The sequence below is a fragment of the Ruegeria sp. CDSA141 genome, from assembly GCF_059612005.1.
This window is the reverse complement of sequence record NZ_JBXWPT010000002.1, coordinates 113920-229262: the sequence shown is the minus strand read 5'-3', so window position 1 is coordinate 229262 and position 115343 is coordinate 113920. Positions and strand designations below refer to the sequence as shown.

At 57.0% G+C, this 115343-nt stretch carries 105 protein-coding genes, 1 tRNA gene and 1 pseudogene (2 of these 107 only partly in view); 66 read left to right on the top strand and 41 right to left on the bottom strand.

Annotation, left to right across the window (positions count from 1 at the left end; genetic code table 11):
* A protein-coding gene (gene uxaC / locus AC2FLP_RS05020; RefSeq protein WP_496682301.1) for a glucuronate isomerase crosses the window boundary here: on the bottom strand, nt 1–1251 show its 5' portion. The gene continues 93 nt to the left of window position 1, outside the view; the window shows 1251 of its 1344 coding nt (coding positions 1–1251); its start codon is at nt 1249–1251; its stop codon lies off the left edge, out of view.
* Nucleotides 1252–1374: 123 nt separating this feature from the next.
* On the opposite strand from uxaC, the gene AC2FLP_RS05015 reads away from it, so the two are divergent.
* The 7 genes from AC2FLP_RS05015 to AC2FLP_RS04985 all read left to right on the top strand — a co-directional run bounded on the left by AC2FLP_RS05015 (nt 1375) and on the right by AC2FLP_RS04985 (nt 8138).
* Nucleotides 1375–2391, top strand: coding sequence for a Gfo/Idh/MocA family protein (locus AC2FLP_RS05015; protein ID WP_496681901.1), 1017 nt, complete (start codon nt 1375–1377; stop codon nt 2389–2391).
* On the top strand, nt 2388–3389 hold the full coding sequence (locus tag AC2FLP_RS05010; protein ID WP_117869171.1) for a Gfo/Idh/MocA family protein: 1002 nt from the start codon (nt 2388–2390) through the stop codon (nt 3387–3389). The genes AC2FLP_RS05015 and AC2FLP_RS05010 overlap by 4 nt, the downstream gene beginning before the upstream one ends.
* A complete protein-coding gene (locus AC2FLP_RS05005; RefSeq protein WP_299896522.1) occupies nt 3386–4438 on the top strand; it encodes a Gfo/Idh/MocA family protein in 1053 nt (350 codons plus the stop codon). Before AC2FLP_RS05010 ends, AC2FLP_RS05005 begins: the two co-directional genes overlap by 4 nt.
* The gene (gene uxuA, locus AC2FLP_RS05000; RefSeq protein WP_496681896.1) at nt 4435–5616 is read left to right on the top strand and encodes a mannonate dehydratase; all 1182 of its coding nucleotides are present in this window, start codon (nt 4435–4437) and stop codon (nt 5614–5616) included. The genes AC2FLP_RS05005 and uxuA overlap by 4 nt, the downstream gene beginning before the upstream one ends.
* A gap of 223 nt (nt 5617–5839) precedes the next feature.
* On the top strand, nt 5840–6730 hold the full coding sequence (locus tag AC2FLP_RS04995; protein WP_496681894.1) for an NAD(P)-dependent oxidoreductase: 891 nt from the start codon (nt 5840–5842) through the stop codon (nt 6728–6730).
* Between the two features lie 12 nt (nt 6731–6742).
* Nucleotides 6743–7606: a sugar phosphate isomerase/epimerase family protein gene (locus AC2FLP_RS04990; protein WP_496681891.1), complete on the top strand. Its 864-nt coding sequence runs from the start codon at nt 6743–6745 to the stop codon at nt 7604–7606.
* Nucleotides 7607–7718: 112 nt separating this feature from the next.
* Nucleotides 7719–8138 (top strand): secondary thiamine-phosphate synthase enzyme YjbQ, encoded by a 420-nt coding sequence (locus AC2FLP_RS04985; protein ID WP_299896510.1) that lies wholly within the window; start codon nt 7719–7721, stop codon nt 8136–8138.
* Nucleotides 8139–8168: 30 nt separating this feature from the next.
* Here the strand turns inward: AC2FLP_RS04985 and AC2FLP_RS04980 are convergent, their stop codons facing one another.
* The 9 genes from AC2FLP_RS04980 to AC2FLP_RS04940 form a co-directional block, all read right to left on the bottom strand.
* A complete protein-coding gene (locus AC2FLP_RS04980) occupies nt 8169–8939 on the bottom strand; it encodes an SDR family oxidoreductase (RefSeq protein ID WP_299896507.1) in 771 nt (256 codons plus the stop codon).
* A complete protein-coding gene (locus tag AC2FLP_RS04975; protein ID WP_299896504.1) occupies nt 8936–9976 on the bottom strand; it encodes a zinc-dependent alcohol dehydrogenase in 1041 nt (346 codons plus the stop codon). The genes AC2FLP_RS04980 and AC2FLP_RS04975 overlap by 4 nt, the downstream gene beginning before the upstream one ends.
* The gene (locus AC2FLP_RS04970; RefSeq protein WP_299896501.1) at nt 9973–11073 is read right to left on the bottom strand and encodes a mandelate racemase/muconate lactonizing enzyme family protein; all 1101 of its coding nucleotides are present in this window, start codon (nt 11071–11073) and stop codon (nt 9973–9975) included. Before AC2FLP_RS04970 ends, AC2FLP_RS04975 begins: the two co-directional genes overlap by 4 nt.
* Before the next feature lie 355 nt (nt 11074–11428).
* Nucleotides 11429–12172: an SDR family NAD(P)-dependent oxidoreductase gene (locus AC2FLP_RS04965; RefSeq protein ID WP_299896498.1), complete on the bottom strand. Its 744-nt coding sequence runs from the start codon at nt 12170–12172 to the stop codon at nt 11429–11431.
* A 54-nt stretch (nt 12173–12226) separates the two neighbouring features.
* Nucleotides 12227–13099 carry an NAD(P)-dependent oxidoreductase gene (locus AC2FLP_RS04960; protein ID WP_496671917.1) on the bottom strand — a complete coding sequence of 291 codons (873 nt, stop codon included), beginning with the start codon at nt 13097–13099 and terminating at the stop codon, nt 12227–12229.
* A 25-nt stretch (nt 13100–13124) separates the two neighbouring features.
* Entirely contained in the window at nt 13125–13544 is a 420-nt protein-coding gene (locus tag AC2FLP_RS04955) for a GlcG/HbpS family heme-binding protein (RefSeq protein WP_117869181.1), read from the bottom strand.
* A gap of 19 nt (nt 13545–13563) precedes the next feature.
* Entirely contained in the window at nt 13564–14850 is a 1287-nt protein-coding gene (locus AC2FLP_RS04950; protein WP_058272447.1) for a TRAP transporter large permease, read from the bottom strand.
* Between the two features lie 2 nt (nt 14851–14852).
* Nucleotides 14853–15386, bottom strand: a complete 534-nt coding sequence (locus AC2FLP_RS04945) for a TRAP transporter small permease (protein WP_117869182.1) — start codon at nt 15384–15386, stop codon at nt 14853–14855.
* A gap of 76 nt (nt 15387–15462) precedes the next feature.
* Nucleotides 15463–16437 carry a TRAP transporter substrate-binding protein gene (locus tag AC2FLP_RS04940; RefSeq protein ID WP_117869183.1) on the bottom strand — a complete coding sequence of 325 codons (975 nt, stop codon included), beginning with the start codon at nt 16435–16437 and terminating at the stop codon, nt 15463–15465.
* A 322-nt stretch (nt 16438–16759) separates the two neighbouring features.
* On the opposite strand from AC2FLP_RS04940, the gene AC2FLP_RS04935 reads away from it, so the two are divergent.
* Nucleotides 16760–17428 (top strand): GntR family transcriptional regulator, encoded by a 669-nt coding sequence (locus AC2FLP_RS04935; RefSeq protein WP_299896486.1) that lies wholly within the window; start codon nt 16760–16762, stop codon nt 17426–17428.
* A 24-nt stretch (nt 17429–17452) separates the two neighbouring features.
* On the opposite strand, the gene AC2FLP_RS04930 is transcribed toward AC2FLP_RS04935, so the two are convergent.
* The 11 genes and pseudogenes from AC2FLP_RS04930 to pyrH all read right to left on the bottom strand — a co-directional run bounded on the left by AC2FLP_RS04930 (nt 17453) and on the right by pyrH (nt 29627).
* Nucleotides 17453–17971: a redoxin domain-containing protein gene (locus AC2FLP_RS04930; protein WP_496681884.1), complete on the bottom strand. Its 519-nt coding sequence runs from the start codon at nt 17969–17971 to the stop codon at nt 17453–17455.
* A gap of 279 nt (nt 17972–18250) precedes the next feature.
* Nucleotides 18251–18958: pseudogene (locus AC2FLP_RS04925) on the bottom strand (IS6 family transposase).
* Nucleotides 18959–19281: 323 nt separating this feature from the next.
* Nucleotides 19282–19371 (bottom strand) — tRNA-Ser (locus AC2FLP_RS04920).
* Nucleotides 19372–19504: 133 nt separating this feature from the next.
* Nucleotides 19505–21931, bottom strand: a complete 2427-nt coding sequence (locus AC2FLP_RS04915) for a DUF3772 domain-containing protein (protein ID WP_496681882.1) — start codon at nt 21929–21931, stop codon at nt 19505–19507.
* Nucleotides 21931–22965 carry a cysteine synthase A gene (locus AC2FLP_RS04910; RefSeq protein ID WP_299896475.1) on the bottom strand — a complete coding sequence of 345 codons (1035 nt, stop codon included), beginning with the start codon at nt 22963–22965 and terminating at the stop codon, nt 21931–21933. Before AC2FLP_RS04910 ends, AC2FLP_RS04915 begins: the two co-directional genes overlap by 1 nt.
* Before the next feature lie 68 nt (nt 22966–23033).
* A complete protein-coding gene (locus AC2FLP_RS04905) occupies nt 23034–24149 on the bottom strand; it encodes an NUDIX domain-containing protein (protein ID WP_496681880.1) in 1116 nt (371 codons plus the stop codon).
* A gap of 27 nt (nt 24150–24176) precedes the next feature.
* Nucleotides 24177–24617: a TrgA family protein gene (locus AC2FLP_RS04900; protein WP_496671898.1), complete on the bottom strand. Its 441-nt coding sequence runs from the start codon at nt 24615–24617 to the stop codon at nt 24177–24179.
* A 15-nt stretch (nt 24618–24632) separates the two neighbouring features.
* Entirely contained in the window at nt 24633–25841 is a 1209-nt protein-coding gene (locus tag AC2FLP_RS04895) for an SAM-dependent methyltransferase (protein ID WP_299896469.1), read from the bottom strand.
* 69 nt (nt 25842–25910) lie between these two features.
* Entirely contained in the window at nt 25911–27332 is a 1422-nt protein-coding gene (locus AC2FLP_RS04890) for a cryptochrome/photolyase family protein (RefSeq protein ID WP_496681877.1), read from the bottom strand.
* Nucleotides 27333–27383: 51 nt separating this feature from the next.
* Nucleotides 27384–28610, bottom strand: a complete 1227-nt coding sequence (locus AC2FLP_RS04885) for an aminotransferase class V-fold PLP-dependent enzyme (protein WP_117869191.1) — start codon at nt 28608–28610, stop codon at nt 27384–27386.
* A gap of 264 nt (nt 28611–28874) precedes the next feature.
* Nucleotides 28875–29627, bottom strand: a complete 753-nt coding sequence (gene pyrH / locus AC2FLP_RS04880) for a UMP kinase (RefSeq protein WP_117869192.1) — start codon at nt 29625–29627, stop codon at nt 28875–28877.
* Nucleotides 29628–29724: 97 nt separating this feature from the next.
* On the opposite strand from pyrH, the gene miaA reads away from it, so the two are divergent.
* From miaA to AC2FLP_RS04855, 5 genes are all read left to right on the top strand, one after another.
* Nucleotides 29725–30615 carry a tRNA (adenosine(37)-N6)-dimethylallyltransferase MiaA gene (miaA, locus tag AC2FLP_RS04875; RefSeq protein ID WP_496681873.1) on the top strand — a complete coding sequence of 297 codons (891 nt, stop codon included), beginning with the start codon at nt 29725–29727 and terminating at the stop codon, nt 30613–30615.
* A gap of 356 nt (nt 30616–30971) precedes the next feature.
* Nucleotides 30972–32636, top strand: a complete 1665-nt coding sequence (locus AC2FLP_RS04870) for an ABC transporter substrate-binding protein (RefSeq protein ID WP_496681871.1) — start codon at nt 30972–30974, stop codon at nt 32634–32636.
* A 136-nt stretch (nt 32637–32772) separates the two neighbouring features.
* Nucleotides 32773–33819: an ABC transporter permease gene (locus AC2FLP_RS04865; RefSeq protein ID WP_117869195.1), complete on the top strand. Its 1047-nt coding sequence runs from the start codon at nt 32773–32775 to the stop codon at nt 33817–33819.
* Nucleotides 33820–33832: 13 nt separating this feature from the next.
* Entirely contained in the window at nt 33833–35296 is a 1464-nt protein-coding gene (locus tag AC2FLP_RS04860) for an ABC transporter permease (protein WP_299896452.1), read from the top strand.
* 95 nt (nt 35297–35391) lie between these two features.
* The gene (locus AC2FLP_RS04855) at nt 35392–37479 is read left to right on the top strand and encodes a dipeptide ABC transporter ATP-binding protein (protein ID WP_496681869.1); all 2088 of its coding nucleotides are present in this window, start codon (nt 35392–35394) and stop codon (nt 37477–37479) included.
* 120 nt (nt 37480–37599) lie between these two features.
* On the opposite strand, the gene AC2FLP_RS04850 is transcribed toward AC2FLP_RS04855, so the two are convergent.
* The 3 genes from AC2FLP_RS04850 to AC2FLP_RS04840 form a co-directional block, all read right to left on the bottom strand.
* A complete protein-coding gene (locus AC2FLP_RS04850; RefSeq protein WP_299896445.1) occupies nt 37600–38586 on the bottom strand; it encodes an MBL fold metallo-hydrolase in 987 nt (328 codons plus the stop codon).
* A 130-nt stretch (nt 38587–38716) separates the two neighbouring features.
* Entirely contained in the window at nt 38717–39679 is a 963-nt protein-coding gene (locus AC2FLP_RS04845) for a LuxR C-terminal-related transcriptional regulator (RefSeq protein WP_299896442.1), read from the bottom strand.
* A gap of 96 nt (nt 39680–39775) precedes the next feature.
* Entirely contained in the window at nt 39776–40354 is a 579-nt protein-coding gene (locus AC2FLP_RS04840) for a lytic transglycosylase domain-containing protein (RefSeq protein ID WP_299896439.1), read from the bottom strand.
* Nucleotides 40355–40557: 203 nt separating this feature from the next.
* On the opposite strand from AC2FLP_RS04840, the gene ssb reads away from it, so the two are divergent.
* Together ssb and AC2FLP_RS04830 are read left to right on the top strand one after the other, a co-directional pair.
* Nucleotides 40558–41055 (top strand): single-stranded DNA-binding protein, encoded by a 498-nt coding sequence (gene ssb / locus AC2FLP_RS04835; RefSeq protein ID WP_496681866.1) that lies wholly within the window; start codon nt 40558–40560, stop codon nt 41053–41055.
* Nucleotides 41056–41073: 18 nt separating this feature from the next.
* The gene (locus AC2FLP_RS04830; RefSeq protein WP_299638673.1) at nt 41074–42144 is read left to right on the top strand and encodes a site-2 protease family protein; all 1071 of its coding nucleotides are present in this window, start codon (nt 41074–41076) and stop codon (nt 42142–42144) included.
* Between the two features lie 9 nt (nt 42145–42153).
* On the opposite strand, the gene aroB is transcribed toward AC2FLP_RS04830, so the two are convergent.
* The gene (aroB, locus tag AC2FLP_RS04825) at nt 42154–43266 is read right to left on the bottom strand and encodes a 3-dehydroquinate synthase (RefSeq protein WP_496681864.1); all 1113 of its coding nucleotides are present in this window, start codon (nt 43264–43266) and stop codon (nt 42154–42156) included.
* Nucleotides 43267–43854, bottom strand: a complete 588-nt coding sequence (locus tag AC2FLP_RS04820) for a shikimate kinase (protein ID WP_117869204.1) — start codon at nt 43852–43854, stop codon at nt 43267–43269.
* Nucleotides 43855–43933: 79 nt separating this feature from the next.
* Between AC2FLP_RS04820 and AC2FLP_RS04815 the strand changes: the two genes are divergently transcribed.
* The 10 genes from AC2FLP_RS04815 to AC2FLP_RS04770 all read left to right on the top strand — a co-directional run bounded on the left by AC2FLP_RS04815 (nt 43934) and on the right by AC2FLP_RS04770 (nt 56308).
* The gene (locus tag AC2FLP_RS04815) at nt 43934–44083 is read left to right on the top strand and encodes a hypothetical protein (RefSeq protein WP_162896777.1); all 150 of its coding nucleotides are present in this window, start codon (nt 43934–43936) and stop codon (nt 44081–44083) included.
* The gene (locus AC2FLP_RS04810) at nt 44073–45593 is read left to right on the top strand and encodes a hypothetical protein (protein ID WP_496681861.1); all 1521 of its coding nucleotides are present in this window, start codon (nt 44073–44075) and stop codon (nt 45591–45593) included. Before AC2FLP_RS04815 ends, AC2FLP_RS04810 begins: the two co-directional genes overlap by 11 nt.
* Nucleotides 45594–45595: 2 nt before the next feature.
* Nucleotides 45596–46552, top strand: coding sequence for a tyrosine recombinase (locus tag AC2FLP_RS04805; RefSeq protein ID WP_299897239.1), 957 nt, complete (start codon nt 45596–45598; stop codon nt 46550–46552).
* 63 nt (nt 46553–46615) lie between these two features.
* Nucleotides 46616–47923 carry an HlyC/CorC family transporter gene (locus tag AC2FLP_RS04800; RefSeq protein WP_496681858.1) on the top strand — a complete coding sequence of 436 codons (1308 nt, stop codon included), beginning with the start codon at nt 46616–46618 and terminating at the stop codon, nt 47921–47923.
* A gap of 87 nt (nt 47924–48010) precedes the next feature.
* The gene (locus tag AC2FLP_RS04795) at nt 48011–48766 is read left to right on the top strand and encodes an HpcH/HpaI aldolase family protein (protein ID WP_299896423.1); all 756 of its coding nucleotides are present in this window, start codon (nt 48011–48013) and stop codon (nt 48764–48766) included.
* 83 nt (nt 48767–48849) lie between these two features.
* The gene (locus tag AC2FLP_RS04790; RefSeq protein ID WP_496681856.1) at nt 48850–51267 is read left to right on the top strand and encodes a GcvT family protein; all 2418 of its coding nucleotides are present in this window, start codon (nt 48850–48852) and stop codon (nt 51265–51267) included.
* A gap of 31 nt (nt 51268–51298) precedes the next feature.
* The gene (locus tag AC2FLP_RS04785; RefSeq protein ID WP_299896418.1) at nt 51299–51898 is read left to right on the top strand and encodes a nucleotidyltransferase family protein; all 600 of its coding nucleotides are present in this window, start codon (nt 51299–51301) and stop codon (nt 51896–51898) included.
* Nucleotides 51899–52647: 749 nt separating this feature from the next.
* On the top strand, nt 52648–54084 hold the full coding sequence (locus tag AC2FLP_RS04780; protein WP_299896416.1) for a DegQ family serine endoprotease: 1437 nt from the start codon (nt 52648–52650) through the stop codon (nt 54082–54084).
* Nucleotides 54085–54264: 180 nt separating this feature from the next.
* A complete protein-coding gene (locus AC2FLP_RS04775) occupies nt 54265–54945 on the top strand; it encodes a response regulator transcription factor (protein WP_299896413.1) in 681 nt (226 codons plus the stop codon).
* A 49-nt stretch (nt 54946–54994) separates the two neighbouring features.
* On the top strand, nt 54995–56308 hold the full coding sequence (locus tag AC2FLP_RS04770; RefSeq protein ID WP_496681851.1) for a sensor histidine kinase: 1314 nt from the start codon (nt 54995–54997) through the stop codon (nt 56306–56308).
* Here the strand turns inward: AC2FLP_RS04770 and AC2FLP_RS04765 are convergent.
* The 3 genes from AC2FLP_RS04765 to AC2FLP_RS04755 are packed head-to-tail and all read right to left on the bottom strand — an operon-like array spanning nt 56305 to nt 59048.
* A complete protein-coding gene (locus tag AC2FLP_RS04765) occupies nt 56305–56772 on the bottom strand; it encodes a CYTH domain-containing protein (RefSeq protein ID WP_117869213.1) in 468 nt (155 codons plus the stop codon). The genes AC2FLP_RS04770 and AC2FLP_RS04765 overlap by 4 nt on opposite strands.
* Nucleotides 56769–57524 (bottom strand): ParA family protein, encoded by a 756-nt coding sequence (locus AC2FLP_RS04760; protein ID WP_299896405.1) that lies wholly within the window; start codon nt 57522–57524, stop codon nt 56769–56771. The genes AC2FLP_RS04765 and AC2FLP_RS04760 overlap by 4 nt, the downstream gene beginning before the upstream one ends.
* A gap of 3 nt (nt 57525–57527) precedes the next feature.
* Nucleotides 57528–59048: a CHAD domain-containing protein gene (locus tag AC2FLP_RS04755; protein WP_299896402.1), complete on the bottom strand. Its 1521-nt coding sequence runs from the start codon at nt 59046–59048 to the stop codon at nt 57528–57530.
* 303 nt (nt 59049–59351) lie between these two features.
* On the opposite strand from AC2FLP_RS04755, the gene AC2FLP_RS04750 reads away from it, so the two are divergent.
* Nucleotides 59352–59699 (top strand): TfoX/Sxy family protein, encoded by a 348-nt coding sequence (locus AC2FLP_RS04750; protein WP_299896399.1) that lies wholly within the window; start codon nt 59352–59354, stop codon nt 59697–59699.
* Nucleotides 59700–59753: 54 nt separating this feature from the next.
* On the opposite strand, the gene ndk is transcribed toward AC2FLP_RS04750, so the two are convergent.
* Nucleotides 59754–60176, bottom strand: coding sequence for a nucleoside-diphosphate kinase (ndk, locus tag AC2FLP_RS04745; protein ID WP_039530342.1), 423 nt, complete (start codon nt 60174–60176; stop codon nt 59754–59756).
* 114 nt (nt 60177–60290) lie between these two features.
* The gene (locus AC2FLP_RS04740) at nt 60291–61493 is read right to left on the bottom strand and encodes a multidrug effflux MFS transporter (protein WP_496682298.1); all 1203 of its coding nucleotides are present in this window, start codon (nt 61491–61493) and stop codon (nt 60291–60293) included.
* Nucleotides 61494–61599: 106 nt separating this feature from the next.
* On the opposite strand from AC2FLP_RS04740, the gene AC2FLP_RS04735 reads away from it, so the two are divergent.
* From AC2FLP_RS04735 to AC2FLP_RS04685, 11 genes are all read left to right on the top strand, one after another.
* Nucleotides 61600–63450, top strand: coding sequence for an ABC-F family ATP-binding cassette domain-containing protein (locus AC2FLP_RS04735; protein ID WP_299896392.1), 1851 nt, complete (start codon nt 61600–61602; stop codon nt 63448–63450).
* Nucleotides 63447–63845 (top strand): ACT domain-containing protein, encoded by a 399-nt coding sequence (locus tag AC2FLP_RS04730; RefSeq protein WP_299896389.1) that lies wholly within the window; start codon nt 63447–63449, stop codon nt 63843–63845. The genes AC2FLP_RS04735 and AC2FLP_RS04730 overlap by 4 nt, the downstream gene beginning before the upstream one ends.
* Before the next feature lie 2 nt (nt 63846–63847).
* Entirely contained in the window at nt 63848–64465 is a 618-nt protein-coding gene (locus tag AC2FLP_RS04725) for a MarC family protein (protein WP_117869219.1), read from the top strand.
* A gap of 42 nt (nt 64466–64507) precedes the next feature.
* Nucleotides 64508–65089, top strand: coding sequence for a retropepsin-like aspartic protease family protein (locus AC2FLP_RS04720; protein WP_117869220.1), 582 nt, complete (start codon nt 64508–64510; stop codon nt 65087–65089).
* Between the two features lie 48 nt (nt 65090–65137).
* Nucleotides 65138–65758, top strand: coding sequence for an ImuA family protein (locus AC2FLP_RS04715; RefSeq protein ID WP_299896382.1), 621 nt, complete (start codon nt 65138–65140; stop codon nt 65756–65758).
* Nucleotides 65759–65820: 62 nt separating this feature from the next.
* Nucleotides 65821–67035 (top strand): MFS transporter, encoded by a 1215-nt coding sequence (locus AC2FLP_RS04710; protein ID WP_299896379.1) that lies wholly within the window; start codon nt 65821–65823, stop codon nt 67033–67035.
* Nucleotides 67032–67628, top strand: coding sequence for a YceI family protein (locus AC2FLP_RS04705; RefSeq protein WP_496681843.1), 597 nt, complete (start codon nt 67032–67034; stop codon nt 67626–67628). Before AC2FLP_RS04710 ends, AC2FLP_RS04705 begins: the two co-directional genes overlap by 4 nt.
* A gap of 80 nt (nt 67629–67708) precedes the next feature.
* Nucleotides 67709–68938: an MFS transporter gene (locus AC2FLP_RS04700; RefSeq protein ID WP_117869224.1), complete on the top strand. Its 1230-nt coding sequence runs from the start codon at nt 67709–67711 to the stop codon at nt 68936–68938.
* A gap of 257 nt (nt 68939–69195) precedes the next feature.
* Entirely contained in the window at nt 69196–70941 is a 1746-nt protein-coding gene (gene metG / locus AC2FLP_RS04695) for a methionine--tRNA ligase (RefSeq protein WP_496681841.1), read from the top strand.
* A gap of 302 nt (nt 70942–71243) precedes the next feature.
* A complete protein-coding gene (locus tag AC2FLP_RS04690; RefSeq protein WP_496682296.1) occupies nt 71244–72344 on the top strand; it encodes an efflux RND transporter periplasmic adaptor subunit in 1101 nt (366 codons plus the stop codon).
* 3 nt (nt 72345–72347) lie between these two features.
* Nucleotides 72348–75485, top strand: coding sequence for an efflux RND transporter permease subunit (locus AC2FLP_RS04685; RefSeq protein ID WP_117869228.1), 3138 nt, complete (start codon nt 72348–72350; stop codon nt 75483–75485).
* A 75-nt stretch (nt 75486–75560) separates the two neighbouring features.
* Here the strand turns inward: AC2FLP_RS04685 and glpD are convergent, their stop codons facing one another.
* Nucleotides 75561–77144 carry a glycerol-3-phosphate dehydrogenase gene (glpD, locus tag AC2FLP_RS04680; protein WP_496682293.1) on the bottom strand — a complete coding sequence of 528 codons (1584 nt, stop codon included), beginning with the start codon at nt 77142–77144 and terminating at the stop codon, nt 75561–75563.
* A gap of 180 nt (nt 77145–77324) precedes the next feature.
* Between glpD and AC2FLP_RS04675 the strand changes: the two genes are divergently transcribed.
* The 6 genes from AC2FLP_RS04675 to AC2FLP_RS04650 all read left to right on the top strand — a co-directional run bounded on the left by AC2FLP_RS04675 (nt 77325) and on the right by AC2FLP_RS04650 (nt 82058).
* The gene (locus tag AC2FLP_RS04675; RefSeq protein WP_496681839.1) at nt 77325–78086 is read left to right on the top strand and encodes a DeoR/GlpR family DNA-binding transcription regulator; all 762 of its coding nucleotides are present in this window, start codon (nt 77325–77327) and stop codon (nt 78084–78086) included.
* Between the two features lie 109 nt (nt 78087–78195).
* Nucleotides 78196–78351, top strand: a complete 156-nt coding sequence (locus tag AC2FLP_RS04670) for a DUF5993 family protein (RefSeq protein WP_162896778.1) — start codon at nt 78196–78198, stop codon at nt 78349–78351.
* A gap of 10 nt (nt 78352–78361) precedes the next feature.
* Nucleotides 78362–78931 (top strand): disulfide bond formation protein B, encoded by a 570-nt coding sequence (locus AC2FLP_RS04665; RefSeq protein ID WP_299896366.1) that lies wholly within the window; start codon nt 78362–78364, stop codon nt 78929–78931.
* A 35-nt stretch (nt 78932–78966) separates the two neighbouring features.
* Nucleotides 78967–79329 carry a DUF3302 domain-containing protein gene (locus tag AC2FLP_RS04660; protein ID WP_299896363.1) on the top strand — a complete coding sequence of 121 codons (363 nt, stop codon included), beginning with the start codon at nt 78967–78969 and terminating at the stop codon, nt 79327–79329.
* Between the two features lie 21 nt (nt 79330–79350).
* On the top strand, nt 79351–80496 hold the full coding sequence (locus AC2FLP_RS04655) for an HlyD family secretion protein (protein ID WP_117869231.1): 1146 nt from the start codon (nt 79351–79353) through the stop codon (nt 80494–80496).
* A gap of 11 nt (nt 80497–80507) precedes the next feature.
* Entirely contained in the window at nt 80508–82058 is a 1551-nt protein-coding gene (locus tag AC2FLP_RS04650; protein WP_496681835.1) for an efflux transporter outer membrane subunit, read from the top strand.
* A 3-nt stretch (nt 82059–82061) separates the two neighbouring features.
* Here the strand turns inward: AC2FLP_RS04650 and mprF are convergent, their stop codons facing one another.
* A complete protein-coding gene (gene mprF / locus AC2FLP_RS04645) occupies nt 82062–84671 on the bottom strand; it encodes a bifunctional lysylphosphatidylglycerol flippase/synthetase MprF (RefSeq protein ID WP_366140750.1) in 2610 nt (869 codons plus the stop codon).
* A gap of 117 nt (nt 84672–84788) precedes the next feature.
* Entirely contained in the window at nt 84789–85217 is a 429-nt protein-coding gene (locus tag AC2FLP_RS04640; protein ID WP_117869233.1) for an Lrp/AsnC family transcriptional regulator, read from the bottom strand.
* An 86-nt stretch (nt 85218–85303) separates the two neighbouring features.
* Between AC2FLP_RS04640 and rocF the strand changes: the two genes are divergently transcribed.
* Genes rocF through ocd form a run of 3 tightly spaced genes read left to right on the top strand, consistent with a single transcriptional unit; the run spans nt 85304 to nt 88194 of the window.
* Nucleotides 85304–86224: an arginase gene (gene rocF, locus AC2FLP_RS04635; protein WP_496681832.1), complete on the top strand. Its 921-nt coding sequence runs from the start codon at nt 85304–85306 to the stop codon at nt 86222–86224.
* Entirely contained in the window at nt 86224–87144 is a 921-nt protein-coding gene (gene ctlX / locus AC2FLP_RS04630; protein ID WP_299896355.1) for a citrulline utilization hydrolase CtlX, read from the top strand. Before rocF ends, ctlX begins: the two co-directional genes overlap by 1 nt.
* 9 nt (nt 87145–87153) lie before the next feature.
* Nucleotides 87154–88194: an ornithine cyclodeaminase gene (gene ocd, locus AC2FLP_RS04625; protein ID WP_496681829.1), complete on the top strand. Its 1041-nt coding sequence runs from the start codon at nt 87154–87156 to the stop codon at nt 88192–88194.
* Nucleotides 88195–88332: 138 nt separating this feature from the next.
* Here ocd and AC2FLP_RS04620 read toward each other — a convergent pair whose 3' ends face one another.
* From AC2FLP_RS04620 to AC2FLP_RS04610, 3 genes are read right to left on the bottom strand one after another with little or no spacing between them, the layout of a single operon-like run.
* Nucleotides 88333–89736, bottom strand: a complete 1404-nt coding sequence (locus AC2FLP_RS04620; RefSeq protein WP_299642438.1) for a TRAP transporter large permease — start codon at nt 89734–89736, stop codon at nt 88333–88335.
* Nucleotides 89737–89739: 3 nt separating this feature from the next.
* Nucleotides 89740–90369, bottom strand: coding sequence for a TRAP transporter small permease (locus AC2FLP_RS04615; RefSeq protein WP_117869238.1), 630 nt, complete (start codon nt 90367–90369; stop codon nt 89740–89742).
* A gap of 57 nt (nt 90370–90426) precedes the next feature.
* Entirely contained in the window at nt 90427–91443 is a 1017-nt protein-coding gene (locus AC2FLP_RS04610; protein ID WP_117869239.1) for a C4-dicarboxylate TRAP transporter substrate-binding protein, read from the bottom strand.
* A 427-nt stretch (nt 91444–91870) separates the two neighbouring features.
* Here AC2FLP_RS04610 and acs point away from each other — a divergent pair, with 427 nt between their 5' ends.
* The 8 genes from acs to AC2FLP_RS04570 all read left to right on the top strand — a co-directional run bounded on the left by acs (nt 91871) and on the right by AC2FLP_RS04570 (nt 101260).
* Nucleotides 91871–93835: an acetate--CoA ligase gene (gene acs, locus AC2FLP_RS04605; protein WP_496681825.1), complete on the top strand. Its 1965-nt coding sequence runs from the start codon at nt 91871–91873 to the stop codon at nt 93833–93835.
* Nucleotides 93836–93842: 7 nt separating this feature from the next.
* Nucleotides 93843–94526: an adenylate kinase gene (locus AC2FLP_RS04600; RefSeq protein ID WP_496681822.1), complete on the top strand. Its 684-nt coding sequence runs from the start codon at nt 93843–93845 to the stop codon at nt 94524–94526.
* 180 nt (nt 94527–94706) lie between these two features.
* Nucleotides 94707–94988 carry a DUF4212 domain-containing protein gene (locus AC2FLP_RS04595; protein WP_117872784.1) on the top strand — a complete coding sequence of 94 codons (282 nt, stop codon included), beginning with the start codon at nt 94707–94709 and terminating at the stop codon, nt 94986–94988.
* A 5-nt stretch (nt 94989–94993) separates the two neighbouring features.
* Nucleotides 94994–96778, top strand: coding sequence for a sodium:solute symporter family protein (locus tag AC2FLP_RS04590; protein ID WP_299896339.1), 1785 nt, complete (start codon nt 94994–94996; stop codon nt 96776–96778).
* A gap of 108 nt (nt 96779–96886) precedes the next feature.
* A complete protein-coding gene (locus tag AC2FLP_RS04585) occupies nt 96887–98710 on the top strand; it encodes a putative nucleotidyltransferase substrate binding domain-containing protein (protein WP_496681819.1) in 1824 nt (607 codons plus the stop codon).
* 27 nt (nt 98711–98737) lie between these two features.
* Complete coding sequence (locus AC2FLP_RS04580; protein WP_117869244.1) at nt 98738–99256, top strand: hypothetical protein; 519 nt, start codon at nt 98738–98740, stop codon at nt 99254–99256.
* A 2-nt stretch (nt 99257–99258) separates the two neighbouring features.
* Nucleotides 99259–100671, top strand: a complete 1413-nt coding sequence (locus AC2FLP_RS04575; protein WP_496681815.1) for a 3'-5' exonuclease — start codon at nt 99259–99261, stop codon at nt 100669–100671.
* A gap of 88 nt (nt 100672–100759) precedes the next feature.
* On the top strand, nt 100760–101260 hold the full coding sequence (locus AC2FLP_RS04570) for a flavin reductase family protein (protein WP_299896334.1): 501 nt from the start codon (nt 100760–100762) through the stop codon (nt 101258–101260).
* Here the strand turns inward: AC2FLP_RS04570 and AC2FLP_RS04565 are convergent.
* From AC2FLP_RS04565 to AC2FLP_RS04555, 3 genes are read right to left on the bottom strand one after another with little or no spacing between them, the layout of a single operon-like run.
* Entirely contained in the window at nt 101257–101736 is a 480-nt protein-coding gene (locus AC2FLP_RS04565; RefSeq protein ID WP_117869246.1) for a DUF6505 family protein, read from the bottom strand. The two genes, AC2FLP_RS04570 and AC2FLP_RS04565, sit on opposite strands and share 4 nt — an antisense overlap.
* Nucleotides 101736–102431 carry a biotin/lipoate--protein ligase family protein gene (locus AC2FLP_RS04560; protein ID WP_299896332.1) on the bottom strand — a complete coding sequence of 232 codons (696 nt, stop codon included), beginning with the start codon at nt 102429–102431 and terminating at the stop codon, nt 101736–101738. The genes AC2FLP_RS04565 and AC2FLP_RS04560 overlap by 1 nt, the downstream gene beginning before the upstream one ends.
* A complete protein-coding gene (locus AC2FLP_RS04555; protein WP_299896331.1) occupies nt 102428–103489 on the bottom strand; it encodes an Mrp/NBP35 family ATP-binding protein in 1062 nt (353 codons plus the stop codon). The genes AC2FLP_RS04560 and AC2FLP_RS04555 overlap by 4 nt, the downstream gene beginning before the upstream one ends.
* A 122-nt stretch (nt 103490–103611) precedes the next feature.
* Here AC2FLP_RS04555 and AC2FLP_RS04550 point away from each other — a divergent pair, with 122 nt between their 5' ends.
* Nucleotides 103612–104340 carry a c-type cytochrome gene (locus AC2FLP_RS04550; protein WP_299896329.1) on the top strand — a complete coding sequence of 243 codons (729 nt, stop codon included), beginning with the start codon at nt 103612–103614 and terminating at the stop codon, nt 104338–104340.
* Here the strand turns inward: AC2FLP_RS04550 and AC2FLP_RS04545 are convergent.
* Complete coding sequence (locus AC2FLP_RS04545) at nt 104334–106286, bottom strand: 4Fe-4S binding protein (protein ID WP_496681810.1); 1953 nt, start codon at nt 106284–106286, stop codon at nt 104334–104336. The genes AC2FLP_RS04550 and AC2FLP_RS04545 overlap by 7 nt on opposite strands.
* 263 nt (nt 106287–106549) lie before the next feature.
* On the opposite strand from AC2FLP_RS04545, the gene AC2FLP_RS04540 reads away from it, so the two are divergent.
* From AC2FLP_RS04540 to AC2FLP_RS04490, 11 genes are all read left to right on the top strand, one after another.
* A complete protein-coding gene (locus AC2FLP_RS04540) occupies nt 106550–107104 on the top strand; it encodes a DUF3305 domain-containing protein (protein ID WP_299896325.1) in 555 nt (184 codons plus the stop codon).
* Nucleotides 107101–107682 carry a DUF3306 domain-containing protein gene (locus AC2FLP_RS04535; RefSeq protein ID WP_299896323.1) on the top strand — a complete coding sequence of 194 codons (582 nt, stop codon included), beginning with the start codon at nt 107101–107103 and terminating at the stop codon, nt 107680–107682. Before AC2FLP_RS04540 ends, AC2FLP_RS04535 begins: the two co-directional genes overlap by 4 nt.
* Before the next feature lie 4 nt (nt 107683–107686).
* A complete protein-coding gene (locus tag AC2FLP_RS04530; RefSeq protein ID WP_496681807.1) occupies nt 107687–108298 on the top strand; it encodes a TorD/DmsD family molecular chaperone in 612 nt (203 codons plus the stop codon).
* A gap of 57 nt (nt 108299–108355) precedes the next feature.
* Entirely contained in the window at nt 108356–108544 is a 189-nt protein-coding gene (locus AC2FLP_RS04525) for a ubiquinol-cytochrome c reductase iron-sulfur subunit N-terminal domain-containing protein (protein ID WP_117869254.1), read from the top strand.
* A gap of 105 nt (nt 108545–108649) precedes the next feature.
* Nucleotides 108650–111544, top strand: coding sequence for a formate dehydrogenase subunit alpha (locus AC2FLP_RS04520; protein WP_496681804.1), 2895 nt, complete (start codon nt 108650–108652; stop codon nt 111542–111544).
* 12 nt (nt 111545–111556) lie between these two features.
* Nucleotides 111557–112150, top strand: a complete 594-nt coding sequence (fdh3B, locus tag AC2FLP_RS04515) for a formate dehydrogenase FDH3 subunit beta (protein WP_010439472.1) — start codon at nt 111557–111559, stop codon at nt 112148–112150.
* 109 nt (nt 112151–112259) lie between these two features.
* On the top strand, nt 112260–112610 hold the full coding sequence (locus AC2FLP_RS04510) for a putative quinol monooxygenase (RefSeq protein WP_299896313.1): 351 nt from the start codon (nt 112260–112262) through the stop codon (nt 112608–112610).
* Nucleotides 112611–112637: 27 nt separating this feature from the next.
* Nucleotides 112638–113834 carry a formate dehydrogenase subunit gamma gene (locus AC2FLP_RS04505; RefSeq protein WP_117869257.1) on the top strand — a complete coding sequence of 399 codons (1197 nt, stop codon included), beginning with the start codon at nt 112638–112640 and terminating at the stop codon, nt 113832–113834.
* On the top strand, nt 113835–115097 hold the full coding sequence (locus tag AC2FLP_RS04500; RefSeq protein ID WP_496681801.1) for a c-type cytochrome: 1263 nt from the start codon (nt 113835–113837) through the stop codon (nt 115095–115097).
* Nucleotides 115098–115110: 13 nt separating this feature from the next.
* Nucleotides 115111–115236 carry a hypothetical protein gene (locus tag AC2FLP_RS04495; RefSeq protein WP_256369669.1) on the top strand — a complete coding sequence of 42 codons (126 nt, stop codon included), beginning with the start codon at nt 115111–115113 and terminating at the stop codon, nt 115234–115236.
* A protein-coding gene (locus tag AC2FLP_RS04490; protein ID WP_496681798.1) for a substrate-binding domain-containing protein crosses the window boundary here: on the top strand, nt 115237–115343 show its beginning. 766 nt of this gene lie beyond the right edge of the window; the window shows 107 of its 873 coding nt (coding positions 1–107); the start codon lies at nt 115237–115239; its stop codon lies off the right edge, out of view.

Here is a 115343-nt window from a genome sequence, read left to right as displayed (position 1 = left end):
AACCTGCTCGACCAGATGAAGCGCCACACCCCGTCGCCACAGGTCGTGACGTGCCGGTATGGACAAAAAGGCCCGCGTGTCGTCATTGAATCCAGCCAGATTGTAATATCCGGCCGTTTCAACGACCTGATCGAAATACCGCGCAATCCCGGCTGGGCTGTCATGGAACCACCAAGGCGGCCCGATCCGAAGGCACGGCCAATGTCCCGCCATAGGAGCCAGTTCACGAGCATAGGAGCCTTCGTCCAGTGTGAAAAGGATGACGCGCAGATCCGCCGTGTTTCCAACCCGGTTCAAAAGCGCCTCAAGGCCCGTAACCCAATCCATCGCGATTGGAATGTCAGCCCCCTTGTCCCGTCCGAATTCGCGCATCACCGCGTGGTTGGTGTTGCGCTTGCTACCGGCATGAATCTGCATGGTCAGACCATCATCGACGGACATCTGCGCCATTTCGATCAGCATATGCCCATAGAAGCGGCGGGCGTCCTGTTCGGTACCTTCCCGCCGTCTCAGCCGTTGGTAAAGCGCATCCGCGTCGCCCAGCCACTCGGTCTGCACGCGTTCAATACCGTGGTCGGTGGCCGTACAACCCAGTTGAATGAAATGGGCTCGTCGCATTCGCAGCGCGTTGAGGTAGCCATCATAGCTGCCCAGATCGCAGCCTGTCAGCTCCGCCAACTTGTCCAGGTTCTGCACGAATTCCGGGTCCGCCCCATCTAAAACCCCGTCCGGGCGGAAAGTCGGCACTACACGCCCGCCCCAACCGCTTGTGCGGACAATCTGATGCTCCGCGAGATCGTCGAGAGCGGAATCAGTGGTGGCCAGAACCTCGATTCCGAACCTGTCGAACAAGGCCCTCGGACGAAATTCAGGTTGCGCCAGTTTTCCCGAAATCTCGTCATAGATCAGGTCGGCCGTACACGAGGACAAATCCTCAGACACGCCAAACGTTTCATTCAGCACGTAGTTCATCCAAATCCGAGATGGCGTCCCCAAAAACAAATGCCAATGCTCGGCAAAGGTGCGAAACACGGCGCGAGGATCCTTCTTGCGGCCCTCTTCGCCAACGCCAAGTTCGGACAATGGAACGCCTTGCGAGTAGAGCATACGGAACACGTAGTGGTCCGGAACCACCAGCAGCTCTGCCGGGTTGGGAAACGGCGCATCGGTTGCAAACCACCCCGGATCGCAGTGACCATGCGGAGACACGATCGGCAGGTCCTTGATACCGAGGTACAGGTCCTCTGCCATCCCTTTCAAACTACCAATCAATTCTGCCTCCGATACAGTTCCCCGCAATTGTTAACACAGTTTTTAATGGTTGCATCTTTCCCGTTCGAACCCGCAGACTGACCGTGTGATCCGGGGGAATGAATGAATATTGCGCTGATTGGTTTGGGGATGGTTTCTGGCACGCATGTCGCCGCCATTCGGGCATCGGATCAAGGCCTCAGTCTTGCCGGAGTCCTCGGGCGCAATCCTGACAAGGCAGCTGAGTTCGCGCGGCGAAACGATACCCGCGCATTCAGCTCGGTCGACGAAATCGCAAACGACCCAAACGTCGACTTTGCGATCATCGCAACTCCGCCTGATCAGCGCACAGAGTTGGTGCGGGTTCTTTCGACCGCTTCGAAACCGATCCTGATGGAAAAGCCCATCGAAAGAACGCTGGACGCCGCGACAGCCATCGTCGATCGGTGTGAGGCGTCAGGCGTGCCGCTGGGCATCGTCTTTCAACACCGCGCCCGCGCCGCCTCGAAAGCCCTGAAATCGGCAGTTGAACAAGGTGAGCTGGGCGCGATCGCAACGGTGGAGATCCGTGTCCCCTGGTGGCGCGATCAGAGTTACTATGACGAGCCTGGTCGCGGAACTTATGCACGCGACGGAGGCGGTGTCATGATCTCGCAGGCAATCCACACGCTTGACCTTGCGATGTGGCTGCTGGGGCCGATCTCGGACATTCAGGCCGTGATGAGAAAAACTCCGTTGCACGATCTCGAAGCCGAGGATTGGGCAGGTGCTGTCTTTGAAATGAAAAACGGCGCAGTGGGCACGTTGATGGCGACCACCGCCGAGTTTCCGGGGGCCGCTGAGTCCATCACCATACAGGGCACGCGCGCCAAGGCCTATCTGGAGTCAGGTGTCCTGACCTTGACCACATTCAATGGCCGGAAATCAACGGTTGGCGAAACCGCCGCCACAGGCGGAGGGGCGGATCCCATGGCGTTCACCCATGCGTGGCATCAAGCGGTCATCGAGGATTTTGCCAAGGCCGTTGCCGGTGGAGGGCAGCCCATGGCCACCGGACGCAGTGCCCTTTTGACCCACGCCGTCATCGACGCGATGCAGATCGCCAATCGAACCGGCCAGAAAACACGAGTCGCCTCATGAGTCTGACCTGCGTCGCCCTTGGCCTGGACCACCGCCATATCTATGGCATGACGGAAAACATGCGCAAAATCGGCATGGACTGCGTTGGCTATTGGACACAAGGCGATCCGGAAACGCTGGCGGGCTATGTCAAAAGGTTTCCCGATATTCCGCGGCTGGCCCGACTGGAAGACGCCCTGAACTGCGGGGCGGATCTGGCGCTGATTTCGGCAATACCGGCGGATAGGGCCGCGTTGACAGTCCGCGCCATGCAGCACGGCATGGATGTCATGAGCGACAAGCCGGGCTGTACGACGTTCGAGCAACTCGACGATATCAAGCGAACGGTCGCGGACACCAGTCGAATCTGGTCGGTGAATTTTTCCGAACGGTTTGAAACGCCCGTCAGCACCCGGGCGACCGAGTTGGTCAAGGCCGGTTCGATCGGAAGCGTGATCCAGACGGTCGGTCTTGGCCCGCACCGATTAAACCGGGCAACCCGGCCGGAATGGTTTTTTCAGCGTGACCGCTACGGCGGGATTCTGACCGACATCGCCTCGCATCAGATTGATCAGTTCCTGCACTACACAGGTTCAGAAACCGCGGAGATCACGAACGCCTATGTGGCGAACTACGCAAACCCGAACGATCCCGGATTGCAGGATTTTGGCGAAGTCAATCTGTGCAGCGAGAATGGTACCGGGTACATCCGGGTTGACTGGCTCACGCCGGATGCCCTGCCAAACTGGGGGGATGGTCGTCTGACGATCCTGGGCACCGAAGGATATATCGAGTTGCGGAAATACGTCGATGTAGGCGGGGCCTCTGGTACAGACCATCTGATCCTCGTCAACGGCGAAACCTGCCAAAAGATCGACGCAACCGACGCCGGCCTTCCCTACTTCGCGCGCCTCGTCGACGACATCCGCAACCGGACCGAAACCGCAATGACGCAGACCCACTGCTTTACGGTCATGGAACTGGCGCTGCGCGCGCAGGAATTGGCGGAACGCAGATGATCAACGTTGCGATCCTTGGCGCAGGTATCGGTGAGCAGCATCTGAACGCGCTGGAACGGCTTGGTCGCACCTTCCAGGTAGCCGCCGTTGTCGACCAGAATACGGATCGGATCGAACAGATCCGACAGAACTCGGATTTTCGAGCACTGAGCAGCATTCAGGACGCGCTGGATGATCCGACGATAGATGTCATCGACATCTGTCTGCCGCCCCATCTGCATGTACCGACCACCCTTGCAGCACTGGCCGCAGGAAAACACGTCGTCTGCGAGAAACCTCTTGCGACCTCGATGCAGGATGTGGATCGGATCACGGCAACCGCACGCAGCGCGGGCAGGCAGGTGTTTCCGGTCTTTCAATACCGGTGGGGCTCGTCACTGGCACAATTGCGCCATCTGCAGCGCGCAGGCCTGACCGGAGCCGTCCAAACCGCCGCGCTGGAAACCCATTGGTCCCGAGGCGCAGACTACTATGCGGTGCCCTGGAGGGGAACATGGGCCGGTGAACGCGGCGGCGCAGTGCTGGGTCATGCGATCCACAATCATGATCTGCTGACTCATATCGCGGGTGATATCGCCTGGGTGTCTGCGATGGTCACAACGCGGGTCAACCCGATCGAGACCGAAGACTGCGCCGCAATCTGCTTTGGCATGACTTCCGGAGCATTGTGCACAAGCAGCATCTGCCTGGGCGCCGCCACCGACGAAACCCGCCTGCGGTTCGTCTTTGAAAAACTGACCGCGACTTCTGGCACGGAACCCTATGCTCCGGGTCAATCGCCGTGGACATTCGTCGCGCGGGACTCGGTGGATCAGGTCGCCGTCGACAACGCTCTTGCAGTCGCCGCGGTCGAGCCAACGGGGTTCGAAGGGTTCTTTACCGAAGTAGGCAAGGCTCTGCGGTTCGAGGCAAACTCGGCCGTTACGCTACAGGACGGTGCTGCGTCCATCGGGCTCGTGACGGCGGTTTACCACGCGGCTCGTACCGGGCAGCGCGTTACCCTTCCTATCAGGCCCGATCACCCGCTGTATGAAGGATGGCTGCCATGAAACAATGCTGGCGTTGGTTCGGCCCCGATGATCCGATCGTCCTGGCCGATCTCCATCAAATCGGTGTTCAGGGCATTGTAACTGCACTGCATCACATCCCGCCGGGAGAACCCTGGGACGAACCGAGCATCGCCGATCGGCAGGCGTTGCTGGCCGCTGCCGGGTACAGTTGGGACGTTGTCGAAAGCCTGCCCGTCTCCGAGGCGATCAAGACGCAGTCTGCTGACATGGCAGAACATCTGCAGGCGTATAAGTCCAGCCTCAGGGCCCTGTCCGCCCGTGGCATCAAAGTCGTTTGCTACAACTTCATGCCAATCCTGGATTGGACGCGTACCGCCCTTCGCGCCCAGCAGCTGCACGGGGGAACGGCCATGCTGTTCGACCTGACGGATTTTGCAGTTTTCGACATACATATTCTCAAGCGGCCGGGCGCGTCCGAAGACTATTCCAGCACCGTCCAACAAGTGGCCACGGACCGTTTTTTGGGCATGTCTGATCATTCCAGGGCCCAATTGAAGCACAATGTCACTGCGGGGCTGCCGGGCGCAAACGATCAGTGGAGCGTGCAGGACGTGCGCGCTTTATTGCAGACCTATGCTCACATAGACCGTGACCGGCTTCGCGCAAACCTGATCGATTTCCTGTCCGAGGTCGCCCCGGTGGCTCAAAAGCAGGGCCTGCGCTTGTGCTGCCATCCGGATGATCCGCCGTTTTCGTTGCTCGGTCTTCCTCGGATCATGTCCAGCACCGATGACTACGGCGCCGTTCTGGATGCCGTTGATTTGTCGGCGAACGGCGCAACGCTGTGTACGGGGTCGTTGGGAGTGTCCCCCGAATTCGATGGACCGGACTTCGTGTGCAGGCATGGCGACCGGATTCACTTTGTCCATTTGCGAAACACCCGACGCATCGCGGGGTCAGACAGCCAGAAGCCGGACTTCTTTGAGGCCCCGCATCTGGAGGGCGACACCGACATGGTCAACACCATTCGCGAATTGATGAACGAACAGCGCCGCCGCAAATCCCAAGGGCGTGGCGACTGGAAAATTCCGATGCGGCCCGACCACGGACAAGAACTGCTGAGCGATCTGGGCGGACACAGCACCCCCGGCTATCCGCTGATCGGACGAATGCGCGGGTTGGCGGAACTGCGCGGCATCATGGCGGCGTTCTCGTAACGCGTCGGGTCATGCAGTTTCTTTCCGCCGCAACACTTCTTTGCTTGCCTGACCGCCGCATTCTTCGTTTACTTACGGCACGTAAACGGGCAGCGGGGTGTCTTCCGGACTCGCCCGACGTCTGTTCAAGACGCGTGAAACTCCCGCGAAAACCGATGCGATTGGGCATCATTTTTCGAAACGTCTGCCACATGGCAATGGCGGAAGAACGGGAGAGGTTCAAATGAAAACCGCAGGCGTAATCGGTCTTGGCGACATGGGCAGCGGCCTGGCTAAAAACCTAATCAAGAACGGCTTTGAAACATCCGGTTTCGACCTGAATGAGACACGCTTGACGGCATTTGCCGACATGGGCGGCCTGCCCAAGGACAGCGTGGGACAGGTCGGCCGTCACGCCGCCAGTGTGTTTGTCATGGTTATGAACGGAGATCAGGCCCGCGATGTCATTCTGGGTGAAAACGGCCTGGTTGCGAACATGGCCAAAGGCGGAACGGTCATCCTGTCGGCGACCATTACCCCGGCCGAAGCAGGCGCTATCGGGCAAAACATGGAGGGCTCGGGCATCCACCTGATCGACACGCCGGTCTCGGGTGGGTTTCCCGGCGCGCAGAACGGCACACTGACGATGATGGCGGCCGGTCCTGAGGATGTGCTGGACCGAAATGCCGAAGTCATGCAGGCAGTGTCGGCAACCATTCATCGGGTCGGAGAAAACGCCGGCGACGGGCAAACCGTGAAAGCCTGCCTGCAATCCCTTATCGGATCGATCTTTTCCGCCACATTCGAGGCTGCGGCCCTGGCGGCCAAAGCCGGTGTCAGCGGTCAGGCATTACTTGATGTTTTCTCCTCATCCAGCGCGGGGTGCGGCGTCGTGAATACCGCCCTTGAAAACATCATTGACCGCAAGTTCGAGGCCACCGGTAGTCATATCGCAACCATGCATAAGGACCTGACGATCTCTCTGGCATTAGCCGGTGCGTTGGGCGTTCCCATGCACACAGCGTCATCCGCAATGCAGATCTTTCACGCAGGAAAAACCAAATACCCGAAAGGCGACAACTGGGTGTGTACTCGCGTCATCGAAGAGATCGTTGGCGCAGAATTGCATCGCTGAGGGGGAGCGAACATGAAACTAGGTGTGATTTGCGACGGCATTTCCCGCGATCTGCGGCATGCCGTGGACGTGATGGACGAGTTCGGCTTGGACTATGCAGAGCTTCAGTTCGTTGGTGATACGGAGGTCGGGGACCATTCCCCGCAGGAAATTGCCGAGATCGATGCGCTCTTGCGCGACCGGGGCAAGCCTGTGTCATGTTTGTCGCGCCATATCTTTGCAGGGATGACAGCTGCCAACAGGCCAGGCGACGATCTGCACACTCGGCACATGGACGCCTTGAAACGCGTGATCGACATGGCGCATATCGTGGGGTCTTCGCTGGTTCGGATCATGACCCAACGAAAAGAGCAGATACTCTGGGGAAAGAACGGCGCCGAGAAGTGGAACGTAGCGCATGGGGTATGGAACTCGATGCCCCCGCTGATCGCGCCTGCGGTTGAACTGGCAAGAACAGAGGGGGTGAAGCTTGTCGTGGAAACCGGAAACGGCACACTGGTCAATTCCAACTATACGGCCCGCAAGCTGATTGACGAGTTGGACGCAAAAGACGCGTTGAAAGTGCTGTGGGACCCTGGAAACAACTGCTGGTGTCATGAACTGGCATACCCGGATGGCTATGAAGAACTGCGCGGCGGCTACGTGGGTCACATTCACATCAAGGACGTGAAGGTCGACACGCCGCGGGCAACGCTGGAAGTGTGCCGCATGGGTGAAGGCCAGCTTGCGCCTCTGTTCCAACCCATCGCCGACGCGCTCAGATCCGACGGCTATGATGGCGTCATTTCCTTCGAGAGTGTTTATCACCCCGGCAACGGAAACTTCGAAGATGGTTTTCGTCTGTGTGTGGACAGGTTTAAAAGCCTGTTTGCATGAACAGCGAAGCAATCAGCGTTACAAATTCGATGGATGCACCGTAAAGCTGAACGCCAAATGGTCTGTAGGAGACTGGGCGCGTTCGCGCGGGATCAGGAAAAGGGCCTGCTGGATGAAACAAGAGTTTTTTGACCTGTCAATTGAAACGCCCGGCAAATCGCTCACCGACATCAGCGGGATCGTTCAGCGTGCGGTGTCTGAACATGGATTTGGCTCGGGCCTGCTGACCCTTTGGTGCGTCCACACGGGTGCTGCGCTGTTGGTGCAGGCCAATGCCGATCCCGAGGTACTCAAGGATATCGAGACGTTCTTCGAGGAACTCATACCCAAGTCACCAGGCAAGTATCACCACCGCCCGACCGAGGACGACAACGCTCCGTCGCATCTGCGGGCGCTGTTGACGCAAACTCAAGTATCGATCCCGGTCGAACAGGGGCAGCTTCCGTTGGGTCGCGTGCAAAGCCTGTACCTGTTCGAACATCGCGAGACGCCCAAAACGCGCCGATTGAAGGTGCACTACATCGGGACTTAACGCTTTGGGTCACATGGTGCGTTGCCGGTGCTACCGACCCATCCACCCCCCGTCGACGACAAGGATTTCTCCGTTGACGAAGTCCGACGCGGCAGAGGCAAGAAAGACCACCGGTCCGGCAAAATCATCAGGCGTACCCCAACGACCCTGTGGTGTTCGTTCCAGGATCGACTTCGACCGGACCGGATCGTCCTGCAGGGCCTGGGTATTGTCGGTCGCGACGTAGCCGGGGGCGATCGCATTCACGTTCACGCCCTGCCCGGCCCATTCGTTGGCCAATGCCTTGGTCAGCTGTCCAATCCCACCTTTCGAGGCCGAATAGCCTGGCACAGTGATCCCTCCCTGAAATGTCAGCAACGAGGCAGTGAAGATGATCTTTCCCGAACCCCGAACCAGCATGTCCTTGCCGATCTCGCGAGACAGAACGAACTGCGAGGACAGGTTCACCTCGATCACTTCGTCCCACCAGTCGTCCGGGTGCTCGGCGGCGGGTTTGCGTTTGATTGTACCGGCGTTGTTGACAAGGACATCAGGGGCTTGTCCGTCGGCCCTCAACTGATCAATGAACCCATGCAGCGCGGCCCGATCCGAGAAGTCGCATTGGTAAGCCCGGAAATTGCGCCCCTTCGCCGTGACTGCTTTTTCGACATCCGACTCGGACAGCTCGAGCGAGGCAGACACGCCGATGATATCGGCTCCGGCCGATGCCAGTGCCTCGGCCATGCCGCGCCCGATGCCGCGTTTGCACCCGGTCACAAGGGCGGTCTTTCCCGTCAGGTCGAAACTTTGTAAAACACTCATGAACGCGGTCCTACTTCGATCAGGCTTTTCATTGCGGTTGGGCTGCTATCCAGTGCTTCGAACGCGGCCTGAATGTCTGACAGAGGGTTGACGTCGGTAATCACAACATCCGCGTCCACTCCGCCCGAGGCAACAACTGCGATGGCTTTTTCATAATCCTCTGGCTCATAGACCCGAGCACCGATCAACTGCAGCTCTCGCCAGAAGAACTGGAACAGGTCGATCTGGGGCTTTTGAGCATGGATCGCGACCATTACGATCCGGGCCCGCGTCGCGGCAACCGCGGTCATCGCATCAACACCGGGCTGCGTTCCCGACACCTCGAAAACCACATCTGCACCCTTGTCGCCCGTGCGTGCGTTGATCGTGGCCACCAGATCGAATTCGGTCGGGTTAATCGTGTCAAAGCCAAGTTTTTCGGCTATCGCCAGACGGTTCGGATTCACCTCGGAAATCACAACATTTCCACCTGCATCCCGCGCGACCATGGCAACCAGGATACCGATCGGGCCGCCGCCGATAACGACAACGTCCTCAGCAGGTTGCAGGCCAGACAGGCGCACATCGTGGCAAGCAACGGCGATTGGCTCGATCAATGCTGCGTGATCCATGCGCAAGTCGTCCGGCAGAACGTGCAATGTGTGGGCCGGAACGGTCCATATCTCTTGCATGGCGCCATCGGTATCCAGGCCGAGAAACTTGAGATTTTGGCAGATATGCTGATGCCCCCGCTTGCAGGCCGGGCATTCGCCACAATGATCAAGCGGCCGGACAACGACCTTCTGGCCGGGTTGTACCGTATGCACCCCCTCGCCCACTGCTTCGACGACACCAGACATCTCGTGCCCGATCACCCGGTTCAGGCCGACACGGGCATCCATGTTGCCGTGGTAGACGTGCATATCCGTCCCGCAAATCCCACAATAGGCAACGCGAACCGCAGCCTCGCCGGGGCCCGGAGCCGTCGCTTGGGCTTGCTCTACAGCAAAGCTCTTGTTGCCCCTGTAGTATGCCGCAGAGATCGTCTGGGTCGTCATGTATGCATCTCCCTGTGTTCCGCGTTCAATTTGTCCCAGTCGAATTCTACTCCGGTTCCCGGAGTATCCGGGGCTACTGCCAGACAGTCTTCCACAACCAGCGGACGGGTCGTGTACTGGTCTATTGGGAATGAGTGTACTTCTAGCCACCCTGCTTTGGGTTGCGCAGAAACAAGGCTGACGTGCAGCTCCTGCATCCCATGACTGCAAACCGGAATACCGTGCTGTGCGCTTAGCGCGGCCACGCGCAACCAGCCGGTGATCCCGCCGCAGTTTGAGGCATCGGGCTGGATGAAACTCAGCTTCGCGTCATCGAAAGCGTATTCGAACTCGTGTATGGTGTGCAGGTTTTCACCCATGGCAAGGGGTACGCTTGTCGCTTCGGCAATTCGGCCATAGCCTTTGTAGTCATCTGGAATAGTCGGTTCCTCAAACCACAAGATATCGCAGTCGGCGAACCCTCGGGCCGCCACGATTGCCTGTTCGACGGTCATCGAATAATTCGCGTCAACCATGAAGAACCGGTCCGGTCCCAACATCTCGCGCACCGCCCGGGCACGCGCAAGATCGTCGGCCAGATCCGGTTGCCCGACCTTGATCTTGACTGCGTTGAACCCACGCGCAAGGTAACCTTCGGTCTGGCGCAGCAGTTTCTTCAACGAGAAATTCAGGTCGATCCCGCCAGCGTAGGCCTTGCATCGTTTGGACGCTCCGCCGGCCATCTGCCACAATGGCGCATTCTGCGTTCTGCCGCGAATATCCCACAGGGCAATATCCACGGCTGAGATGGCAAACGAGGCGATCCCGCCCCGTGCGACGTAGTGCACGTGCCACTGCATGGCATCGTACAGGCTTTCGATCTGTTCGGCGTCTTTTCCTACAAGGAACGGCGCCAGGTCATGCTGGATCATCGCCCGGATGGCATGACCTCCCTTGCCCCCCGTATAGGTATACCCGACCCCCTCGATCCCATCCGTCGTTTGAATGGTGACGGTGATCAATTGAAAGAACGTGTGATCCCCATGCTTGGCATCGACCAGGACTTCGGCGAGCGGGACGTTGAACAGCCGCGCTGAAACACTTTCTATGCGATTCACGAACCTAAGACCTTCTGCTGCCAAACAATAACTCGAGACTGTAAAAGGATGACCGCAAAAAGAAAGACTCCACGTATGACTATCTGCCAATAGGCACTGAAACTGATGGTGCCCCGACCGTTTTCAAAGTTCAGACACGCTTGCATCACAGGCAATGCGCCGCATAATCACTACGACGGATGAGCCAAACTCTCTCATAGCTTAACACGCAATTGGTTCCAAAAATTCTGACGACGGAAAGGGCCATTTCGACCATACATTCACCTACCGCAAGAATACGCATTTTTCGGTTTCCAGTACTTCGAAGTTTGAGAAACGGTAGCGTTCGGCAATTGTGTAACCTGTTCTGCCGTGGTCACGAGAACAGCATCCCTCCATTGATATCGACATTGGTTCCGGTCAGATAAGCCGCGTCCTTGCTTGCTAGAAACGCCACTAGGTTCGCAACATCCTGAGACCGGCCTTGCCGCTTGAGCGGCGCGGCTGCTTCTAGCCCGCGACGGCCTGCATCGGGAGTATGGATGTTATGGAAATCCGTGTCGATCATACCTGGGCAGATTGCATTGACACGAATGTCCGGGCCCAGTTCTTTTGCGAGACTGCGGGTAAATGTCATCACAGCACCTTTTGATGTTGCATAAGCCGACGCACCCGGGCCACCACCGTCGCGACCCGCCTGACTGGCGATGTTTACAATCGCCCCGGATTTCATATGCAGCAGCGCCGCTTTGACCATAAGAAACGTGCTGGTCAGGTTGAGATCCATGACAGCCTGCCAATGTTCAAGCGACATCTCGGTGATTTTCTTGCGCGCGATCAAACCTCCGGCATTATTCACCAGAATGTTCAGGCTGCCATAGGTATCGACCGTCTTGGCGATCAACGCATCGACCTCTTCGGGTTTGTTCAGGTCGCCTTGCATTGCAAACGCCTGTCCACCGATCTTTTTGATCTCGGTTACGGTTTCCTCGGCGCCGGCATTACTGGCGAAGTAGTTCACCGCGACATTTGCCCCTTCGGAGGCAAGTTTGACAGCGCAGGCGCGCCCGATATCGCGGCCGCCACCCGTGACAATTGCGGTCTTTCCCTGAAGTCTCATGGTTGTTCTTCCCCGTTCAATTGGTGCTGCTATGCGTGACTGATTGATCTGACGCTAAAGCTTGGCAAAATAGTCGAAGATTTCCGGCACGTTGCCGTCGCCCATGCCTGCGTCCGCGGCTGCCTGAAGGTTGTTCGCGGTTCCTTCAGCGATCTCGGCACGAGTGCCCACGTCCTCGGCCAGCTTCAGGAAGTAACCAAGATCCTTGTTGGCGTTGTTAATCGAAAACCCCAAATCGCTGACACCATCCACCGCGTAGTTCTTACAAAACTGCATAAAGGGGGAATTGGACGGTCCAGCTGACATGATGTCAAAAAGCTGCTGTTTGTTAACCCCTGAGCGTTCAGCTACAGCAAAGGCTTGGCTCATGGTGCAAGCCGTCGTCATACCCATAAAGTTGTTGATGAGCTTGGTCACGTGGCCCGCACCCAGTTCGCCGAGGTGAAAGACATTTTCCCCCAGTACATCCAGGACAGGCTTCACCTTCTCAAAGTTGGCCATATCCCCCGCTGCCATGATATTCAGCAAACCATCCTTGGCGTGCATGGGCGTGCGTCCGAGCGGTGCGTCAACCATACCGGCACCTTTGGCAGCCAAATCAGCGCCAATTTTTCGTGTGGACGCTGGGATGGAAGTCCCAAAGTCAATGACCACAGCACCTTTTTTTATGCCTGCCAGGATGCCGTCATCGCCATAGATCAGGCTTTCGACGACTTCCGATGTCGTTACACAAAGCATCACGATGTCGCTGTTCGCAGCAAGCTCTCGTGGGGTCGCAACCTCCACAGCGCCGCGGTTGACTGTGGCTGCCACCGCTTCCCTGTTGCGGCCCATGACAACCAAATCGAAACCGTTGTTTTGCAGGCATTCTGCCATGTTGCCGCCCATGAGACCGAGGCCTATGAAACCGATGACGGGTTTTGTCATATCTGACTCCTTAATCTCTTTCTAATTAGACTTCGCAGAGCGCTGTGACCGCTGCATGCGCAACTTCGAGATCTTGCGCTGGTGAGCCCGAGCTCACTCCGATCCCGCCGACAACATGTCCGTCAACCGTCACAGGGAGGCCACCTGAAACAGTCACCATGCGCCCCCCCAACGATGAAGATATTCCATGTGCGGCCATACCCGGCTGATTAGCTTCACCAAGAGCGTCCGTACCTTTTTGGATGCCGGCCGCGGTGAAGCTCTTGTCGATGGCTAGGTTGATGCTGGTGATCTTGCCGCCGTCCATCCGCTCAAAAGCGATGAGGTTGCCGCTTTCGTCGGTGACGGCAATACACATTGGCACGCCGATTTCCTGCGCTTTGGCTCGCGCTCCTGCGATTAACTTGCCCGCGTCATCGATGTCCAGGCGTCTTATTGTCAGCATCGCCTCATTCTCCTTTGATTTAGGGTCCAATGATCAGATTCGGCAGCGTCAGCGATATTGCCGGTACAAAAGTGATCAGCATGAGCGCGGCAAAGATGGCGAGGTAGAAAGGCCAAATCGTTTTGACCGCTTTCTCCATCGGTAGTTTTCCAACAGCACACCCCACAAAGAGACAGGTCCCGACAGGTGGCGTGCAAAGACCAAGACCGAGGTTCACCAAAAGGATCATACCGAACTGCAGCGGGTCGATACCCAGCATGTTCATCACCGGCAGGAAAATCGGCGTGCAGATAAGGATGAGCGCGGCCATGTCCATGATCATCCCCAAGAGCAACAGCACAGCGTTGATCATCAACAAGATCAGGATCGGGTTTTCTGTGATACCCAACAGGAATTCGACTGTTTTTGTCGGCACCCGGTTGAACGTCAGCATATAGGCAAAGGCACCAGCGCAGGCGATCAGGATCATCACCATAGACGTTGTGCGCACCGAAGAGATAACGGCGGTTTTGAAGTTTTCCCAGGACAGGCTGCGATAGACAACAAGCGTCACCACAAAGGCATACATTGCCCCGAACGCGCCGGATTCAGTCACCGTAAAGACGCCTGACAAGACGCCTCCGACAATGATCACGGCCGTCAATAGACCCGGAATCGAACCCACAAAAGCAATGGCAAGTGCGGTCCAACCTGGAAACTGCTCGGCCTGATAACCACGTTTGACCGCTACGACATACGCTGCAATTGCAAGGCAGCAACACATAAGGACGCCGGGTACAACGCCAGCCAGAAACAGTTTTGAGATTGAAACAGCACCGCCCGTTGCAAGGGCAAAGATGATCATGTTGTGGCTGGGCGGGATGATGATCCCGGCAATTGATGATGTCACTGTGACGTTCACCGCATAGTCGGCATCATAACCTTTGTCTTTCATCACCGGTATCAGGATCGACCCAAGCGCCGAAATATCGGCAATTGCCGACCCGGAAATGCCACCAAACAACATGGACGAGAAGACATTGACGATACCAAGCCCACCGCGCACAGCGCCTACGGCAGCCTGCGCGAACCGAACCAACCGGATCGCGATACCACCGTGAAACATAAGCTCGCCTGCAAAGATGAAGAACGGGATCGCCATTAGCGAAAAGACGTTGATCCCCGACACGATACGCTGGAATCCAACAAACAGCGGCAATCCTTCAAACCAAAAGGAAGCCAATGCAGCGATACCAAGGGCGTATGCCACTGGCGCGCCTATGATGACACATAGGGCAAAAACCCCCAACAGAATCATGAGTCCCATGACTATCCCTGATCTATGTTGTCTTGGCGTTCGTCTCGGCCCAGAAACAGGCGGATCAGATGGCCAGTGGAAAAAAGGAACACCAACGCGCCGCTGATTGTCAGTGGCAAGGAGCGCAAGCCCTCTGACCATTGGATGAGCGGGATCAGGGTGTTCCATTTGAATTTGGTCAACTCGACTCCGTACCAAAACATCATGCCACCGAAACCTGCCATCAGGACATCAGAGACCACGACGAAAACCGTTCGCACAGAGGGCGGAACTATATTGCGGAACACAACAACAGAGAGGTGCGTGTGATTGTGCACGCCTGCAGCCGCACCGAGGAACGCGATGACCATGACCAAAAGCAGTGAAACCTGCTCGACCCACGTGGGCGTGTTGTTCAGAACGTAGCGGCCGAATACCAGCCAGGCAAAGATCGCTGTCATAACAACAATGGCGACGCCGGACAGCAACATGCAAACTCGTGCGAGCAGATCAAGGATCCTGTCCATGTTGCGCATGGCGGCAGGTGGGGTATCTGGCTCTTGCATTGGATTTCCTTTGAGACAAAACGCCCGGCATCCAATTGGTGGAGCCGGGCGCTCAAAGTTGGACTTTTAAAGAAACTTATTCAGTAGCTTGCGCCATTTCCACCAACGCTTTCATGTCAGGATTTGCAGCCAAGTAGTCTGCATAAACCGAATCCATTGCGGACTGGAATGGGCCTTTGTCGGCGATTTCGTTGACCGTGATACCAGCCGCTTCAACATCTTTACGCGCTTGCTCAGAGCCAATTGCCCAAAGCTCACGCTGGACCAGTGCGGCTTCTTCTGCTGCACCACGCACAGCGGCTTGCAACTCAGGCGACAGCGCGTTGAATTTGGCCGTGTTCACGCAGATGCACTCGGGGATAATCAGGTGCTCGGACAAAGAATAATTTGTGGTCACTTCATAGTGACCGACATTCTTGAACGACGGGAAATTGTTCTCCGCACCATCAACAACGCCGGTTTTCAGAGCTTGCTGAACTTCGGAAAAAGCCATTGGAGACGGGTTTCCGCCCATAGCCGAAATCATCGATGTATAAAGATCGTTGTTCATCACACGGATTTTCAGCCCTTCGACATCTGCGGGCGTGTTGATCGGCTTTTGGCTGTAGAAAGAACGCGCACCGGCATCAAACCATGCCAGTGGCAGAACGCCTGCTTCACCCATTGCAGCTGAAACAACCTCACCGGCTTCGCCGTCCAGCACGCGGAACATGTGCGGCACATCCTTAAAGATGAAAGGAAGCGATACTAGGTTAGCTTCTTTTACCATTGGGCCAATGGGACCGAGGTTGAAGTTACCGACCTCGATTGCGCCGATACGAACCTGTTCAAGGGCATCCGGTTGGGAACCCAGAACACCACCGTGGAACACATCGACGGTAACTTCGCCGTCTGTAGCAGCGTCAACCAGTTCGGCAAACTTGTCCATTGCAGCCGTGTTGGGATGGCCGTCGTTGTGGATGTTCCAGGCCCGCCAGTTTTCGGCTGAAGCTGATGTTGCAATCAGTGCCACGGCGGTCGCAGTCGCAAAGAACGATTTCGTGAAAGTCATGGGTTCTCCTCCCCGATTAATTTTGGACAGGATTTGGCTTTCATGGAATTTCAGAGACCGTAAGCCACATAGCTTTCGATTTCCCCAAGAACCAGAATCGCTGCTGTCACTAAAGGGACACTAGTATCCAAGTTCTGTCAACTGTGAGCATCTAGTATGTCAGATTGCTTGACAGTCGAAGGCGCAGGGCATTTGATAGGTGAAAGGTCCAAATTGGTTCGCTCAAGCGGAAGTCAATAGAAAACAATATTGATTTCAATGCCCTAACGGTGAATCGGGAATACTAAAACGTGATCAAGACAGAGGGCGCAAGCAACATACCGTGGAAGATATAGTCAGACGAACCACAACCGATGCGGTCTATGAAGCGCTACACGACGAAATCGTTTCGCTTGAAATTCTTCCCGGTACGAAGCTTTCCGAATCTGAGGTAGCGAGCCGATTCGGTGTATCACGCCAACCTGTTCGCAACGCGTTCACAAGGCTCGGCAACGAAGATCTGCTCTTAATACGACCACAAAAGGCGACCGTAGTTCGGGGATTTTCGATGGAGCGTGTGGCTCTCGCTCGATTGGTTAGAATGGCGGTAGAGTTGGAGATCGTCCATCGAGCAATGGAAGTTTGGGACGCAACACGTGAAGCAAAACTTGCAGAAAATCTCGCCTTACAAGAGCAGGCGATCAGTGAAGGTGATCTATCGGCGTTTCACACGCTGGACTATGATTTTCACAAACTGATCTATGTGCTCAGCGGCAATCCGATGGCCTTTGATGTGATGCTAGAATCAAAGCAAAAGGTTGACCGGCTTTGTATGCTCAGCCTTGAAAAGGGTAGTGCCGCAGAAGCCATCCTCGCCGACCACCGTGAGATTGCAGAGGCTATGGCGGCAGGAGACCATGACCAAGCGCAAGCCTCTGTCAGAAAACACCTGTCCCGCCTCGACGAAACCATCGACTTCATTCACAAGACGCACCCAGACTACTTTGAGTAACCGAGGCCAAGCGATCTGGTGGTCTCAGGCCGTTCCTCGTTCCGGACGGTCATTATCAATATTGAATTTCATTCCGTCCAAAAGCTCGTCCAAATCGGGACGTGCCGCAGGGCCGTTAGAGATATCGACCAGCATCAGCGTCCCGTTCGGACGGATACCAAACGCACCAGGTTCGGAAAATAGACCCGTTGTTTCTGCTTCAGATAAAGGTGATGACACATAAAGACCAAGCGAGCGCATTTGCGCTTCGGTCATTCCATAACAAAGATCAAAATCCCAGCCAAATTCTGCTTTGTCTGCCGCAGCTTTTTCCTTGGTGTCAGCAGAGACAACAACAACGTCCATAACGTCAGCCCATGCCGGCAGCGCCGCATTCAACTTGTTCAAGAAGCGCTTACAGCGTGGACAATGCTTGCCTCGATAGACAAACAGCATGGTCCAGCGGTCTTTTTGTTGACCTATCGTAACCTTGTCCTCAGACCCCAGTCTCAAAAAACTCATTTGCTCGATTTGCGCGCCTACATTTGGTTTGGCTGAGGTCATGAGTCGTTCCTTTGTTCTATAATCAATGGCTTTGCGCTGATAACATTAGCTTAGTTCATGTCATGTTAAGGCAATGATTGAAACCAAGAACGCGATATCATTGGGTGCTTGAAAGGCACGCTCGATCTAAGATTGCCGTTATTTAACAAGTAATTACAGATACCTACCAGCCGTCACTCTAAGCCCCTCATTGCAGCCGGACATCTAATTCCGCAACAGGTGTGAGGATGCTGTCAGGCAAATTCGAACCAATCTCAGTTTGCCGGCAAATGCGTGAACTTATACGGAACAAAGCTGGCGCCACCCGGCGAGGGCGGCGGTTCGGTTAACTTTAATATTGTGTCGTGAATAAAGATGGCGTTCCTGATTGAAGTGGTTGTGTGCCGAAGAATTGACAGCGGCGAACTTTTGCAATCATCGCATCTGTCGGAAACGCAGCATCACTCGTTCCCTCCGTCTAAATGGAAGGTGTGAATTTTCCGCTCGGTTGTTCACCCAGCTTCCCGTATCCTGCCTTCACGCGTTGCCAATAACTCTCAAAGCGGTGCCATAGGACCGAAGTTTGTCCGTCACAATCACTTCCGGCCGGCCATACCTCTTCATTGATTTTCTTAAGAATTTCAACGCTGCATTACGATCCCGGCGCTTAGTGGCAAAGCTTTCCATCACTTCACCTTCGAGATCAACGGCCCGCCAAAGGTGGTGTGTCTTGCCATTGATCTTCACGAAAACCTCGTCCAGGTGCCACTGCCAGTTCGAGTAAGAACGAATCCAGCTCACCCTGTTTTTGCGGATCTCAGCTACGAACACTGGACCAAATCTGTTCCACCAAAACCGCACCGTTTCGTGGCTTACGTCGATGCCGCGCTCATGCAGAAGATCTACCACGTTCCGCAGCGATAGCGGGAACCGGACATACAGCATCACCGCCAGGCGGATGATCTCAGGGCTGGTTGTGAAGTAGCGAAATGGATTGGGTTTTGTCATCCCACGAAGCTACGGAACCACCCTACCCGCCTCAAGCCGGTTTCCTCTGACGATGCCGGTCTAAGTTCATCTAATTCCCGGTTTTTGTTTTCTTCTCGCTTAGTGTGGCTACCAGTTTTCTGGTCACACTATTGCAATAGCAATAGGAGCGAGGTCAGGGCTGACTTAACACTGCGGAGATTTTCGCACAGGTTTAGTTTTCAACAACCCATCTGTTTGGGCGTCAAAACTTGACGAACCGTAGATTCGAAGGGGGGAAGATGAGGGATAACATAAACTCTGCCAATAATAATTTAATAAAATCAAACTGATAGAAAAATTAATGGCGGAGAGACAGGGATTCGAACCCTGGAGACGGTTTCCCGCCTACACACTTTCCAGGCGTGCGCCTTCGACCACTCGGCCACCTCTCCGTGCCGGCGATGTTTGGACGAATGCAATCGGATTTGCAAGGCCCCAATTCGGTGAATTCAGGTGAATGCTTAAATTATTCTGTTCACCTTCTGTGGGGTGACAAAAGGCCAGCACGTGCTGGGATCTGGTCGCTCAAACCTCATCACCCGAATCCGAGTCCATATCCGCCTCGGTCAAATCCGCGGGAGCTTGTGCGACTTTACGTGGTTGATCCTGCTCAGATACGGAAGCATCCTGCTTACCTTTTCCCGAGGCTTGCAGGGTTTCAGGATTTCGCAACCAGATATCACGCTGTGCGAATGGAATCTCGATCCCCGCCTCCGAGAATCTGCGGTTGATTTCATGGTTCATGTCGGATTTCACCGACAGAACCCAATTCACGTCCCGCAGGATCGCCCGTATTTCAAAGTCCAAAGAGTCCGCTCCGAACCCCTGGAATACAACGCTTGGCGCCGGGTTGGCCAAAACCATCGGATGGTTGTTGGCGACTTCACCCAGAATGGTTTCGACCAGACGCGTGTCAGTTCCGTAGGCAACACCCACCGGAACAATCACCCGCCCAATCGTATTGCCACGGGTATAGTTTGTAACAACACCGCTGATCAGGTCAGAATTCGGAACAATTACATCCGTCCTGTCAAACGTCTCGATCCGGGTCGAGCGAACGGAAATGTCCCGCACATATCCCATCATGCCATTCACATCGATCCAATCCCCCTTGGAAATCGGGCGCTCGACCAGAAGGATGATGCCTGAGACGAAGTTTGACACGATTGTCTGCAAACCAAAGCCGATCCCAACAGACAGCGCTCCGGCGACAATCGCCAGCGACGACAAATCAAATCCGGCCACCATGATTGCCACCAACGCGGCAAGAAATATCCCAACGTATCCGGACCCGGCGACAATCGCGTTTTGGCCACCCGGGTCTATGCTGGTTTTCGGCAGAAGCGAATTCCGCAGCCCGCTTTGCAACAGGCGCGTCAGCGTATAACCGATTGCGAAAACGGCAACAAAGGTCAGAAAGTTGCTTGGCGAGATCGTAACTCCGCCGAGATCAAACCCAAGCAGCAAGCGCGACCATACTTCTAGCAGATCAGTCTCGCGTGCGCCCCAATAAATTGCCAGAATTGGCAGTGCCGTGATGGCCAATGCAAACCCGACCAGTACGGAAAAAAGCGAATCTCGCGCGGCTTCTCCCTGCCCCGTGATCCAACCGTAAATTTGACTGATGAACCGCTGCAGGATGACCAAGGCCCCGATCAGCACCAATGTCTTGACCGCAGGAAACACGATTGCTTCGGCCGCATTGGTGTATCCGAAAATCGCCAACAAAGGAGACACGATGCCCAACAGGAACAAAGCCCGGCGCAGGAACTCGACCAACTGGCTGAAACCTGCGGAACGGGTCGAGGCAGATTGATCCGGCGGGCCGTCGGTTGTTCGAATCTGGCGTATTCGCAACAACAACAAAGCCGTAGCGACAATGATCGGGAAGCTGACGACGGCGCGGGTCGCGTCGGAAATGTTTTCGATCCGCTCAAACAGCAGCGCCAATTCGTGCAAAACCAGTATCAAGGCAAGCAGGTCTATGTACACGCGCAGTTCGGTGATACGCGCAGCGGACAGACGTTTGAACCCCTGCGAGGCGCCGATCACGTACACCTGGCGGCCAATCCAGTCATAGAAAAACAGGATCGCTGCCCAATACGGAACATTCTGAAGCAAAAGGCTGCCCCTCAGCCCCGGAACACCGGTGAGACTGATCGCCGTGACCACGGCAACCACTCCGATCCATGGCAATAGAATTCGCAGTAGTGAGATTACGAACGACCATACCCCAGTCCCGGCGCCGCCGAGTAACCTGAGGTAGTCGCCTCCAAGTTCGGACCACCGTTTACCAAAGATCAGCAGCACGGCTGAAATGATCAGAAGTATGAAGATTGCGAGCCCACGAGCACGAACTTGCTCGCGCACGACATCTGAACGCAAATTCGTGATCGTTTCGTTTACAAGGCTTTGAATGGCCTCTTTGACATCCACCCATGCCGGCCCCCAATACGCCGGGTTGATCGGCGACGGGCCCTGTTCAAAAAACTCTTTTTTCTGCCGAGCGCGAAGGATCCGATCGATTTCGCTGATCAGCCCATTCGCACGGCTATACGCTTCTTCGGATATGATGCGCGGCACGCGCAGACTGTTGAGCTGTTCTTCCAGATGCGCGCGAAGTTTGGCTATATCTTCGGGTTCGGTCGCGTCCCCTTCGGGTTTGGGGCCCAACGCTTTTATCTGACTTTCAAGCGTCGTGATGCGGTCGGTGTTAGCACCTCGGGCCCGATTGAAGTCTTCCCTGTACCTATTTATTTCTGAACGCAATTTCTCTAGTGCGGCATCCGAAGCCCGGTTCGCCTCAATCACGGATTCGGCCCGGTTCGCCGTTTTGATCCAACCTTGATAATACTCGCTTTGACGATCCGTCAGTTGCGCGACAGCGCTAGTTGAAAACCAGACAAAGCACAGGAATAACAGGGTAAAAAACAGGCGGACCTGTCCAAGCATCACACGTCCTCGAATACGCCGGGAATGCTGCGTGGCGCTTCGGTCATCCAATCCGGAACCGGAAGCTCTTTTTCTCGCAGGAACTCGGGGTTGAACAGCTTTGATTGATACCGAGTGCCGTAATCGCACAGGATGGTCACGATGGTATGACCTGGCCCCATTTCCTTAGCCAGGCGCACCGCCCCTGCCATGTTGATTGCGGTTGAGCCGCCCATGACCAGACCTTCCTCACGCAGCAGGTCAAAGATGTACGGCAGCGCTTCGTTGTCGGTGATCTGATAAGAAAAATCCGGTGTAAACCCTTCCAGGTTCTTGGTGATACGCACCTGCCCGATGCCTTCGGCGATCGAACCACCCTCCATCGCGATCTCACCCGTCGTGTAATACGAATACAGGCCAGCCCCCATGGGATCGGCAAGACCGATTTTAACGCCCTTGGGCTGCAAAACTTCGGCGACGCCTGCCAACGTTCCACCCGACCCGACGGCGCTGACGAACCCGTCAACCTTGCCGCCTGTCTGTTCCCAGATCTCGGGTCCCGTGGTTTCCACATGTGCCTGACGATTCGCCACATTGTCGAACTGGTTGGCCCAGATTGCGCCATTGGGTTCTGTCTGCGCCAGTTCCTCAGCCAGACGGCGGGAATAATGCACGAAATTATTGGGGTTGCGATACGGGGCTGCGGGCACCTGAACCAACTGAGCGCCTGCCAAACGCAGCATATCCTTCTTTTCTTCCGACTGGGTCTCGGGGATAACGATAACCGTTTTGAATCCCATCGATGCACCGACCAGAGCCAGACCAATTCCGGTATTGCCGGCAGTGCCTTCCACTATGGTACCGCCCGGTTTCAGATCCCCCCGAGCGATTGCATCTTTAATGATAAAAAGAGCAGCACGATCCTTTACCGACTGACCCGGGTTCATGAACTCGGCTTTGCCAAGAATCTCGCATCCAGTCTCTTCGCTGATGCGGCGCAGCCGGATCAGCGGTGTTTTTCCTACTGCGTCAGCAAGATCTCGTGCAATGCGCATGGTCGCCCCTTGTCATTTGGTATCTTCGAAGATTTACAGCCGCACTGCCGCGACCACAAGCGAGATAGTCACGCGCGCAAACGATCCCGATGGCGGGCCAGCCAGTACGCCAGGGACACCAGTTGCAAATCCTTGAAAAGCTGGCGGTCCGTCATATCGATAAATTCGTCGAATGGCAGAATCCGGCTGCGGATATCTTCACCCTCTGTGTCCAAGCCACCGGTGATTGTTGTCTCAGTTAAATTGCCAAGTCCGACATAAAGATACATGAAACCCGTAGAGGAACCGCTGGAGGAATACGCGCCGCCCGCATATTCCAGCCTGTCAAATCTAACTCCTGCTTCCTCCATGGCCTCGCGATGCGCCGTCTGTTCAGGCGTTTCGCCGGGGTCGATCATCCCGGCAACTGCTTCCCAAAGCCAGGGCTCCGGATCGTTGATCAAAAACACCGGCGGCCTGAACTGCTCAACCAAAAGCACGGTGTCCCGGATCGGGTCATACGGCAGAACCGACACGGCACTGCCCTGCATCAAACCGCTCCGGTGCAGCACGGGGCCCATGCTGCCGTCATGCTGCCGGAACTGAAGGTCGATTTCCTCCATCCCGAAATAGTCCACATAGACCCGGTCGTGGCGGTGCACAATTACGTCTTCGTCTATGTTCCGCGGGTCGCCGGTTCGCCGCTGGCTGGCCATGATCTTTGCCCAGGCACGGGTTTGAATGGCGCGTACGCTGCGTGCCATGACTTTGGGATCGACTTTGCCGAAATAGGCCATTTCCTCTTCGGCAGCGAGAGCTGTAACCTCGCCCAATTTGTCCACCCAGTCCTGTAACGGCCACAACTCACCAGGCTGCCATGCGCCCGGGGTCGGGAAAAAGACCTGCGCCGGGGCTTGGCCCCCGTCCTCCAGAATAACCTTCAACGATTTCAGGTCATAGTCAAAAGATCCTTCGTAATAGGCCAGCCTGGCCAGATCATCGGATGACAAACCCTGCACCAGCAAGCCTTCGGCAGCGGCGCCCTTGGCGGGCAGGATCATCGGGAAATCCTGCCCCTGAACCGCGTGAACCGCGTGATCGCACAGCTTGGCAGTATGAAACGTTATTTCGCCCAGCGGACGGCCCAGAACGCGCTGCAACAGCGGCAGATACCGCAGCGTTCCATAGAAGAACAGATCAGACAAATTCAATCTCTCTTGTGACGAAATGGTTCAGCGCCATTTGCGGCTGGCCTGTTCCGTGGCCAGCCCGGCGACAACGGCACCAACGGCGAATGTGATGAGAATCTCGGGATAGATCAGTTGCTTGCCGTAATCGATTCCAATCGAAAAAATGGCCATCACGGCTTCGAACGGGCCACCATAGCGATTGCGCATTGCAAGATCGAACATACGATAGCACCCCTGCACAAACAGCGCCCAAAAAACCAGTGAGGCAACTCCGGTCAAGCCGTTGTTAATACCGGCAGTCCACCCGCGCCCGGCGCGCTTGCCCATGATTTTCCAGCCACAGATCGCGCCAAGAGCCATGTTCACATAGGTAAAGTAACCATAGTCCTTACCCTCTTCACCATTTTCGATAACCATGCTTGAAACAAGAAAAGCCAGCACGATGAGACAAACAGCGGCTACGAGACGCGAGGCAGTGGGCATGTGACGGTCCGGGAGTTAACTTGGTTTCGATATTGTAATCTGTGTCACATCGCAATTGCCCGTGTCAAAGGCCGCACCGCACGCGGTCAAATAATAATTCCACATGCGGCGGAAACGCTCATCAAACCCCAAGTCCGAGATCTGATCCCATTTGTCGTTGAATGTTTCATACCAGCGGCGCAGAGTCAGGTCATAGCTTTTCCCGAATTCTTTCGAGCGTACAACCTGCAACCCGGCCTGATCTATCTGCTGACGCAGGATTGTCGGTGACGGAAGCATTCCACCCGGGAAGATATATTTCTGAATGAAATCAACGCCATTCTTGTAAAAATCCCAGCGGTGATCACCCACCGTTATGATTTGAAAAGTCGCTTGAGCGCCAGGTTTCAACCGCTCACGAACGGTTTCGAAATAAACCGGCCAGTATTTTTGGCCCACCGCCTCAAACATCTCGATGGATGCTATGCCGTCATAGACCCCGCGTTCATCCCGATAGTCTTGCAGCTTGAATTCGACTTGATCTGATAATCCTGCCTTTTCAATACGTTCCTTGGCGTATTTAAATTGTTCCTGACTGATAGTCAGGCCAGTGACACGCAAACCCCGTTCTTTTGCGGCATATTCCGCGAAGCCGCCCCAGCCACATCCGATCTCCAGAACATGGTCCCCCGGTTTTGCTCCCATCTCATCCACAAGACTGGCGTACTTGGCTGTCTGCGCATTCTCGAGGCTTTCCTGCCCGGTTTCAAATATCGCACTGGAATAAGTCATCGTCTCGTCCAGCCATGAGCTGTAAAAATCATTTCCCAGATCGTAGTGATACGAGATATTCTTCTTAGCTTGCGCCCTGTTGTTTCGGTGCAGCCAAAACCGCAGCCGTTCATAGGCCTGAATAAGAAACTGGCCCGTAAACCCGTCATAAACGGTTTCGGTTCCTAGATGCACAAGATCCATGAAAGACCGCAGATCAGGTGTACTCCAATGTCCGTCCAGATACGCATCGGAGAAGCCCAGTTCGCCTTCGCGGATCAGGCGTGCAAAGACGTCGTCGTCGTGAATTTCGACCTGAGCAACCGGTCCGGCCTTTGCGCCTTCTGCGCGAAACGTGCGACCATCGGGCAGTTTGATATCCAGTCGCCCGGATTCCATCCGGTTCAACATTTTGAAGACTTGGGCGAAATATCTGGGCAGGTTTTTCTGCCCTTCGGTCGTCGTCAGGATCATCCGCTCTCCCCTCTGCGGTACTTGTACAAAGCTAGGCGGCGAAATTGTTTCTGGCAAGTTTTCAGTTCCTTAGTGGGGTTTTCGGCTTTCATATGCGCGTAAGGCGCGGGTCCGCCCTTCGGACAATTCAACGATCGGCTTGGGGTAATTCGCATCCGGGCGCAGACCCCACGATCGCGGCGCGGCATCAAAATATGAAAGGGCCGTGTTGCCGGGTTCGGCATGGCATTCAGCGATCCAGTGGCGCACAAACACCCCGTCAGGATCGAATTTCTCTGCTTGTGTCTGGGGATTGAAAATCCGGAAGAACGGGGATGCATCGGGCCCCGAGCCGGCAACCCACTGCCAGCCCATGGCATTACAGGCCGGATCCCAGTCAACCAGACAATCCTCAAACCACTCCATCCCTATTTTCCAATGGGTCATCAGATGCTTGGTCAGATAGCTTGCGACGATCATACGGGCCCGGTTGTGCATCCGACCTGTCACATACATTTGCCGCAGGCCGGCATCGACAACAGAGATTCCGGTTCTGGCCTGCCGCCAGGCAGTGACCTCGGGATGGTCCGGATCGGTGTTCCAGGGAAAACTGTCCCATTCCGGCTTCCAGTTGGATGTCACCAGTTGAGGCGTATGGTACATAAGTTGATAAGCAAACTCACGCCAGACAAGTTGGCGCAAAAAAGCGTCGGTTCCCCGTGTTCCGGTCAACGCGGCCCGCTGGACCATGTGCCAGACGGTGCGTGGCCCGATCTCACCTAAAGAGAGGTACTCTGACAGGTTGGATGTCCCATCCTGATCAAGCCTGTCCCGAAGATCGGAGTATTGAACAATCCGGTCGAGAAACTCTTCGAGGTGATCCAGAGCGGCTCGCTCGCCAGGTTGCACATGAGGGCGCACGACCCTCGCTCCCCTGTTCATTGCACCCCCCAACCGACAATCGCTCAAGCCGTCAGAAGCAGGCCACGACACAGGTGCCTTAAGCGCAGTAACTGGCGCGTCAGGAAGTTGTACTTCCCGCCCCTGAACCGCACGCCACATCGGTGTGAAAACCCGAAACGGATGACCCGATTTGGTGGCGACAGTCCAGGGTTCAAAAAGCAGATGCCCGGAAAAAGACTTTGCAGTCACACCTTCTGTTGCAAGTACAGACTTAATCTTCTTGTCGCGTTCAATCGAGGCAGGATCGTAAGCGCGGGACCAGAAGACATAGGTTGCGCTGGTCTCGGCCATAACCCGCTGCACCTGTTCAAGCGCATCACCGCGTCGAAAGATCAGTCGGCTGCCCATATTGGCCAGTGACGCTTTGAATGCCTCCAACCCCAAGCCTAAACGCCACTTTGGCGCGGCTCCCATCTGGTCGACAATATCGTCATGAATAAAAAGTGGTATAACCGGACGGCCACTTTCGGCCGCCGCAGTCAACGCGGGGTGGTCCGACAGACGTAAATCCCGTCGAAACCACAAAACGATCGGAGCCTGCTCTTGCACTACAATCCGCCCTTGAGGTTTTTATCTATACGCACTCTCAAGGGTAGTGGATCACAAAACCCGCTCAAGAGCCTCTAAAAGCTGATCAATTTCGTGCTGTGTAGTGTAATGTGTGAAGCTGACGCGCAAAACACCTTGTACCGGATCAACACCCATCGCCCGCAAGGGACGCACCGCATAGAAGTCTCCGCCACCTGCCATGACACCATATTGCGCCAGTTCTGCTGCAACTGGTTCAGCCGGACGGTTCAACGAAAGCGCAACGGTGGGCGCGCGCCGGTTGGCGTCAGACGTACCGATCAGACGTACCGCGTTACGGTCCTTTACCGCATCCAGAACCGGTTGCAGCAGCGACACTTCGTGCGACCGCATCAGATCATGGGCAAACGCACCCTGCTCTGCCGCGCCCGTCTCGGGCCCGCCATGGTGGGTACACAGCAGCTCAACATAATCCGCCATACCAGCACTGGCTGCGATCTGCGCGTGATCGGGGCCAGCCGGGGTGAATCGCTTGTACAAGACGTCACCGTTGAAATAATGCGCCTGGTTGGGCAGCAGCTCTCCCAGTGTGCGGCGGATGACCATGCACCCCTGATGCGGGCCATAGGTCTTGTACGCAGAAAACAAATAGATATCCGGCCCCAGATCGCCAACATTCGGAAATCCGTGCGGGGCGTAGGATACGCCATCAACGCAGACAAACGCACCCGCCGCATGCGCAATAGCAGTGATCTCTGTGACCGGATTGATCTCACCAACAACATTTGAGCAATGAGGAAAACAGACCAGACGCACTTTTTCGTCCAACATGTTTTCCAGATCCTGAGGGTTCAGCGATCCGGTTTCCGGATCGATCTGCCATTCCCTCACCTCAATCCCGTCCTCAGCCAGACGGCGCCATGGGCCAGAGTTGGCTTCGTGATCCTGATTGGTCACGACGATTGCCTCGCCGGGCTGCATCCATTGTCGGAACGCCTGCGCCAAGACATAAGTATTCTGGGTGGTTGAGGGGCCAAAACTCAACTCATCCGTGTCAACGCCCAGAATGGCGGCCATGCGCGCACGCGCTTCGTCCATTTCGACGCCCGCCAAGCGGCTGGCCTCATATGGGGCGTAGGGCTGAACCTTGCGCTGCGTGTAGAACCGTGTCAGCCGGTCAATCACCGGCTTGCAGGTGTAAGATCCACCCGCGTTTTCGAAAAACGCCTGGCCTTGCAGGCTGGGTTCGGAAAAGGCCGGGAATTGCGCCCGAACGAAATCGATATCCAGAGAGCTCATGCCTCATTGCTCCTTATTTATGCATTCAGATCAATGAGATGCCCACGCATGTTTCCGGACATCTCAGAAATCATGGCAGGTCTTCCAGCCCAGCCTGTGCTCGGGCCTTGGGCCAACAAAGCACGGGGCAGCCCTTCGCCTTGGAAGGACACCGATACTTAGACAGCGCCGTCCTCAACCGTCAAGCAAAAGCAAAACGCAGAAGCCCCGACATAAGGCGGGGGCTTTGAAAGCTTGCAGAGTTGCCCGGCGCCTGCACAGGCCTCAACCCTGAACCTTGGTATAGGTCCCCTCGCCTGCGAGAATTCCGCGGAAGCCACCGGGCTCATCAAGCCCGAAGACGATCAGGGGCAGATTGTTGTCGCGTGCCAACGCGATGGCCGAGGCATCCATGACCCGCAGTCGCTTGGCCAGCACGTCATCATAAGTCACGGTATCATAACGCACTGCGTCAGCATGTTCCGCCGGGTCCTTGTCGTATACGCCATCCACTCCGTTCTTGCCCATGAAGATCGCCTCGCACGCCATTTCGTTGGCGCGCAGGGTGGCTGCGGTGTCTGTCGTGAAATATGGATTGCCAGTACCGGCGGCGAAGATACAGACCCGCTTTTTCTCGAGGTGCCGTACGGCGCGGCGGCGGATATAAGGCTCGCATACCTCGTCCATGCGAATGGCCGAGATCACGCGGGTGAACACTCCGTTCTCTTCCAGTGCGGATTGCATCCCCAGCGCGTTCATTACCGTAGCCAACATGCCCATATAATCCGCTGTGGTCCGCTCCATGCCCTGGGCTGAACCGCTCAGGCCCCGAAAAATGTTGCCGCCGCCAATGACCATGCAAATCTCAACGCCCAGATCGTGGACCGATTTCACTTCCTGTGCGATGCGTTGAACGGTTGGCGGGTGCAGACCGAATCCCTGATCCCCCATCAACGCCTCCCCTGAAATTTTCAACATGACCCGTTTGTACTTTGTTTTCGGGGACTCAGCAGTTTCAGTAGTAGGGGAAAGGCTCATGTTGCGCTCCGGGCTGGCACGGGGTTAATTTCCGGCGCAAAATGAAGCAAAAGCTCCGCAGGTTCAATGCGGTTGGTGAGGATAGAGGCAACCGCGCATGACCCGGCGATCAACAGACCTGCTTTTTCAGCGACTGTCTCCAATTCCCGAAGACAAGCCGGTTCTGATTGCAGGGCCGACGGCATCGGGGAAATCAGCGTTGGCGCTGGAGATTGCCGAACGGCATGGCGGAGTTATCGTCAACGCGGATGCAAGTCAGGTTTATGACTGCTGGCGCGTCATCTCGGCCAGGCCATCCACAGAAGAAGAAACCCGCGCGCCACATCTGCTGTACGGACATGTCGCCTATGATCAGGATTATTCTACCGGCCATTGGCTGCGCGAGGTCGTGCCCCTACTCACAGGGGATCAACGCCCGATCATTGTCGGTGGGACGAGCCTTTATTTCTCGGCGCTGACCGAAGGCATGGCGCAAATCCCAGCGACTCCACCTGCGGTTCGGGCTGAGGCTGATCAGATGCCCATGGCAGACCTTCTGGAGGGGGTCGATGCAGACACGCTTGCAGGGCTGGACGCGCAGAACCGTGCCCGCGTGCAACGCGCCTGGGAGGTGCAGCGCGCCACAGGTCGTAGCCTGTTGTCCTGGCAGGCCGAAACGCCTCCGCCGATACTGCAGCTTCACGATACGGTTCCCATCGTATTCGATGTCGACAAGACATGGCTGCTGGACAGGATAGAACGCCGCTTTGATCAGATGCTCAAACAGGGTGCAATCGAGGAAGTGCGCGCCATGCAGGACCGGTTCGACCCAACCCTTCCGGCCTGCAAGGCCATAGGTGTTCCGGAACTCAGGGCGTATCTGGACGGCGCGATGACTTTGGATCAGGCGCGCGAGCGCGCAACCATTGCAACAAGGCAATTCGCCAAGCGTCAGCGCACCTGGTTTCGCGCCCGTATGAAGGCATGGAATCACGTCGATTTTTCATAGTGATACCCAGAGCTTTCGACTTTGCTTAGGCAAGACGACCACCAAGTCTCAAAGCTTAACAGAACTTAATGATTTGCTGCGGTTTCCCTTAACAAACTAAGAAAACAATGGGAATGCCGGCATCGCTTTGGGCCGTTTGAAGAAAACACCTCTACGACTGCAACTGATCGCGAATGTCGTTTTTGTACTACTTATGACGATTTCGAACATTGACCTTACCAGAATTCTGGTGCCGAATAACGACATGGGGATGTACAGAGTCCAAAAAACAAAATCCTTCGCTCTGGCGACCGTGAAAATCCGGGTCGCGTAGAGCCACAATCAATCAATAAAATCAGTGTCACAGGGAGACATCCATGACGAATACCGAATCCACCAAAGACAAGGTGCACTGGGCAGCCGAGATGCACGCTCAGGAATACCGCGACGGCAAGCTAAGCCGACGGGAATTCATGACGCGCGCCACCGGTCTTGGAGTTTCAGCCGCCGTGGCCTACAGCATGATCGGATTGCCGACACCTGCTTTGGCCCAAACCGCAAAGCAAGACGGCGGCACACTGCGCGTGCAGATGGAAGTACGCGCACTTAAAGACCCCCGTACCTATGACTGGTCGCAAATCGCAAACGTGACTCGCGGCACACTGGAATATCTGGTCGAATACAACTCGGACGGTTCGTTCCGCGGCATGCTGCTCGAAGGTTGGGAAGTCAACGATGACGCAACCGAATACACTCTGAATGTCCGCCCCGGCGTCAAGTGGAACAACGGCGATGATTTCACGGCTGACGACGTCGCCCGCAACATCGCGCGCTGGTGCGACAAGAGCTCGGAAACCAACTCGATGGCCGGTCGCTTCGCGACCTTGATCGACACCGAGACTGGTCAGGCCGGTGAAGGAGTCATCGAAGTTGTCGACGCAACCACGGTCAAGCTGAACCTGCCCAAACCGGATATCACCCTTATTCCTGGCATGGCCGATTATCCCGGCGCGATTGTTCACAGCTCGTTCAGCGAGACAGACCTGCTGAACAACGTGGGAACCGGCCCCTACCTGATAGATGAGCTTGAAGTCGGTGTAAAAGCCGTTCTAGTTCGCAACCCGGATCACACCTGGTGGGGCGAAGAAGTATTTGGCCGCCCTGCCCTGGATCGTATCGAGTACATCGACTACGGAACTGACCCGTCTGCCTGGCTGGCAGCACTGGAATCCGACGAAGTTGACATGCTTTATGAATCCGTGGGCGAATTCATCGACGTGATGGATGGCCTAGGTTATGTGAAATCCGAAGTTGTGACCGCTGCGACTATCGTTGTTCGTCCCAACCAGCTGGCCGAGATCGACGGTCAGAAACCTTATGCGGACAAACGTGTTCGGCAGGCGATTCAGATGGCTGTAGACAATTCTGTTTGTCTGGAACTGGGCTATGGCGGCCGCGGAGCCCCGGCGGAGAACCATCACGTGGCACCGCTACATCCGGAATACGCAGAACTTCCACCGCAAAAGGTTGATCCTGCGGCAGCCAAGGCGCTGATGGACGAAGCTGGTTTCGGTGACTTCGAGCACGAGATCATCTCGATCGACGATGACTGGCGCCGCAACACCACTGATGCCGTTGCCGCGCAGCTGCGCGACGCCGGAATCAAGGTCAAGCGGACCGTTCTGCCGGGCAATACCTTCTGGAACGACTGGGCAAAGTACCCGTTCAGCTCGACCAACTGGAACCCGCGTCCGCTGGGTGTGCAGGTCTGGGCACTTGCCTATCGTTCGGGCGAAGCCTGGAACGAGTTTGGCTATGCGAACCCGGAATTTGACGCCATTCTGGAAGAAGCGCTTGCCATTGCTGACGCAGATCAACGTCGCGAAGTCATGGCGCGTGGCGAAGCCCTGCTGCAGGAAGATGGAGTCACGATCCAGCCCTATTGGCGTTCGCTCTATCGTCACATGAAAGAAGGCCTTGTGGATACGGATATGCACGTGACCTTCGAACACCACCACTACAAGTGGGGCTGGGCTTCTTAAGCACTGCCAATGACACACAAGGGGCGCCTGACACGGGCGCCCCTTTCCAGCCGCAGACTTGCCGACGCGGGGTCGGACGTCCGAGGCCAGAAAATGGTCCAATGATCTGCGGAATACCTGAACAACAGGGGCCACCATGGGACTATTCATCCTACGACGGTTCGGAGTGATGCTGCTTACGGCATTATGTCTGACATTCGTCGTCTTTTTCCTGACCAACCTTTACCCGAACCTTGAAAAGCTGGCGAAAACGCAGGGTAACCAGCGCATGTCGGATGAGCAGGTCGAAGCCTGGTTGGATAACCGCGGTTACCTACAGCCAACACTCGTGAAATACGGCCAATGGCTGGGCGTGATGCCCGGATTTCAGAACACCCTGGAAGATGGCCAGTTTGTGGGAACCTGCACGAGACCCGGTTCGACGGCAGAGGACACGGCAAGATATTGCGGTGTTCTTCAGGGCGATTGGGGATACTCGACCGTTTTCAAGGACGAAGTCGGAACCATTGTTGGTAAGCGTCTGGGCAACACAGGTTACCTCATGTTCTGGGTTCTGGTCCTGATGGTGCCTTCCGCATTGATTGTTGGTGTTCTGGCCGGGATGCGAGAGGGATCAGCCCTGGATCGATCCCTTTCAACTTTCTCGATCATAACGACTGCGACTCCGGAATATGTGTCCGGCGTTATCTTCATCGCGATCTTCACCTCGTCCACGGTTGGATTGAAGTGGTTCAAGGGAACTGCGACGCAAGCGATGGAGAACCCGACATTCGAGAACTTCTTCCTGCCGGTTCTGACCATCGCGCTGTACGGTATGGGCTATATCGCCCGGATGACCCGCGCTTCGATGACCGAGGTGATGACGGCGCAATACATCCGAACCGCGCGGCTGAAAGGCGTCTCGTTCCCGAACATCGTCATGAAACACGCGTTGCGCAACGCGTTGATCGCGCCGTTCACGGTTATCATGCTGCAGTTCCCATGGCTGCTCAACGGCGTCGTAATTGTTGAAACCCTGTTTAACTACAAGGGTTTCGGCTGGGCGCTTGTTCAGGCAGCAGGCAACAACGACATCCAGCTTCTGCTGGCGATTTCGGTCGTGTCGGTCTTTGTTGTTCTGATAACGCAGCTGATCTCGGATATCGGCTACGTCTACCTCAACCCGCGCATCCGCATTTCATAAGGAGGGAGAGATTATGGAACCACTATCCTGGACCGGCTCTATTGCCTTCCTGAACCCGCTGCTGATGATCGCACTGGCAGCACTGATCCTGTCGATCTTGGTCTGGATCATCGTCAGTATATTCCAGCCTGAACAGCAGATTGTCGTGAACCCGGATGGATCCGTCAGTTCAGGCGGCGGTGTCCGCGGACTGATCCAACTTGCGCTGCACTACAGTTTTCTGGCCAGCGTAGGATTGGCCGTGGCCTATCTGGTGCTGGGTATCCTGATGGGCACAGGCGCCGGGATCATCGGCGCCATTTCCCAGCAATTCCTGCCAGTATGGGTCGCGCTGATCATCATGTTCGCCATGTCGATCGCCTTTAAAAGGCGGTTGGGGTTATACGGCAAACTGTATGACAGTCCCATCGGTATGATCGGCTTTGGCCTTGTGATGTTCTGGGTCTTTACCGGCATCTTCGGCGCGCTTGACCTGATCGTTACCCATGACCCGCTGACACAGATCTCTGGCATGAAGAACAAAGTGCCGGGAACACCTTTACCGAACCTGGAGGACGGCGAGTACGCCTGGTATCTTCTGGGCGGTGACAACCTGGCACGTGACGTATTCAGCCGGATGGTCAAAGGGGCCTGGGTCGTGGTGCAGATAGCACCGCTTGCAACGATGTTCGCCTTCATGGTCGGTATTACGCTGGGACTTCCCGCCGGGTATTACGGCGGTCGTCTGGACACGTTCCTGTCTTTCCTGGCCAACCTGATCCTCGCCTTCCCGGTCATCTTGCTGTTCTATCTTCTGGTGACACCGGAAATCGTGGCGACCGGAGTGCCAAACTACATGGCGGCAGTTCTGTTCGTGTTCCCGATCCTGTTCATCTGTGTGTTGCTGAACTCGCGCTATTACACACGCCCGAATTTCCGCACCCCTCTGCTGATCGGTGTTCTGGGCGTTGCGATCTGGCTGTATCTGTCACTGATTTCAACTGGAGGCTACGTCATCAACACCGAGGCTTATCGGATCTGGGGCCTGCCAACCTATTTGGACCTTTTCGATATCCCCGGCGGTATTCTGGTGGTCTTCGTCTCGGTGGTTTTTGTAAACTCACCCACGGTTTTCCGTATTGTGCGCGGGCTGGCATTGGACATCAAGACACGTGACTACGTGGCCGCGGCCCAGACGCGTGGCGAGGGTCCGTGGTACATCATGTTGTGGGAAATTCTGCCCAACGCCCGTGGTCCGCTGATCGTCGATTTCTGTCTGCGTATCGGTTACACCACCATCCTTTTGGGTACCTTGGGTTTCTTCGGACTCGGCCTGCCGCCTGAAAGCCCGGATTGGGGGTCGACGATCAATGAGGGGCGGAAGCTTCTGTCGATCTACCTGCACCCTGCCCTTCCGCCTGCTTTTGCGCTGCTGTCGCTGGTTCTTGGTCTGAACCTGTTGGCCGACGGCCTGCGCGAAGAAAGCTTGAAGGACTGATGTGATCGAGGCCGGGGGGCCAGCCCCCCCGGACCCCCCCGGGATATTTTCGGCCAGATGAAGGGGATCCCCGCATTTGGTGAGGAGTAAGCAAGATGAGCAAAATGGCGGATTATGACGGCCCGATCCTGGAGATCGACAAGCTGTCCATCTCATTCTTTACCCGCCTGCGGGAAATTCCCGCCGTGATGGATTTCTCGGTCAGCGTACAGCCCGGCGAAGCCGTGGGGCTGGTTGGCGAATCCGGTTGTGGTAAATCGACCGTGGCGCTGGGCGTGATGCAGGACCTTGGCAAAAACGGCCGCGTCGTCGGAGGCACGATCAAGTTCAAGGGCCGCGATCTGGCAGAGATGTCGAGCGAGGAGTTGCGCGACATTCGCGGAAATGAAATCGCGATGATCTACCAGGAGCCGATGGCCTCGCTGAACCCGGCGATGAAGATCGGCAAACAGCTGATGGAAGTGCCGATGATCCACGAGGGTGTAAGTCAGGAAGAGGCTTACTCTCGTGCACTGGAAGTGGTGACGGACGTTCGCCTGCCGGACCCCGAGCGGATGTTGAATTCGTTTCCGCACCAGCTGTCGGGCGGTCAGCAGCAGCGCATCGTGATTGCTATGGCGCTGATGTCGAAACCGGCGCTGTTGATCCTGGATGAGCCGACAACTGCTTTGGACGTGACGGTTGAGGCCGCTGTGGTCGAACTGGTTAAGGATCTGGGCAAGAAATACGGCACCTCGATGTTATTTATCTCGCACAACCTCGGGCTGGTTCTGGAAACCTGCGACCGACTATGCGTGATGTATTCGGGTGAAGCGGTCGAGCGCGGCTCGATCAAGGATGTGTTCGACGAGATGCAGCACCCTTATACACAGGCGCTGTTCCGTTCGATCCCGCTGCCGGGCGCAGACAAGAATTCGCGTCCGTTGGTGGCCATTCCGGGGAACTTCCCATTGCCCCACGAGCGGCCTCCGGGCTGCAACTTCGGACCACGCTGCGACTATTTCGAAGAGGGTCGCTGTGACGCGAAAGACATCCTGATGGAGGCTGTGCCGGGCAATGACCGGCACCATACGCGCTGTTTGAAATTCCAGGAGATCGACTGGAATGCCCCTCTCACTCTGGCGGATCAGAAGGAAAAAGGTGAAATCGGCCGGACGGTACTGAAAATAGACAATCTCAAGAAATACTACGAGGTCGCTGCAAATGCCTTGTTTGGTGGCGGTGAGAAGAAGGTTGTGAAGGCCAACGAGACGCTCAGCTTCGAGGCGCACGAATCTGAGACACTGGCTATCGTGGGGGAATCCGGCTGCGGCAAGTCCACCTTCGCCAAGGTTCTTATGGGGTTGGAGACGGCCACGGACGGACAGATTCTGCTGGACAACCGTAACATCGAGCAGGTGCCCATCGAAGAGCGTGATGCCAAGACGGTCGGCGAAGTTCAGATGGTTTTCCAGAACCCGTTCGACACGCTGAATCCGTCGATGACCGTCGGACGTCAGATCATCCGTGCGCTGGAAATCTTCGGCGTCGGAAACTCTGAGGCCGAGCGCAAGAAGCGGATGCTGGAACTGCTTGATCTGGTGAAGCTGCCGCGCGCGTTTGCGGACAGAATGCCGCGACAACTGTCGGGTGGTCAGAAACAGCGCGTGGGTATCGCACGCGCCTTTGCCGGGGATGCGCGAATCGTTGTGGCGGACGAACCCGTTTCGGCGCTGGATGTGTCGGTTCAGGCTGCCGTGACGGATCTGTTGATGGAGATTCAGCGAGAACACAAAACCACGCTGCTGTTCATCAGCCACGACCTGTCCATCGTGCGTTACCTGAGCGACCGGGTCATGGTGATGTATCTGGGCCATGTTGTGGAATTGGGCACCACGGATCAGGTTTTTGCCCCGCCCTATCACCCTTACACCGAAGCGTTGCTGAGCGCGGTTCCGATTGCGGATACCTCGGTCGAGAAACAGCACATCGTTCTGGAAGGTGATATTCCTTCGGCGATGAACCCACCGCCGGGTTGTCCGTTCCAGACACGTTGCCGCTGGAAATCCGAAGTGCCTGATGGACGGTGTGAATCGCATGTGCCGCCGGTGCAGACGCTGGCAAATGGGCATCAGGTAAAATGTCACCTGGCCGAAGATATTCTGGCCCGGATGGAGCCGGTGATAAAAGTCGCGGCGGAATAAACCTGTTGCTAGCATTTAGAAAGGGCCGGTCGGAGACCGGCCCTTTCTCTTGACGCCGTGGTTTGTGGGGAGACAGACGGCGTGTGGAAGTGTGTGTGAGTGGCGACCTTTGGTAATTCGTCAACCGGTCATGACGTTGTTTCCAAAATGCATGAATTCCTGGTTCATTCCTGCAATTCCACCGGCTTCAAGCTGAAGGCTGGCGCTGTCGAGCATCTTGTAACTCTGCTGTCCCTTCACCCAATCGTCCGCAGATTGTAGCGTGGTCAACGTGTAGGACGTGACCTCATTCAGGTAATGTGTGGGGATGATCACCTTGGGCTTGAGCTTGGACACAATGTCGTTGCCCTGATCGAAGCTGAGAATGTGTTCCGAGCCATCCACCGGCAGAGTCAGAACATCCACCTGACCGATTGCGTCCCAGAACTCCTGCGGCGGGTTATGGCGATTGTCGCCCCAGATCAGCGTGCGAATGCCGCCGGTCTCGACCAGATAGACGACCATATCCATGTGACCTACATTGTTCGGCGGGCAGGCTTCCACCCCAAATTCGGCCAGCGCATTGGTCCAGTCATACCATCCCGGCGCGACACAAGCGTGTTTGTCGGCAAAACCCGTGATCTTGATGTCAGAAAACTCGAATTTGCCTACCATACGATCCAGCACCATGGTCGAGTTTGGGCGTTCAATCGCATCGTGATCGAAATGTGCATGGGTCGACAGGGTGATGTCTACCGGGATTTGCGGGAACTCGTTGCGGAACCAAAGACCCCACGCGCCCGACGGATCATCCCGCCAGGGATCAAACAGCGCTGTTGCCCCGTTGGGCGAGGTGATCTTGATCGCACAATGCCCATAATAGTCGATGCCAACCGTCCCGGTGCTGGCCTCACCCGTTGCGCCTTGCAGATCGATCACATGGTTGTTGTTGCCCGGCTGTAGCCACGCCTGAGATTGCGCCTGGGCCGGTTGTGCGCCCAGCACAGAAGCGGTCGCGCCGACCCCGGCAGCGCCTGCCGCCATGAAGAACGACCGGCGCGACAGCCCCGGCGCCAGATGATCTTTGTCCCCGATCAGGATGGTTGGTTTCAGATCTTTGCGATCCATTTTTGTGTACCTCTCTGTTGGACCCTCGCAGTTTTTCCGCGCGTCCCAGCTAAAGGTAACAAGTCAAAGCATATCGGCTCAGACCGAAAAAATGGGGGCGAAATATGGGGAGAAACCCCACATTTCACGTTCACGAAATCGAGAGCAAATGACTGCGCAAGTTCTGGTCGCGTCCTTCGAGCCCCAGCTTGCGGCGGATGTTGTTGCGGTGAAAATCAATTGTCGATGTTTCTCGCGACAGGGCCTTGGCAATGTCTTTGGTCGTTTTTCCAAACATGACCATCTGCGCAATCTCGATCTCTGTCGGGGTCATCACTGCAAATGCATCTGTCAGTTTGTCCGACAAAGCAGACGTGATCTCGTTCAGGTTCTTCTCGGCCAGTTCAAGATAGACATACTGCGCCTCATCCCCGGAAAGCTGCGTTCGAATTTTTTCCAGATATGGCAGCACTCTGCTGCGCACCTGTTCGACTATTTCGTGATCGCGGCTTTTGCGATCGTCATCCAGACTGGACAGCAGGACGCGCAGCGCCGTGTTGGTTTCCTGCAGCTCACGCGTGCGTTTCGCGACACGTGTTTCCAGCTGTGCCAGTGTTTCGTTGAGTTTTCCTTCCAGCGCGCGACGCAGGTAAACCTCTTGCAACAAAGCCAAATCCGACTCGACCATGCGTGCGAACTGCGCCAGCCCTTCGCGGAACAACAAGGCACGTCGGTTCTGCTTGCGATCCAGAACACAAATAGTTCCAAATACCGATCCATCAGGCCATTTCAGTGGAAGGCCGATGTAAAATGTCATCCCATGTTCCAGATCGTCATTGTCCGCCCAAACCGGATCGCACGCAGCATCTTTGACCACCAATTCCTCGTCCCGCTGCAAGACGCCCTGACAATAAAGCTTGGGGTTCAACTGGAAGCTCAAGCCGACCGGATATGGGTTTTCGGGATGATCCGAGGTGATCAGCACCGCATGATCCGGCGCGTCGGTTTTCATGATCAGGCTTGCAGGCACATCCGCCAACTCTGCGACCAGATCAACCAGTTGCTGCCAGTTGGCCAGCGTTTCTCTGGGAATCTCTGGGTGGTCAACAGGCATTTAGGGCCTCACCAGTTACTGGGCGATACCCTTTCAGGTTAGCGGGTCAGGTTGCACATAATCAAGAACTGGACGCTCTGCGCCGCGGCATCGGGTTTAACCGCCCCAGATGACCTTCACGTAGTTCTGGGTTTCCTTGTATGGCGGAATGCCGCCATGCTTTTCCACCGCTTTTGGGCCCGCATTGTAAGCGGCCAAAGCCAATGGCCAGGATTTGAACTTGCGATACTGCCAGGACAGGTATCTGGCTCCACCCTCAAGATTCTGCTGGGGGTCATGGGGGTTGACCCCCAAAAGCTCGGCGGTCTGGGGCATCAGCTGCGCCAATCCCAGAGCACCTTTGTGAGACTTCGCCTGTGGGTTCCATCCGCTTTCCTGCTGCACAAGGCGCAGAAACAAGTCTTCGGGAATGTCATGAAGGCGGGCAGCTTGTTTCGCCAGATCCAGATACTGACCGCGGTACTTTCCGGTATATCGCTTGCTGGTCTGCGCACGGGATGTCTTTGGTTTCAACCGCGCGGAATCACGATATTGCGTCGCCGCGCGGGAATCCAAAATCTTGGACTGTTTGAGGAAGATATCCTTACGGCTTTTGGTGGACAGCGTTTGCGCCTGCACAGGCGCGACAGCCAGCACAAGGCAGACAACAGAAAACCCGGCAACCCAAGAACGCATCAATGCCTATCCTGCTCGATAAGAAACCAGTCGGAGTATAGGTATTCCCGCAAAAAATGAAAGCTTGGTAAAGACCAAAGTAAGACTCTTGTTCCACACTGTTGTATCTACTGTTTTCAACCATGATGCAGGCCGTATAGGGTCTCACAAAACAAGTCGCGCCAGATTCGGCGCATTTACGTCAGAACGGAACGAGGAATTACATGGCGGGTTCAGTCAACAAGGTCATTCTGGTCGGAAATCTGGGGCGTGATCCCGAAGTGCGGACATTCCAGAATGGCGGCAAAGTCTGCAATCTGCGTATTGCCACGTCAGAGAACTGGAAAGACCGTAACACGGGTGAACGCCGCGAACGCACAGAATGGCACTCGGTCGCCATCTTCAACGAAGGCTTGGTCCGTGTGGCAGAGCAATACCTGCGCAAGGGTTCAAAGGTCTATCTTGAAGGGCAATTGCAGACCCGCAAGTGGCAGGACCAGTCAGGCCAGGACCGCTATTCTACCGAAGTTGTCCTGCAGGGCTTTGGCTCTACCCTCGTGATGCTGGATGGGCGCGGCGAAGGCGGTGGCGGCAGTGGCGGTGGTTATGGCGGTGGCCAAGCCGGAGGCAGCGGGTACGTAGACCCCTATGGCGGTCCGTCCAGTTCCCCGGCACCGGCACCGGCATCGGGCGGAATCGACGACGACGAGATTCCGTTCTAAGCAAATCGGAGACACGACATGACATGGTCATTCTCTCTCGGCCGATTGCTCGGGTCCGAACTGAGGGTCCATGTCACATTCTTCCTACTGCTGGCCTGGGTGGGCTTTGCGGCCTATTCAGCAGGCGGCCTGCCGGCAGCCATTGACAACCTCTTGTTTGTTTTGGCCTTGTTTGCCTGTGTGGTCGCCCATGAGTTCGGTCATGCCCTCATGGCCCGGCGGTATGGAATCAAGACCCCAGACATAACACTGTTGCCGATCGGTGGGTTGGCCCGGCTTGAAAGGATGCCGGAAAAGCCGTTGCAAGAAGTCTTGGTGGCACTTGCAGGTCCGGCGGTGAACATCGTGATCTGGGTCATTCTGGTCGCGTTTGGTGCTGGACTGCCGATCGAGACGCTTTCCCAGATCGATTCACCGGGCATCGGGTTTCTGAACAGGCTGGCCTATATCAACCTTCTGCTGGCAGTATTCAACATGATCCCGGCCTTCCCCATGGACGGAGGACGCGTGTTCCGCGCCCTTCTTTGCCTGCGCATGGATCGTGTCAAAGCAACACGCGTGGCTGCGCTCGGTGGCCAGATCGTCGCCGTTGGCCTGGGTTTTGTGGGGCTGAGTTCGGGCAACCCGTTTCTTGTGCTGATCGCAGTGTTCGTGTTCATCGCCGCCAACGCAGAAAGCCAGGACGTCGCCTTGCGATCTGCGGCACGTCGCGTTCTGGCCCGGGACGCGATGATCACCGAGTTTCACGCGCTCTCCCCCAACGATACGCTGAGCACAGCAGCACAAGCCGTAATTCACACCACGCAGCATGAGTTCCCTGTACTGGATACGGATCAATCTCTGCTTGGTTTTGTGACCCGAGATCGGCTGTTTGCCGCGCTCGCAGGCGATCAACCCAGATCGGCACCTGCCACCTCAATCATGAATGCCGATGTCCCCGCAGTTTCGCTTACCACCGGCCTCGAGACCGTGTTGGAACATCTGCATAAGGGGGCTCCGGCAATTGCCGTGGTCACTCGGGCTGGTCGGATGATGGGTTACATCACCCGCGAAAACATCGGTGAGTTGATGGTTATTCAGGGTCGTTAGGCTTTCAGTTCAAGCCGTCGCAAGCGCATCCGACAGAACCGAAAGAACCGCATCTTTCGGCACATCTGGCGTCACAAACGCCTCTCCGATCCCGCGCGCGAGAATAAACCGAAGCTGACCGTCCACGACTTTTTTGTCTTGCCCCATCAGATCCACCAGCGCGTCGGCACTTGGCAATTCGCCCGGAATATCAGCCAGATCCGTCTTCATCCCCATCGCACGCAAGTGCGCGCGCACCCTGCTTGGATCCTCTTGCGAACACAAACCCAGCCGAGACGACAGCTCAAACGCCAGCGCGCAACCTATTGCCACACCTTCACCGTGCAGAAGGCGGTCAGAATAGCCTGTTGCAGCTTCCAGAGCGTGGCAGAACGTGTGCCCCAGATTGAGAAGAGCCCGGTCGCCTTGTTCGGTTTCATCCCGCGCGACGATATCGGCTTTCATTTGCACTGAACGCGTTACCGCGCGTACGCGGGCCGCCATGTCACCCGAGGAAACGCTTGGCCCGTTCGCCTCTAGCCAATCAAAGAATTTCGCGTCGCCAAGCAAACCGTATTTCACGACTTCGCCATACCCTGACAAAAAATCTCGCTGGGTCATGGTCCCCAGAACAGAGGTGTCGGCCAGAACCAGAGACGGTTGATGAAACGCGCCGATCAGGTTTTTCCCCTGAGGTGCGTTGATCCCGGTCTTTCCCCCAACCGAACTGTCCACTTGCGCCAGCAAGGACGTTGGAATCTGCACAAAACGAACACCACGCCGCAAAACCGCCGCTGCAAAGCCTGCAAGGTCTCCGATGACCCCGCCGCCCAAGGCCACGACGACATCCCGACGTTCGACTTTTTCAGCAAGCAACCACTCGACAGCGCGCTCGAAATGCGGCCAGCTTTTGGTCGCCTCTCCGGAGGGCAATGCCAGCTCGGTCATCTCGATCCCCGCAGCCATCAGCCCGGCGCGCAGGGTCTCAAGATGCAGACCGGCCACGATTTCATCCGTCAAAACCGCCACTTTTGGCCGGGCCAGAAGTGGTGATATCCAGCCCCCTGCCCGCGTCAGAAGATCTGGACCGATTTCAACATCATACGAGCGGTCATCAAGGTCTACATGTACTGTTTGATGCATTTATTTGAGTTCCAAAACATCAGGGCGTGTCATCAGCGCGTCGACAACGCGGCCTGCCATATTTTCGATCGAGGTCTCGCCATCCGAATCCACAGCCAGATCTGCCTGAGCATAAACCGGCACGCGGGCCTCATAGAGCGCTTTCAACGTCGCATACGGATCGGCTGTGCGCAGCAGTGGACGTGTGTCTTTGTGGCGAACACGATTCCACAGAACATTCAGATCCGCCCGCAGCCAGACTGCAGCACCCTTTTCGGCAATGATGCGACGGTTTTCCGGCTGCAGATACGCCCCGCCACCCGTTGAAAGAATGCCCTTTTTCTCGTTCAGCAATCTCCCGATGACCTGCGATTCCTTGGCGCGAAAGAAAGGTTCACCGTCACGTTCAAAGATTTCCGGAATGGTCATGTTGGCGGCTGATTCGATCTCGGCATCGCTGTCCAGAAACGGAACGCCCAGACGGGCGGCCAATGCGCGCCCCACCGCAGTCTTGCCAGCCCCCATCATACCCACAAGAACCACCGTTTTGTGCAGTTCAAAGCCACCCTGTGTGTCTGCCGAGTGTGTGTTATGCTTAATTTCGCTCATTTAACCGTGAATGACGTGATCTTGGGAAAAATGCCAGTTATAACTTGGCCAAAAGCAAAAATTGAGGCAGCGTGGCGCCATGGGCCGACTGATCAAATTCCTGATATACGTTCTTTGCCTGGGGTTCATTGGGCTGGTTGTCTATGCCTATGTCGGACCGTTCTTTGGCGCGGATTTTTCTGCGCCTCAAAGTGAAATCCGCGAACCGGTCGTATTGGATGTCGACTAAACAAGCGCTGTTGGCGATCCTTCTGGCGGGACCGGCACATGCGCAAACCCCGTTGTCTGCGATTGATTGGCTGGCGAATCCGCCGGAAAACCTGCCCGGAACGGTTTTGCTAGAACCGCCGGTGGCGCAGAATGGAGGATTGCCAGAGATTGAGGTGACGCCGCTTGAAGCGCTGTCACAACCGTTGGGCTTGGTTGCGTCGTCCATCACAGGGTTGCCAGTAGAATTGTGGCAAGGCAGCGATGCAAGCCGGCTGGCGGCCCTGATCGCAAGGACGCCCGTTCGCGACAACCCGGCGATGCAACGCTTGTTGTTTACGTTGCTTCTTTCAGAAACCCGCGCACCGGCTGGCCCTGATGCCCAAGAGGTCATGCTGCTGGCGCGACTGGACCGTCTGATGCAACTGGGCGCAGCAGATCCCGTTCAATCGCTGGTTCAGTTGGCCGGGCCGACCGATACACAGGAACGGTTTCAACGCTGGTTTGACGCGACGCTGCTGACCGGTGATGAGGATCGCAGTTGCACCGCCCTTATCGCTGAACCGCACCTGTCAAGGAACTACGCCGCGCAAGTGTTCTGCAAAGCCCGGCGCGGGGATTGGGCGTCGGCCGCGCTGACGCTGGAGGCGGCGCATGCCTTGGACATCCTGCCACCAGAAGACCTGGCGGTTCTGGATCGTTTTCTAAGCCCGGAACTCTATGAAGGCGCGGCTTATCTGCCTCAACCTGAAAACCCGGATCCACTGAGTTTCCGACTGTATGAGGCGATTGGTGAACGGCTTCCGACCGCCTCGTTGCCAAGAGCTTTTGCAAATGCAGATCTTCGGGATGTGGCCGGATGGAAAGCACAGATCGAAGCCGCCGAACGGCTTACACGCATTGGCGCTTTGACGCCCAATCATTTGCTGGGCCTTTATACCGAGCGGTCCCCGGCGGCGTCCGGCGCTGTTTGGGACAGGGTTGCAGCCATCCAACGTTTTGAAAGCGCGCTGGATACCCGAAACGCTGAAGCCATTGGAAAAACACTGCCACCGGTCTGGCAGCAGATGCGTGGCGTCGGGCTTGAAGTGCCCTTCGCCGAATTGTTTGCCAAGCGTTTGTCGAACACTACCCTGGCGGTGCCGGCGACTGAAAACCTGCGCTGGCGCATTCTGATGTTGTCTGACCTTTACGAACAGGCAGCACAATCCGCGCCGGACGACTCAATCGACACCCTATTCCTTGCAGCTTTGGCACAGGGTGATCCGGGGCGGGCGGTTTCTCCTTCTCCTTGGGCGGACGCGGTTGCTCAGGGATTTGAATGGGCGGCGCCCGTACCCAACGATATCGACGCCTTGCTCGACAACGGTCAACTTGGTGAAGCCATACTGGAAGCCATGCAACTGTTTGCGCATGGTGCACGGGGCAATCTGGTGGATCTGACCGCAGCAATCGCAACCTTCCGACGCGTGGGCCTGGAAGACACAGCGCGGCGCGCAGCGTTGAGCCTGTTGATCCTGCAAGAGCGTTGATGATGGGCTCCCCCGCAACAAACGAACTTTGGATTTCGACCTTCCTACAGGCTCAGGCGGCGGAACTTGGGGCGGCGACAAACACGTTGCTGGCCTATGGACGCGATCTGAAAGACTTTGCAACCTGGTTGCAGCACAGGGGATCCGGATTCGATAAGGCAGATCGTGATCAGATCGAAGCCTACCTGATCGACTGCGAGGCACAGGGCTTGTCGCGTTCCACCCGCGCGCGGCGATTGTCAGCCATCAAGCAGCTCTACCGATTTGCGTTCGAGGAAGGCTGGATCGAGACGAACCCCGCCATCCAGATCAAAGGTCCGGGACGGCAGAAGCGGCTGCCCAAAACGCTGGACGTGCCAGAAGTCGACCGCCTGCTTCAGGCTGCCCGACAAACCGGGCGCAGCAAGGCTGATCGCGTACGTAACACGTGTCTGATGGAAGTCCTTTACGCCACCGGAATGCGCGTCACCGAACTTGTGTCCCTGCCCGTTTCCTCGGCCCGTGGCGATCCGCGCATGCTGTTGGTGCTGGGTAAAGGTGGCAAGGAACGCATGGTGCCCCTGTCCCCTCCGGCGCGGGATGCATTGGCTGCTTGGTTGACCGTACGAGACGAAGCCGAAGATCAGACTGTTGAGAAAGGCGGTCAAAGATCTCGCTTTCTGTTCCCGTCGCACGGTAAGTCCGGCCACCTGACGCGGCACAGGTTCTTTCTGCTGGTCAAGGAACTGGCCGTTCAGGGCGGCGTTTCGCCCGAAAAAGTCACCCCACATACCCTGCGTCACGCCTTTGCCACGCATCTGCTGGCCAACGGCGCTGACCTGCGTTCGATCCAGACTTTATTGGGCCACGCCGACGTTGCAACGACCGAGATTTATACTCATGTTCTGGATGAACGGCTGACTGAACTGGTGTTGCAACACCACCCGCTGAGCAAAGACCCTGACGAAGACAGGGGCTAAGCCCTTGATCCAGCGGGTCGGCATCCCCATAACGGATGCACCATCCTAACCCACCAAGGACCAATGGAACCTTCACCTTCTCAGATCGACAGCACATTCTGGTTTACGTCAGGCGCAATCCTTTTATTGCTCGTTTTGTCCGCCTTTTTCTCGGGTTCAGAAACAGCGCTTACAGCCTCCTCACGCGGAAAGCTGAGGGCACAAGCCGACAAAGGATCACGCGGGGCGAAAAAGGCACTCGAAATCACCGATGACAATGAACGCCTGATCGGCTCGGTTCTTCTGGGCAACAACCTTGTCAACATTCTGGCAGCCTCGCTGGCGACGGCCATGTTCACTCGTTTGTTCGGCGAAAGCGGCGTGGCATTGGCGACACTGGTCATGACTCTGCTGGTGCTGATCTTTGCCGAAGTGCTGCCCAAGACCTATGCCATCACCAATTCTGAAAAGGCCGCGGCGGCTGTTGCGCCGATCATCAGCGTCGTCGTGACGGTGTTTTCACCCATTGTAGCCGCGGTGCGACTGCTGGTGCGCGGTGTCTTGCGCCTGTTCGGCGTGCAGATCGATCCTGACAGCAACATTCTGGCCGTACGCGAAGAAATCGCCGGCGCTCTGCAACTCGGTCATTCCGAAGGTGTGGTCGAAAAAGAAGACCGCGACCGCATCTTGGGCGCGCTGGATCTGGGCGACCGGACGGTGGAAGAAATCATGTTGCACCGTTCGAACATCGAGATGATCGACGCCAATGCGGCCCCCGAGGAAATCCTGAAACAATGTCTGCAAAGCCGCCACACCCGCCTGCCTGTTTTCCGGGACGAGCCGGAAAACATTGTAGGCGTCGTACATGCCAAGGACCTCTTTCGCGCCATGTACGCGCAGGCAGGCGGCAGCGACGGCGGCACCGACCGTTTAGCCAGCTTTGACATCGGAAAAGTGGCAAACGCCCCGTATTTTGTGCCTGAAACCACCACGCTGGACGACCAGATGCGGGAATTTCTGCGAATGCACAGCCATTTTGCATTAGTGGTGGATGAATACGGGTCTCTTCGAGGTCTGATTACACTTGAAGATATTCTCGAAGAGATCGTGGGCGAGATTGCCGATGAGTTCGACATAGACGAAGAGGTCCCGGTCACCCGCACCGAAGATGGCCAATACCTGGTCGAAGGTGCCATGACCATCAGAGACATTAACCGTGCGCTGGACTGGTCACTGCCGGATGACGAGGCCAACACGCTGGCCGGCCTTGTGATTCACGAGGCGCAGATGATCCCGGTCGTCGGTCAGGTGTTTTCGTTCCACGGTTTCCGGTTCGAGGTCACGGCACGTGAAGGCAACCGTATCACCGGACTGAAGGTGCGCCCGCTATAACGGCTGCGATTTTTTTTCTGAAATGTTCCGGGCGCTGCTAGACTGACTGTCATCAATTTTGCCAATCGATTGCAGGACAAACTCATTATGCCCAGCCTCAAGACGAAACTGCAGGACACAAAAGATCGACTCAGCTCGGTGGTGTGTACGATACCTTCGGCGACCGTTACGCAGGCGCTGGCGGCATGCGGGGTCGACTCCGTGATTATCGATCTTGAGCATGGAGCAATCGACTATGCCTCGGCTCACGCGATGATTGCCGCAACTGCGGGAACAAGCTGTGCGCCGTTGGTACGCGTGGCGCAAAACCAGCCAGCGGACGTAAAGCGCGCTTTGGATTTGGGCGCAGAAGGTATCGTGTTTCCCCTTGTCCGAACCGTGGAAGACACCCGGAGCGCCGTCGAAAGCCTGCGCTATCCCCCCGATGGAACCCGTGGTTTCGGACCGTTTCTCGCGCAGTCGCGTTGGGGCGAAACTCTCACCACCTACCCAAGCGTTGTGGGCCCGGAACTAATCTGTTGCATACTGGTCGAAACGGTTGAAGCCCTTGAAAGTATCGAATCCATTTGCGCTGTTCCAGGCGTGGATATGCTGATCATCGCACAGTTCGACCTGAGCACTGAGTTGGGCGTGATGGGCCAGTTTGATCACCCGGACTTTGTTTCAGCTGTCCGGAAAGTGGAAAATGCCGCCTTCAATGCCGAAATACCGCTGGGCAATGTGGCGCTGAACGAAGCGCAGGCAACCGATTTGTTTTCTCGCGGCTATCGTCTGGTCGGAGGTTTTGACGCACTTTGGCTGCGCGAGAAGGCTCTGCAAATCCAAAGCTGGTGCAAAACGTAACATACGACATCTGCTGTCGCTAACGGAACAGTAAAATCCGTATCGGCTCGACAGTTTTTCCCAAAACCATAGGGAGATACATCGTGAAAACCACCACCCGTGTCGCAGTTATCGGAGGCGGCGTTGTCGGATGCTCGGTTCTGTATCACCTGACAAAACTGGGCTGGTCCGACGTTATGCTGCTGGAGCGGTCCGAGTTGACCAGCGGATCGACATGGCACGCCGCAGGCGGATTTCACACGTTGAACGGCGACACCAATATGGCGGCGCTGCAGGGGTATACGATCCGGCTGTACAAAGAACTGGAAGAGATCACCGGAATGTCCTGTGGCCTGCACCATGTGGGCGGCGTGACACTGGCCGACAACCAGGACCGGTTCGACATGCTGCTGGCCGAACGCGCCAAGCACAGGTTCATGGGGCTGGAAACCGAAATCGTTGGCCCGGACGAGATCAAGCAGATCGCGCCCATCACCAACACAGACGGCATTATCGGTGCGCTCTATGATCCTCTGGATGGGCATCTTGACCCATCGGGTACCACGCATGCTTATGCCAAGGCAGCCCGCATGGGTGGTGCAACCATAGAAACTCATTGCATGGTACGTGAAACCAACCAACGCCCCGATGGGACCTGGGATGTCGTGACCGACAAAGTTACGATTCACGCCGAACATGTCGTAAACGCAGGCGGGCTCTGGGCGCGTGAGGTTGGCGCGATGGCCGGTGTCTATTTCCCGCTGCACCCTATGGAACATCAGTATCTGGTGACCGACTCGATCCCTCAGATCGGGGCGATCATCGACGCGGGTGGCGAACATCCACACGTCATGGACCCGGCCGGCGAAAGCTATCTGCGGCAGGAAGGGCGCGGTTTGTGCATTGGGTTCTATGAACAACCCTGCAAACCTTGGGCTGTTGATGGTACGCCATGGGAGTTTGGCCATGAATTGCTGCCCGACGATTATGACAAGATCACGGACAGTATCGAATTCGCCTATCGCCGTTTTCCGGTTCTGGCAGAAGCGGGGGTGAAATCGGTGATCCACGGTCCGTTCACCTTTGCACCCGACGGCAACCCTCTGGTCGGGCCGGTACCGGGCATACGCAACTACTGGTCGGCTTGCGGAGTCATGGCAGGCTTCAGCCAGGGTGGCGGCGTTGGCCTGACACTGGCGCAATGGATGATCGAAGGCGAACCCGAACGCGATGTCTTTGCCATGGATGTTGCGCGTTTCGGCGACTGGATCAGCCCGGGCTATACCCGCCCAAAAGTCATCGAGAACTATCAGAAACGCTTCAGCGTCGCCTATCCGAACGAAGAACTGCCCGCAGCGCGCCCCAACCGCACGACCCCGATGTACGACATCTTCACCGATCTGGGGGCGGTTTGGGGACAGCAATACGGTCTGGAGGTCGCCAACTACTTCGCGCAAGGAGACGAGCCGGGATATGAGACGCCTTCGTTCCGGCGTTCGAATGCGTTTGCCGCGACAGGTCGCGAAGTGCGTGCCGTGCGCGAGGGTGTGGGTATCAACGAAGTCCACAATTTCGGCAAGTATCGCATCTCAGGACCCAACGCACGCGGTTGGCTGGATCGGATCATGGCAGGTCGGATTCCGAAACCCGGACGGCTGTCGTTGACCCCGATGCTGTCGCCCAAGGCCAAACTGATCGGGGACTTCACTGTTTCCTGCCTCAGTGAGACTGAGTTTCAACTCACGGCTTCCTACGGCAGTCAGGCCTTCCACATGCGTTGGTTCCAGCAGCACACACAGGACGGCGTGACGATTGAGAATATCAGCGACCGCTTGAACGGCTTTCAGATCGCGGGACCCAAGGCAATGCAGGTTCTGGCTGCGTGTTCCCGCGATGACCTGAGTGATTTCCGCTTCCTCGATGTGCGCCGCATGACCGTGGGCATGACGGAATGCATCGCACAGAGGGTCAGTTATACCGGCGATCTTGGATTCGAGATCTACTGCGATCCGATGGCGCAGCGGCAACTTTGGTGGACATTGTGGGAAGCGGGGCAGCCCCATGGCATGGTTCCCTTTGGAATGCGCGCAATGATGAGCCTGCGTCTGGACAAGTTCTTCGGGTCGTGGATGCGAGAGTTTTCACCCGACTACACCGCTGCGGAAACCGGGTTGGACAGGTTCATCTCGTTCCGCAAGAATGCAGACTTCATTGGTCGCGAAGCTGCTGAGGCGGACCATGCCAAAGGCGCGACACGCACCTTGGTCGCTTTCGAAGTCGAAGCCGATGACACAGACGTCAACGCCTATGAACCGATCTGGTTGGATGGCGCAGTTGTTGGTTTCTGCACCTCAGGTGGCTATTCACACTACGCACGAAAGTCTGTCGCCATGGGTTTCCTGCCGTCTGAACGCGTAGCAGATGGGCTTGAAGTTGAGATCGAAATACTGGGCCAGATGTGCAAGGCAAAGGTTATCTCGACACCCTTGTTTGACGCTGACGGCGCCCGAATGAGGGGATGACTCGCGCCTGGGTCAACGGCATTGTAGCGGGATGATTAAGATTCCCATTATCATTCTGGCTGCGGGTCAATCCAGCCGCATGGGCGACATCGACAAGCTGATGCAACCGATCAACGGCATTCCGTTGCTCGCCCGTTCCGCAAGCATGGCCTGCGCCGTTGGGCCTGTGATCGTCGCCCTGCCTCCTGAACCGCATCCAAGATATGACGCGCTTGATGGCTTTGATGTTCAGATCGTTCCGGTCTGGGATGCGGCAGAAGGAATGAATGCCAGTCTGCGCGCCGCGATCCAAAAGCTGCCGTCGGATGCACCAGCCACTATGGTTTTGTTGGCCGATCTACCCGATCTGACCGAAACAGATCTGACCACAATTCTGAATGCGCGACGTGCCCACCCCGACAACCTGATCTGGCGTGGAACAACCGAGGATGGAGCGCCCGGTCATCCGGTCGTGTTTGACAGATCTCTTTTCGATCAACTGTCACGGCTGAAAGGGGACGACGGCGCGCAGGAGATTGTGCGGAAACATCGGGACAGCGTTCATCTGCATCCCCTGCCCGCCCAAAATGCACGGTTGGATCTGGATACCCCGGAAGACTGGAAGGACTGGCGCGGAAAACATGCCCTCTGAACAAACACGGCCCGGTCTAATCGACCGGGCCGGTGCCCAAAACAGGACTACCACTTTGCTCAATCTCCAAAGTGTGGCCAGTGTGCTTTCAGAAACACCCCGACTCCCAAGCAGCTAAACCTAAACAAGACCCCCTCGTTAACATGCCGCTATCACTTTTGGTGATCGAGTTAGCCGCAAGCGCCCCCTAGCGCTTTTGGCTCCCCTCACTTGGGCACCTTCATCCTCACTTATCCGATCGCGCGAAACAATGTAAAATTGGATGGAAGGGATAATTTGGGTCTTCCTCGAATGGTTTTTGCGCAACATCGCGTTGCGTCAAGTTCAACCTTAAGGCGATTATTCCCATTGGGAAACGGTAGCGATTCGGGATTAAGCGCAAACTTATTCACCAATATCCGCAGTCAAAAACATGTTTATTGTGTCAAGCCATGCCTCACACAGACTCACCCACAACCATTGGAAGAGCAGCCTTTTTCTCGATCTTTCGGAAGGATGATTGTCAACAAAACAAAACAAATTCAATGTTTTTGAAAGTTTGACGCCATTTTTAGCAACAATCCTCCGATTCGCTTTGGTCCGGATCGGTAAAAGTCCGCGAATCCCGATCGACGTCAGCCGTCACACAACACCGGCTTTGTGGCAAAATTAAGATTTATTAATTGATCAGTCAGGAAACGCCAATTCTGAGAAGGCATCTGTTGTCTCAACGCGCAGCCGCAACTGCGTGAACATAACAGGAGACACAAATGAGCATCCGCAAATCCTCGCTTCTACTTCCCCGCACTTCCAACTCGGCAGGTGCCAGCGCGCTCGGCGCGGCCCTTCTTGCAGCGACGGCCATGCCGTCCATGGCGGACGAGGCATTGGCTGATCTGGTTGAGACCGTTTCACCGTCGGTCGTAACCATCATCGCCGAACACGACGCAGTGCCGACCCCAGCCCAGGGTCAGAACTTTGACTTTGAAGGGCATCCCTTTGGTGAATTCTTCAAACGCTTCGGCGGCCCGGAAGGGTTCAACATGCCGCAACGTGGCCCGTCCCAGGGCCTGGGCTCGGGTTTTGTTCTGGATGACGCCGGATACATCATCACCAATCACCATGTCGTCGACAATGCCTCGACCGTGACCGTGCGCCTCAGCGATGATCGCACCTTCGACGCCGAAGTGGTCGGAACAGACCCGCTAACGGATATCGCGGTTCTGAAAATCGACGCGGGGACTGACCTGCAAGCCGTGGAACTTGGCGACAGTGACACAATCCGCGTAGGTGAAGACGTGGTCGCCATCGGCAACCCCTTCGGCCTGAGCTCGACCGTGACCACAGGTATCGTTTCGGCAAAAGGCCGCAACATCTCGGAAGGTCCATATGCAGAGTTCATCCAGACGGATGCAGCGATCAACAAGGGCAACTCGGGCGGCCCTCTGTTCAACATGGAAGGCGAAGTTGTTGGCGTGAACTCGGCCATCTATTCGCCCAGCGGTGGATCGGTCGGTCTTGGATTTGCCGTAACTTCGAACATCGTTGAACACATCGCAGCCGATCTGCGTGATGATGGGCAGGTCAGCCGGGGTTGGCTGGGCGTGTCGATCCAGAACGTTAGCCCACAACTTGCGGCGGCGTTGGGGATTGAGGCTTCCACGGGCGCGTTGGTGTCCGACGTAGTTTCAGGCAGCCCGGCAGACGGCGTCCTGAAGCAAGGCGACGTGATCCTGTCATTCAACGACGATGCCGTAGACTCCAGTGGTGATCTTCCCGTCCTTGTGGGCACGACCAAAGTCGGCACCGACAGCACTCTGACCGTGTTGCGTGACGGCAAGCAGAAAACAGTGTCCCTTACTGTTGGCCAGCATCAGACCGCATCGGCCGAGGCCGACAAACCGGTCGAAGCAGAAGTTGCAGGCACAACGCTCGGTGTTACCGTGGCACCGCTGACCGAAACGGTTCGGGCCGAGACAGGTGTTGCCGAAAACGTCGAGGGCGTCGTCGTCACAGACCTGAAGCCCGACAGCCCCGCGGCAAAAGCCGGCCTGCAGCGTGGTGACGTGATCGTCAAGTTGGGCAATCAGGACACCTCCACACCGGACGCTCTGAAGGCGGCGCTGGACAGCGAAAAAACCGATCCTGCCCTGGTGCTGATCAATCGTGGCGGCAGCCAGATCTTCGTCGCGGTCGAACTGGCCTGAACCTGAACATGCGTGCGCTGCTTGATGGGGATTTCCGGCGCGCGCCTCACCCGGCGGATCAGAGTTGTCCACTGTCCGCCGGGCTTGCCGGGTGCAGGCCCAGCACCCGGCAAGAACTTCTCCTAACCATATGCTTTACCTGAAATTTGTGATTAAATATAAAAAGAAAGGAGCCCGACCATGAGCCGCCGTCTGTTGATCGTCGAAGATGATGCTGACACAAAGGACTTCATCGCCAAGGGTTTTGGCGAAGAGGGATACGTGGTTGAAACCGCGGCTGACGGTCGAGAGGGGCTGTACCATGCCACTGACGGTGGGTTTGACGCCATTGTTCTGGACAGGATGTTACCCGGTCTGGACGGACTGTCACTGATCAAATCCATGCGGGCGGCCGGATTGAAAACCCCGGTATTGATGCTGACGGCGATGAGCGCGGTGGACGAACGGGTCAAAGGCCTGCGCTCGGGCGCCGACGATTATCTGGTCAAGCCATTCTCGTTCCAGGAGCTGCACGCCAGGATCGAGGCCCTGCTGCGTCGCCCTCAGGAATCCGAAGAGACGCCGACATTGACCTGCAAAGACCTGCAGATGGATTTGTTGACCCGCAAAGTCACGCGCGACGGGCACGAGATCACACTGACACCACGTGAGTTTCAGATTCTCGAGTTTTTCCTGCGTCGCAAAAACCGTGTGGTGTCGCGCACCATGTTGCTTGAAGGGGTTTGGGATTACCATTTTGACCCGAACACCAACGTTGTGGACGTTCATATCTCGAAATTACGGCGCCAGCTGGACGAAGGCGGTGACGCGCCGCTGATTGAAACCGTCCGCGGAGCGGGTTACATGATGTCCGATGGATAACCTTCCGCTTTCGTTAAACAATTCAAGAACAAGGCTGGTAGCAACCAGCATGATTCTGAGCACGATTCTGACAGCGTCTGTGCTCGCGTTCGTCTATGTGACCGCCAACCGAAGCATCGAAGCCGAGACCCGCTCGGTCGTATCAGCAGAGTTGACGGGGCTTGCAGATGAATACGAAAGGCGCGGGCTGATTGGGTTGATCACTGCAATTGAGCGCCGTTTGCCAAGTGCCGCAGAGCGGGACGCACTCTATCTTTTGACAGATCGGTTGGGCCTCAAACTTGTAGGCAATCTCAAGTCTTGGCCGGGAAACATTGCCGCCGGAAGTGGTTGGGTAGACTTGGAATTACGCCGAGCAGACAATGATCAGCTCGTGTCCGTCTCAGCCGCATCGATCCGCCTGCCGGGCGGCGAGCGCCTTCTGGTTGGGCGGGATGCTGCGTCGCGCCAGCAATTCGACAGGGTTCTGTTTCGCTCAGTTGCCCTGGCGCTGGGGATTGCTTTGGTTCTGAGCGTCATCACCGGTTGGTTGTTCACGCGGTTGGTATTCTCGCGCCTCTCGGATATTGCCAGCACGGCTGAGAATATCGTTTCGGGCGATCTGTCAAAGCGGATGCCGCTGCGCGGAACCGGGGACGAATTCGATCAGGTTTCAGGCACATTGAACAACATGCTCGACCGGATCGAGGAATTGATCAGCAACCTTCGCACCACCTCGAATTCGATTGCGCATGATCTTCGCTCGCCTTTGTCTCGCCTGCGACAACGAGTTGAGACCCTCTCTGAACCCGGCAAAAGCGATCTGGATCGCGAGATCGATATCGCACGGGCAACGGGTGAAATTGATCACGTTTTGCGCGTACTGGGGCAACTCACCGAAATCTCACGGGCCGAGGCCGGTCTGGGACGAGAGCAATTCGAAACCATCGATTTGCAGCAACTGGTCGGCGATGTTGTAGAGCTTTATGACCCGGTCGCCGCCGATCAAGGTGTGCAACTTGAAGTCAGGGGCTCTGCCCCTGCCATTCAGGGGCACCGGTCTCTTCTGTCGCAAGCTCTTTCCAATCTGTTGGAAAACGCCTTGCGTTACGCACCAGCAGATACCGCGATCACGATTTCTATCGATGCGCGCGACGGTCTTGCCCAGCTAAGCGTCAGGGATCGTGGACCCGGCGTTCCCCCCGAAGAACTGGATCGCCTTCAGCTTCCATTCGTGACACTTGACCCCGCTCGGACGGAACGCAATGCGGGTTTGGGCCTGGCTCTGGTCGCAGCAATTTCACATATGCACGGTGGGAAATTTGCCGCCCGGAACTGTGACCCCGGGCTGGAAACCACGATCAATCTGGCTCAACTGCGTTAATCCGGAACACCATTTATCGCCATGGTCTTGTTTTTATAGCGCGTATCGTCGGTGACATCCGTACCGAACCAATCCGGTGGGACGTATCTTGCGGCCTGGTCCTGTGAGGTGAATTCCACTTCCACCAGGCACAACGGTGCCAGATCTCCCGCGAAGACGTCCAGCTCAAATACCAGACCATCCTGCAATTGAGCGGTGTAGCGTATCTTCTCAACCCGCCGCCCTTCTGTTTCCGGCCAGAAAGTATCGAACTGTTCCGCAGTGATCTCGGCCTCGCGCTCCATCCGCACCAGGCCGCCGACACCTTTCAAAGTCAGGAAATACGCATCGTTTTTTTGCCTCAACCGCAACTCGGCGGAGTCGTCGGGCGCGGTCAGATAACCCTGTCGTACAACGGCTTTTTTCGCTTTGCTCAGGTCCGGCAGGTTTGCCACCAGAAACTTGCGTTCGATTTCTTTGCTCATCGGTTTGAAATCACTCCGCTCTCCAATTCCCCAAACAGTGCCCGGTAGGCAGCACAGGATACACTGCGCCCGGCAAAGGTACTGATCGGGGCACGATGCTGACCCATTTTTTCGATATCCGCAGCGAAAGGAACCGTCGTCTGCAAAAAGCGTTTTGGATACAGCTTGCGCATCGCCTCCATAGTTTCCTGATGCAAAACCTTTCGGTGTTGCACCATCGAAAAAAAGGCCCGCAGTTTTTTCTTGCGCAACTTGTGTTTGTCAAAAAACTCAACCAGCTGATCGAACGTCCGTTCGGACAGGGTTGTGGGAATGACCGGCACGACGATTTCATCGGCTGCCTTGAAGATATTCTCGGACAGGGTCGAAAAATTGGGCGGGCAATCCAGAATGATCACGTCATAATCGCTACCTGCGGCTTTCAAAGCTCTTTTCAACCGCGAACGTTTGTTTCGCATCCGCGACAGGAACACATCAAAATCACGAAAGGTCAGATTCGCTGGCAGCACGTCCAAACCTTCGAAATCGCTGGCCCGGATTGCCTTGGTAAACCGTTCCACATCTTCGAAAAACCGCGCATCCGTCAGCTTTTTCGAAGGCTTCACCCGAAAGTAGAACCCCGATGCGCCCTGGGGGTCAAGGTCACACAGCAGCACCTGTTGCCCCGCCTGCGCATATGCATAAGCCAGGTTCACCGAGGTTGCTGTTTTACCGACACCGCCCTTGTTGCTGTAACAGGCAATGATCTTCATTCCTCACTCCTCTTTCCGGTGAAACAAGGTCCGGAACAAGTGCCGGGTTTCCGGCCCGTCGAATTTCTCAAAGCTGGAAAGCACGCGGCTCCGCTCGGCCTTCTGGCGTTGATCCAGAACCGCGATCAATCCACCCACAGCCAGACCAATCCGCGCATCCACGCGGCCCTGCGCGTTGCTGTGCTGCGCGACAAAGGCCAGCAAAGACTCTTGCTGAACGGAGTAATCGTTAAACAGACCCAGATTGTCCTGCAGCTTTTTCAATGGTTTGATGATCTCCTTGAAGTTCTTTGCATCAAAGAGAGGGCCAAAGAATTCCATCAGGTAGCGCAGTTTTTTACAATCAATGCGAAGGTCATGCACCGTGTCATCCGGAGTGTCGTCGGTGATGCCACGAGCGACCTTGCATACCTTGCGATACCGTTTCCAAATCAATGCGCATGCATATTCGTGTGCCCCGCGCTTTGCGTTTGATCCGGGTTCTAAACGATCTATTCCGTTGAACAATGCTGTCAGATTGGTCAGACAGGCGTTGTATTCTTCGCTGCGCAACCGGCGGGACAAGCGTGACAGTTCCCGCGCGCGTTCCGTCTCGAAAAGGTCGAACATTTCTTGCAAGCCATCATGAAGTATGGACGGTAAGAAACTGAAGTATTTATCTTTTTCCAGAAGGTAGACATCCAGATCACGCATACGGCCGGTTGGGGTCATGAGGTCGGAAAAGACCTGCTTCAAATGCACGGTCTGCGCGTCGGAAAAAACGCCTTTGAACAGGCTGATCACAGATCGGACCTTCCGCAGAGACACTCGGTAATCATGTAGAAATTCCGTGTCGATATCGGCGATAATTCCTTCTTCGTTTTGCCGGGCAACTTTCAGATAGTTTTGAATAATATCCGCAGCGACCTGAATGGATGGTTCAGCTTTTCCCAACTCGATCTCGGGCTTGGCCCGATAGGGAACCATGTCCGGGAAAAGCCCGGCGTAAAACGCTTCGACACCCGACCCGACCCCTGACATGGCAGACATCGCGGTGTTTACCTTTTGATACGCTCTCTCATACCCACGCAGTCGCTGAAGCTGAACAATCGTCGCCTGACCGGTTGTCGAGGACAGGCACCAAACCTTTCCCTTGATTAGCGTTTTGTCCAACTCATCCAACATGGCGAGGGAATTCGTCTGAATCTCCCCGGCTCCGATCTGCATCAGCGCGCGCAGTTTCGGAAACCCTTTCAAAGCTGCTTTAACGTGGCCATGCGGCAGGTCTTGAACAAACCGCCCCTGCCCCTTGCAGCGTTGAGACAGTGGCGCACGGCCATTCTGGAAAAGCCACAGTATTTCCCCGACCTCAACCAGAACACGACCTGATTTCCGCAACGATTGATCGTGGCAATCCAGCTGCACGAAAGGTTTCGCAACTCCTGTTGGGTCGATCCTGATCGTAAACCCGGGAATGAGCCTTTCAAGAAGCGCCTCGTCAATCGGTTTGGACAGAAAGCCTTGAACATCTGAAGGTTCGGTCATGATCCGCCGATCCGGGGCGCTTTCAGGTATTCATTGACATTTGTCTCAACGATCTTCTGCACGCTGGTTCCTCTTCGATGGTTCTGATCCTTCAATAAGTACAGGGTTTTCACCTCCAATTTTTGCAAGGAGCTTGTCTTGCCCCTGACCGGGCCACTTTCGGTATTTCCTGCTTCTGAAACTCGGCCCTCCGAGACAGCATGACTTCATGAGAGCTGAAACTCGAGACGACAGCAAGCCATTATGTTTTGGCAATTTACAAACATGGGTGACAGCCCCCGAAGGCATAAGTAAGAGAGACTTATGAGTGATCCCGTCTCCTCGATCCGCAACCTTGGTCCGGCCTTTGAGCAGGCCTGCGCGCGCGCCGGCATCCACTCGGCTGACGAGTTGCGGGAACTGGGGCCGGATGAAGCCTATGCCCGGCTTCTGCGGGCTGGTACCAAAGCACATTTCATCGGCTACTATGTTTTGGTGATGGGGCTTCAGGGACGCCCCTGGAATGATTGCAAGGGTGAAGAGAAGAAAGAGCTGCGACAGCGTTTCGACGCGATCAAGGCCGGTAACAGCGCGGCGCCGGAGAACCAGATGGTTGCGGACCTGGACGCAATCGGCGTTCGCGTCGCTCCCAAAGACTTAAAGCAAGTCTGAACAAAAAAGGCCGCCCCCTTGCAGAGCGGCCCGATCTTTCGGCAGAAAACCGGCTTAACCGACCAGTTCGATACCCGAGAAGAAATACGCGATCTCAACAGCCGCAGTTTCCGGTGCATCCGAACCATGAACCGAGTTTTCACCAACCGATTCAGCGAACTCGGCACGGATGGTGCCGGGTGCTGCGTCTGCCGGGTTAGTTGCGCCCATGACTTCGCGGTTCTTTGCAATGGCACCTTCGCCTTCCAGAACCTGAACAACAACCGGAGCCGACGACATGAACTCGCACAATTCATCATAGAACGGACGCTCGGCGTGAACTTCGTAGAACTTGCCGGCTTGTTCCTTGGTCATGTGGATGCGCTTTTGCGCAACGATGCGCAGACCGGCGTCTTCGAACTTGGCGTTGATCTTGCCAGTCAGGTTGCGGCGGGTTGCGTCGGGTTTGATGATCGAAAATGTGCGTTCCAGTGCCATGTCGGCCTCTCCTTACAATCTGGCGCGGGTCCGCGCCGAAATCCATCGCGCGCCGCGTATCACGGTCTATCGCTCATGAAAAGTGTTATGATGGTCTGCCTGCCGCTTTGAGGTTCAGAATGTGTCCGGTAAAGGGTCCTTCCTGTCCAGACGCCGAACGTAAAGCACTGCAAGCAGGCCTGCAAAGCTGCTTGCCCACATCATGCCCAGAACCAGAAACGGCCCGTTTTTGGGGCTGACAAATGCGCCGGTCATCGAAGTCAGGATCGCACCCAGCGCTACAACCATCGCCCCCGACAACCCCGCCGCACTTCCTGCCAGCTTGGGGCGAACGGACATGACGCCCGCCGAGGCGTTTGCATTGGTCAGCCCGTTGCCGAACCCGACACAGATGGCCGAGCCGAAGAACACCCAGACCGACCCCAGATCAGCCAGAAACAGCAGCAGTCCGCAGAAAGGCCCGGTCGAAGCCACAACCCGGCCGATCAAGATCATCGTGGTCAGACGTGTGTGCGCCGCGATCCGGCCGGTTACGAAGTTCCCGACCATGAACCCACCCGTGATAATGCCAATTCCAAGACCCAGCAATGCGGGGCTCAGGTCGAACCACGCGGCCGCAACCAGCGGAGCACCGGTGATAAAGCTGTAGAACCCGCCGATGGAAAACGCCGCGCACAGGGCATACCCCCAGAACCGGCGGGCGCGGAAAAGATGCGGGTATTCCCGCAACTGGGCCGCGAAAGTCGAAGAGCGGTTCATGTTCGTCTCGCCCATATCGAACCACAGCAGCCCCAACAGCCCTGCCCCTAGCACTGTGTAGAGCACAAATCCCGAACGCCAGCCGAACAGCATATCCAGCGTCCCACCCAGCATCGGGCCAAGCATTGGCGCCAAAGCCATGGCCATCGCGACATAACCGAGTTTGCTTGCAGCCTCGTTCGGCGGATACCGATCTCTGATCGATGCGCTGGACAGAACCGACCCAGCCACCACCGCGGCCTGCAAAAGACGGAAGCCGAGAAAGGTCCAGATGGACCCGGCCAGAGAGCATCCGATTGAGGCGATGACGAAGATGGACATACAGATCAAGAGGATCGGCCTGCGACCGAAACGATCCGACAAAGGCCCCATGATCAGTTGCAGCACGGCCGAGACCGCTAAATACCCCGCGACCGACAGATTCATGAGGCCATAATCCACCCCGAAGTCTTCGCTCATATGGGCCAGAGAAGGCAGGAACATATTCAGCGACAAAACCGACAATGCTGTGGCAAAGATCAGAGTGACCAAGTGTGGAGGCGTCCGGGCCGCGCGCATGTGAAAACCGTTCAGAAAAGCAAACGACACAGCGCTAACACATTGCTTGCAGATTGAACATGCCAAGCCGCTGGCGGCGGCATCACAGCTCTGCTAAGAGCGCTCCATGTTACGGATCGAAGACATCACCTATGCCGTTGAAGGTCGTCCATTGTTTGATGGCGCAACCGCAACGATTCCCGATGGTCACAAGGTTGGCCTTGTCGGTCGGAACGGAACCGGAAAGACCACGCTGTTCCGCCTGATCCGGGGGGAGTTGGCTCTGGAATCCGGTAATATCTCAGTCCCGAAACGCGCTCGGATTGGCGGTGTGGCGCAAGAGGTGCCCTCCTCTGATGTCTCGCTGATCAACACGGTTCTGGCCGCCGATACCGAACGCGGTGCATTGATGGCCGAGGCCGAAAGCGCCGAAGACCCGACACGTATCGCCGAAATTCAGACCCGTCTGGCCGATATCGACGCCTGGTCCGCCGAGGCCCGCGCGGCTTCGATCCTCAAGGGGCTGGGGTTTGATGACGAAGACCAACTACGCCCGTGCTCGGATTTCTCGGGCGGGTGGCGGATGCGCGTTGCGCTGGCGGCGGTGCTGTTTTCTCAACCAGATCTGCTGCTGCTGGACGAACCGACAAACTATCTGGACCTCGAAGGCGCGCTGTGGCTCGAGAGCTATCTGGCCAAGTATCCTCACACGGTGATCATCATCAGCCACGACCGAGGTCTTCTGAACCGCGCCGTGGGGTCGATCCTGCATCTGGAAGACCGCAAGCTGACCTATTACGCGGTGCCATACGACAAGTTTGCGGAACGCCGTGCGGAACGTCTGGCACAGGCGGAATCGGAAAACGTCAAGGCCAAAGCCCGCATCGCACATTTGCAAAGCTTTGTGGATCGGTTCCGCTATAAGGCATCGAAAGCTGTTCAGGCCCAGTCGCGCCTGAAGATGATCGAACGCATCCAACTGGTCTCGACCCCACAAGAAGCAGCACTCCGTGCGTTCAGCTTTCCGGAACCCGAGGAACTGTCGCCACCGATTATCCAGATTGAGGGCGGCGTCACAGGTTATGGCGAGACAGAGGTGCTGCGGCGTCTGAACCTGCGCATCGACCAAGACGACCGCATTGCGCTGTTGGGCAAGAACGGTCAGGGGAAATCGACCCTGTCCAAGCTGCTCTCGGACCGGCTGCCCCTGATGGCAGGCAGGATGACCCGCAGCAACAAGCTGCGCATCGGCTATTTTGCGCAGCATCAGGTGGATGAGCTCTATGTGGACGAAACACCGCTGGACCACCTGCGCCGCCTGCGCCCTGACGAGGCGCCCGGCAAGTGGCGTTCGCGACTGGCCGGTTTCGGGTTGAACGCGGATCAGGCGGAAACCAAGGTCGGGCGTCTGTCGGGTGGACAGAAAGCGCGCCTTTCACTGCTGCTCGCCACGATCGACGCGCCCCATATGCTGATCCTTGATGAGCCGACCAACCACCTTGATATCGAAAGCCGCGAGGCGCTGGTCGAGGCGCTGACTGCTTATTCCGGCGCGGTGGTTCTGGTCAGCCACGACATGCATCTGCTGAGCCTTGTCGCGGATCGCCTCTGGCTGGTTTCGGATGGTACGGTCAAACCCTTTGACGGCGATCTTGAAGCCTATCGGTCCCTGCTGCTGGCGCGCGACAGACCCGTCAGGGAAAAGTCCCAGACTGTCAAATCAAAACGCCCCACACGCGAGGCGTTGTTGGCTCTGCGCGCCGATCTGCGCAAATGCGAAGACCGGATCGAAAAGCTGACCGATATGCATGACAGGCTTTCCGCCAAACTGTCCGACCCGGCGTTGTACGAGGACGATAAGATCAACGATCTGGAAACCTGGAACCGCAAGTTCACCGAAGTCACCGAGGCCATGCAAAAAGCCGAGGCTCTATGGGTCGCCGCCGCCGAACGACTTGAACAGGCAGAAACAGCATGAAAACACCCGTCAAAGACACCGGAGCTATGATTTCCGGTATGCATCCCGACTTGCAGCCCGGTGAATTTGCCTTTGTCGTGTGGCCTGAGAACAAACCCTGGCCTGAGGGCACGCGGGCCAGCTGTGTCGAGGCCGAAGGGCTGTCTCTTGTCGTCCCGATCGCTGCGGCACCGCAAGATGCCGTCGCGATGCGTTGCATTACCTTGCAGGTCCATTCCTCGCTGGAAGGTGTTGGTCTGACCGCGGCCGTTTCCAGCGCGCTGGCTCAGGCGGGCATCCCAGCGAACATGGTCGCTGGGTATCACCACGATCATGTCTATGTCCCGTCAGGTTGTTCGCAAGATGCCCTGAATATCCTGCAAGACCTGCAAGACCTGCAACGGAGCAGCAAATAGCAATGGACAGCGCATTCCTGATTACCGCGTTCACAACGCTTTTCGTGGTCCTTGACCCGCCCGCGCAAACTCCGATCTTCGTGGCTCTGACACAGGGCATGGACTGGCATACGCGCCGCTCCATCGCGGTTCGGGCCTGCCTGACAGCAGGCTTTATCCTGGCCCTGTTTGCTGCCTTTGGCGAAGCCCTTCTGGGGTTTGTTGGCATTTCGATGGAGGCGTTCCGCGTCGCAGGAGGCGTCCTGCTGTTCCTAACCGCGCTGGATATGCTGTTTGAACGCCGCACCAAGCGACGCGAAAGCAGCGCCGAGGAAGAGGAACATCCAGACCCGTCCGTTTTTCCCCTGGGCATTCCACTGATTGCAGGCCCCGGCTCGATTGCAACGATGATTCTGCTTGCGGGCCAGCAACCCGGCATTCAGGGCCTTGCCGTTGTCATCGGCGTCATGCTCGTTGTTCTGGCGATGGTCTTCGTGATGTATCTGACATCCGGCGCTGTCGCACGGGTTTTGGGCAAAACCGGGTTGAACGTATTGACGCGACTACTGGGTATGTTGCTTGCGGCCCTGTCTGTTCAATTCATTCTTGATGGCCTCAAGGCCTTTGGATTTGCGTCTTAAATCCCCATATACAATGCGCGTAACTTGAGTGGGGTGAACCCTGTGGACAGCATCGATATCGGACAACTGGTCTATCTGGTCGTGCTCGGGCTGGCGATCGCGTTCTGGTTCGTTTCGCAAAACCGCCAGTCCCTGAACAAAACATTGCAGCAGGTGATGGCTTGGGTGTTCATTTTTGTTGGTGTCATTGCCGTTGTTGGATTGTGGGAAGACATCCGGTCTTCGGTTGGGCCTGCCCCGCAGATGACCGTTACCGGTCAAACGATCGAGGTGCCCCGTGCCTATGACGGTCACTACTATTTGCCGGTTTTGGTGAATGATGAGCCGATCAGCTTTCTTGTCGACACCGGCGCCAGCCAGATCGTGCTCAGCGCTCAGGACGCTGCGCGCGTTGGTATCGATCCTGATCAGTTGAACTATTTCGGACGTGCCTTGACCGCCAACGGAGAGGTGCGCACCGCGCCGGTGCGGCTTGAGACCCTGACCGTAGGGCCAATTACCGATCAGAACGTATCGGCCTGGGTCAATGAGGGCGAGCTGGATAAATCGCTTTTGGGGATGGAATACCTGCATCGTTTCTCAAGCATTCAGTTCGTAGATGGCAAGCTGATCTTGTCTCGTTAGCGGCTCTGATCGCTTGAGAACAAAAAAGGAACATGCTAATGTTCCGGCATGTCTACTCAGCTTCTTGGCCACAAACCTGCGCGTCAGGCACCGAGGGTAAACCTCCATCCGCAGATCACCCTGCAACTGGGCCGTGTGCACGAGGCGTGCGGCCCCGCCCGGCGCAGCTTTGCCATGTGGCTGGCCAGTCAGACACAGGGGCCGGTCTTGTGGATTTCCCCCGCGTGGGAACCTGGCCAGCTAAACCCCGATGGGATGATGGCCTTTACCGATCCGGCCCGGTTCATCTTTGTTCAGCCCACCCGTGCCGAGGATCTGCTGTGGTGTCTGGAGGAGGCGCTGCGCAGCGGGGCCATTCCGCTGATCGTCGGCGACCTGCCCGGCGCGCCGGGGCTGACACCGATACGCCGGATGCATCTGGCCGCCGAACAAGGGGGTACGATGGGGCGGGCTCCGCTTGGTTTGCTGCTGACACCCGGAGATGGTGGCGCGCAAGGGGTTGAGACGCGCTGGCACATGGCTGCCACCCATCGGGACGATGCGAGGCTCTGGACCCTGACCCGCCGCCGCGCCCGTGCCCTGCCCCCGGTCACATGGCAGGCCACCATGACCGCCGCCCGTGCCGGTTTGCATCTGAAACGGATCGAAACCGAAGATGCACCGGCGTAAAGCCACGCGGATCACGCAAGAAGTGACTGGTCAAACCCCGGGCCGCGCCCTAGCGTCACCGCATGAGCCATCCGATCCATGACAGTCGCTATTCCTGGCTTCGCCTTCTGATCACGCTCGCCATTGCAACAGTGGCGAATGTGGGCATGTGGGCGGTGATCGTGGTCATGCCCGCGGTTGAAGCCGAATTCGGGGCCGGTCGCGCCGAAGCCTCGATGCCGTATACGCTGGCGATGATCGGTTTTGCCTTGGGTAATATGTGGTTGGGGCAGTTGGTGGACCGGCTGGGTGTCACCAGCGCCCTGATCGGAGCAGCCGTCTTGAGTGCTCTGAGCTATGTGCTGGCAACGCTGGCGCCGAATATAATGTTGCTATCCGCGGCGCATCTTCTGCTTGGGCTGGGCACGTCAATTGGGTTTGGTCCGCTGATCGCCGATATCTCGCATTGGTTCGTGAAGCGGCGCGGTATTGCCGTCGCACTGGTGGCCAGCGGGAATTACCTGTCCGGCGCCATCTGGCCCACCATGCTGTCCGGAATTCTGGCTCGGGACGGATGGCAACAGGTCTATCTGACGCTCGCCGTTCTGACGCTTGTCGTCGTCATTCCCCTGTCGCTGCTGCTACGCCGCAGGGTGCCGGTCGAGGCACACAGCACCGCCGCAGCATCCGCCCAAATCAATGCACGAAGTGTCGGCGTATCACCACGCGCGCTGCAATATATTCTGGGCCTGGCCGGGATCGGTTGTTGCGTCGCCATGTCGATGCCGCAGGTTCATATCGTCTCGTATTGCGTCGGACTGGGATATGGGCCCGCAGTCGGGGCCGAAATGCTGTCGCTGATGTTATTGGGTGGCGTTGTCAGCCGCATCATCTCGGGTCTGTTGGCTGACCGGTTGGGCGGCGTCATGACGCTTTTGATCGGTTCTCTCCTGCAATGCATCGCCCTGTTCCTGTTCCTGCCGTACGACGGAATGGTGTCACTTTACGCCATCAGCCTGCTCTTTGGCCTGGCACAGGGTGGCATCGTGCCCAGCTATGCGTTGATTGTCCGCGAATACATGCCGCCGCAAGAAGCTGGCGCGCGGGTCGGGTTCGTCATGATGATGACCATTCTTGGCATGGCACTCGGCGGCTGGATGTCAGGGTGGATATACGACCTCACCGGAAACTACCAACTGGCGTTCGTGAATGGCATTCTTTGGAATGGCCTGAACATTGCAATCGTTCTGATGCTGCTCAGGAGATCCCGCCCCGGACGAGAACGGGTCATGGCATGACCCTTCTGACCCGTCGCAGCCTGCTTGCCGGCCTGGCAACCCTGCCCCTGACCCAGGCGGCACACGCTGCTTTGCGGCCTTACATCTTGTCGGATGAAGGCACCAGGGTCGGGTTCACTTTTGATCTTGCGGGGGTGACTCAGTCAGGGACAATGCCGATCCGGACCGCCGAAGTTCAGATTGACTCACGTCGCCTGCAGAACAGTCAGGTCACAGTGACACTGGACGTCAGCAAGGCCAGAACGCGGCTGCCCTTTGCCCGAATGCCCATGCTCAGCCCCAGCGTATTGGACGCGAAACAGCACCCAACGATCCGGTTTGTTTCAACGGACATACGGTTGGGCACGGAAGGACGAATATCAGATGGCGCTCGGATCACGGGTGATCTGACGGTCCGCGGCGTGATCCGCCCGATCACGCTGGAGGCCAATCTGTACCGGCAGGCGGGAAGTGCAGAGAACAATCTGAACCGTCTGACCATTGGCCTGAAGGGCGCTCTGAACCGGCACGACTTCGGAGCTTCGGGCTATCCTGACCTGGTTCATGACACTGTCGGCCTGGACATCCACGCAGAGATTATCCGCGCGACCTGATCATCAATTGGCAAAAAACGACTCGCTAAAGTCGAATTGATGCGCGCATTGTGCGGCGACACTGCCAATCTGAGACCACCATGCGCACGATCATTTCATTTGCCGCCCTGTTTCTTTCGGTCATTCTGCTACAGCTTTCGACAGGAGGCGTCGGACCTCTCGATGCCATATCAGGCATCACGCTGAATTTCACGACAGAACAGATCGGCCTATTGGGATCTTCGCACTTTCTGGGGTTTTTCATCGGCTGCTGGTGGGCACCACGTCTGATGGGAAATGTTGGTCATTCGCGTGCATTTGCCGTTTGCACTGCGCTGGGTGCAATGGGCTTGATCGGGCATACGCTGACTGAAAACCCATACATCTGGGCGGCCCTGCGTGTGGCCTCTGGCACCTGCGTGGCAGGCGCGTACACGGTGATCGAGGCCTGGCTGAACGCAAAGGTCACCAATGAAACCCGAGGGCGTGCGATGGGTACGTACCGGATCGCGGATATGGGCGCATCCCTGTGCGCCCAGTTAATTATCGCCGTTCTGCCCCCGGCGTCATATGTCTCATACAACCTGCTTGCGATCTTGTGCTGTGCGTCGCTGCTGCCGTTGACTCTGACCAAAGCAAGCCAGCCCAAAACACCTGATGCGCCTCGCCTTAAACCCGGGCTGGCATGGCGCAGCTCACCGCTGGCCGTGGCGGGTGTGATCGTGGCCGCGGTCAGCTCGGCCTCGTTCCGTATGGTAGGTCCGGTTTACGGGCAAGAAGTCGGCCTTGCCGTCGATCAGATCGCATTCTTCCTGGCCTCGTTCGTAATGGGTGGTGCGCTTGCACAATACCCCGTCGGCTGGCTGGCTGACAAATATGACAGGCGCTGGGTGCTGATCTGGTTGTCAGCTGCAGCGGTGCTAAGTTGTGGCGTCACTATGGCGGCAAGCGGCACCGGAACGATCGGGGTCATGTCGGCAGCGGTATTCTTTGGCCTGACAACCTTCCCGATCTTCTCGGTTTCTTCTGCCCACGCAAATGACTTCGCCACATCCGAGGAACGGGTGGAGCTGTCTGCGGCCCTGATGTTCTGGTTTGCCTTGGGGGCAATTGCATCGCCCTATATTACCTCGACTTTGATCCAGAAATTTGGTCCTGGGGCCCTTTTTGCCTTCGTCGCGTTCGGGCATGTCTTCCTGATCGTATTTGGTCTGGCGCGGATGCGGTCCCGCCCCACCCCCGAGGAGCGTACGAACTATGTTTATGCCCCGCGTACCTCATTCACGATTGGTCGCCTTCTCAAACGGTCGCGGGAAAACTTGAAAAACTAGACACCCGCTGGTTTTTGTATGCCTTTCGTGATTGCCCCGGTTTTTTCGGTCGACCTTGCATGAAACAAGGACGGGTCCGAACAGCTCAGATGCAACGCGTTGCGATTATACAGTTCCGGGAACGCGAACCAGATCGCCGGGGCAGCGCGGTTTTCGGACCATTCGGCGTCCAAATTGACTTGCAGGTCAATGTCGGGCTTTTGCTGGACGATCACATCATGTAGACGGGCGCGCAGACAGTTACGCGGAAACGGATCATGGCTCGGATTCTCATCACCTCGGCGATCCCCTATATCAACGGGATCAAACACCTCGGCAATCTGATCGGCTCGCAATTGCCTGCCGACTTGTATGCACGTTACCAGCGTGGCCGGGGGAACGAGGTCATGTTCCTGTGCGCCACGGATGAACACGGCACACCAGCCGAGCTGGCAGCGGCCAAGGCGGGTAAACCGGTGGCCGAGTACTGCGCCGACATGTATGCGATTCAGGCCGATATCGCCAATCGGTTTGGGCTCAGCTTCGATCACTTTGGACGCTCGTCCAGCGAACAGAACAAGCGGCTGACCCAGCATTTTGCGGGTAAGTTGGATGACGCGGGCCTCATCCGCGAAGTCAGCGAAAAACAGGTTTATTCCAACGCTGATGGCCGCTTTTTGCCCGATCGGTATATTGAAGGCACCTGCCCCAATTGCGGCTATGACCGCGCGCGCGGCGACCAGTGCGAGAACTGCACCAAGCAGTTGGATCCGACGGACCTGATCGAGCCGCGCTCGGCCATTTCCGGGTCGACCGACCTGGAAATACGTGAAACCAAGCACCTGTATCTGCGCCAATCCGCGATGAAGGATAAGCTGGATGCGTGGATCGACAGCAAGACAGACTGGCCGGTCCTGACCACGTCAATTGCCAAAAAGTGGCTGCATGACGGCGACGGCTTGCAAGACCGTGGCATCACCCGCGATCTGGACTGGGGTGTGCCGGTCAAAAAAGGCGATCAGGATTGGCCGGGGATGGAGGGCAAGGTCTTTTACGTCTGGTTCGACGCCCCCATTGAATACATCGCCTGTGCCAAGGAATGGGCTGACGCCAACGGCAGGACAGACGCGGATTGGGAACGCTGGTGGCGCACCGACAAGGGCGCGGACGACGTGCGCTATGTCCAGTTCATGGGAAAGGACAACGTGCCGTTCCATACGTTGTCGTTCCCGGCCACCATCCTCGGCACCAACACGCATAATGAAGAGACCGGATCACCCGAACGCTGGAAGCTGGTGGATTTTATCAAGTCGTTCAACTACCTGAATTATGACGGCGGCCAGTTTTCGACCAGCCAGGGCCGTGGCGTGTTCATGGATCAGGCACTGGACATTCTGCCTGCCGATTATTGGCGCTGGTGGCTGCTGAGCCATGCGCCGGAAAGCAGCGACAGTGAGTTCACGTGGGAGAACTTCCAGCAATCGGTGAACAAGGACCTCGCCGACGTTCTGGGCAACTTTGTCAGCCGGATTACCAAATTCTGCCGTTCGAAATTTGGTGAGACCGTGCCCGAAGGCGGTGAGTTTGACGCCCGCGAGCAAGCTCTGATCGAAGAACTCACCAAACGCGTCCGCGCCTATGAGGGCCACATGGGGGCGATGGAGGTTCGCAAATCCGCGCAGGAGCTACGGGCAATCTGGGTTGCCGGAAATGAATATCTGCAGGCTGCAGCTCCGTGGTCCACGTTCAAGGAAGACCCCGAGCGGGCTGCTGCGCAGGTACGTCTTGGCCTGAACCTGATCCGCCTTTACGCCGTTCTCAGCGCGCCGTTCATCCCCGACACCTCGGCCCGTATGCTGAGCGCGATGAACACGTTGGATACCAGCTGGCCGGATGATGTCGCCGTCGCCTTGAACGCCCTGCCCTCCGGACACGACTTCACCGTGCCCGACGTTCTGTTCGCCAAGATAGCGGATGAACAGCGTGAAGAATGGCAGGAGAAATTCGCTGGGACCCGCGACTGAACCATCCGATACCTAGAACCAGGGGGGCCATTCCGACCCCCTTCTCGCTCGGGCCCGATGACCACGCCGGGACCTAAGCCAGCATAAGTGCTGAAATTTTTGACATCGGCCCCGATCGACTCAAGATTCATCACGCTTGAGATATCGGCACAAAAAAGTCATCCTGAGATCAAGTTCCTCCGACTCGGGTCGCCCTGACGACCGGGTCGGTATCTTTTGTTTCTGCATCGAACGAGGCTTTCGCCATGTCCCCAGCATTCATTTCGCCCAACAAGACCAGCAGGCATTTGGCCGCCGTATTCATGCTGTTGTCCTTGGGTTTGGCGCATCCTGCGACCGCGCAGGAAGAAGGGGCACCACCGAAGGTTTCCATAGCCGCAGCCTATACCGAGGAAATCACTGACGAGGCCACGTTCATCGGGCGCGCCGAGGCAATCAACAAAGTCGATATCGTGGCGCGCGTGAACGGGTTTCTCAACAGCCGAGAGGTCGAAGATGGAGCGACGGTAAATGAAGGCGATCTGCTGTTCACCATCGAACCCGACCTTTACGAGGCCACGCTTGAGGCCCGAAAAGCCGATCTGAACCGGGCGGAAGCTAATCTTGAGCTGGCAAAGGTTGATCTGGCGCGTAAAGAAGAGCTTTACAAACGTGACGCGACGCCGGAATCGGAACGCGACATCGCGCGCGCCAATGAACTGGTCGCAGAGGCAGAGGTGAAAGCAGCCAAAGCTGCGATCCGGCAGGCCGAGCTCGACCTGAGCTACACGCAGATCCACGCACCATTTGATGGCCGTATCGGCAGGATCACCACAAGCGTTGGCGATGTTGTTGGTCCAAACAACCCTCCACTGGTCAATATCGTCAGCGAGACGCCAATCTACGTGAATTTCTCGTTGAACGAAAAGCTCTTTACCTCGGTTTTGCAGACCGTTGGCGTAAACTCAGCCTCTCTTGCGGATAGTCCGCAAAGCCCAAACGTGCACGTCACCCTGCCCAATGGCACAGAGATGGATGAAGTCGGCAGAATTGTATTCGTTGATAACCGTATCGACCCATTGACCGGCGCAATCACAATGCGGGCCCAATTCGACAATACGGACCGGCTGATCCTAGACGGCGCTTTCGTGAATGTGCAGATCGAAGCGCTGGAGCCGACCTTGCAGGTTCTGGTGCCACAAGCCGCCTTGCAGCGCGATCAGCGGGGCGATTTTGTCCTGGTGGTTAATGACAAGCAAATGGTCGAACAACGCTACATCACAACAGGTGACACTTTTGGTACTGCGATTATCGTGCTGGACGGACTGCGTGAAGGTGAAAGCGTCATTGTCGAGGGCTTGCAGCGGGTCCGCCCCGGTGTGGCTGTTGATGCGGTCGTGGCCTCTGAACAGCCGGGAGAGTAACAGATGTTCTCAGCCCTGTTCATAAGCCGCCCCAAGCTGGCGCTTGTCATCTCACTGGTGCTGACCATCATGGGCGGCATCGGGTACCTGGTTCTGCCGGTCGCGCAGTTTCCGGACATCACGCCACCGGTGGTCAACGTCTCAACCACATATACCGGTGCAAACGCCGAAACCGTTGAAAACACCGTTGCCGCGCCGATTGAGGCGCAGGTCAACGGTGTGGACGACATGATCTATATGACGTCCAGATCGTCGGACAACGGGTCCTACTCGCTGGATGTGACCTTTGAGGTGGGCACCGATCCTGACATCGCATCGGTCAACGTTCAAAACCGGGTTGCGCAGGCCATGTCGTCATTGCCAGCCGAGGTCACTTCGTCCGGCGTCGTGACACAGAAATCTTCGACCAACATGCTGATGCTGGTCACTCTGACCTCACCCGATGGGACCTATGACAGTGTGTTCCTGTCGAACTATGCCTCGATCAATCTGCGCGATGCGCTGGCGCGTGTGCAGGGCGTTGGTAAGGCTGATGTTCTGACCAACCTCGAATACGCCATGCGGATCTGGATGGACCCGGACAAGATGGCGGCGCTGTCCATCACTCCGGGGGATGTCATCAATGCAATCCGGGAACAGAATATCGAAGTGTCTGCCGGTTCCATCGGTGCACCACCTGTACCCGAAGGGCAGACGTTTCAATACACGATCAAATCCAAAGGCCGTCTGACATCCGCAGAAGAATTCGGTGACATTGTTATCCGGACCGGCGAAGCCGGCGCCATCGTCCGCGTCAAGGACATCGCTCGGGTTGAGCTTGGCGCAGAATATTATGCGGCTTCGGGCTATTTTCAGTCGGTTCCTGCCACGGTTATCGGCATCTATCAGGCCCCCGGTGCAAACGCTTTGGCGGTATCGGAACGTGTGCAGGCCGAATTGGAACGGCTGTCCCGCGCGTTCCCGACGGATGTCGAGTATGATGTACCCTTCAACACGACCGACTTTGTCGAGGCCTCTTTGAACGACGTGGTCTCGACTCTGATCCTGACCTTCATTCTCGTTATTTCGGTTGTGTTCGTCTTCCTGGGAAGTTGGCGCGCAACGATCATTCCGGCGGTGGCAATTCCAGTGTCCCTGATCGGCACTTTTGCCTTCCTGCTGGCGTTTGGGATGTCCCTGAACACCATCTCGTTGTTCGCCTTGGTGCTTGCCATTGGTATTGTGGTGGACGACGCCATTGTCGTTGTTGAAAACGTGGAGCGCATCATTGCGGATGAAGGGTTGCCTCCGGCTGAAGCGACCCGAAAAGCCATGGGCCAGATAACTGGACCGGTCATCGCGACCACTTTGGTTCTTCTGGCGGTGTTCGTGCCGGTGACGTTCATGCCCGGCATCTCGGGGCGGTTGTATTCCCAATTTGCGGTCACGATCTCGACCGCTGTCGTTATCTCATCCATCAACGCGCTGACCCTTTCGCCCGCCCTGTGTGGCTTGGTGCTACGTGCCAGATCTGGCCCTCCCAAAGGGCTGCTGGCGGTCTTCGAGAGTTTCATCGGCACCGTTCGCAACGGCTATGTCGCCATAGTACGCAAACTGCTGATTTTCCCCGCCATCGCGCTGGCCATCGTGGTCGGTCTTGGTTTTGGTACGGGGACAATCATGTCGAATACCTCTGCCGGGTTTATCCCGCTTGAGGACAACGGGTACTTGTTCGTCGATGTTCAGTTGCCGGATGCTGCCACTCTGGAACGGACAGAGGCGGTCACCGCACGTCTGGACGAACAGATAAGCGAAATCCCGGGCGTTGCGAGCACGGTTCTTGTCAACGGCTTTTCGATGCTGAACGGCACGATCACCAATGGCGCTGCGATTTTCGTCAATCTCGACAATTGGAGCGAGCGGCAAGAAGACGATCTGAGCGCTGATGCCATTCTGGCCAAGGTACTGGCGATTGCGAATGGTGAATCAGCGGCTTCGATCCTGGCCTTCAATCCACCACCTATTCAGGGTCTTGGCATGTCCGCGGGCGTAGAAATGGAGGTTCAGCAAACCGGTGGTGGCACACCGCAGGATCTGGCCTCGGCCGTGGGTTCGTTCGTGTATTCGGCCAATCAGAGACCCGAGATCGGGCAGGCCTATACAACCTTCCGCGCCAACGTCCCGCAGCTGTTCGTTGATCTGGACCGCGAAAAGGCCAAAACGCTGAATGTCTCGGTCGCCGAGATTTTTCAGACCATGCAGGCACAACTGGGGTCGTACTATGTCAATGACTTCAACCTGTTCGGCCGCGTCTACCGCGTGATGATTCAGGCTGATGGCACCTATCGGGACAATGTCGAGGATATCGCGAACCTCTATGTCCGTTCTCAAAACGGCGACATGGTGCCGTTAGGGACACTGATTGACGTGGAAAACGTGTTGGGTCCGGTTCTGCTGAAGCGCCACAACCTGTTCCGGTCTGCCACGGTGACGGCGGTACCGGCACCCGGCTTGTCCAGCGGCGACGCAATCAACGTGATGACGGAGGAATCCGCAACCGCCCTGCCCCCGGGCTATTCGTTCGAATGGACAGGGACAGCACAGCAACAGCTGGCCTCGGGCAGTCTGGTGATCATCATCCTCGGGCTTGCCATCCTGTTCGGTTACTTGTTCCTGGTGGGTCAGTACGAAAGCTGGACCTTACCTGTTTCAATCCTGCTTTCCGTTGTTGTGGCCCTGTTTGGTGCCGTGGCGGCGGTGGCGATCGTGGGCAGTGACATCAACCTCTATACGCAGATCGGTATGATCATGCTTGTGGGGCTGGCCTCGAAGAACGGTATTCTTATCGTCGAGTTCGCCATGGAGCAACGCGCCAAGGGGTTGTCCATTAAAGAGGCCGCCGCAGAGGCTGCGCATCAGCGTTTCCGCGCCGTGATGATGACTGCCTTGTCCTTCCTCCTCGGTGTTGTACCACTGCTGGCCGCCAACGGAGCCGGCGCCGCCAGCCAGAAAGCGATTGGTGTCGCGGTGTTCGGCGGGATGCTGGCCGCGACGCTGGTTGGTGTGATCGTGGTGCCCGTGCTCTACGCGCTGATGCAGGGCTTGCGAGAATGGTTGAAGGGCAGCAAGAAGGAGCCCGACCCTTCTGAAGAAGCCGCCTGACTACACAAAAAAAGCCCCACCAGAACTGGTGGGGCTTTTTTGCAATTCCGCTGATAGGTTTCAGGTGTTTTAAAGCTAGCTTTCATCCTTAGACCGTGCGGACATCCATTGATCGATCCGCGCAATCTGCTCGGGCGTCAGCCGCAAGCCCAATTTGTTGCGGCGCCAAACCACATCTTCGGCTGTGCGGGCATATTCCTTGTCCATCAGCCACGCGACCTCTCGCGCGGTCAGGGTTGCGCCAAAGTCCTCTCCCAGATCGGATACCTGTTTCGCATCTCCCAAAACGTCCCGTGCTTCTGTCCCGTAAGCTCTGATCAAGCGGGCAGCCCAGCTTTCGGTCAAAAAGGGAAAGACCGTCAAAAGATCGCCTTTCAGGGTTTCGACAGCATCCACCGGAAAATCACCCCCCGGAAGTGCGACACCAGCGGTCCAGGGGCCGGGCAGGTTCGGGAAAAACTCACCAACCTTTTCGAGCGCGCTTTCTGCAAGCCTGCGATAGGTTGTGATCTTGCCGCCAAACACATTCAAAACAGGTGCCCCGCCCTGAGCATCGACTTTCAACGTGTAATCCCGTGTCGCAGCAGTGGCACTGCTTGCTCCGTCATCATAAAGAGGCCGTACCCCGGAATAGGTCCAAACGACATCGTCGCGGGTCACGGCACGTTTGAAGTATTTGGACGCGAAGGCGCACAGGTAATCCTGCTCGGCCTCGGTGCAGACCGGTTTCGTGGCCGGGTCCGGATGGTCCTGATCCGTTGTTCCGATCAGGGTAAAATCCTGCTCGTACGGAATGGCGAAAATGATGCGGCCATCTTCGCCCTGGAAAAAGTAGCATTTGTCGTGATCGTAAAGCCTGGGCGTCACGATATGACTGCCCCGCACAAGCCGCACGCCCTCGCGAGAGTTCACACGGATCTTGGTTTGAATGATGTCACCCACCCAGGGTCCGCCTGCATTGATCAGCATTCTGGCCCGAACCACTTGGGTTTCACCGCTGTCCCGATCCCGAATGGACACTTCCCAAAGATCACCAACCCTCTCGGCCGAGGTCACTTCGGTTCGGACCATGATCTGCGCGCCGCGTGCCTCGGCGTCACGCGCATTCAGGACCACCAGTCGCGAGTCTTCGATCCAGCAGTCAGAGTATTCATAAGCTGTTTCAAACTTGTCCTGCAGAGGGGCGCCCTCTGGTGCCGAGCGCAGGTTCAACGACGTCGTACCCGGCAAGATTTTGCGCCCGCCCAGATTGTCATACATGAACAGACCCAACCGGATCAGCCAGGCCGGACGCCGCCCCCGCATCCACGGCATGACCGTGCTGAGCAGCCGAGAGGTCGGCGTTTCCGAATCGAACCGCATGTCCTTGTGGTACGGCAGCACAAAGCGCATCGGCCAGCTGATATGCGGCATCGCGCGCAGCAAGGTTTCGCGTTCGATCAGGGCTTCGCGCACCAGACGGATCTCGAAATACTCCAGATACCGCAACCCGCCATGAAACAGCTTGGTCGAGGCTGACGATGTCGCCGAAGCCAGATCGTTCATCTCGGCCAATGTTACTGAAAGACCCCGTCCGGCAGCATCCCGTGCGATGCCGCAACCGTTGATCCCGCCGCCAATGACGAAAAGGTCTGTAATCTGGGTGTCCGTCGACTGCATATCCATTGATTCCCTGCGAAACACGGTTACGGGCATTAGCCAGAACACCCTTCGCTTCGTCAATGTTTATGTTCGTTTTCTTTCTTTTTGCAACACTGGTATGTATTGCAAGCAAGTTGTCTTGCCAAAACCAACAAAAAGAACAAAAACGAAAACGTATCTTCTGCGCCGGAACCGCTCATGTCCCTGTCTTTTCGCCAATCCGACATCTTGGAAATCGCCAGCGCCGAAGGACGCGTTACGGTCGACGGCCTGGCCGAACGCTTTGGTGTCACCGTCCAGACAATCCGACGCGACCTGACAGAGCTTGCAGATGCGGGCAAACTGGACCGGGTTCATGGCGGTGCGGTTCTGCGATCAGGCGTCTCAAATATCGGATACGAAGACCGCCGTGCCTTGAACGCTGACGCCAAGACCCGCATCGCGCAGGCCTGCGCGGCCGAAATCCCAGACGGTGCGTCGGTTTTCATGAACATCGGAACTTCGACCGAGGCCGTGGCAAGACAATTGCTGAACCACAAAAACCTGATGGTGGTGACGAACAATATGAACGTTGCAAACATCCTGATTGAAAACTCCGACTGTGAAATCGTCATGGCCGGTGGCGTCCTGCGTCGAACAGATGGCGGTCTGATCGGCACCCTGACCGTGTCGACCATCCGGCACTTCAAATTCGATCTCGCCATCATCGGGTGCTCAGCACTGGATACAGACGGAGATCTTTTGGACTTCGACTTTCAGGAAGTTCAGGTCAGCCAGACCATTATCGATCAGGCCCGCCGTACTTTTCTGGTGGCCGATCACTCAAAGTTCCAACGCTCGGCCCCGGCACGCATAGCTTCGATGGCCGAACTTGACGCGGTCTATACCGATGCGCCCCTGCCCGGCACCCTGCCGCAGCGCTGTCGCGAATGGCAAACAAACGTTGTTATCTGCGGTTAAGCAATAGCACTTTTCAACGCTCAGGCGGGTCGCGCGGCTTGCCAGACGGGACCTGGCCTGACACTATCCATTGTACAAGGAATTGTGCACGGGAGGGGAGAACCGGGCCATGATTGCGCTTTTATTTGCATTACTTACCGCCACGATGGCGCTTAACTATTTCAATCTGACAAAGGCTGGCAACGTGCTGTTTTTCGCCACGTTGGCCCTGTGTGTGTATTGGCTGAAATTCCACGCCACCACCCAGCTGACAATTCAACTCTGAGGGGCTTGCCATGACACCTGAACTGTCCCGCACCCTCAACGCGATAGGAATGCTGGCCGTCTGTCTGGTTCTGGCGTTGGCATTTTTCTATCAAGTCGTCCTTTACGAACTGCCCTGCCCGCTTTGCCTGCTGCAGCGCGTCGGACTTGTCGCCGTCGGCGTAGGAATTGGTTTGAACCTGCTCTACGGCGCGCGACCGCAACATTACGCCATCATGCTGATTGCGGCCTTATATGGAGGCAGTGTCTCGATCCGGCAAATTCTTCTGCATATCGTGCCCGGAACCGGGCACTACGGTTCTCCTATTCTGGGGCTGCACTATTATACTTGGGCCGGAATCGCCTTTTTCCTTGTTTTGCTGGGCACATCGATCATGCTGTTGTTTGATCGCCAATACGCGGACCCTTCAAGTCAGGAACCAAAGTTCGGCGGAAATACTCTGGCCAAAATCGCATTTTTCGTCATGCTGGCGCTGGCAGTGCTGAATGCCGGATCGGCCTTGTTGGAATGCGGACCGGGTATCTGCGCCGACCCGCCGACAAGCTACAAGGTGATTGACGAATTGGACGCCGGAAACTGAAGATAACGTAACCTTCCCAAAAAGGAGGCGCGAGCATGGGACTACTGGGACAGCCGCTTGGCTACTATGACTACCTGACTTTCGTGGCATTGATCCTGCTTCTGGCAGCGGTGATGGGTTTGTTTCTGTTCCTCATGGGTCTTCCAGGTCGGATCGCCATCAAACGCAATCATCCCCATGCCGAAGCCGTAAAGATCATGGGCTGGATGGGGTTTCTGGCCGTGGTTCCGTGGGTCCATGCCTTCATGTGGGCGTTCCATGATGGTGTCACAGTCGATATTCGTCGCGGCCCTGACGAGGAAAAGGATGCCATTCGCGATGAAATAAAACGTTTGGGTGGCGACGTCAGGCCAGAGTATCAAGATCGTCTGGACACAGACGACACGCAGCGAAGCTAAGGCTGAAGGAAACAACCAAACATGTTCGTCGCCCTCGGCATTACGCTTTTCTACATCATTTTTGTCTGGCTTATCTTCTTCAAGCTAGAATTGCTGAAATTCAACATTGCCTGGGGCATTGTGTCCTTCTGGGTCGGTGCGCATCTGCTGCTGATCTTTCTGGTCGCATTGCGGTTCTTCCAGCCCTTCTCGGTCGACAGCCATGTGGTGCGTTCGACCATACAGATCATCCCAAAGCTGACACAGCCAACGATCCTGACCGAGGTACTTGTGGAACCCAATACACCGGTCACCAAGGGCGATCCGCTCTACCGCTTTGATGACACGGTGTTTTCACTGGCGGTGAACAATGCGCAGGCGCAGTTGGTCGCCGCCGAACAGAATGCCAAAATTCTGGAACAGGATGTGATCGCGTCGACCGAAGCAGTTGAACGTGCAAACGCGCAATTGGCCTACGCGCAGACGCAGCAAGCACGCTATGAAACTCTCGTGCCCGCCGGTGGAGCGCGGCAAGACGATCTGGACCGCTGGAACGAGCAGGTGACAGAAGACCTTGCCGCCGTCAAACAGGCCGAGGCAAATCTGGAAAAAGCACAGTTGGCTGTGGAATCCCAGATAGACGGTGTGAACACGGGTATTCTTCAGGCCCAGGCGCAATTGGCTGAGGCCAGATATTTCCTCGAAAACACAACGATCTACGCACCAGAAAACGGCATGATCGTTTCGCAGCAAGCGCGCCCCGGGCTGGTCGTCGGCGATGTTCGACTGGGCGCGATTGCCAGTTTCGTGACCGAAGACAGCCCCTACATTCTTGCGACCTACCGCCAGCAAAACCTGAAATTCGTGGAACCGGGGCAAGAGGTCGAGGTGGCGCTGGATCTTTACCCGGGTGAAATCCTGACCGGTAAGGTCGAGGCGATCTGGTGGGCCACGCGGCAAGGGCAACTGATCCCTTCAGGCCGCCTGCCCGGCTTTGAACTGCCGAAACTGCCCGGTCGAATTGCCGTGCAGATCACCGTCGATGTCCCTGAAGGGCACACTTTCCCAGCTGGCGGCCACGCCGCAGTGGCGATCTACACCGGACAGGGCAAAAGCTTTGAGTTCCTGAGACGCATCAACATCCGTCTCTATTCCTTCGCCAACTTCATCCGACCGCTGGATATCTGAGGATGCGCGCCATGACACTCCGCCGGTTGATGGGAACCGCACTTTGCGCCGCCACTTTGGCGGCCTGCACGCCCGTGGGGCCCGATTTCGTGCGGCCGAACTCTCCGGTCGTGAAACAATGGATCGAGGTCAACACACCCAGCGCCGGCCAAGGCGGCCTGACATCGCGCAGCGCACCCGTGGTTAAATGGTGGGAGACATTCAATGACCCGACCCTCAACCGGCTGATTGCCGAGGCCTATGCCCAAAACCTGACGCTTCAGGTCGCGGGGGCACGGGTGCTGCAAGCGCGGGCACAGTTGGGGATTGCTTTCGGCGAATTGTACCCGCAATCTCAGGCCATCGGCGGGTCATTGCAGCGACGGCAAATCAGCAATAACCTAGGGCCTGTTGCCGATATCAACCGGATCATCCCCCTAGATACCGAATTCTCGACGTCGCAGGTTGGGTTCGATGCCCAGTGGGAACTGGATGTCTGGGGCGCGCAGCGGCGCGGTGTTCAGGCGGCTCGGTCAAATCTGGCCTTGCAGGTCGCAAACTATGATGACGCATTGGTGACACTGACCGGCGACGTCGCCGCGCTCTACGTCAATATTCGCGCGTTGCAGGAATCTTTGGCAGTAGCCCGGGAAAACATCAAATTGCAGCAGGAATCGGCGGACCTGACCCAGCTGCGATTCAACAACGGAGTCACGACCGAGCTGGACGTTCAGGAATCCACAGCCCTGCTCAACAATACCAAGGCCTTGGTGCCCGAGCTGGAAAGTGACCTGCAACAGACCAAGAATGCTTTGGCCGTGCTGCTGGGGACCACGCCATCCCGGATGACCAGTCTTCTTGGGAATTCCGGTCGTATCCCGTCTGCGCGAACAAATGTGGCCGTTGGCGTGCCGGCAGAACTGCTGCGCCGCCGCCCGGATGTCCGCGCGGCAGAACTGGCCGCCGCGACGCAATCGGCACAAGTGGGCATCGCAATGGCTGACCTGTATCCGCAGTTCGTGCTGTCGGGCGCGATCGGTTTGCAGGCATCGGGCGGGCGCGATCTGTTCAGCGGCAACAGCACCACCGGTCTGGCGAGTGCTGGCGTGGTCTGGAACGTGCTTAATTATGGTCGCATCAAGAACAATGTCCGCGCGCAGGATGCGGCATATCAAGCGCTGATTGCCAATTACCAGAACACCGTTCTGACCGCGTATTCCGAAGTGGAAAGCGCAATGGTCGCCTATACGCAAGCGCGAAAACAGGTTGGGTTCTATCAGAAAAGCGTCGATGCCTCACGCAAGGCCGCAGATATCGCCACAAGTCAGTACACGGACGGCATCGCCAGCTATTCGCGCATTCTGAACACGCAGACCGCGCTATTGCGGTCGCAGGCCAACTTGATCGAAGCGCGGCAGCAGGTGTCCAGCAATCTGGTTGCGGTTTACAAAGGTCTGGGCGGCGGATGGCAGATCCGTCAAAACCAAGAGTTCCTGCCTGAAACCGTGCTGGCCGAAATGGCCTATCGCACCGACTGGGGCGATCTGCTTGAAAAAACCCCGACCCGAGCCAGTCTGAACTAGAGGCTACTTGGTCAACCCGCGCAGACCGCCCGAGATCAGGATATTGACCTCGTAAAGGATGCGGGGCGCGGCGAACCCGCCGGGGCTGGCCAGATAGTTGGGGCTCCATTCCGGGTCGAATTTCTGTTTGAAGGCGCGCAGCCCTTCGAAATGATAGAACTGCTCGCCATGCTCATAGACAAAGCCGCCGATGCGGTTCCAAAGCGATGCAAGTTGACGGTTTTCGATCCCCGAGAACGGCGCCGCACCCAGCGAGAACCAGTGGAACCCCTGCTGTGATCCCCAATTCATCATTTCCGCAAAAAGTGCATCCATGACAAAGCTTGGACTATCAGGTTCATAGCGCATCAAATCCAGTGACAGCTCGGATTTGTTGCCGCCTTGAAACAGGTTGGCAAAGGCCATGATCTTGCCTGTTTTACCGTCACGCAGAACCGCATGATCAAAATAGGACAGGTACTGATCGTCAAATCCCCCAAGTGCAAAGCCCTTTTCAGCACCCGCCTTTTGTGCCAGCCAATAATCTGAAATAGCACGCAATTCCGGCAAAACCGAGGCCAGGTCTTCTTTCGGAATGATCTCGAATACAAAGCCCTCCCGCTCGGCCCGGTTTCTGGCCTGCCGGAACCGCTTGCGCGACTTTCCATCCAGCGAGAAATCCTTCAGCGGCACCCGCGCGACCTCGCCGATCTTCAGTATCGACAGCCCCAAATCCAGAAATGTCGGCAGGTATTTGGTTGAAACACTGTAGAAGGCACACAGTTTTCCCTCACGGTCCGCCATTTCCCTGAGCTGCCAGATCAATTGCTGCCCCGCTGCTTCATCGCCGACCGGCTCTCCCTTCGAGATCAGAGCGTTGCCCGTGTCTGCGTACGCAATGAATGCAGTTTCATCCGGTGAGATCAGGAACTGTTTGTCACCGGTAAGCGAGATTTGGGATTCGGTATCCTCGCACTCCATCACCAGCCGTTCGACGACACCGGGGATTTCCGTGCGCACAGGTGTCGGAATCTCTCGCCCGAACAGGGAGTTCACGGCCACAATCCCCACGATCACCGCTACGACAAGGCTGGAGCGCAAAAAACGCGAGGCGTCTCCGTTCCAGGCAAATTCCCACCACAGGGCGTTCTGGTACTCGACGTGGGAATAGGTGAACAGACCGACCCAGAAGATGACAGCCAGCAGAACCACGACGCTGATCAGCCAAGGGATATTCAGCCTGAAAATCGACGCGCCACTGACCCGATAGAACGCCCCGCGGAACATGGCCAGAAGGCCAATCGTACCCAGCATCGACAGCGCTTCGTGAGTGTCCAGTCCCTTTGCCAGCGAGGCAAAGAACCCGGCCACCATCAACAACATTGCCACCACCCATGCGCGGTAGAGCTTTCGAAACAAACCGCGAGACACCAGCAAAAGCAGTACTCCGACAGCACTTCCGGCAAGGTGCGATGCCTCGACAAACGATAGCGGCAAAACCTCTCTCAGAACGCCAAGGTTCTGCGTGCCCGCTGGCAACGCTCCGGACACCAGCAGGATCACTCCGGCCACTGCCGCAATCCCGGCTGCCACCATAGGAACGATGGGGCGGATGACCCGATAGACCCATGTCGCGGCCCCACCGATCCTGTGCCTCTGCGTCAGTGCGGACGCGACCGCAATGGACACGCTGGCGATACCGAACGGCAAGAAGGTGTAAACGACGCGATACAACAACAAGGCTGCGATCACATCCGAACGTCCCGACACCCCAAGCCCCGCGATCAGCGTGGCTTCGAATACCCCAAGCCCGCCCGGCGCGTGGCTAAGGATTCCAACGGCGATTGCTGCAATGTAGATCGTGAAGAAATAGGGATAGCCAACGCCCAGATCGTCCGGCATCAGGACATAGAGCGCCATGGACGCGCCAACCAGATCTCCGATAGCGGCCAGTGTCAGCAAGCTGGCCAGTTTGCCGCCTGGCAAATCAAACCCTATACCGGCTAAGGCCAACCGCCTGCCCCCGCTGGACAACCATATGAACATCGCGACCAATGCCCCCAAAAGGCACAATCCGATGACGGTTTCCACCGTTTCGCTGACAGGCATCACTTTGGAGATTCCGTCCGGATGCACGGTCAGCAACACACCCAGAACCAGAACAAGCCCCATCCAGAACGCGACCCAAGACGTTGCGATAACCCCGGCCACCCGCCCCAGATCCAATCCCAAAGACGCATATATCCGGTACCGGATCGCCGTCCCGGTGATGTAGGAAAACCCCAGGCAATTCGATACGGCATAGCCGCTGGCCCCTGCCAATCCGGCTACAGGCAAAGGCACTTTGCCGCCTGCCACACTCTGCACGGCAAACACATCATAGAGCGATAGCGAAAGAAAACTGAACGCAGTCCAAAGCAAGGCGAAAAACATAAGTTTCCACGACGTCGTCGCGATATCGGCCTGGACATCCGACCATTTCACATGCGTAGACAAATCATGCAAAACCGTCAGCGCGATCCCAGTCACGAGAACCGGTATCGCGATCCGCAGCCAGGGTTTTTCCAACATGGCCGTAAGCTTTTCAACCCAGTGCACCGCCAGAGGTTCACCGTCACTTTCCGCATTGGTCATGCTGCACGTCCCCGCCGGTTTCTGATCGCAGATACCACGTGCGGCTCACCCGCCCGTCGACTATCAATACTTCATCTGCCAACAGAATCTGGCACATTTTGTTTTTATCTCAAAGCGCTAGAGCCGCCCCCTGCGTGTTGACAGCAAAAGGTTCGTTTCCGACCGCGTCACACCGTCGATCTTTCGGATCTGAAACAGAACCTCATCCAGTTCGGCCAGAGTTTCGGTGCTGATCTCGGCGATCAGATCCCAACTGCCATTTGTCGAATGAACCGCCGTCACCTGACGCATGGCTCCGATCCGGGCCATCACGCGTTCTGTTCCGCGCCCTTCAATCTCGAGCATCATCAATCCGCGCACCGGGCTTTGCGCCAGATCGCGACGAGTCAAAACGGTGAAGCCGACGATTTCACCGGACTGTTTCAGCCGCTGCAACCTGCTGCGCACCGTTGTACGCGTCACGCCCAGCGTTTCCGACAGCTCTGACAGGCTTGCCCGAGCATCCCGCTGCAACGCATTGAGCAATCGATTGTCCAATTCGTCCATAACGCTTTCTCATAAAGAATTTTCCGAGACCATTTTGAGCAATTTGCTGACTTCACGCAAGACAGTATGACGGCCTAAATGAACATATGGAACTCAAGGATATTATACTGGTTGGCGCCCCGATGGACGCCGGAAAACGCCGTCAGGGATGCCGGATGGGCCCTGATGCGTATCGCGTGGCAGGGTTGGAGCAAGCGCTGTCTGATCTTGGTCACACCGTTCACGATTGGGGCGACGTGCAAGCCGAAAGCGTCGACATTCCCCAACACCCGCACCTGTTCGCCCTGCCCGAATGTGTGGGGTGGACACAAGCACTCTGCAAAGCTGCGCAAGACGCGGCCGGTCAGGGTATTCCTATTTTCATGGGGGGCGATCACGCCCTGTCCATGGGTACGGTTGCCGGGATGGCCGCCCATGCTGCTCAGATCGATCGCCCCCTGTTTGTACTATGGCTTGACGCCCACAGCGACTTTCATACTCCGGACAGCACGGGCAGCGGCAACCTGCACGGAACGCCGGTGGCGTATTTTACCGGCAGACCCGGGTTCGAGGACTTTCCCCCTTTGCCCGCCGTCATACCGACGGATCGCGTCGGCATGATCGGATTGCGCTCTGTCGACCCGGCGGAACGAGCGGCGCTGGAACAGGACCGCGCCATGCTGGCGGATATGCGCAGCATCGATGAAAATGGCATCAAAGCCCCCCTGTTGGCCTTTCTGGATCGCGTCAGGGCTGAAAACGCTCTGCTACACGTGTCGTTGGATGTCGATTTCCTCGACCCGGCCGTGGCACCCGCAGTCGGCACGACCGTGCCCGGCGGTGCGACCGAGCGCGAAGCCCATTTGGCCATGGAACTGCTGCATGAAAGCGGGCTTGTCTGCTCACTGGACCTGGTCGAACTGAACCCGTTTCTGGATGACCGGGGCCGAACCGCAAAACTGATGGTCGATCTGGCTGCCTCTTTGATGGGCCGCCGTATCTTCGATCGCCTCACCCGGAGTTTCTGATGCTGTCTCTTCAAGCGCCATCTGCCGTTGTCATGATCCGGCCACACGCTTTTGCATCCAACCCGGAAACACGCGATGACAATGCCTTTCAAACGCTGAGCACCGTATCCGCCGAGGCGACATCGGACGCGGCCAGGGATGAACATGATCGGGCGGTGCAACAATTGCGCGACGCCGGAGTCACTGTTCATGTGTTTGACGATTTCGGCGACCTCAACACACCTGACAGCGTTTTTCCTAACAACTGGTTCTCAACACATCCCGGCGGCCATGTGGCGATCTACCCGATGTTTGTGCCATCGCGCAGGCGCGAACGCCGGAACGATGTAATCGAGCTGCTCAAACAGGAATACCGCGTGCAAGATGTCATCGACTATTCCGGGCTGGAACAAGACAACCTGGCTCTGGAAGGAACCGGCGCGATGGTTTTGGATCACGTGGCCCGCATCGCTTACACGGTGACGTCCAATCGCGCGGATCCGGTCTTGCTGGAACGGTTCTGCACGCATTTCAACTATGAGCCAATCGCCTTTGAGGCCCGCGATGCCAAGGGCCGGGACGTTTATCACACCAACGTATTGATGGGAATCGGCACGCATTACGCCTTGATTTGCCTCGATATGATTTCGGACCCTGTTCGCCGCTTGACCGTCCACAACCGGCTGGAGGAATCCGGTCGAACCGTCATTGACCTGACCCATGACCAGATCGCCGAGTTCGCGGGTAACGCCATTGAGTTGACAGGGCGGGATGGGTTGGTGCTGGCCCTGTCCCGCAGGGCACTTGGCGCCCTCACACCAGACCAAATCGCAACAATCCAGGACAGTGCAACACCGTTGCCGCTGTCCGTTCCAACAATTGAAACCGCCGGTGGGTCCGTGCGCTGCATGATTGCAGGCGTTCACCTTGCCCGCCGATAGGAGAGCACCATGCAACCTTCAGACAAGGCCCTGGTACCATTCGTTTCCGTCGACAACATGATGCGACTGGTACACCATATTGGCGTCGAACAGATGATCAAGCAGATTGCTGCACAGATCGAATCCGATTTCAAACGATGGGAAAGCTTCGACAAGACGCCGCGCATTCCGGCGCACTCTCCTCATGGCGTGATTGAGCTGATGCCAACTTCGGATGGAGAGGCGTACGGGTTCAAATACGTAAACGGCCATCCCAAGAACACCTCCGAAGGGCTGCAAACCGTTACTGCATTCGGCCTGCTGGCAGACGTCTATACAGGATATCCGACGCTGTTGACCGAAATGACAATGCTGACCGCGCTGCGCACGGCGGCGACTTCGGCTCTGGTCGGGCGCTATCTGGCCCCGAAAAATGCCAAGACAATGGCCATGATCGGCAATGGCGCACAGTCCGAATTTCAGTGCCTCGCCTTCAAGGCATTGTGCGGGATCGACACCGTTCGGCTTTATGACATCGATCCGAATGCCACATCGAAATGCACCGCGAACCTGCAGGGCAAGGGCCTGACCGTCATCCCTTGTAAGACGCCGGAAGACGCCATTGAAGGCGCCCAGATCATCACCACCTGCACGGCAGATAAGAAATACGCAACGATCCTGACCGACAACATGGTTGGGCCCGGCGTCCACATCAACGCCATCGGAGGCGATTGCCCAGGCAAGACCGAGTTGCATCGTGACATCCTGTTACGTTCGGACATCTTCGTCGAATACCCTGAACAAACCCGGATCGAAGGCGAAATTCAGGCGCTGGATTCGGATCACCCTGTGACCGAGATGTGGCAGGTCGTCACCGGCGCCGCCAAGGGGCGCACCGATGAGCGGCAGATCACTTTGTTCGACAGCGTTGGCTTCGCGATCGAGGATTTCTCGGCCCTGCGCTATGTGAAACAGGCGATTGAAGGCACAACGTTCTTTGAACCTCTGGACATGTTGGCGGACCCCGACGATCCACGCGATCTGTTTGGGATGTTGATGCGGGCCGGATAACGCATTGTGGCGATGGGCTCTGTCCCTGTCGCGCCATGCAAGCCTCCCCCGCGGTTTCCAGGGCCTGATGAAGCAAGGGATCCGAACTTCATCTGGCCATAAATATCCCGGAGCGCGAGGCAGAGCCTCGCTTCCGAACTACCCCGCAAGCGATGGCAAGTAGAGGACAATACCCGGGAAAGCCACGAGCGCTGCGATGGTCAGGGCGTCGGCAATGAAAAAGGGTGTGACACCCTTGAAAACATCCTGAACGCTCAGGTCCGGGCGCACACCGGCAACGACAAAGCAGTTCAGCCCAATGGGCGGTGTAATCAGGCAAAACTCGGCCATTTTGACCACCAGAATACCAAACCAGATCGCACACATCGGGCCAGACATTCCAAACGCGCTGTCGGCGGCACTGACGGTTTCACCACCGTTCAAGGCCATCACCGCCGGATAGACCACGGGCAAGGTCAAAAGCAGCATCCCTATTGCGTCCATGAACATGCCCAACACCGCGTAAGCCAGTAGAATGCAGATCAGGATCATCATCGGCGACATCTCGAGCCCCGTGATCCAATCCGAGAAGGCACCGGGAAGGTCGGCGAAACCAAGAAACCGTACGTAGATCAGAACGCCCCAGATGATCGAAAAGATCATTGCTGTCAGTTTGGCGGTTTCCAACAGCGCGGATTTGAACTCGGTCCAGCGCATTCCGTGGAACAGGGCGAAACAGAATACGATGAAGGCGCCAATGGCACCGCCTTCTGTCGGTGTACCCCACGCCTTTTCACCAAACGGGTTGTAGACAAAGCAGATGATAATCAGGATGACGGCGACAATCGGGAAGGCACCGGGCAGTGCGGCAAAACGCTGTTTCCAGGTAAACCCCGTGACCGGTGGGCCAACGGATTTGAAAATCACGGCAATCCCAACGATCAGCAGACCATAAACGATTGCGGAAAACGCGCCCGGAATAAAACCCGCCAAAAGCAGTTTGCCGACATCCTGCTCGACGATGATCGCGTAGATCACCAGAATGGCCGAAGGTGGTATCAGGGATGCCAGCGTCCCACCCGCGGCAACCACACCGGCTGCAAAGCGTTTGTTGTAGCCGACCTTCAGCATTTCCGGAATCGCGATGCGGGCAAAGACGGCGGACGTCGCAACCGAAGCACCGGACACCGCAGCGAAGCCGGCAGTGGCGAAAACGGTCGACACTGCCAACCCTCCAGGAACCCATGCGACCCAGCGTTTAGCGGCCTCGAACAAGGCGCGGGTAAGTCCCGCATAATAAGCCAGATATCCAATCAAGATAAAGGTCGGGATAAGGCTGAGAGTGTGGGACGCGACCTTGGAATGTGGCACCTGCCCTGCGGTTTTGACCGCCACTGTCAGCGCCTTGCCAAACCGGTTCGGGTCGTAGCCGAACTTGGCCCAGAAAATCCAAACCAGCCCGATAAGCCCTGCCAAACCTGCTGCGAACGCAACCCGCATGCCCACCACGACCAGGACCAGAAGGACGCCTGTGACCCAGAGGCCAATCTCAATCGTGTCCATGTATCAGTCCTGCCCTTCGAACTGTTCGGCCTCTGCCGCTGCCTGCGCCGCTGCATCCTGTATCAAAGGAACTGCCGCCGGAGCGTCCAGATCCAGCCAGAAGGCCCGACCATACCCCCAGACCTGTAGCGCAAGGCGCAGGCAGAGAACGGAAAATGCAACGGGTGCCAGCAGCTTGGCCGGCCACAAGGGTATGCCGATGTCGATCGAACTGTCCCGGCTCCACATTGGCGCGCCGAAATCAAACGATCGGTCGAAATGAGACCAACTGCCCCAAACAAGTGCCAGCATCAGGATCAGGATCAGAACCACCGAAAGCAGTTCAAACAGCCACAAAGCTCGTCCGTGCAAGCGGGAAATGACGATATCCATCCGGATATGCCCCCCATCGCGCTGAACATATGAAATGCCCAGAAACGCGATGAGCGGCATCGCCTGTTCGATCCAGTCCACATATCCCGGCAATGGTGCATTCAGAGCGTTACGGCCACTGACGGACACAACGGCCATAACCATCAGTGAAAAAACTGCGAACCCGCTGATCAGCGCCAGAAACCGTTCCAACACCAGCAATCGCTGATCCAGCTGGCTCAGACGGCTACCGTCTACCAGAACCGTGGCTTGTCCTGCCATTCCGATGTTTCCCTATTGTTTGTTACCGGGTGCCCTGAAGGCACCCGGCTTTGACAGTCAGTTGCCGCCGCGCTGTTGCTTAAGCGTCATCTGGACGAGATCATATAGATCCTGCGCTGGCAGGCCCTGTTCCGTCATGTCCGCAATCCATTTTTCACGGATCGGATCAGCCGCCTTCGTACGGAACTCTTCAATTACGGCGTCGTCTATCATGACCTTCTGGACACCCTTTTCTTCCAGGACACCGTCCCATTGCTCAAGCAGGCCGCCGTAATTCGCCAGGTAATGGTCGATCGCTTCATCAATCGAGCTGTCCAGAACTTCACGGTGCTCGGCTGGCAGCGCCTCGTAGGCATCAATGTTGACGACAACCGGGCAGTTCACAGTTCCCGGATTCAGGTTCGCGGTCCACCAGTCAGCTTCGTTTATCGTCCCGAACGAAAGGTGCGCGTGCTGTGCAAAGGCTACGGTGTCGACAACACCCGACTCCATCGCATTAAAGGCTTCTGTCGCCGGAACCGATGTTGGCACTCCTCCGACCGCCTCAAAGGCCTGACCAAGGCCACCGGTCGCCCGGACCCGCATTCCGTCAAATTCAGCCAGTTCATCCCGCGGCTCGCCGGTACCGACAAGGTTATACTGCGGCATTGGCGAAGTCATGATGATGCGGGCATTCCATTGTGCCATCTCATCCTTGACCGCCGGATGGTCATAAACTGCATGGCTGACCGCAACTTCTTCCTGCAGGTTGTTCACACCCAGAAACGGCAGCTCCAATACGGTGATCGCCCGGTTCTTGTCACGGTGATAGCCGGCACAGAACTGAGCCATCTCGAAGGCACCGATTTCGATCCCATCCAAGTTTTCTTTGGGTTTGGACAGGCCACCATAGCTGACATTGATAGTGAATTCGCCACCGGTTTTTTCGCTGACCAATTCGGCCAGCTTCTCCACATGTTCTGTAAAGGCGCGGCGCTTGCCCCAGACGGACGCGTTCCATTCTGTTGCGGCGGCTTCGGTTACAAAAGCAACGCCAAGGGCGGCGACTGCGGCACCGCTCAACATCTTTTTCATAGTTTTGTCTCCCATTGGTGCGCCCCCTACCGAGGCGCTTGTCGATCAAGCTAGCGCCAACATTCGATTGTGCCAACCCTGTCCGGGATTTGCGCAATTATCAGAAGAAGCCCCATAAAGTGACAAGAAGACCGGCAGTTCTAAGATTACCAATCCTTGCCCACGCTTTCGACATGCCGGGCACGAAAAGTTAATAACACTTAAATTATTGATTTGATTCATTATTTCAGAATTATTTTGACTTTCTTTACTAAACACTTGAAGTAATTAAAATTTCTTTACAAAAAAAACCAAGGATTACACCAATTTATTTATTTATTTTCACAACGCGTTAATATTCAAACTTGGGGAGGAACGGGATCGACATTGCCCAAATGACCGGCAAAGATTCCACAAGCAATCCAGTCCAGAGGGAGGAGCCTCAAAGATGACCACCGCTGCCCAGGCAGATGCCAAGACTTATCCGCCATCCGCAGAAACCGTCGCTCGTGCGCATGTCGACGCCGCAAAGTATGCCGACATGTATGCAGCCTCAATCAGCAACCCCGACGCGTTCTGGGGCGAGCAAGGCAAGCGCATCGACTGGATCAAACCCTTCACCCAGGTCAAGGACGTCAGTTACGATTTTGGCTCAGTCAAGATCAACTGGTATGCTGATGGCACGTTGAATGTTTCGGCCAACTGCCTGGATCGCCATCTGAAAACCCGCGGCGACCAAACCGCGATCATCTGGGAACCAGATGATCCAAATGACCCGGCTCAGCATATCTCGTATGCGGAATTGCATCGCCGCACCTGCCGGATGGCCAATATTCTGGAATCTCTGGGCGTGCGCAAGGGCGATCGCGTCGTCATCTATCTGCCGATGATCCCTGAGGCCGCTTATGCCATGTTGGCCTGTGCACGGATCGGCGCAATTCACTCCATCGTTTTTGCAGGCTTCTCGCCCGACGCTCTGGCCGCACGGATCAACGGTTGCGACGCCAAGGTTGTGATCACCGCAGATGAGGCCCCGCGCGGAGGTCGCAAAACGCCATTGAAGTCCAACGCAGACGCGGCGTTGCTGCACTGCAAGGACACGGTGAAATGCCTTGTGGTCAAGCGCACTGGCGGTCAGACCACCTGGATCAACGGTCGCGACTATGACTACAACGAAATGGCACTTGAGGCGGACGACTACTGTGCCCCTGCCGAGATGAACGCCGAAGATCCGTTGTTCATTCTGTACACGTCAGGTTCGACTGGTCAGCCCAAGGGCGTTGTGCACACCACCGGCGGCTATCTGGTCTATGCCGCGATGACACATGAGATCACCTTCGATTACCACGAAGGCGACGTGTATTGGTGCACTGCGGACGTGGGTTGGGTGACTGGCCACAGCTATATCGTTTATGGGCCGCTGGCCAATGGTGCGACCACGCTGATGTTTGAAGGTGTGCCGACCTTCCCGGATGCCTCGCGCTTCTGGCAGGTTTGCGAAAAGCACAAGGTGAACCAATTCTATACCGCACCCACCGCGCTGCGCGCGCTCATGGGGCAAGGCAACGAATGGGTCGAGAGATGCGATCTGAGCGATCTTCGCATCCTGGGTACCGTGGGTGAACCGATCAATCCCGAGGCGTGGAACTGGTACAACGACGTTGTCGGCAAAGGCAAATGCCCTATTGTGGACACCTGGTGGCAGACTGAAACCGGTGGTCACCTGATGACCCCCCTGCCCGGCGCACATGCGATGAAGCCAGGCTCGGCCATGAAGCCGTTCTTTGGCATCGAACCGGTGGTTCTGGACCCGCAATCCGGCGTCGAGATCGAAGGCAACGGTGTCGAGGGCGTGCTGTGCATCAAAGACAGTTGGCCAGGTCAGATGCGCACTGTCTGGGGTGATCATGAGCGGTTCGAGAAAACCTATTTCTCGGATTATAAAGGCTACTACTTCACGGGTGATGGATGCCGTCGCGACGAAGATGGCGACTACTGGATCACGGGCCGCGTGGATGACGTAATCAACGTATCCGGTCACCGCATGGGCACAGCCGAAGTGGAAAGCGCGCTGGTTGCACATGCTGCTGTGGCTGAGGCTGCTGTGGTTGGATATCCTCATGAAATCAAAGGGCAAGGCATCTATTGCTACGTCACCTTGATGAATGATCGCGAGCCCTCGGACGAGCTGATGAAAGAGCTGCGCACATGGGTCCGCACTGAAATCGGCCCAATTGCTTCCCCGGATGTGATCCAATGGGCACCCGGCCTGCCGAAAACGCGCTCGGGCAAGATCATGCGCCGTATCCTGCGCAAGATTGCCGAGAACGATTTCGAATCGTTGGGCGACACTTCGACACTGGCAGATCCGTCGGTGGTCGAAGACCTGATCGAAAACCGTGCGAACAAGTGAGGATGTGATGGACGCTGCCACGATCACCACACCCGCCGTTCTCATCCTTCTCGGCCCTCCCGGAGCCGGGAAGGGTACGCAAGCCCGCATGCTGGAAGAGAAATTCGGTCTTGTACAACTCAGCACGGGTGACCTGCTGCGCGAAGCCGTCGCAGCCGGAACCGAAGCCGGCAAAGCGGCAAAAGCGGTAATGGAAGCCGGCGACCTGGTCAGCGACGAGATCGTCATCGCAATCCTGCGGGACCGTATGGCTCAGCCGGATTGCGCCAAGGGCGTCATTCTGGACGGCTTCCCGCGCACGACGGTTCAGGCCGAAGCGCTGGACGGTCTGCTGGCACCGAACAACCAGAAGATCGACGCTGCGATCAGCCTTGAGGTGGAAGACGCAGAAATGGTGATCCGTATTTCGGGCCGCTACACCTGCGCTGGCTGTGGTGAAGGTTACCACGACCAGTTCAAGACGCCTGCCGAAGAGGGCAAATGCGACAAGTGTGGCCATACCGAATTCAAGCGCCGTGCGGATGACAATGCCGAAACGGTGGCTTCGCGTCTTGCAGCGTACCATGAGCAGACCGCGCCACTGATCACCTACTATGACGGTCAGGGCGTGCTTCAGCGCACAAACGCCATGGGTAAAATCGAAGACATTGCCATTGATCTAGAAGGTATCGTCGGCGAAGCAATGAACTAGGGGGGGGATAAGAGCCGCAAGGCTTTGATCCCAAACAGAATACTTCATTGAACCGCTTTGGCGGATTGGTGGAGTTTTGCCTGACGCCACGTGGTGTTTGGCACAAGTGAGAAACGGCCCGACGCACTGGAGGACTTGGGCACTGGGCCGTCCAACGAGGAAGCGAAGGAGGAACCCGCAATGGCGGATCAATCTACCAACTCCGCGCAGACTGCCGAGTCCGATAAGGGCTATTGGCAGGCCAACCTGCGCCTCATCTACATCAGCCTCGCAATCTGGGCGCTGGTGTCATTTGGATTCGGCATTCTGCTGCGTCCGATGCTGTCGGGGATCGCCGTAGGCGGGACCGATCTGGGCTTTTGGTTCGCACAACAGGGATCGATTCTGGTCTTTCTGGTGCTGATCTTCAACTACGCCTGGCGCATGAACAAGCTAGACGCCGAATACGGTGTTGAGGAGTAAACCCCATGGATCAGTTTACCATCAACCTGCTGTTTGTTGGCGCATCCTTCGCGCTGTACATCGGCATCGCGATCTGGGCCCGAGCGGGGTCCACATCTGAATTTTACGCTGCGGGTCGCGGCATCCATCCTGTCACCAACGGTATGGCAACGGCGGCGGACTGGATGTCTGCGGCTTCGTTCATCTCGATGGCGGGTCTGATTGCCTTCACCGGCTACGACAACAGCTCGTTCCTGATGGGCTGGACAGGTGGTTACGTGTTGCTGGCTCTGCTGCTTGCGCCCTATCTGCGCAAATTTGGCAAGTACACCGTGTCCGAGTTCATCGGCGACCGCTTCTACAGCCAGACCGCGCGCATCGTTGCGGTGATCTGTTTGATCGTTGCTTCGGTGACATACGTGATTGGTCAGATGACCGGCGTTGGCGTGGCTTTTGGTCGCTTCCTCGAAGTGTCGAACACATCCGGCCTGCTGATCGGTGCAGCCGTGGTATTCGCTTATGCGGTGTTTGGCGGAATGAAGGGCGTGACCTACACTCAGGTCGCTCAGTACTGCGTGCTGATTACCGCCTACACCATCCCGGCGATCTTCATCTCGCTGCAGCTGACCGGCACACCGGTTCCGGCGCTGGGTCTGTTTGGCGACACCGCCAGCGGAGAACCCCTGCTGACCAAGCTGGACGCCATCGTAACCGAGCTGGGCTTCAATGAATACACGGCCCACCACTCGAACACACTGAACATGGTGCTGTTCACCCTGTCGCTGATGATCGGTACTGCGGGTCTGCCGCACGTCATCATGCGCTTCTTCACCGTTCCCAAAGTTGCTGACGCACGTTGGTCTGCTGGCTGGGCGCTGGTTTTCATTGCTCTGCTGTATCTGACTGCCCCTGCGGTTGGTGCCATGGCGCGTCTGAACATCAGTGACATGATGTGGCCCAATGGTGGCATCGAAGGCGGCGCGGTTTCTGTTGAACAAATCGACAACGACGCACGCTATGACTGGATGGCCACCTGGCAGAAAACCGGTCTGCTGGACTGGGAAGACAAGAACGGCGACGGCAAGATTCAGTACTACAATGACAAGTCTGAATCGATGCAGGCACTGGCAGAAGAAAAAGGCTGGGTCGGAAACGAGCTGACCAAGTTCAACCGTGACATCCTGGTTCTGGCCAACCCCGAAATCGCCAACCTTCCGGGTTGGGTGATCGGTCTGGTCGCGGCTGGTGGTCTTGCGGCTGCCCTGTCAACCGCTGCGGGTCTTCTGCTGGCAATCTCGTCGGCTGTGTCGCACGACCTTATCAAAGGTGCGATCAACCCGCAGATCTCGGAAAAAGGCGAGCTTCTGTCAGCGCGGATCGCAATGGCTGTTGCCATCGTTGTCGCAACCTACCTGGGTCTGAACCCACCGGGCTTTGCGGCGCAGACAGTGGCGCTTGCGTTTGGTCTGGCGGCGGCTTCGATCTTCCCGGCGCTGATGATGGGGATCTTCTCGACCCGCATCAACAACACCGGCGCGGTCGCAGGCATGCTGGCTGGTCTGACCGTGACACTGGTCTACATCTTCCTGCACAAGGGCTGGCTGTTCATTCCGGGCACCAACTCGTTCACCGATGCAGACCCCCTGCTGGGTCCGATCAAGTCGACCTCGTTCGGCGCGATTGGTGCCATGGTAAACTTTGCAACAGCCTACATCATTGCAGGTATGACCAAAGAAACTCCTCAGGAGATCAAGGATCTGGTCGAAAGCGTACGCATTCCCCGTGGTGCGGGCGCAGCTCAGGATCACTGAGTATGATGCGGTTGTCGGCACTTGCCTTCGACCGCGTCTTTCGATCCACTGTTCCCGCCCGGCATACCACCGGGCGGGATTTTTTAACCAGAATACCGGAGACATCAGATGCCCCTGTCCCACGATGAAATTGCCCGGTTTCTGAAATCCGTTCATCCCTATGACGCGCTGCCGTCTGACGCCCTGGACCAGATCGTCAAGCAGATCGAGGTCTGGGAGGTTGAGGAAAACGCTTCAGTCTATGAACTCGGCCATACCCTGCCCGGTGTGTTCGTGATCTATGAAGGACAGGTTGAGATCACCGACGAGAACGGTGCAGTCGTTTCTCATCTGGGGTTGCGCAATTCCTTTGGTGAGCGCGGCCTGTTGAGAGACGGCAAAGCCGCCACCAAAGCCCGCGCGCATACACCATCGGTTCTGATGCTACTGCCACCGGATCTGGTCAGGCGGTTGATTGAAGGGCACGATGTCGTCGCCAAATTCTTCGATCGAACCCGGGGCGATCGCAGCGGTCCCCAAAGCCTTGCGACCAGCTCGATTGACGTTCTGATGGCGCGCAATCCTGCCACCTGCCCTGCGGACACGTCGGTTCAGGAAGCGGCCCAGATCATGCGCGACAAACATATCTCGTCGCTTTGCGTGACCGACGGAGATATCTTGAAGGGTATAGCCACCCTACGGGACATTTCGGGCAAGTATGTTGCAGATGGTTTGCCAGCAACCACACAGATTTCGGAAATCATGACTGCAAACCCCGTGACCCTGTCACCCAGTGATATCGGCTCGGATGTTCTTCACATCATGATGGAGCGCGGCATTGGCCACATCCCGATTTCCGAAGGAGGTCGTCTGGTCGGGATCGTGACACAGACCGATCTGACACATTATCAGGCCGTCAACTCGGCCGAGTTGGTTGGCCGCATTGCTAAGGCGGACACTGCTGAAGAAATGGCGCGAGTGACTGCAGAAATTCCGAAACTGCTGGTACAGTTGGTTGCTGGCGGGAACCGGCACGAGATTGTCACGCGGCTCATCACCGATATTGCTGACACTGCTACCCGCCGCCTGCTGAAACTGGCTGAAACCGAACTGGGACCGCCCCCTGTACCCTATTTGTGGCTGGCCTGCGGCTCACAGGGGCGGCAAGAACAAACCGGCGTATCCGATCAGGACAATTGCCTGATGCTGGATGACAGCGTCACCGACGCCGATATGACCTATTTCACCAAACTGGCCAAATTCGTCTCGGACGGGCTGGACGTCTGCGGGTATTTTTACTGCCCCGGCGACATGATGGCGACCAATCCGCGCTGGTGTCAGCCGGTTTGTGTCTGGCGCGACTATTTCAAGGGCTGGATTGCCACGCCAAACCCTGAGGCGCAAATGCTGGCCTCGGTCATGTTTGACCTGCGCCCCATCGGCGGCGCGTTTGAGTTGTTTGCCGACCTGCAAGCGGACACTCTGGCAGCGGCCCGAGCAAACTCGATCTTCGTCGCACACATGATTTCAAACTCGCTGAAGCATACGCCCCCCCTGGGCCTGCTGCGCGGTTTCGCGACGATCCGCTCGGGCGAGCATCGCAACACGCTGGATCTGAAACACAACGGAGTGGTGCCCGTTGTCGATCTGGCACGCATCTACGCATTGCAGGGCGAACTGACCGAAGCCAACACCCGCGCCCGCCTGAAGGCAGCCGAGTCCAGCGGTGTGCTCAGCCCCTCTGGTGCGCGTGACCTGCTGGATGCCTATGATCTGATCGCAGAAACCCGGCTGGAGCATCAGGTTCGGCTGGTTAAATCCGGAGCGATGCCCGACAACTATCTGCCACCGTCCGAATTGTCGGACTTTGAGCGAAGTCATCTGCGCGATGCCTTCGTGGTGGTAAAAACGATGCAATCGGCAGTTGGCCACGGCAAGGGAATGCTGGGCTGACATGCGTCTGAGGAACGGAGAGACCAAATGTTTCTGGAACTGATCGGTACGGTTTTTGCGGGGATCGCATTTGCAGGCATCGTTCTTCTGTTGAACAAGCTGACCGGAGGACGTTTGCCGAAATGGACCACTCCGGTTGCCGCTGGCCTCGGTATGATCGGAATGACCATCACCAGCGAGTATTCCTGGTATGACCGCACGCGCGACCAACTGCCCGAAGAGATGACAATCGTGCAAGAGGTCGAAAGCCGCGCATTTTATCGTCCCTGGACCTACGCAGTACCGTTCGTTGATCGCTTTGCCGCAATCGACACCGTATCTGTGCGGACAAATGAAAACGTTCCGGAACAACGGCTTGTCGATCTCTATTTCTTCGGCCGCTGGGCTCCGGTATCGAAGCTGCCGGTTGCTGTGAACTGTGCAGAAAACCGCCGCGCCAACCTGGCAGATGGCGCCGAGTTCGCCGATGACGGGCGCCTGGTGAACGCTGACTGGATTGCAGCCGGGGACAACGATCCCATTATCGAAGCCACTTGCGGGGTTTGATCATGCTTACCGGATTAAGTCTGAGGGTCAGGATTTTTCTGTTCTTCTGCCTCCTTGCTTTTGGAGGGGTTGCGATAAGTGCCACCGCTCTATGGATCACCTATTCCCGCGCGGGAAATCCCGATCTGTTGAATGATTTCGTCTTTGCTGAAATCCTGATCGGATTTGGATTACTGGCACTGGTTGCAGGTGTTTGGCTGCTGTTTGACGACAACGTCGCCAAACCGATCGAACGGCTTTCCGCCCAGCTGCGTGCCCGTGCTCATGCCGGTGTAAGCACCGACCTCGACATGCAGGCCGCGCGTTATCTGGGCGATCTTGCCCCGGCTGCAGCGGGATTGGCGGAACAACTCGCCTCGAACGCCATGCGCACAGCCGAAGCCGTCGCCGCGGAAACTGCGCATCTGGCTGCGGAGAAACAACGCCTGACCGCCCTGCTGACCGAAATCCCGGTGGCCATGCTGCTGGCCAGTCCGAAGCATCAGATCGTTCTGTACGACGGGCAGGCGGCCGAGGTTCTTGCCCAGATCGCGCATCCTCGTCTGAACGCGTCTCTTTTCGAATATCTCGAAGCCACCGGCCTGACAGACGCTTATGCCAAGATGTGCAAAACCGGAAAGGACGTCTATTGCACCCTGTCCAGCGTGGATGGGCGGCAGACATACTCCGCCCGGATGAAACCCTTGGGGGATGCACCCGGATATATGCTTGTCTTCGAAGACAGCGCGGCACATATGTCACCGGACGATGCCCGCCCGCTGGTCTATGATTTCGAACTTCTCAATACACCGGGGGATGACGCGTTCGAAAACCGCCCCCTGTCGGATCTGTGCTTCGTGGTGTTCGACACGGAAACAACCGGTTTGCTGCCTCACAAGGATGAGATTGTGCAGATCGGCGCCGTACGCGTTCTGAATGGCAAAATCGTTCAGGGTGAGCATCTGGACATGCTGGTTGATCCCGGCATTCCAATTCCACCTGCCTCGACCAAGGTACACAAGATCAGCGACCGCATGGTTCATGGCGCGCCGGATATTGCCGAAGCCGGGCGCGTTTTCCATCAGTTCACGCGTGACGCGGTGATCGTGGCGCATAACGCCCCGTTCGACATGGCGTTCCTGCGTCGTCATGCCAAACGGATGGGTGTTGAATGGGACCATCCGATACTCGACACGGTCCTACTATCTGCGGTGCTGTTCGGGGCCAGCGATACACACACGCTGGACGCCTTGTGTGAACGGTTGGAAATTACGATCCCCGACGCTTTGCGCCATACAGCACTGGGCGATGCGGTTGCCACAGCCGAGGCATTGGTCAAGATGCTGCCGATCCTGCAAGCCCGTAGCCTGACAACCTTTGGCGAAGTGATTATGGAAACCCGTAAACACGGTCGTTTGCTGGAAGACCTGAACTGACGGCTTATATTGAACTCGGCAGTCAGCTTTTCATGGACAATCCGGGCCACGCATGGCACCTGATGCGCGGCCAAGGATTAAGCGCGCAATGACCGAAAAGACCTTTACACCGACCCCGGATCAAAGCCCCGCCTTTCGGGAAGCACTCGGATGCTTTGGCACCGGCGTCACGGTAATTACCGCGCAATCCGACGAAGGTCCGCGCGCCATAACAGTGAATTCATTTGCGTCAGTCTCGTTGGAACCGCCACTGGTCTTGTGGTGTCTGGCCAGGGAATCATTCCGTTTCGATACGTTCAGTACCTGTGATCTCTATTCTATCCACGTCATGGCACAGGATCAGCAGGATCAGGCGTTGCGGTTTGCACGCGATGGAGCGGATTTCTCACATGCAGACTGGACCGAGGATGCGGTCGGGCGTCCACGTCTGGCCCAGTGTCTGGCCCGGTTTGACTGCCGTCTGCATACCCGTCATGACGCCGGCGATCATCTGATCATTGTGGGTCAGGTGGAACAGGTCATGTATCGCACCGGCAAAGGGCTGATCTTCAAACGCGGACAGTTCGGCGGTTTTGTCGACCTGATCTAATCGTCCAGCGACCCGTGAACCGCGAGCGCTTCCAGCTCGGCATCCTGTGGAGTGATCACCCGAAAAGCTTCGTGGACGCCTGTGTCGGTCAATTCCCTTGCGACAATCAACAGCGTGTTGGCCGCGTGGTCTTCGCACAGTTCCGACATGTGATCGATTTCAGCTTGGGCGACACCCAATGCCGCATCTATCGAGGGCGCGCCATAGAACTGCACAAAATGTTCGGCCAGATCACGCGTGATCTGGTTTTTCTCTGCGGCTTCGATCTGCGTCACGGCCACAAAAGTTACCCGGCCAAAGGTTTCCAACCCCAGCCAGCCATTCGCAAATGCCTGTCGCGCCTTGCCTTCAAGATCACCCTGGCCCCAGTTCGAAAACTCGAACCCGCCCGAAACGCACCACTCTCCGGTGCGAGCCGGGGAATGAAACACGTTCATGTCGCTTTCGTCGAAATGGATTGCTCGGGCCAGTTTCATTATCGGTTCTCCAACAGTTCGGTCAGGGGACGAAGGTGCGTATCGACCCCGTCGCGGATCAGCATCCCGAAACGTTCATCCGTTCCAAGGAATACGCCTCCGTCGATCAACGGTTCGCCTACACCACGCAGCAGGCCCATCCATTCGGCGTGCAAGGAGGCGTTGCCATCCTCCTGCCAACGGTTGAGCCAGGTCAACATGTGTCGTGACCAGCTTTCCACCAGCTGCGTTGCCGAAACCTCGGTACAGCCTTCATCGTACAGCGCTGTGATATCGGGGGTTTCGCCCGGCGCGTCGCTGGTTTGCAACAGCGTCAGTTCCCAACCAACGATAAGCCAGTCCGGCTCTTCCTCGGGCATTGATGTCGACGCAGCCGCACGGAACCGGCCGCAACGCGCGCCGTTTACACAAATCAGGCCATCCCAACCCAAATGCACGGCAACCTCTGGCGGGGCCAAAGCGCCCAGCGCGTTCTGGAATCCCACTGCGCAGAGCGGCAGCATCACCATCGCATCCTGCAACGGCACCTCGGGGGCAAAAACAATTGCCACCCGCAGGAAATCCGCCTGAACGTTGTAAACCACCGTCCCCGCGTCGCAGCCCAGCGCCGCCATTGCCAGCGCGCGCGCGAACGGGTCCTCTCCGCCCTGCACAGGATTGCCTGTCAACAGTGGGGGGAATACCGGTTGGCTCATGCGTTGCCCTTGGCGATCAAGTCCCGGGCGATTTTGCGGAACGCCTCGGCCTGCGGGCTGTCAGGTTTGCTGACGACAATCGGCGCGCCTCCGTCAGCGGCGACCCGGATGTCCAGATGCAAGGGGATTTCACCCAGCAACGGCACGCCCAGCGCCTCTGCCTCGGACTTGACACCACCATGACCAAAAACATGTTCTTCATGTCCACAGTTCGAACAGATATGCGTGGACATGTTTTCGATCATCCCGACAATGGGTGTCTTGAGCTGATTGAACATGTCGATCCCTTTGCGGGCATCAATGAGGGCTACGTCCTGTGGCGTCGAAACGACAATGGCTCCGTCCACCTGAAACTTCTGGCTCAGCGTCAGTTGCACGTCACCGGTGCCCGGTGGCAGATCGACAATCAGAACATCCAACGCGCCCCATTGCACCTGGCTCATCATTTGTTGCAGCGCACCCATCAGCATCGGCCCCCGCCAGACAACCGCCTGACCTTCATTGGTCATCAAGCCCATCGACATCATGGTGACGCCGTGGTTGCGCAGTGGTAGGATCGTCTTGCCGTCAGGGCTGGCCGGACGGCCCGAGACACCCAGCATCCTGGGCTGCGACGGCCCGTAGACATCGGCGTCCAGCAAACCCACACGTCGTCCTTCCGCAGCTAATGCGCAGGCAAGGTTGGCCGATACCGTGGATTTGCCTACCCCACCCTTGCCGGACGCAACGGCGATGATCCGATCCACACCCGGTACCGCCTGCGGCCCGGTTTGTGATGGCTTGGGTTTCGGTTTCAGATCCGGCGGCGCCTTTTCGGAATGCGCGGTCATCATGGCCGAAACACTTGCAACGCCTTCAACCATGTGCGCGGCCTTTTCGGCCGTAGCGCGGACAGGTTCCATCTTTTCCGCGTTCTTCGGGTCGATCTCAAGCACAAAGCGCACAGTATCGCCGTCTACGTTCAGGGCACGCACGATGCCCGCACTTACAATGTCCTGCCCGGAAATCGGGTCGGTGATCTTTTTCAGGTTCGCCAGAACCGCGTCACGAACACTCATGCTTGTTCCCCTTGATGTGCCCTGCTGACAGGGGCGTGCGTATCGACTCACCGCTCATTGCACGTGTCTCCGTCTTTTTCTGTTCAATTGACGCATCCCACCCCGCGAAGTTACGTTGAGCCATGCGCTTTGTCCTCTTGTGCCTGAGCCTGACGCTCTCTGCCACCCCCTCTTGGTCACAAGAGGCTATTGGCCTTGCGGCCCCGGCAGACGTGAACGGCTCTGGCCTGTTGCAACATATCCTTCCTCGCTTCTCTCTCAAGACCGGGATCCGCGTTATTGCGGACGACGCCGGGGTTATGGTGCTGGAAACCGCGCCGCCCGGTGATCCGGTCTTTGCCCGCGGCGAGGTGATCTATCACCTGCGTATCGAAGACAGTGACCGCCAGGCCCGTTTTCTTGAATGGCTGAAGTCGGATATCGGCAAGCGCACGGTGGAAAGCTTTGCTCCGGCACAGGGAGAGCCCTTTTCTGCCAGCTTCGACCTCGCAGTTGTTGAGGCCGATGACATCGTCGATGGCGACACCCAACTCGGCGAAGAATTGTCGATGACCCATTGCGGACGCTGTCATGTTGTCGGGCCAAAGAACCGCATGAATGGCCTGGGGTCGACACCCTCTTTCGCCGTTCTGCGCGCAATGCCTGACTGGTCGCGGCGGTTCGAGGCGTTTTTCACCCTGAACCCCCACCCTGCATTCACGCAGATCGACGGGCTGACGCCCCCTTTTGATCCCGAACGCCCTTCTCCAATTCACCCGGTTGAGATGACATTGGATGATCTTGACGCGATTCTGGCGTTCGTATCGCGCATCGACGCCGCAGATCTGGGTGCCCCTCTAAAGCTTCAGTGATCCTTTCTGTCCGAATAGTAATCCTCGGTTCTGACGACCCGAGGCCTGGGTTTTGACTGGAACGGATTGTCTTGCTGTTGAAACTGCACGTTCACCCGGCAATTGTCACACATCTGGATCATCCGCGCCTGATCTGAAGTCGCGAACATCGGGTGCGTACCCGACAGCTTCTCCATGATCCGCTCAACCGTGGATTTCACGCCGAACAGCGCCCCGCATTCTACGCAGGCAAAAGGTTCCTCTTCGTTCAGAACCTGCTGTGACAGGGCCGCATCGCTGAGATCAAGTTGTGGAACAAGAGTGATCGCGTCCTCGGGGCAAATGGTCTTGCACATCCCGCATTGCAGACAGGCGTCTTGCTGGAAGTTCAGTTGCGGCTTGTCCGGGTTGTCGATCAAAGCACCTGATGGGCACAGCGACACACAGCTGAGGCACAGGGTGCAGCTATCGGTGTTTACTGCAACCGCCCCGTAAGGCGCATTCTCGGGCAATGGCAAAGGCGCGTCGGCCTGCGGGTTCAGCGCTTGAGCTGCCAGCCGTGCAATTTGCCGGCGATTGCCCAACGGCAGAACCGGATCAGACAAAGGTCGGGGCACCGCTTGCCCGTACAGCAGATCGGACATCGCATCGGGGTCAACCTCATCAATCAGATCTATGCCCTCCGAGCCTGCAATGGCATGAGCCAATTCGAGTTCCTGGTTCAGCGCTTGGCGTTCGGTCGTCGGGGCCAGAAGAACATCCACCCGTGCAAACCCATGCGCCAGAGCCGCCAGCATCTCGGCATGGCCAAAGCCAGAAATTACGTTCAGTTCCAACGGGATGACATCCGAAGGTAATCCGCGCCCAAAACGAGCAGCCAGCCGGATCATCTCAGCTCCGTGGGCGTCATGAACAAGCAACCGAGGCACGGTGCCACCAGCCCGGCGATAAGTGCGGGCCAGAATATGCATCCGCGACAACAGCGCCGAAACAGGTGGGTCTTCATAGGTTATGGCCGTTGAAGGGCATAGCGCAGCGCAAGCACCACAGCCGGCACATACCATCGGATCGACGGCGACATACTCGCCCGCTGGGGAAATCGCTCCGGTTGGGCAGATATCCAGACAGTTGGAACAGCCCACCTGCCCGGCGCGGGAATGGGCACACAGGGTTTCTTCCAACCGCACATAGAGAGGTTTTTCAAACGTTCCCACCAATTGTGCAGCTTCAAAAGCCAGCCTTTCCACAGCAACCGCATCCTTGGGATCAGCTCGCAGGTAGCCCTCGCGCTTTGCCGGAGCCTGAACAAAAGGTGTTTCACCCGCCAGATCAACGACAATGTCGCACGCAGAAAGCGCTCCGTCCTTTGGATCGGTCCATGCAAAAGCGCCGCGCCCTCCGGGTACGACTTGCTGCAGCGCGTCCAGCCGCAAGGAAAACCCACCGAGCGCACCGGAAACCGAACGAAGCCGCCCCCGCACCACGTCATAGTCCCGTGAGAGAGGATCCGACAGATCGGTCGTCATGACGGTCACAGCCATTGAGTCGGCCAGACGCTCTGCCAGATCAAAGGCCACCGTACCGGGCCCGATGATGAAACAGGTGCCTTCACTGAAGACATCCACGCTGGGCGTGACGGGTTGCGGCATTACGGCCTCGGTCGCCAAGGCCGCCATCTTGGGGGTCGCATCCGCACCTTGATCTGACCACCCTGCCCGATCGCGCAGATCGACAAATCCGGGCGCATCGATATTCAGGTCTTCGGCGAGTGATCGAAAAACTTCCTGCTCTTGCAGGCAGGCAATGACTGTTTCGCCTTCTTTCATCAGCTTGGCGGCTGATTTCAGTTCGGTTGTACAAAGCGCGGTGTGCACTCTGGAACACCTGATACTGCAAGCGCTCTCAATCACGTCCGGGTCCAACGCCTGAGTACCGGCGCAATCGCATAGCAGTAGTTTGGTGCCCATATCCCCTCCTCGGGAAACCGTTCTGGTCCCATGCACACTAGGCTGTACCCCCGGCAAGACAACTTCAACCCCTTGCCGCACGCCCTGCTCCAGACTGCATTTCGGGCCAAATTGTCAGAAAACATAAGCGTTCATTGGGCCTGCTCACGCAGTTGCTACGCTGGATTACGACCAAAGTCGTAGAGCTTAGGCTTGGCACACAGCCAGTTTGTGTACCATAGTGGACTTGCAAAGGCAGGGGAGAGCCTTTCGGGGAGGAGCCAGTGGCCAAGGCCGCAAGCCAGACTGAAATGCCGGTTGGCGTCATCGTGCGCAAGACACCTGGGGTCACACGTTGGGCCCGGTGGAACTGGCGTGCCGTTGCCCTTTTACCCGGCGCAGGAGCAGCCAACTGGCAGGAGCTGCGCCGTGAAGGCGATGCGGTCGAGTATCATGCCGCCACCCTGCCACTGACGCTCTGGGCAGATGAAACCGAAGCCTACATGGTCAACCTGTCGGATGGACAGCCTTCGCTATACCTTGTGCTGCGAGACGAACTGAAGGGTGACACGCCCCTGAATGCAGTTCTGATCACCGCCTCTCCGTTCGAAGGGCAGGACTATGCGGATACCGGCGAAGAAATTGTCGAGAAAATCCCGATGACCGAAGGGCTGATCGCCTGGGTTCGGGATTTCACACTGAAACATCATCAGCACGAAGTTTTCGTCAAGCGCCGCCGTGACAAGAAACGGACCGATCTGGTGGAAGACGGCAAAGGTGACGCGCGTATCAGGCAGGAATCGGACGTTTACCGCGCCCCCAGGAAGGTGTTCCAATGACGCGGCCGCGTGATTTCTGGTCGCGCCGAAAGGCCGCTGTTCAGGCTGAAGCCGAAGCCGAGGTTCTGGTTGCGGAAGACCAGGTGATCGCGGCTCAGCAAGCGGAGCTGGAGGAAAAGACTGACGCGGACATTCTTGCTGAGTTTGACCTACCCGATCCGGACATGTTGCAGCCCGGCGATGATGTTTCGGGTTTTATGGCCAAGGCCGTGCCAGATCGCCTGCGTCGCCGCGCCCTTCGTCGGCTGTGGCGGTTGAACCCGGTTCTGGCCAATGTCGACGGGCTGGTTGATTATGGCGAGGATTATACCGATGCGGCCTGCGTGATCGAAAACATCCAGACCGCCTATCAAGTTGGCAAAGGCATGCTGGCGCATATCGAAGCACTGGCGGCCGACGCAGAAGAAACAACAGACGATGTCGTTGAAAGTGAAGCCGATACGCGTACTGAACCCGAGGCCGCGCCGGTCGAACCCGATCTCGTTCCCGAGCCGGTATCAGCCGCTCGGGCGGAAGAGCCGGAGGAATTCGACCTTCCCCCGGCACCACGTCGAATGACATTTGAATTTGAAGGATGACCGAATGACCGCAAGTGACGCGCATGCTCTGGACGTTTCAACCGAGGATCGCCTGCGCGCGGATTTCTACAACTTTCTGGGCTTGCTGCTGGCCGGCCCGCCCGACCAGATGCTGCTGGATCAGTTGGCTGGTCTGGGCGGCGATGACACTGACTTGGGCCAGGCCATTCAAGCCATTGCGCGGGTCGCCAAGGTCACCAAGCCCGCCGGGGCCGAGCGGGAATTCAATGCATTGTTCATCGGTTTGGGTCGGGGCGAATTGCTGCCCTATGCCAGCTTCTACCTGACGGGTTTCCTGAACGAAAAACCCTTGGCGCAGCTGCGCAACGACATGGCGGTACGTGGGATGACACGGGCCCAAAACGTGTTCGAGCCTGAAGACAACATAGCATCATTGATGGAAATGATGGCCGGAATGATCGTTGGGCGTTTTGGCACCCCAGCCTCACTGGAAGACCAGAAAGCGTTCTGGAACAAGCATATCGGTCCTTGGGCCACGCATTTCTATTCAGATTTGGAAGCCGCCGAGAACTCGGTTCTTTATGCATCCGTCGGCACCGCCGGTCGGGTTTTCATGGAGATCGAGCGCGAAGCATTCCGGATGACGGCGGGGTAACCCGCAAATCGCCGGTGTCCAATGGGCACCAAACCGCAATTGGGACAGGAGGAGCCCATGAGCAAGACCAAGGAAGAAGGCGCCACACGCCGCGACTTCCTCAAACTGGCCGGAACCGCAGCACCTGCTGCCGTTGCCGCCGCCAGCCTGACCGGGAAAGCCGAAGCGGCCGAGTTGCCGACCGACGATACCCGCATTCAGGATACTGCGCATACACGCGCCTACATCGAAAGCACCCGGTTCTAGGATCGGACGTTTTCACACCCGACTGACGGTTGCGATTGGCCCCGACGTCGGCTTCAGCAGTACCAAGCCAGCCGTGGCACACACGGCGCGCAAGGGAGGAAACAAATGCTTAGGAAAAAGACCAACGGGGTTGCGAGACGCCCCCAGCGGACAAGTATCCTGTCCCAGGTCGGCGAGAAAACCGTCGATCGCCGCGCATTCCTGCGTGGCTCGGGCCTGACGATCGGCGGCCTTGCCGCGATCAGCGCCACGGGTGGAACCGTGACGCCAGCGAGTGCCCAGACAGCGGCGAACACCGCCGTTGAAAACATCAAATCCGTATGCACCCACTGCTCGGTCGGCTGTACGGTCGTTGCCGAAGTGCAGAACGGTGTCTGGATCGGGCAGGAACCCGGTTGGGACAGCCCGTTCAACCTGGGTGCACACTGCGCCAAAGGGGCATCGGTTCGCGAGCACGCCCATGGCGAACGCCGCCTGAAATATCCGATGAAAAAGGAAGGCGGAGAGTGGAAGCGCATCAGCTGGGAAGAGGCGATCAACGAGATCGGCGACGGCATGATGAGTATCCGCGAAGAATCCGGGCCAGACAGCGTATACTGGTTGGGTTCCGCGAAACATAACAACGAACAGGCCTATCTGTTCCGCAAGTTCGCGGCCTATTGGGGCACGAACAACGTGGACCATCAGGCCCGTATCTGCCACTCGACCACTGTTGCTGGCGTTGCGAATACATGGGGCTACGGCGCCATGACCAATTCGTACAACGACATGCACAACAGCAAGGCGATCTTCATCATCGGCGGCAATCCGGCCGAGGCGCACCCCGTCTCGCTGCTGCATATTCTGCGCGCAAAAGAGCAGAACAACGCACCGCTGATCGTCTGCGACCCGCGCTTTACACGAACCGCGGCCCATGCGGATGAATATGTCCGTTTCCGTCCCGGCACAGATGTTGCGCTGGTCTGGGGTATCCTGTGGCACATCTTCGACAACGGTTGGGAAGACAAAGAGTTCATCCGCACCCGCGTCTGGGGCATGGATCAGATCCGCGAAGAAGTTGCCAAGTGGAACCCGGATGAGGTGGAACGCGTCACCGGTACTCCGGGGTCGCAGCTGAAGCGTGTTGCCCGCACGATGGCGAACAACCGTCCCGGTACGGTCGTCTGGTGTATGGGCGGTACACAGCACACCAACGGCAACAACAACACCCGCGCCTATTGCGTGCTTCAGCTTGCGCTCGGCAACATGGGCACCTCTGGTGGTGGCACCAATATCTTCCGTGGCCATGACAACGTTCAGGGCGCAACGGACCTAGGTGTTCTGTCCCACACCCTGCCCGGTTATTATGGCCTGTCAAAGGGAGCATGGGGCCACTGGGCACGTGTCTGGGGTGAAGAGCCTGAATGGCTGGCGGGTCAGTTCGCGTCGATCAAGGACAAGGAAGGCAAGGATAAGTCGCTGCAGAATGAGCGTGGCATTCCGGTCTCCCGCTGGATCGACGGTGTTCTGGAAGATCCGGCGAACATGGATCAGGACAACAACGTCCGCGCCATGGTTCTGTGGGGTCATGCGCCGAACTCGCAAACGCGGGGCCCGGAAATGAAGACGGCAATGGAAAAGCTGGACATGCTGGTCGTAATCGACCCGTACCCCACCGTTTCTGCCGTTCTGCATGACCGCACCGATGGCGTTTACCTGCTGCCGGCCTGCACACAGTTTGAAACGCGGGGCTCGGTCACGGCTTCGAACCGTTCGCTGCAATGGCGTGACAAGGTGGTAGATCCGCTGTTCGAAAGCTTGCCGGACGAGGTCATCATGGCCAAGTTCGCCAACAAGTTCGGCTGGGCGGATCGGCTCTTCCGCAATATCGAGATGGAAGACCCGGAAACCCCGAATGTTGAAAGCATCACGCGTGAGTTCAACTCGGGCCTCTGGACCATCGGATATACCGGTCAGTCGCCGGAACGCCTGAAAAGCCATATGGCCAACCAGCACACGTTCGACAGAACCACGCTGCAAGCCATTGGTGGACCAAACGACGGCGAGTATTACGGTCTGCCCTGGCCCTGTTGGGGCACCGCCGAGATGGGTCATACGGGGACACCAAACCTCTATGACATGTCCAAACCGGTGGCCGAAGGCGGCCTGACCTTCCGCGCCCGCTTCGGTGTAGAACGCGATGGTGACAACCTGCTGGCCGAAGGGGTCTATAGCGTCGGATCTGAAATTCAGGATGGATACCCTGAATTCACGATGCAGATGCTGATGGACCTTGGCTGGGATGGCGATCTGACGGCTGAGGAACGCGTGGCGATTGATGCCGTGGCAGGACCAGAGACCAACTGGAAAACCGACCTGTCCGGCGGTATCCAGCGGGTTGCAATCGCCCATGGCTGTGCGCCCTTCGGGAACGCCAAAGCCCGCGCGGTTGTCTGGACCTTCCCGGATCCGATCCCACTGCATCGCGAACCTCTCTATACGAACCGGCGCGATCTGGTGGAGGACTATCCGACCTACGAGGACCGTCAGGCCTATCGTCTTCCGACCTTGTATGCCTCAATTCAAAAGAACGACTTTTCAAAGGATTATCCGATAATCCTCACGTCAGGTCGTCTGGTCGAATATGAAGGCGGCGGCGAAGAAACCCGGTCGAACCCGTGGCTGGCCGAACTGCAACAGGACATGTTCGTCGAGATCAACCCCCGCGATGCCAACAACCTTGGTATTCGGGACGGGGCGCAGGTTTGGGTGGAAGGTCCCGAAGGCGGCAAGGTCAAGGTGATGGCGATGCTGACCAACAGGGTCGGTGCCGGCGTGGCGTTTATGCCATTCCACTTCGGCGGCCATTTCCAGGGTCAGGATTTGCGGGACAAATACCCCGCAGGCGCTGATCCCTATGTGCTGGGTGAAAGTTCCAACACCGCCCAGACCTATGGCTATGATTCAGTGACCCAGATGCAGGAGACCAAAGCGACTCTCTGCAAGATCTCGGCAGCGTAAGGAGGACGATAAATGGCTAGAGCAAAGTTTCTCTGCGACGCTGAACGCTGCATCGAGTGCAACGCCTGCGTAACTGCGTGTAAGAACGAGCACGAGGTGCCCTGGGGCATCAACCGCCGCAGGGTGGTGACGATCAATGACGGTAATCCGGGCGAACGCTCGATTTCGGTGGCCTGCATGCATTGTTCCGACGCGCCCTGCATGGCGGTTTGCCCTGTCGACTGCTTCTATCAGAACGAAGAAGGGGTCGTCCTGCACTCGAAGGACCTGTGCATTGGCTGCGGCTATTGCTTCTACGCGTGCCCATTTGGCGCGCCGCAATACCCGCAGGCTGGTAACTTCGGATCGCGTGGCAAGATGGACAAATGTACCTTCTGTGCCGGCGGCCCCGAGGAAACGCATTCGACCGCAGAGTTCGCCAAATATGGTCGCAACCGGATCGCCGAGGGCAAACTGCCCATCTGCGCCGAGATGTGCTCCACCAAGGCCCTGCTAGCTGGTGACGGCGACGTGGTGTCCGCAGTTTACCGTGAACGCGTCGTGGCGCGCGGTTTCGGCTCGGGCGCCTGGGGTTGGGGTACTGCCTACGACCAGAAAGACGGGTAAAACCCGGCCTTAGAAAAATGGCCTCCCGCCACGTGCGGGAGGCTTTCCGGATGCTTCGAGCAGGGATCCGTTTCCTGCATTGGCACAACAATCTATTTTAGAGGCGCACATGACCAATGATGTTTACTGGCTGCTGAAACTTGACCTAGATCTGGATAAAAAGGGTGAGTTCGAAGCGCTTATGGCAGAGATGGTCGCGGCCACGCAGCAGGAGACCGGCGCCAGAAGCTATGAATGGCACATGACCGGTTCGGCCGTCCATATCTTCGAACGCTACGCCAGTTCCGAAGATGCCATGATACATATGCAGAATTTCGGTGCGCATTTTGCTGAACGTTTTCTGGCCTTTCTGACACCAGTGGGATTGGACGTTTATGGTCCGGCCAAGGATGATCTTCGCGAAGCACTCACGCCAGTCGGCGCCGTTTTTCACCAGCAAATCGGTGGATTTGACCGCTGATATGAAAATGCACAGGAGGATACCCCTATGCGCCTGATTCAGTACCTGCTCGTTTCGATTTTTCTAACCGGAGCCGCATGGGCGCAAGAGACCTCTGAACCCACGGCGGATGAGCGCACCTCGACCGGCGGAGCGACAACCCTGGAAGATATTCTTGCCCGGCAACGTGGTGAGAATGTCGACAACAGCTATCGCTCTGAGAATACCGGTCAGGGCAATGCAGAGGGGTTGCTGGGCCAGCTTGGCACGCGCGGCGTGGCCTCGGACAGCGACGTATACCGCGCATTGCGCTACGGCTCGGCTGATGTGACGGTGTCGTCGCATGGCCCTGCGGCGAGCGTGTTGATTCAGGATGGCGGCATGTGGTGGCTGAACTTCCGCACCGGGCCACTACGCGAATACGGCACCTATATCGTTGCCGGGATGCTGGGTATCATCCTGCTGTTTTTCCTGATCCGTGGCAAAATACGCATCGACGGTGAAAAAACCGGCCGTACGGTCACGCGTTTCAACGGGTTTGAACGGTTTGGTCATTGGCTTTTTGCGGGGTCGTTCCTGATCCTTGGTGCAACTGGCCTGCTGACGCTTTACGGGCGTGACTTCCTGATCCCGCTGTTCGGGAAGGAAGGGTTTGCCACCATTGCGCAAGGTTGCAAGTGGCTGCACAACAATCTGGCCTGGGCCTTCATGCTTGGCCTGATCATCGTCACGGTAAACTGGATCGCCCATAACATCCCCAACCGCGTGGATCTGAAATGGCTGGCCGCAGGCGGCGGATTGTTCACCAAGAACAGCCACCCGCCGGCAAAGAAGTTCAACGCGGGCCAAAAGATCATCTTCTGGGCGTGCATCCTGCTGGGCGCATCGATCAGCCTGTCGGGTCTGTCGCTGTTGTTCCCGTTCGAGATGCCCTTGTTTGCAAAAACCTTCCAGATCGCCAATTCGACCGGTATTCCGCAAATGATGGGCCTGAACCTGCCGGTGCAGATGTCGCCGCAGGAAGAGATGCAATACGCCCAAGTCTGGCATGTGATGGTGGCTTATGTGTTCATTGCGATCATCGTGGCGCATATCTATCTCGGCTCTGTCGGAATGGAGGGCGCATTTGACGCCATGGGCACCGGCGAGGTCGAAGAACAATGGGCGCGCGAACACCACTCGCTGTGGCTGGAGGAAGTTCAGGAAAAAGAGGCAGGCAAGGCCGCCGCCTCACCCGCTGAATAGATGCGGGGGCTGGTTCTGGCCCTGGCGCTGATCCCGCTGCCCGCCTTGGCCGAATTCTTCACACTCAAAGGGCACGGCGGCCCAATCATGGGAATCGCCACAGCCCCGGACGGGCGTATCGCAACTGCCAGTTTCGACAATTCCGTCGGGCTATGGGCTGATCAGAACCCCGAATGGCTGGAGGGCCATGAAGCTGCCGTGAACGCCGTTGCCTTCAATGGTACTGCCATCTATTCCGCCGGAGATGACTTCACTCTGCGCAAGTGGCCCGGTGGCGACGTGATTGGGCGCCATCAGGGCAAGATCGTTGGTCTGGCAGCGTCCAAGACACACGTTGCGACCGCCAGTTGGGACGGAACAATCGGGGTGTGGCCCGTAAACGGAACCGGCCCCACTACTCTTGGGCCAACCGGAAGCGGTGTGAACGCCGTGGTGTTTTCTTCTGACGGCACACAGCTTTATTCGGCAGGTATGGATGGATCGCTGCGTATCTGGGACGTGATGAGTGGGCAAGAGATCACCCGTCTCATCGAACACGGGTTCGGCATCAACGAACTGGTCCTGAATGAACCAGACAACTGGATCGCTTACGGTGCTGTTGATGGCGTGACCCGAATACTGGACCTTTCCACAGGTGAAGAACGTGATTTTACGCTGGATCGCCGACCCATCCTTGCCTTGGCACTCAGCCCGGATCGCAGGCTTCTCGCCGTGGGTGACGGCGAAGGTTATATCATGATCATCGATACCGCCGAATGGCGTATCACGCGGGATTTTCGCGCGACGTTGCGAGGGCCAGTCTGGGCCCTGGCCTTTTCCGTCGATGGTGAAAACATCCATGCGGGCGGAATAGACGAGGCCATGTACAGTTGGCCCGTAACCGCCTTGTCCGACCAGCAACAAATGGTGGCAGCAGAGCCGAGTTTCCTCAAAAACCCTGACGAGATGGAAAATGGTGAGCGTCAGTTCGCGCGCAAATGTTCAATCTGCCACAGCCTGACACCCGACAGCGAACGCCGCGCAGGTCCTACCTTACACGGGGTTTTCGGCAGACGGGCCGGTACGTCGCCCGGATATTTATACTCGGACACGCTGCAAGGCTCTGACATCATTTGGAATGACGAAACAATAAATGCTCTTTTCGACGAAGGGCCTGACCATTACATTCCGGGGTCTAAGATGCCGATGCAGCGAATTACGGCAGCTCAGGATCGTCAGGATCTTATTGCTTTTCTGCGCCGCGCAACGGGTGCCCGGAACTGAACTGGAGGAGACCATGAAAGCCTTTCTTGCCGCAGTCGCCGCAATGGTCGTCATTGCAGTAGCAGCGCCTTTTGTGCTGGAGCAGATCGGATTCAGCGCCGCCGACGCCACGTCCGGCTCTGCCGTGCGCCTCGACTGAATGTCGCAATACCTGACCACCCGCGAACTGGCCGATCTGCTGCGCATTGGCGAGCGTAAAGCCTATGATCTCGCCTCGTCAGGCGAGGTGCCCTGCGTGCGCGCCAT

What these genes read in the sequence shown, in the direction of transcription:
- AC2FLP_RS04640 (WP_117869233.1), bottom strand. Translation starts at nt 85,217, where the DNA reads ATGGACGAATTGGACAATCGATTGCTCAATGCGTTGCAGCGGGATGCT.
- AC2FLP_RS04670 (WP_162896778.1), top strand. Translation starts at nt 78,196, where the DNA reads ATGATTGCGCTTTTATTTGCATTACTTACCGCCACGATGGCGCTTAAC.
- acs (WP_496681825.1), top strand. Translation starts at nt 91,871, where the DNA reads ATGACCACCGCTGCCCAGGCAGATGCCAAGACTTATCCGCCATCCGCA.
- AC2FLP_RS04950 (WP_058272447.1), bottom strand. Translation starts at nt 14,850, where the DNA reads ATGGGACTCATGATTCTGTTGGGGGTTTTTGCCCTATGTGTCATCATA.
- AC2FLP_RS04990 (WP_496681891.1), top strand. Translation starts at nt 6,743, where the DNA reads ATGAAACTAGGTGTGATTTGCGACGGCATTTCCCGCGATCTGCGGCAT.
- AC2FLP_RS05005 (WP_299896522.1), top strand. Translation starts at nt 3,386, where the DNA reads ATGATCAACGTTGCGATCCTTGGCGCAGGTATCGGTGAGCAGCATCTG.
- fdh3B (WP_010439472.1), top strand. Translation starts at nt 111,557, where the DNA reads ATGGCTAGAGCAAAGTTTCTCTGCGACGCTGAACGCTGCATCGAGTGC.
- AC2FLP_RS04755 (WP_299896402.1), bottom strand. Translation starts at nt 59,048, where the DNA reads ATGACCGAACCTTCAGATGTTCAAGGCTTTCTGTCCAAACCGATTGAC.
- AC2FLP_RS04910 (WP_299896475.1), bottom strand. Translation starts at nt 22,965, where the DNA reads ATGCGCATTGCACGAGATCTTGCTGACGCAGTAGGAAAAACACCGCTG.
- AC2FLP_RS04780 (WP_299896416.1), top strand. Translation starts at nt 52,648, where the DNA reads ATGAGCATCCGCAAATCCTCGCTTCTACTTCCCCGCACTTCCAACTCG.
- AC2FLP_RS04955 (WP_117869181.1), bottom strand. Translation starts at nt 13,544, where the DNA reads ATGCTGACAATAAGACGCCTGGACATCGATGACGCGGGCAAGTTAATC.
- AC2FLP_RS04830 (WP_299638673.1), top strand. Translation starts at nt 41,074, where the DNA reads ATGACATGGTCATTCTCTCTCGGCCGATTGCTCGGGTCCGAACTGAGG.
- AC2FLP_RS04870 (WP_496681871.1), top strand. Translation starts at nt 30,972, where the DNA reads ATGACGAATACCGAATCCACCAAAGACAAGGTGCACTGGGCAGCCGAG.
- AC2FLP_RS04765 (WP_117869213.1), bottom strand. Translation starts at nt 56,772, where the DNA reads ATGAGCAAAGAAATCGAACGCAAGTTTCTGGTGGCAAACCTGCCGGAC.
- AC2FLP_RS04675 (WP_496681839.1), top strand. Translation starts at nt 77,325, where the DNA reads ATGTCCCTGTCTTTTCGCCAATCCGACATCTTGGAAATCGCCAGCGCC.
- AC2FLP_RS04575 (WP_496681815.1), top strand. Translation starts at nt 99,259, where the DNA reads ATGCTTACCGGATTAAGTCTGAGGGTCAGGATTTTTCTGTTCTTCTGC.
- AC2FLP_RS04895 (WP_299896469.1), bottom strand. Translation starts at nt 25,841, where the DNA reads ATGATCCTGACGACGACCGAAGGGCAGAAAAACCTGCCCAGATATTTC.
- AC2FLP_RS04525 (WP_117869254.1), top strand. Translation starts at nt 108,356, where the DNA reads ATGAGCAAGACCAAGGAAGAAGGCGCCACACGCCGCGACTTCCTCAAA.
- AC2FLP_RS04805 (WP_299897239.1), top strand. Translation starts at nt 45,596, where the DNA reads ATGGGCTCCCCCGCAACAAACGAACTTTGGATTTCGACCTTCCTACAG.
- AC2FLP_RS04600 (WP_496681822.1), top strand. Translation starts at nt 93,843, where the DNA reads ATGGACGCTGCCACGATCACCACACCCGCCGTTCTCATCCTTCTCGGC.
- AC2FLP_RS04530 (WP_496681807.1), top strand. Translation starts at nt 107,687, where the DNA reads ATGACCGCAAGTGACGCGCATGCTCTGGACGTTTCAACCGAGGATCGC.
- AC2FLP_RS04810 (WP_496681861.1), top strand. Translation starts at nt 44,073, where the DNA reads ATGTCGACTAAACAAGCGCTGTTGGCGATCCTTCTGGCGGGACCGGCA.
- AC2FLP_RS04760 (WP_299896405.1), bottom strand. Translation starts at nt 57,524, where the DNA reads ATGAAGATCATTGCCTGTTACAGCAACAAGGGCGGTGTCGGTAAAACA.
- ctlX (WP_299896355.1), top strand. Translation starts at nt 86,224, where the DNA reads ATGCTGTCTCTTCAAGCGCCATCTGCCGTTGTCATGATCCGGCCACAC.
- AC2FLP_RS04505 (WP_117869257.1), top strand. Translation starts at nt 112,638, where the DNA reads ATGCGCCTGATTCAGTACCTGCTCGTTTCGATTTTTCTAACCGGAGCC.
- AC2FLP_RS04555 (WP_299896331.1), bottom strand. Translation starts at nt 103,489, where the DNA reads ATGAGTGTTCGTGACGCGGTTCTGGCGAACCTGAAAAAGATCACCGAC.
- AC2FLP_RS04885 (WP_117869191.1), bottom strand. Translation starts at nt 28,610, where the DNA reads ATGAGCTCTCTGGATATCGATTTCGTTCGGGCGCAATTCCCGGCCTTT.
- pyrH (WP_117869192.1), bottom strand. Translation starts at nt 29,627, where the DNA reads ATGAGCCTTTCCCCTACTACTGAAACTGCTGAGTCCCCGAAAACAAAG.
- AC2FLP_RS04855 (WP_496681869.1), top strand. Translation starts at nt 35,392, where the DNA reads ATGAGCAAAATGGCGGATTATGACGGCCCGATCCTGGAGATCGACAAG.
- AC2FLP_RS04690 (WP_496682296.1), top strand. Translation starts at nt 71,244, where the DNA reads ATGCTGTTGTCCTTGGGTTTGGCGCATCCTGCGACCGCGCAGGAAGAA.
- AC2FLP_RS04545 (WP_496681810.1), bottom strand. Translation starts at nt 106,286, where the DNA reads ATGGGCACCAAACTACTGCTATGCGATTGCGCCGGTACTCAGGCGTTG.
- AC2FLP_RS04930 (WP_496681884.1), bottom strand. Translation starts at nt 17,971, where the DNA reads ATGACCTCAGCCAAACCAAATGTAGGCGCGCAAATCGAGCAAATGAGT.
- AC2FLP_RS04495 (WP_256369669.1), top strand. Translation starts at nt 115,111, where the DNA reads ATGAAAGCCTTTCTTGCCGCAGTCGCCGCAATGGTCGTCATTGCAGTA.
- AC2FLP_RS04500 (WP_496681801.1), top strand. Translation starts at nt 113,835, where the DNA reads ATGCGGGGGCTGGTTCTGGCCCTGGCGCTGATCCCGCTGCCCGCCTTG.
- mprF (WP_366140750.1), bottom strand. Translation starts at nt 84,671, where the DNA reads ATGACCAATGCGGAAAGTGACGGTGAACCTCTGGCGGTGCACTGGGTT.
- AC2FLP_RS04705 (WP_496681843.1), top strand. Translation starts at nt 67,032, where the DNA reads ATGACCCTTCTGACCCGTCGCAGCCTGCTTGCCGGCCTGGCAACCCTG.
- AC2FLP_RS04820 (WP_117869204.1), bottom strand. Translation starts at nt 43,854, where the DNA reads ATGAGCGAAATTAAGCATAACACACACTCGGCAGACACACAGGGTGGC.
- AC2FLP_RS04520 (WP_496681804.1), top strand. Translation starts at nt 108,650, where the DNA reads ATGCTTAGGAAAAAGACCAACGGGGTTGCGAGACGCCCCCAGCGGACA.
- ssb (WP_496681866.1), top strand. Translation starts at nt 40,558, where the DNA reads ATGGCGGGTTCAGTCAACAAGGTCATTCTGGTCGGAAATCTGGGGCGT.
- AC2FLP_RS04590 (WP_299896339.1), top strand. Translation starts at nt 94,994, where the DNA reads ATGGATCAGTTTACCATCAACCTGCTGTTTGTTGGCGCATCCTTCGCG.
- AC2FLP_RS04995 (WP_496681894.1), top strand. Translation starts at nt 5,840, where the DNA reads ATGAAAACCGCAGGCGTAATCGGTCTTGGCGACATGGGCAGCGGCCTG.
- AC2FLP_RS04775 (WP_299896413.1), top strand. Translation starts at nt 54,265, where the DNA reads ATGAGCCGCCGTCTGTTGATCGTCGAAGATGATGCTGACACAAAGGAC.
- AC2FLP_RS04570 (WP_299896334.1), top strand. Translation starts at nt 100,760, where the DNA reads ATGACCGAAAAGACCTTTACACCGACCCCGGATCAAAGCCCCGCCTTT.
- AC2FLP_RS04725 (WP_117869219.1), top strand. Translation starts at nt 63,848, where the DNA reads ATGGACAGCGCATTCCTGATTACCGCGTTCACAACGCTTTTCGTGGTC.
- AC2FLP_RS04550 (WP_299896329.1), top strand. Translation starts at nt 103,612, where the DNA reads ATGCGCTTTGTCCTCTTGTGCCTGAGCCTGACGCTCTCTGCCACCCCC.
- AC2FLP_RS04770 (WP_496681851.1), top strand. Translation starts at nt 54,995, where the DNA reads ATGATTCTGAGCACGATTCTGACAGCGTCTGTGCTCGCGTTCGTCTAT.
- AC2FLP_RS04580 (WP_117869244.1), top strand. Translation starts at nt 98,738, where the DNA reads ATGTTTCTGGAACTGATCGGTACGGTTTTTGCGGGGATCGCATTTGCA.
- AC2FLP_RS04650 (WP_496681835.1), top strand. Translation starts at nt 80,508, where the DNA reads ATGACACTCCGCCGGTTGATGGGAACCGCACTTTGCGCCGCCACTTTG.
- AC2FLP_RS04535 (WP_299896323.1), top strand. Translation starts at nt 107,101, where the DNA reads ATGACGCGGCCGCGTGATTTCTGGTCGCGCCGAAAGGCCGCTGTTCAG.
- AC2FLP_RS04985 (WP_299896510.1), top strand. Translation starts at nt 7,719, where the DNA reads ATGAAACAAGAGTTTTTTGACCTGTCAATTGAAACGCCCGGCAAATCG.
- AC2FLP_RS04665 (WP_299896366.1), top strand. Translation starts at nt 78,362, where the DNA reads ATGACACCTGAACTGTCCCGCACCCTCAACGCGATAGGAATGCTGGCC.
- AC2FLP_RS04700 (WP_117869224.1), top strand. Translation starts at nt 67,709, where the DNA reads ATGCGCACGATCATTTCATTTGCCGCCCTGTTTCTTTCGGTCATTCTG.
- AC2FLP_RS04860 (WP_299896452.1), top strand. Translation starts at nt 33,833, where the DNA reads ATGGAACCACTATCCTGGACCGGCTCTATTGCCTTCCTGAACCCGCTG.
- AC2FLP_RS04735 (WP_299896392.1), top strand. Translation starts at nt 61,600, where the DNA reads ATGTTACGGATCGAAGACATCACCTATGCCGTTGAAGGTCGTCCATTG.
- AC2FLP_RS04585 (WP_496681819.1), top strand. Translation starts at nt 96,887, where the DNA reads ATGCCCCTGTCCCACGATGAAATTGCCCGGTTTCTGAAATCCGTTCAT.
- AC2FLP_RS04815 (WP_162896777.1), top strand. Translation starts at nt 43,934, where the DNA reads ATGGGCCGACTGATCAAATTCCTGATATACGTTCTTTGCCTGGGGTTC.
- AC2FLP_RS04800 (WP_496681858.1), top strand. Translation starts at nt 46,616, where the DNA reads ATGGAACCTTCACCTTCTCAGATCGACAGCACATTCTGGTTTACGTCA.
- AC2FLP_RS04785 (WP_299896418.1), top strand. Translation starts at nt 51,299, where the DNA reads ATGATTAAGATTCCCATTATCATTCTGGCTGCGGGTCAATCCAGCCGC.
- AC2FLP_RS04965 (WP_299896498.1), bottom strand. Translation starts at nt 12,172, where the DNA reads ATGAGACTTCAGGGAAAGACCGCAATTGTCACGGGTGGCGGCCGCGAT.
- AC2FLP_RS04940 (WP_117869183.1), bottom strand. Translation starts at nt 16,437, where the DNA reads ATGACTTTCACGAAATCGTTCTTTGCGACTGCGACCGCCGTGGCACTG.
- AC2FLP_RS04715 (WP_299896382.1), top strand. Translation starts at nt 65,138, where the DNA reads ATGTCTACTCAGCTTCTTGGCCACAAACCTGCGCGTCAGGCACCGAGG.
- AC2FLP_RS04980 (WP_299896507.1), bottom strand. Translation starts at nt 8,939, where the DNA reads ATGAGTGTTTTACAAAGTTTCGACCTGACGGGAAAGACCGCCCTTGTG.
- ocd (WP_496681829.1), top strand. Translation starts at nt 87,154, where the DNA reads ATGCAACCTTCAGACAAGGCCCTGGTACCATTCGTTTCCGTCGACAAC.
- AC2FLP_RS04915 (WP_496681882.1), bottom strand. Translation starts at nt 21,931, where the DNA reads ATGCTTGGACAGGTCCGCCTGTTTTTTACCCTGTTATTCCTGTGCTTT.
- AC2FLP_RS04655 (WP_117869231.1), top strand. Translation starts at nt 79,351, where the DNA reads ATGTTCGTCGCCCTCGGCATTACGCTTTTCTACATCATTTTTGTCTGG.
- AC2FLP_RS04795 (WP_299896423.1), top strand. Translation starts at nt 48,011, where the DNA reads ATGCCCAGCCTCAAGACGAAACTGCAGGACACAAAAGATCGACTCAGC.
- AC2FLP_RS04960 (WP_496671917.1), bottom strand. Translation starts at nt 13,099, where the DNA reads ATGACAAAACCCGTCATCGGTTTCATAGGCCTCGGTCTCATGGGCGGC.
- AC2FLP_RS04750 (WP_299896399.1), top strand. Translation starts at nt 59,352, where the DNA reads ATGAGTGATCCCGTCTCCTCGATCCGCAACCTTGGTCCGGCCTTTGAG.
- AC2FLP_RS04510 (WP_299896313.1), top strand. Translation starts at nt 112,260, where the DNA reads ATGACCAATGATGTTTACTGGCTGCTGAAACTTGACCTAGATCTGGAT.
- AC2FLP_RS04850 (WP_299896445.1), bottom strand. Translation starts at nt 38,586, where the DNA reads ATGGATCGCAAAGATCTGAAACCAACCATCCTGATCGGGGACAAAGAT.
- AC2FLP_RS04595 (WP_117872784.1), top strand. Translation starts at nt 94,707, where the DNA reads ATGGCGGATCAATCTACCAACTCCGCGCAGACTGCCGAGTCCGATAAG.
- AC2FLP_RS04730 (WP_299896389.1), top strand. Translation starts at nt 63,447, where the DNA reads ATGAAAACACCCGTCAAAGACACCGGAGCTATGATTTCCGGTATGCAT.
- uxuA (WP_496681896.1), top strand. Translation starts at nt 4,435, where the DNA reads ATGAAACAATGCTGGCGTTGGTTCGGCCCCGATGATCCGATCGTCCTG.
- AC2FLP_RS04710 (WP_299896379.1), top strand. Translation starts at nt 65,821, where the DNA reads ATGAGCCATCCGATCCATGACAGTCGCTATTCCTGGCTTCGCCTTCTG.
- AC2FLP_RS04565 (WP_117869246.1), bottom strand. Translation starts at nt 101,736, where the DNA reads ATGAAACTGGCCCGAGCAATCCATTTCGACGAAAGCGACATGAACGTG.
- AC2FLP_RS04685 (WP_117869228.1), top strand. Translation starts at nt 72,348, where the DNA reads ATGTTCTCAGCCCTGTTCATAAGCCGCCCCAAGCTGGCGCTTGTCATC.
- AC2FLP_RS05010 (WP_117869171.1), top strand. Translation starts at nt 2,388, where the DNA reads ATGAGTCTGACCTGCGTCGCCCTTGGCCTGGACCACCGCCATATCTAT.
- AC2FLP_RS04560 (WP_299896332.1), bottom strand. Translation starts at nt 102,431, where the DNA reads ATGAGCCAACCGGTATTCCCCCCACTGTTGACAGGCAATCCTGTGCAG.
- AC2FLP_RS04660 (WP_299896363.1), top strand. Translation starts at nt 78,967, where the DNA reads ATGGGACTACTGGGACAGCCGCTTGGCTACTATGACTACCTGACTTTC.
- AC2FLP_RS05015 (WP_496681901.1), top strand. Translation starts at nt 1,375, where the DNA reads ATGAATATTGCGCTGATTGGTTTGGGGATGGTTTCTGGCACGCATGTC.
- aroB (WP_496681864.1), bottom strand. Translation starts at nt 43,266, where the DNA reads ATGCATCAAACAGTACATGTAGACCTTGATGACCGCTCGTATGATGTT.
- metG (WP_496681841.1), top strand. Translation starts at nt 69,196, where the DNA reads ATGGCTCGGATTCTCATCACCTCGGCGATCCCCTATATCAACGGGATC.
- AC2FLP_RS04845 (WP_299896442.1), bottom strand. Translation starts at nt 39,679, where the DNA reads ATGCCTGTTGACCACCCAGAGATTCCCAGAGAAACGCTGGCCAACTGG.
- glpD (WP_496682293.1), bottom strand. Translation starts at nt 77,144, where the DNA reads ATGCAGTCGACGGACACCCAGATTACAGACCTTTTCGTCATTGGCGGC.
- AC2FLP_RS04945 (WP_117869182.1), bottom strand. Translation starts at nt 15,386, where the DNA reads ATGCAAGAGCCAGATACCCCACCTGCCGCCATGCGCAACATGGACAGG.
- rocF (WP_496681832.1), top strand. Translation starts at nt 85,304, where the DNA reads ATGGAACTCAAGGATATTATACTGGTTGGCGCCCCGATGGACGCCGGA.
- AC2FLP_RS04865 (WP_117869195.1), top strand. Translation starts at nt 32,773, where the DNA reads ATGGGACTATTCATCCTACGACGGTTCGGAGTGATGCTGCTTACGGCA.
- AC2FLP_RS04615 (WP_117869238.1), bottom strand. Translation starts at nt 90,369, where the DNA reads ATGGCAGGACAAGCCACGGTTCTGGTAGACGGTAGCCGTCTGAGCCAG.
- AC2FLP_RS04840 (WP_299896439.1), bottom strand. Translation starts at nt 40,354, where the DNA reads ATGCGTTCTTGGGTTGCCGGGTTTTCTGTTGTCTGCCTTGTGCTGGCT.
- miaA (WP_496681873.1), top strand. Translation starts at nt 29,725, where the DNA reads ATGACCCGGCGATCAACAGACCTGCTTTTTCAGCGACTGTCTCCAATT.
- AC2FLP_RS04975 (WP_299896504.1), bottom strand. Translation starts at nt 9,976, where the DNA reads ATGACGACCCAGACGATCTCTGCGGCATACTACAGGGGCAACAAGAGC.
- AC2FLP_RS04740 (WP_496682298.1), bottom strand. Translation starts at nt 61,493, where the DNA reads ATGCGCGCGGCCCGGACGCCTCCACACTTGGTCACTCTGATCTTTGCC.
- ndk (WP_039530342.1), bottom strand. Translation starts at nt 60,176, where the DNA reads ATGGCACTGGAACGCACATTTTCGATCATCAAACCCGACGCAACCCGC.
- AC2FLP_RS04900 (WP_496671898.1), bottom strand. Translation starts at nt 24,617, where the DNA reads ATGCCCACTGCCTCGCGTCTCGTAGCCGCTGTTTGTCTCATCGTGCTG.
- AC2FLP_RS04620 (WP_299642438.1), bottom strand. Translation starts at nt 89,736, where the DNA reads ATGGACACGATTGAGATTGGCCTCTGGGTCACAGGCGTCCTTCTGGTC.
- AC2FLP_RS04610 (WP_117869239.1), bottom strand. Translation starts at nt 91,443, where the DNA reads ATGAAAAAGATGTTGAGCGGTGCCGCAGTCGCCGCCCTTGGCGTTGCT.